This window comes from Pedobacter heparinus DSM 2366 (assembly GCF_000023825.1).
Classification (GTDB): Bacteria; Bacteroidota; Bacteroidia; order Sphingobacteriales; family Sphingobacteriaceae; genus Pedobacter; species Pedobacter heparinus.
On record NC_013061.1, the window covers coordinates 3,114,264 to 3,229,606 of the forward strand.

Below are 115,343 nucleotides of genomic sequence, written 5' to 3' on the forward strand. Positions count from 1 at the left end.
TAACGACAGGGTTGAAGGCTATCAGAAAGCAATAGAAGAGTTGCACGTAGAGGACGCAGATCTTAAATCCCTATTTGTTGAAATGGTAAGGCAAAGTCACAGGCACAAAGCAGCATTGGTAAAAGAGGTTCAGGTATTGGGAAAAGAACCTGAAAGTGGAACTACTACTTCAGGAAAAATTTACCGCACCTGGATGGACATTAAGGCAATTTTCACCGGACATGACCGGGAAACGGTATTAAACAATTGTGAATTCGGCGAAGATGCCGCCCAAAAAGCCTATAAAATGGCACTTGAAGAAGATGGGCTATCTGCCAATCTCAGGTCATTAATTTCAGATCAGAAAACGGAACTGAAAACATCACATGATCAGATAAAATCGCTTAGAGACAAGGTCTCTTAAATAAAATTAATGAAAAAAGGCCAGATAACCTTTTTTCATTAATTTTTAGAAACATTAATTATGCCCTCAAGTGTAATCCATCATTTTAGTTATGATCCGGATGCAAAAGCTTTAAAAATAACTTTTGTATCGGGCATAAGATATAAATACAAAAATGTGCCAGAGGAAGTTTTCAATATGCTTAAGGCTGCTGGTTCAAAGGGAAGATATTTTAATTATTTTATCAAGGGAAAGTTTAAGTACAATAAAATGAAACATTCCTGATTCATTTTCATTCAGCTTCTCTTTTTACGTACGTTTTATTTCCGTTCTTATTGATATAATATTTTCCTCCACGCGGACCGGTTAAAATTTGCTCACCATTAGGTCCTTTTAAACTTCTGTCTACAGTTGGCTTATAATCCTTAGCATTGGTAACCGCAGTTGTAGTTGTTTTTTTAACCGTAGCAGCTTCTTTTTTTGCTGCTGCTACAGGAGCTTCAGCCTTCTCTTTATTAGCCGTATAACGTTTATCAGGAGTACCATCTTTTTTCATACCAGGTACCGTTGCAGCTTCTTTGGCTACAGCTTTCTTGGTTGTCGTTTTTACTTCTTTCGCCGCTGCAGCACTATTTGTATACCTTTTATCAGGTGTACCATCTTTTTTTAGCTTTACAGCTGTTGCTTTCTGTTTATCTTCGGCTTTTTTTGCATCTGCCTTAACTTTGGCAGCTTCTTTTTTTGCATCGGCCTTAGCCTTGGCAGTTTCCGTTTTAGCGCTGGTAACTGCAGCAGTTTGTGCCATACTTAAGCTTACACAGAAGCTTAAAACAGCAATTAGTGAAAGTAATTTTTTCATAGTGTTCTTTTAAAATTGTCTGATTCAATTTATTAAACCGTTACCACATCAGGTAATATTATACAATTTAGCATATTGTAACGAGTTTATAAAAAAAACATTCAATTACTTAACAACTGATAATTAACAGCTTACATCCTAAACCGTAACGAAACAGATCTTCCCAGAGCCTGGGCCAGTTCAGGTTCTACCATAAAAGCCCCTGCATTCTGCACCCATACATTCTTTTCATCTTTAACTAAAATAATATCATGACCATTAAAGCCTATATGCAATTCAGTTGTAGCTTTAGTTATTGCAGAACTATTTAATATTTCATATACATAGTCTGTGTCTTTATACGTAATGCGCATCGGCAGCCCCATAATTTTCTTTTCCTCGGTGTAAAGATAAATTAAAAAAACAGATATTGTCAGGGAAACAGTCTGGCTTGGTAGACTTCAGCTGTCCGTCCCCCTGAATGTCCGAAATTAGAAAGAGAAAGTCCCAGTAGCCTTACACTTCTTGAGGTAAAATCGATACCTGCCAGTAAAGATCTGGCAATATCCAGGATGACATCAAGCTCACTTATCCCATCAGCAGATGATTTACTTCTCGTTATTTGTTTAAAATCACTAAACTTAACCTTCAGGGTTACCGTTCTTCCTGCCAGGCCATATTGTTTCATCCGCTTAAATACAACGTTTGCAATCTTTTCTATTTCAGGGTTCATCTCTTCAAATCTTGTCAGATCATAGGAAAAGGTATCTTCGGCACTGATAGATTTTGTTTCCTGATTCGGCTCCACAGGTCTGTTATCTATACCTCTAACTATATTATAAAAAAACCTGCCACTCTTTCCAAATAAATTGATCAGTTCAGTTTCAGTTAATTTTTTCAGGTCTGCACCTTTATGTAAACCACGTAACTTCATTTTTCCTGCTGTAACCTTGCCAACACCATGAAATTTTTCAACCGGCAATTGCGCTATAAACCTTTCAATTCCTGATGGCCCTACAAAAGTTAATCCATCCGGCTTATTCATACCTGATGCTATTTTGGATACAAACTTGTTTATTGAAATCCCTGCTGAAGCAGTTAATTTAAGCTCATCTTGTATGGCCTGCTTAATTTGCCTTGCAATATCAATTGCTGAACCTATGCCAAGTTTATCATTCGTTACATCCAGATAAGCTTCGTCTAACGACAAAGGTTCTATCAAATCTGTATAACGCTGAAAGATTGCCCTGATCTGTTTAGATACCGCCTTGTAAACTGCAAAACGGGGATATACAAAAATTAGATGAGGGCACAATTTCAATGCCTGTTTGGAAGGCATTGCAGAGTGTACACCAAATTTTCTCGCCTCATAACTTGCAGTTGCCACAACCCCACCCCTACCTTCAGGAGAACCACCCACGGCAATGGCCTTCCCCATAAGTTCAGGATGATCCCTCTGTTCAACTGAAGCATAGAATGAATCCATATCAATATGAATGATTTTGCGCATAAAACAATATTAAACAAAAAAGGCCTGCAGCATAGCAGGCCTTTCCATAACAATCAAAGAATATTACTTGGCATTCTTTTTCTCAGTTACTTCAGCACGGATTTCTTGTGCAAGACCTTTTAAATCCTGCATTGCTTTACGTACCCTGGTACCAGCGGCACCATTACCTGAATTATAAAATTTGTCTGCATCAGCCTCTACGCCAGCGATTAATTGTTTAAGCTTTGAAAATTTTTCCATGTTTTTCTTTCGTTTAAGATTTTAAAATATATGATATAACGCTCTAAAGTTAATAATTATTGGATTTCTCCCAAATGAATATTTATGAACATCATTTTTTGTTTAAACATTCCTTGAAAAATAATCGTTCAGCATCACACCACAATTTAAACCCAGTGTTTTATGCGCTTTGTCTTTGAGCTGTCTGATTCGTTCTTTACTAAGTTTTAAAATCTTCTGCATATCCTCAATTGCAGTTTGCGGATATCCGTTCAGTCCATAAAATAATATAATGATCTTTTGTTCCCTTTTTGATAAAATATCCAATGCCCTGTTCAGATCCGTTGACAGGGATGCGGCCAATGTAAAATGATCGGTTTGATGTGTAGCTTCGTCTGCAATTACTTCCATTAATGTACTTCCTGATTCTTCCTTAATTACATCATCTAACGAATAAGTAAAAGCGGCATTAGCCGTATAATCCATTACTTTGTCCACTGTAAATCCCGTATAAACTGCCAGTTCTTCAACTGTAGGCATTCTCTCTAGCTGTTGCTCCAGTTTTAATACAGCCTGATTAAGCCTGCTTATCCCCAGCAGCTGATTGCCAGGTAACCGGATCAGACGTCGCTGTTCGGCAATGGCCTGCAAAATTGCCTGACGGACCCACCATACGGCGAAAGTGATAAACTTAAAACCTCTGGTTGCATCAAAGCGATGTGCAGCTTTAATCAGTCCGATATTGCCTTCGTTGATCAGATCACCCAGCTTTAGTCCTTTATCCTGATATTTTTTTGCTACGGACACCACAAAACGGAGATTTCCCTTTATAAGCCTGTGCAACGCTTCCTGATCTCCGTTACGGATCGCTGACACCAACCTGAACTCTTCTTCAGGATCTGTCAAACTAATCCTTCCTATCTCACTTAAATAGCTTTCTACCACATCCGAATCTCTTTTAGCAATTGAAGGTGATATTGTAAATCGTTTCATAATAATTTTCAACAAAACATAAATACCTTTTTTTAACAAATTTCGCATGCAAAAATTACATATCTGTTATTCTGAACAATTTCAGCTCATTTTACGGTTTAAAGTTTAAATACCATATATTATTGGCTTAAGAGCTTTTTTCGAGCCCTGATTTGGAATAAAATTTTATGGTGTTTTTTTAGATCTTATTTGATAAGGGTTACAACAAAAAAAAGAGGCAGCTAAAAATTAGCTGCCTCCCGGGCTTATATAGGCAAAGATTAAGCCTTAATTATAATTTGGGTTCTGATCCATTTTAGGATTCGCCAGCAGTTCCTTTTGAGGAACGGGCCATATCATATCCCGGTTAGCTTTGGCCGATCTCACCTCTACATTCACAGGCTGATTGGTTGAAGGGTCAATAGCCCCTGTAACCTGCCCGTTCATCACCTGTTCAAATATACCCCATCTCCTGATGTCATAATAACGTACACCTTCAAATGCCAGTTCAACTCTACGTTCACGCCTTACCAGTTCGCGTAGTTTATCCTTGGTATTGTAAACGGTAGTATTTACATTAGGCATAGTAGCCCTGCTCCTGATCTCGTTCAGGTATTTAACCACATCAGGGTTATTGTAGTCGTCCAGTTCAACCAGCGCCTCTACATAATTTAACAGTACTTCTGCATAGCGCATGATCATAAAGTCGAGCGTTCTTGTACCCGTTTTATCTTTTGGATCCAGGTATTTATTTATCCAAAAACCTGTTGAAGTTGAATTCTGATCTCCGAGTTTATCCAGGCCGGCTTCAAATGGCTTTAATACAACCCCGGTATAAGTGCTTCCAGGTAAAATGATAGAAGCGATCATTCTCGGGTCTCTATTGTTCCGGTAATTAGGGTCTTTTGCATAAATAGCCATAGAATCAGGTCCCAGCTCAGTTAAAGTTTTCCCCTGTCTGGTCTCATAAGCGTTTACCATTGATGCCGAAGGTGAAACGACAGTTTTTCCGCCTGTACCCTGAGGGGCAAAAGTATTCCATTGGTTACCTCCACTTGTTATTTCCCTAAAAAAAATGCGCTCATCATTAACTTCACCAACATACAGAAACAAATCTGCATAGCTGTTTTTCAATGTGGTACTTTTACGCAGACTATAGGCATTCATGTCTATTATCTTTTTGGCTGCATCTCTTGCCACATCATATTTTTTGTAATAAAGTGCCAGTTTAGAAACCAGCCCCCAGCAAGTAGCTGCCGACATTCTTTTTAAATCCACATTCACAATATATTTGTCGGGCAGATTATTTGCACATTCAGTAAGTTCAGAAATGATGAAATCGTAAATCTCCTGTTCAGAATTACGTGGTAAATAGCTGTTATCCGGTGTTACAGATTGTTTCATAATTGTAATCCGGCCAAAAAACATAAAAAGCTCCATATGATAATAGGCCCGTAATGCCCTTGCTTCATAAATATATTGCTTTTTAAGTGTTTCAACTGGCATATATGCCCTGTCTATGTTTTCCAGAAAACGATTAGCCCTCCTGATATCCCTGTAATCATCGTCCCAGATCCCGGTCCCTACTCCCCAGTTTGGCCCCTGTAGCCCTTTTACATAGGATTCATAATCGCCCCTTAAACTTTGCCTTGCAACAGCATTATCACTTAATGCATCAAGGAACATCAGCTGTCTTCCTGAAGAACCGTCTGGAATACCTACGTAGATAGAATTTAGTGCCGCAGCAACATTGGGTTCCGTATTCCACCAAATGTCATCATAAACATCTGTAGGATTGTCATGGGTTAAAAATTTTTCGCATCCCCCCAATGTTATCAGCAAAACAGGGAACAATAAATAATATATCTTTTTCATACTCTTTAGAACTAAAATTTAACGCTGAAACCTATAGTATATAATTTAACCAGTCCATAAGTCCACTGGTACCCCCTGCTTTCCGGATCCGTAATCTTTACTGAAGTAAAAGTTATCGGGTTCTGAGCATTAAAATAGGCCCTGATAGAATTTACGCCAAGTTTTTTTACAAAAGGGGTATTGAAGTTATAACCCAGCTGAACATATTTAACCCTTAAATAAGCACCGTTCTGAAACCAAAAATCAGAGGAAACTTTATTATTGGCCGGTGTTACGTTTAAACGTGGAAAACGTGCATCTGTCCGCTCAGGCGTCCAGTAATGATTCGCATAATAGGTTGTTGGAATACCCCCGTCAGCGCTGAAATCAAGCGGATAAGCAAACATTCCATACAATACTGCATCAGATTTCCCCGTACCTTGCAACAAGGCTTCAATATCAAAGTTCTTGTAAGCTACCCTGAAATTGGCAAAATAATTTAAACGTGGCACAGGATTCCCGATCAGTCCCTGGTCGCCCAGGCCAATTACTTTATCTCCATCCACATCAAGATATTTGATATCGCCTGGCTTGGCATTTGACAAAATGGGTATCAGCGGGTTACCGCTACCATCAAAATCGCTAACCTGCAGCAAGCCATCTGTTCTGTAACCAAAAATACCATTAATTGGGCCACCAACTCTGGAAATAGTAGTTGTGGTTACAATATCACCACCCTGAAGTTTTTGCACTTCATTTTTATTATAAGAAAGACCAGGTCTGAATGATATATTTACATATTGCCCTATTCTGTCGTTATAGTTTAACGATAGCTCCCAGCCTTTGTTTTTTACTTCACCTGCATTAACCGGAACATCTGATTCAAAACCACCAATAAGTGGCAATGTAGGTAACAGAATAATATCTTTTGTTAACTTATCATAGTAGTCAAAGGTTAGTTCCAGTCTGTTGTTTTTGAGCAGGCCCAGGTCCAATCCAATGTCCAGCATATTTACAGACTCCCAGGTAATGTTTGGATTACCATATGTTGTCTCCACACCACTGGAGTTGTTAATAAGTGTCTGGTAACGATATAAACCTATATTGTCATTACCGAGCTTACCATAAGATCCACGGATTTTAAGGTTATTGATCAAACGGCTATCCTTCAGGAAATTTTCATTGTGAAGGTTCCAGCCCAAAGCTACAGAAGGGAACACACCAAATTTATTACCTGGCCCAAAACGGGAAGAACCATCTGTACGTACAGTACCTTCCAGCAGGTACCGGTCTTTATAAGAATAATTCAGTTTTGCATAGCCAGACATAATAGAAAACACATCCCAGGCACCACTATTATTTTCTTCCTGTGAATAACCTGCCAATGCAAATATCCTGTGATCGTTTAGGTTAAGGGTATAGTCTGCGGTTAATCCGGCATAATAATAGGTAGTTCTTGCCATGGTAGTAGTTCTTTGCAGCGCCCATGTTCTAAGCAGGTTACCTGTAAAATAATCAAAATGGTTAAAATTCTCCCGGGTATCCCGCGTCACATCACTGTTCAAACGGAAACTAAACTGCCCTTTCAGGTTAAAATTTTTAAACATTTCCCATTTTGGCTGTAAATTGATACTGGTCTGTCCAAATTCAGCAGCTCTTTTACCTCCAACTTCTGTATAGGCCAAGGGATTTACGATATCCACATGTTGTCCGTAAAAAGTACGGCCATCCTTTACTGGAAACTTAGGGATTATTGTAGGCGGAACCCTGTACATATCCTCTAAAAGCCTGTTGCCTGTATTTCCACTTGCGCTTAACCTGTTTGGCTGCTGGGTGTCTCTTTTTATGGCAAGAAGATCCAGGTTCACCTGAAACTTATCACTCAAAGAGATCGTAGTATTTGCACGGATATTAAAGCGTTTCATATTACTTAAAGGAATGATCCCTTTTTGATACGTATAATTTCCGGTTAATGCAAAACGGGCAACACTGCTTCCCCCGCTTAAAGAAATGGAGTTACTGGTAATAGGTGCTGCATCATCAATCAGCATATCCAGCCAGTTGGTATTGGCAAAAGCTTTACCATTATTTGCTACCGGGTCCATTCCGTTTCTGGTATTGTCTATCTGTTCCTGCGTAAATGGCAAAGCATTGGTAGGATTATTATTATAGCTGGCCTCATTGTACATACGCATATAAGTAGGTGCATCTACGGTGTTGGGCAATGCCGATGCATGCTGCACGCCATAATAACCATCATAAACTACAGATACCTTTCCTGCAACCCCTCGTTTTGTAGTCACAACAATTACCCCATTTGCACCTCTTGAGCCATAGCTTGAAGCAGCAGCAGCATCTTTCAATACTGTAACACTCTCTACAGTAACCGGATCAATATGGTTCATGTCCATAGGGATACCATCCACCAGCACCAATGGATCTGAATTGCCTAATGTACTGATCCCACGGATCTTAATGGCTGCTGCGTCACCACCGGGCAAGCCCGATGCCTGGGTTACATTTAAACCTGTAACCCCTCCCTGTAAAGACTGGGACAAAGTGGTGATCGGTTTCCCTTCTATATTCGATTTTACATTTAATGAAGCAACAGAACTTGCTATATGCTTCTTCTGCTGTTCATTTAAACCAACCACAACAATCTCATTGAGGGCCGAAACATTCTCCTTCAATGATATATTAAGGCTTCGGTCTGTTTTTAAAACGGTATATTCATAGCTTAAAAAGCTGATCATAGAAAAAACAAGTATATCGTTTTTCTTTGCCTGAATGGTAAAATAGCCGTCACCATCTGTCGAAGTACCGGTAGTAGAGCCTTTAATCCGGATGCTTACCCCTGGTAGTGCGCTTGGTGGTTCATGTGTATCATATACACGCCCCCGAATGGTTAATAAACTATCCTGAACAATATTGCTCTCCCCCCTTTCTTTGGAAACGATAACAATCTGTCTCCCCGAAATGGTATACGACAAACCACTATCCTTAAGTGCTTTATCTAAAATTTCTTTAACAGTCTTGTTGTTTAGTTTCAGGTTCAGCTCTTCATACTTATTTAATTTAATGAAATCATCTTTATAAATGATGAGATAATCACTTTGCTTCTGAATTTGTTGAAACAGCTCAGGTAAGTTGCCTTTTATAAGATCTATATTCATCCGGAGCTGAGCGTATGTATTTGCATAAGTGGTCATCATTCCCATCCATAATAAAACCACCGTAACTTTCATAGTTCTTATTATTTTAGTTTTGAGCCTTAAATACGATGCATGAGGTTCACATACATGAAGTTTTTTCATATTTTTGTTAATGAGTTAAATAATAGCTTGAATTGGTTATTGTTTGAAGGAGATGTTGGCGCATCTCCTTTTTTGTTCCATAGTTAGCGTTTCTTCAGTTCCAACCTCCTTTCTACACCGTTGTATATATATGGTGTTCCCTCACATAAAATATTCAATACGTCATCAGCACTGCGCTGAAAATAAAGTGGTCCGGTAAATTTTTCATCAGACAGATCCAGCCCCTGTGTGCTGATCGCTATATTGTAATACCTGGCTACCCGCTGTACGATCACATCTAAAGGTTCACTGTTCACATTCACAAAACCATCTTTCCAGGATTGGAACTCCCCCGTCTTAACTTCCGATATTGAAAGTTTATTGGCTTTAAGGTCGTAATTGATCCGTTGGCCCGGAACCAGTTTACGTTCTACCTTATTTAGCCAGTTTCCAGTCGAAAAAGCAATACTTCCATGAACCAGCACTGCGTAATTATCGGTGCTGTCCGTATTGGAGCTTACATAAAATTCAGTTCCCAGCACCTTAATGTCCATTTTGTCTGCATGTACAAAAAACGGGTGTTCCTTATCGTGCGTAACATCAAAATAAGCTTCTCCTTCTAGATAAACTTCTCTCTTATCGCCAGAAAATGCAACCGGATAAATTAATCTGGATCCGGAGTTCAGCCATACTTTCGTACCGTCCGGGAGTTTAATTACCGAGCGTTGGGCATTGCCAACTACAAGTGTATTGAAATCATTTGCGGTAATGATATTTTCTTCCTCATTTACAGCTGACTCCAGACCAGGGGTATGCTGTTGTAAAGACCGCTTACCACCGCCTGCATTCTTTTTGCTCACATTCTGTGCTGCAAAATCCAGTAATCTATGGGTAGGTGTATTCTTTTCATACTGCCATACGCCTATGCCCAGCACAAATAGCAACGCCGCTGCTGCCTGCAGAAACTTTTTCCAATTGTATATTTTAGATCTGGCTGCCGTCTGCTCCTCAATCCGCTCCCAAAGCTGGGCAGCCTCTAATTCAGGTATTTTTTCCCGGCCCGCAGCCTTCACAGTAGCTTTTATTTCATGGGCAAGCTCACGTTCACTGTCGGAAATGAATTTTTGCTGATCTTCCGGAACACGGTCTGACAAAAAATCCTCGGCTTTATAATTATTCTTCGAATCCATTTATACTTTCAATAGTATCTTACAGAGTGAAGAACTTATATTTTATAGACGCGTAAATTAAAAATAATGCAAATAATATTTAAAAGACTTTATGCCAGTATTTTATAAAGATGGTTCACAACCATGCGTTCCCGTAATTGTTTTACCCCCCTATATACAAGTGTACGGCAGGTCTCTAAGGAAACATTCATAACCACAGCAATTTCCTCATAGTCCAGCTCTGCATTAAACCTAAGGTACAAAGCTTCCTTTTGGCGGCTGGGCAGCAATTCCAGCTGTTTGTTTAGTTTTAACAAAAGTTCAGACTGCTGCTCATCACTTATGATCTGCTCTTCAATACTGGAAGAAAGTAAAAAAGGCACTTCAAAACTATGATTTGCTTCTGCTGCCTTCTTTTTCAATACCAAACAAATTTTACGCTTTAATGAGGTAAAGAGATATGATTTTACATTTACTTCGGGGGCAAGTGTCTTCCGGTATTTAAAAAGGTCTACAAACAAATCCTGAATACCATCTTTAACCAGCTCGGTATCCTCTGTGAACCTAAGACCGAAAGCATACAGAGCATCTGCAAACTGTTTATACAGCAAATTCAAAGCATTCGCATCACCATCAATGAATGAAGTCCATAAATTTCTATCTGAGTCTTTAAACATCATTCATTAGTTTATGTAAAACAATGTTACTGCTAAGTAAATCTGGTTAGTTTCATTGGTTTTAAACAGCATATCAATATTAAGAAAAATAATTTAAAACCTTTATTTTTTTATGTTGCAAACCTAGCTTAAATCGATAACCTTAACCCTAACTCCCTGTTAAGAATTCATTAAGTCTTACATAAAAATCCCCGGCTTTAATTAAAAGCCGGGGATTAAGTTTATGGATATTCAAAATTATCAGAGCTGTACAATCTTACCCGTTTTTACCGACTCATCACAGGCAAAAGCAATCTTTAAACTGTTTATGGCATCATCTGTAGGATTGGTCAGATCAATATCTTCAAGAATTGCTTTCAGAAAATACCGCTGCTCCCTGTTACAGAGCTCCTGATGGTCCGGCTCATCTTTCAGGTCAACCCAGCTATCAGGTTTTGCAAAACCTCCTTCGCTATCCAGATCTGCATAATGAACTTTGATAGATTCTGTTTTCGTATGTGCATCTACTTCATCCGATTTTCCCGCTGCTCCTGCTTCTTTAGCTACAATAGAAACTGAACCTTTCGGCCCGATCACATCTTTCACAAAAAAGGCGGTCTCGCTCATCATTGGCCCCCAACCCGCTTCGTACCAGCCTACAGAACCATCCTCAAAACGAATCTGCAGCTGTCCGTAGTTATAATTCCATTCCGGAATATCATTCGTCAGCCTTGCGCCTACAGCGCTAACCTGAACCGGCTTTGAGCGCGTCATCTGGCACATCACATCAATATAATGTACACCACAATCTACTATCGGGCTCAGGCTCTTCATCAGGTTACGGTGTACCATCCATTTGGCACCCTGACTTTGCTGGTTCAGGTTCATCCGCATCACCAGGGGCTTGCCCATACCCGATGAAAGTTCTATAAAACGCTCCCATGACGGGTGATACCGTAAAATATAACCTACAAGTAATTTTCTGCCATATTTTTTAGCCGCATCTGCCACACGTTGAGAACCTTCAACAGAGTCTGCCAATGGTTTTTCTATAAATACATGAGCCCCACTTTCCATCGCCTTGATGGCAAAAGCTTCATGCGTATCCGGATAAGTAGAAATACAAACAGCATCTGGTTTGGTATGGGCTAAAGCCTCATAATAATCACTGAACAGCGGATAACCACCCCCAAGTTTTTCATTCAGTACCACCTTGCTGTTCCCAGTTGATACAATACCACATATTTCAAATCCTTCGAGTAAATGATATGCAGTGGCATGGGACGCACCCATATTTCCACATCCTACTACCAGCACCCTAAGGCTTTTTGTTTCTAACGACATTTCTTCTAAATAACAGTTATATACCTAAACTCCAGCCCTTACGATATTCGCGTTTCACGTACTGGTTTACTTCATCAAAATTTGTAACCTTTAAATTTTCTTTATCCCAGATCAGCTTAATGTCCCTGCCCGGATAAGCAATTTTACCATCAGCTTTTGGCCTGGGAACGTCAGTACCCCTGATAGCCAGATTGGCAATCAAAAGGGTTTCTGTGAGTGGCCCGGCAATATCAAACGGAGAACTTAGCTCTATTTTACCATAACCGGCAATAGCCGCTTCGGCCCATTGTGTATAATGCCCATCAACATCGCCCGGAACACGTGCCAGTGTCTTTTTGGTATGAACCTTCTCGTTGCGTGATAACGGCAATAATTTAGGGTTTGCCCCATATACCCCACACATCATTTTTCCTTTAGTACCTTCAAAAAGTACCCCGTTGTCGCCAAATGTTTCGTTTGGTGCCAGCTCTTCGGGCCTTTCAGGTTTAATGCCACCATCCATCCAGTGCAGTTTAAGGTTACCTTTTGTTTTTTTTGTTTTCTCAAAGTTCATGATCACATGACTTGAAGGAGGGCAGCTATCCGGATAATAACCTCTCTTAAATTCGTCCAGATACAGGGTACCTACGCTGCATTGTACATCCAGCGGAGTACCCAGCCCCAGTACCTTAACAGGAGGTTCAACAAGGTGCGCGCCCATATCTCCTATTGCACCGGTACCATAATCCCACCAGCCCCTCCAGTTAAACGGAACAAGCTTTTCTATATAAGGTTTAAACGGCGCAGTCCCGAGCCACAGGTCCCAGTCCAGTGTTGAAGGAATTACACCAGGTGTAGATGGCCAAAGTAAACCCTGAGGCCATGTTGGGCGGTTGGTCCAGCAATAAACTGTATGTACTTTACCGATTACACCGGCATCAAGCCATTCCTGAAGCTGACGCACACCTTCACCAGATGAACCCTGGTTTCCCATTTGTGTAACTACCTTATACCGTTCAGCAGCTTCTCTCAGTTTACGCGCTTCATAAATATCATGTGTCAAAGGTTTTTCCACATAAACATGCTTGCCCAGCTGCATTGCAGCCATCGCAATCAGGGCATGGTTATGGTCCGGAGTAGAAACTACTACAGCATCAATACGCTTTCCTTCTTTGTCCAGCATTTCCCTGTAATCTTTATAGTATTTCGCTTTTGGAAAGTTCTTAACCGTAGTAGCAGCCCTCGCATCGTCTACATCACATAGAAATGCAATTTCAGATTTACCCCCATTATAAATTTTGGCAATATTACTTTGTCCCTTTCCTCCAACACCAACAGCTGCAACCATTAACCTGTCACTGGGCGCTAAAAAACCCTTACCACCCAATACATGCCGGGGCACAATCATAAATCCTGCTGCCGCCAGTGCAGTGGTCTTGATAAAATTTCGTCTTGAATTACCTGCTGTTAAATCTTTTTTATCTACAGTCATAATCTGTTTTATAATTACAATATTTATTATTTCTTTTTACTCAGGTCCTTAATCCTGATGTTTTTAAACTGTACCGGTGAACCATGTCCCAGAAAACCGATATGTCCGCTTTCACGTAACAAACCCGGATGTGGCTTTCCATCAGCTGCACCATTTTTTCTTGCATCAGTAATGTCCCCGTCCAAAATCACAGTTCCATTCAGGATCACCTTAATTTTAGGCCCATTCACTACAACTTCTTCATAATTCCACTCGCCAACAGGTTTCAGAAAACCTCTTTTTGCAGGGATAGTTCCATAAACAGAACCGTGGTACTGATAAACATGCAGGTTTTTATACATCGGTGCCTCATTGTCAAGTATCTGCAGCTCCATACCTTGATAAGCAGCATCCCCTGTCAGTGGTGCCCTGATCCCCAACCCATTGTTTGCACCAGGTGTTAACTGAAATTCAAAGCGGAATATAAAATCACTGAATTCTTCCTTGGTAAATAAATTACCTCCAGATCCTTTTCCTGGTCTCGGGCGAATGGAAATGTTTCCATCTTCAATGATATAATCTGTTGTATTTCCGGTCCAGTTGTGCATATTGGTACCATCAAACAGTACTTTATAGCCTTCTTTCTTCTCCTGGGCACTCAATTCAAAAGGTTTTACACGGGGAATTTCCCTGATGTATATGTCACGATAGGCCACAGGCGATCCATGTGCCTGCAGTTCTATCTGTTCTTCTGCAAAGATTGGAAGATTTCTGTCCCAGTAATTCTCCAAAATCACATTGTCCGTTACCAGTTCTCCGTTTAAATAAACGGTAACCCTATCACCTTTCATTAAAATACGGAAGGTATTCCATTCATCCAGCTTATTGTCGGCAACCTTAAGGGGTTTGCTCTCATATACTTTATTGTTGTATAATCCACCGGAACCTACCTGTGCTCCGGATTTTACCCTGGCAGTATCCCAGATCTGTACTTGCGGCGAACCACGAAGATAGATACCAGCATCTCCGTTACCTTTTTTGTCATCTATAATTTTCCAGTCTACCAGCATTTCAAAATCACCATATTGCTTTACAGTAGCCAGGTTATTTCCATGGCTCATAAAATGCAGTTCACCATTCATCGGTTTCCAGCTTTCTTTTGCTTCGGCGTCAGCCTTTACCTGTGCATCGGCCAGGCTCTTGGCATCCATTTTCGATCTTTTTATCGGATTCTCCACCAAACCTTTCCATCCGCTCAGGTCAGTTCCGTTAAACATCGATACAAAACCTTCTCCTGCAGGCATTTCTGCAAGGTATTTACGCATGGCTTCCTTCTGATACTCGCTGTCACCTCCTTTTATTGTACCAATCGCTTTATTCAGCAGGTCTTTCACAATGGTTCCCCTGTATGATTTATCAGCCAGCGCAACATTCATTACAGTATTGGCAGCGGCCTGCTGCAAAGTCTGGTTGTCAAGGTATCTACCCGCAAATAATAAAGTATTGAAACACTTTGCCTGCTCAGCATCTTTTAATATTTGCTGTTGCTGTACTGGTGTTTTAGCTACGATCATGGCTTCGCGCAGCACCAACAAGCGCTGCTCAGGTTTATATTTTGCAGCCCTTACCAAATTCAGGTAGCCCTCAATTGCCTGATCAAGGTAAGCAACATTGCTGGGCTGGCGACTGATCCTGATCAGTTCAGGTATTGAACCGGTATCTGTCCATGACGACAAAGCTACAATTGCAGCCTTTTTAGTTTCTTCATTACCGGTATTAAACGCTTCAGAAACTGCTTTTAATGATTTGTTACCACCTATGCTGCCCAGTATTTTATAAAAAAGATCTTTTTTATCTCCAGGAGCAGCAGCCATTTGCTGTAATACCATATCAGCTTGTTCATCTTTATTTTTACTGCCTTTCAGGGCTGAGATAATTGCCTCCTGTACATTAACCAGGGCCGTCTGATCCTTTGTCTCATTCAGTAAAGTAAACAACTGCGGCAGGTTATCGCTGGCCACCGTTTGCTTTAAAGCAGCAAAAGCAGCCTGCCTAACTTCAGGCTTTTTACTTTTCAGCAAGCTATATATGGTGTTTAACTGTCCATTTGCCGATTTCGAAGCGAGCACATTGATCAGAGCTACCTGAACCTCTGGTTTTGCTTTGGGGATAAAAGCGGCAATTTTTGCATTGATACCCTCTCCTTTCATTCTTAAAATTGCATTGGAAACTGCAGCAATATCATTTGCATCACCTTTTCCCATTATTTTAAGCAAATCTTCCAGTGCCTGTTCCTGGCCAATGTTGCCGGCAGCTGCAATTGCAGCTGCTCTTACCCCCTGGTCCTTATTTTTAAACAATTTAGTTATTGAAGGTAGTACCGAAAGAGTTTTGCTCTTGCCCAGCATATTGATAATGGCCACCTGAGTAGCAGGATCAGCTTTGGTAACTTTTCCGGCCCAAAGCTCAGCTGTTGCAGGAGTAAGGGTTGGTAAAGCAAATTTTAATGCAGCAGCACGGTATTCAAAGTTTTTATCATCCATTGCGCCCAGTAAATATTCATTACTTTGGGCTTCACTAAAACCGGAAACAATCTTCAACGCAGCTGTACGCACATGTACCTGCTCGTCGGCAGTTGCTTTTTCAAGTATCTTTTTTGCAATATTATTGGCAAGCTCCTTATTACCATTTTTCATCAGCTGCTCAGCATAGATCAGATAAGCCGCAACAGCATTTGTATTTTCATACTTAAATCCACTTTTTTCGGCGGCTGCAGCCATTACAGCTTCAGAAGCAGGATCGGCAATATAAGCCAGGGCGTATAAAGACATTTTGGCCAGGTCATTGTCACCTGTTGTTAAAGCAGCAATAGGTTTTGCGGCATCTTTAGCCCTGATGTCTCCAAGCGCCTCTACTACTGAAAGTTTAGCGGTGCCGCTGGTTTTAGTCAATGCCGCTAATAAGGCCGCTTTGGCCGCAGCTGAATTGATTTTTACCAGGGCACGTGCAGCAGGATCAGCCAGCTGTGCATCTGTTAAATAAGGCTCCAGACAAGCTATGGCATCATCTTTACCAACCAGTTCAAGCTGGCTGATCACAAATGATTTATTTTGTTTATCGGTTATTTTGCTTAATGCCTTACAATAAGCATTTACACTCATTTTTCTCCAGGCTTCCTGTCCCGTCTGGCTAACATAGCCTGAAAATCCGCCTATCGCATATTCCAGCAAGGCGTTATTGCCCTTACCCGGAGCAGTAAGCCCGGTAATCAGGCTTACATAACCATCCTCACCCATCTGCGCAATTTCCAGCATATTGGCTTTCAATTGCTTGGCATCCCTTGCAGGTAATTGTGCCAGCAAATCTGCAATCCTGGTCGTAACGGTACGCTGGTCTGTTTTATCCTGTGCAAAAGCAGCACTTTGCAGCATTACCGCAGCAATCAGAATAAAGAATATCTTTTTGATCATTATAGTAAGAATAAGATGTTATTTAAATTATTTTAAAAGAAGTTAAATGGTAAAAGGGGCACGCATTACCGGATTAATTAATCTGTTTGCACCCTCATCATCAATAAATTCCTGCTTAATTGGATCAAATTTCAGGTTACGGCCCAAACGTAAGGCCGCAAGGCCAATATTAATGATGTTACAGGAACGGTGTCCATTTTGCTCATTTAAAGCAAATTGCTGTCTGGTTCTTACGGCCTCACTAAAATCCGTCATTTGTGGGGCAGGATCAGGAAATGCTGCCAGTTTACGTTCCAGATCCGGAATATCAGATTTGAATCCAGGATACAATTTACCCTTCGGTCCTTCTATATAAGCTACGTTGGCATCTTTCGCCTCACCATCTAAAACAATCTGGCAACCATCAGCATACGTATAAGTTATTTTACGCCATGTCCCTACAGCATCGGGATGTTGTTGAGGGGCATCAATTTCAACAGAGACCGGACTGGTGTCATCCTTTCCTAAAAAGTACTGAATGGGATCAATATAATGTTGCCCCATGTCACTCAACCCCCCACCATCATAATCCCAATATCCCCTGAAAGTCTGGTGCACCCTGTGTGTACTATAAGGTTTATAAGGCGCAGGACCCAGCCATGCATTGTAATCCAGCTCTGCCGGAACTGGTTCCGGAGGTAAATTATCTTTGCCTACCCAGAAAAATTTCCAGTCGTACCCGGTATGCCGGCTCACCGTAACTTTTAAAGGCCAACCTAACAAACCACTGTCAACCAATTTCTTAACCGGTTTTACGGTAGTTCCCAAACCATAAAAATTATCTTTAAAACGGAACCAGGTATTCAGACGGAAGATCCGCCCGTTTTGTTGTACCGCCTCCATTACCCTTTTTCCCTCGCCGATGGTATGCGTCATTGGCTTTTCACACCAGATATCTTTACCTGCATTTGCAGCATCAACGGCCATAATACCATGCCAGTGTGGCGGAGTTGCGATGTGTACAATATCCACTTCCGGCAGCTTGATCAGTTCACGGTAATCACTAAAGGTTTTTACACCTTTATCCAACATAGGCAATGCTTTGGCAATATGTCGTTTATCTACATCGCAGATGGCCACTACCTGTGTACCATCATAGGCAAAATGGTTACGACCCATGCTGCCAACACCTATAACGGCCTTGGTCAGCTTGTCACTTGGGGCAATAAAACCCTGTCCGCCTAGAACGTAACGAGGAACAATGGTAAATGCGGCCACTCCTACCGCAGTCTTTTTAATAAAATCTCTTCGTGAGTTTGGTTGGTTAGGTTTCATATATGATTTGTGTGTGTATATTCAGGTTTAATCATAATTTTTATTTAATACTCAGTCAGAGTAAAACAATCTGGCTATATAGACTGTAATATTAAATAAAATTGATAAATCAAATCAAATTGCCGGAACACTTAAATCGTGTACGGTAACAAATTTTATCTTTTTCAAATTTATTATAATAATATAAAAAACATAATAATTATTAATACTTAATAAATTTATATTTTAATATTAGAGCTATTAAACATTTAAATAACAAATACAACAGCGATATTTTCCTATTTTATGTGTCTTCTTTTAACATTCATATTATTTTAAACACGTTTATCTTACTATGGCATTCATCGATTACTACAAAACACTCGGCATAGATAAAACAGCATCTCAGGATGAGATTAAAAAAGCCTACCGTAAGCTGGCCAGGAAATACCACCCCGATCTAAATCCCAACGACAAGGAGGCAAATAAACTTTTTCAGCAGATCAACGAGGCTAACGAAGCGCTAAGTGATCCCGAGAAGCGAAAAAAATACGATGAATATGGCGAAAACTGGAAACACGCCGATCAATATGAACAGGCAAAACAGTCCCGGTCGCAACAACATAGTTATCAGGGATCCCAAAATCCTTTTGGTGGAGCTGGTTCTGGAGCTTACACTGCGGAAGATTTTGGTGGAGGCGATTTTTCTGAATTCTTTGAATCCATGTTTGGTAGAAGCGGGGGCCGGCAAAACCGGACTGACATCAAGTATAAAGGACAGGATTATCAGGCCGAACTGAAGCTTAATCTTACAGATGCATACAAAACCCACAAGCAAACCTTAACTGTAAATGGTAAAAATCTGCGCATCACCATTCCGGCAGGTATAGCAGACGGACAGGTAATCAAGTTGGGGGGACAGGGCGGCCCGGGTAAAAACGGCGGCCCCAACGGCGATCTGTACATTACCTTTAATATTGCTGAACACCCCGTTTTCAAAAGGTTGAACAATGACCTGTATGCCAACCAGGAATTAGACCTGTATACAGCTGTGCTTGGTGGCGAGGTAACAACAGCAACCTTTGATGGAAAAGTAAAATTAAAAGTGCCCGCCGGAACACAAAACGGAACTAAAGTCAGGTTAAAAAACAAAGGCTTCCCCTTATATAAAAAGGATGGCGAATTCGGCAATCTCTTTATTACCTATACCATAAAAATTCCCACACAACTTACCGAAAAGCAAAAAGAACTGTTTAAAGAATTACAAAACCTGGATCAAAAATAAGCAGCTATGGAAACTGAATTCATCACCATAACAGACTACTGTATCAATTACAATATTGAACCTACCTTTATTAACCTGCTGGAAGAATCGGGTATCATTACCCTTACCATTATCAATACCGAAAAATACATCAGTTTAACACAGCTTAACGAACTGGAAAAGTATGTCCATTTTCATTATGACCTTCAGATCAATATCGAAGGCATAGATGCCATCCGTCACCTGCTCCAAAAGGTCAGCCAGATGCAGGAAGAAATCCGGGATCTCAAAAAACAATTGCGCCTGCACGAATCTTAAGCTATACATAAATCGGGACATCTATCCAGATTGTCCCGATTAAAACTTTAAACTTATTTTTTATCATATCCACCTAGAAATGACAAGTTTATAGCTTAACGCTGTGCAATGAATTATTTATTACCTTTTCCTTATAATTACACAGCTAATTAATACGATCCAAATTTAGAAAGCCCAAACTAAAGTTTACAAACAATACAAATAATCCGACAATAAGCTCAAAATAAAACAAAGTAACCATACAATATTCCAAATGATGAAATATTATTTCATCATTGCCAATTTTTATTTGCTTAAATAAAAAAATAGCGCTTATTTGTACAACCAAACAAACTTCAGCAACTATATGATGCGCACTACACCGTTTTTTATACTGGCTCTGCTCCTGCATTCCATCACAGTCTTCCCCCAACAGAAACTTGATGAGAACATGTACTTCAAGAAATTACCAAACGGACTTGAGGTATTAGTGGTGGTAGACAATACCATCCCTATGGCGACCATCGAAATTGCCTGCAGAAATGGTTCATTTACTGAAACTAACGAATTCAATGGCTTAAGCCATCTTTATGAACACCTCTTCTTTAAGGCCAATAAAGATTATCCGGATTATCAAAGTTTCGATAAAAAGAGCAATGAACTGGATATTAACTCAAATGCAACCACGCGTGAAGAAGTGGTCAATTACTTTTTTACCCTTCCCTCTTCCAATCTGAAACCTGGATTAAAATTTATGAATTCAGCCATCCGTTATCCTAAATTTAATAAAGAAGATATGCAGATGGAGAATGAAGTGGTAAATGCTGAATTTACACGCCAGGAGTCAAATCCAATGTTTGCACTAATAGATGCCAACAAAAAACACATGTGGGGTGCCGATTATTCACGGAAAAACATAATCGGGAACCACGATGTGATCCTGTCGGCCACACCATCCAAAATGGATTCCATTAAAAATAAATATTACTGGCCCAACAACGCTGTACTGGTTATAGTCGGCGATGTAAAAGTTAACGAAACTTTTAACGCAGTAGATGAAATCTTCAGCAGCTGGAAAGCCTCTCCATTCGATCCTTTTAAAAAATGGCCTATCCCTGAATTTAAGCCTATCCTTAAAAACGATTATTACATCCTCGAAACAGATAAGACCCAGGTGCCCTATATGCTGTTCAGCTGGCATGGGCCAGATACCAGAAATGATATCCCCGGAACCTATATTGCCGATGTATTCTCCTTCATTGTAAACCAGAATGGTTCAAAACTGAAACAAGCATTGATCAATTCAGGCCTGGCACAGGTAGCAGAGGTAAACTATTATACCCAAAAATATACCGGCCCCATCAGCTTGATGATTAGCCCCAACCCAGCCAGGGTCAAAGACTGTTATGAAGAAGCTTTAAAACAGATTGCACTTTGGGATGAAGACGATTACTTGTCCGACCTTCAGATAGAGCGTGCAAAACGCCTGCTTTCCATTGATGCAATAGAACGCCGTGAAGTAGCTGCAGATTATGCGCATACACTTTCTTTCTGGTGGGCATCTGCTTCTATAGATTATTATACGCATTACGAAGAAAATTTAAACAAGGTTACCCGGAAAGACCTGCTCGATTACGTTAAAAGGTATATCAAGGACAAACCTTACTGTGCAGGTTTATTGATCCATAAAAACAATGCTGTTACGGTGAAGCCCCAGGAATTCTTTAAATCAACCAATTAAACCCATGACAAAATTCTATATATTATCTATTTGCCTTATCTTTTTCCTATTCAACGTTAAAGCGCAGCACAAAGCAGTTTCATTTGAGGTAAACGGACTAAAAGTTATTCTCAGGCAAACGCAAAAAGAAACGGTCAGCATGAGCATGTACTTCAGGGGTGGGGTAATGAATTATAGCCCTCAGCAGGCCGGCATAGAGAACCTCGCACTGGCGGCAGCAGCTACTTGCGGTACAAAAAACTATAAAGTAACCGATTACCAGGAGCTGGCCGATGAATACGGGATAAGAATTAACGGCTCATCCACAACAGATTACGGGACAATCAGCATGGATTGTATTTCCAAATATTTTGAACAGGGATGGAAATTATTTTCGGATGCAGTACTCAACCCTGCTTTCGACAAATCTGAATTTCAGACTACAAAGGAAAAGATAGTTTCGGGTATTTACCAGCGCTTTTCCAATCCCGAACGCAGAATAGAACAGATGTCCATGCAATCCATATTTTATGGCAGCCCCTATAGCACAGATCCCATGGGTACGGATGCAACAGTTAAAGGCTTTACGGCCGATAGTGTAAGCCACTATTACCATACCCAGCTGCTCAATAAAAATAAAATGTTTCTGGTTGTTGCCGGACGCATCAGCCCCGAGGATCTGGAAAAAAAGATCAGTCTTGCATTTGCTTCGCTTAAGGCCGCCCCGTATACACCAGTGGCATACACTCCGAAAGTAATTGAAGGCGAACACCTGGTTACCGAACAACGTAACCTCGCTACCAATTATATGAACTGTGTCCTGAATGCCCCTGCTGTAAGTAATCCCGATTATTATCCTTTTATGCTTGCTGTTAATGCTTTAAGTGGTAATATGTTTCATGAGATCAGGACTAAACAGGGATTGTCTTACGCCCCGGGTGCCAGAATAAAAAAGCAGCAAATGCCATATATCACTATGTATGTAAGTACTACACAGCCTAAAAAATCATTTCATGCAATGGCAGGTGTATTCAGGAGCATTAAGGCAGGGAATTACAGTCAGAAATTTCTAGACGCCATTAAAAAGGAGCACCGCCTCCGTTACTACCTGCATCAGGAAAGCTCAAGCGACATTGTGGAAGACCTTGGAGAAGCAGAAATACTTGGCGGATACCAGATGCTGGAAAACATGGTTGCGAATATAGATAAAGTTACACTAAGCGATATGAACACCGCTTTCAATACCTATACAAAAGGTGCAATCTGGCTTTATCTCGGCGATGAACAGTTGGGCCGGGAAGCATTTAAATAACCAGCGGTCAACGAATACACCTTACATTTCATAATGCCTTAACATAGCAATGATATTTTTGTTAAAAACAAAAATATCATGAACAGCATTTTTAATTTCTTTAGCCCGAAAGACAAAGTCTTCCAGCCTTTATTTGAACAGGCCGGAAATAATCTGGTTGATATTTCTGAGGCACTGGTCAATGCAGTAAATGCTCCCGACCAAAAAAAAAGAAAAGAATATATCAGGGAAGTTGAAAAACTGGAACAGGCCGGAGATGACATTACACATTCTGTTTTTATGGGCCTGGGCAAAACATTTATTACTCCTTTTGACAGGGAAGATATCCATGCGCTCATCAGTTCGCTGGATGACATTGCCGACTATATTTACGCTGCCGCAATGAATATTGACCTATACAATATTAAAGCTATAAACACAGCCATGATCAACCTGGCCGAACTGCTGCTCGAAATGTGCACAGACCTGAACAAAGCCATAAGGGAGCTCCGCAGTTTCAAAAATACTGCCCTCATTGCCGAAGTATGTTTAAGGATAAATGCAGGTGAAAGCCGGGCCGACCGCATCTGCAATACTGAAGTAGCCAGTTTGTTTGACAACGAACAGGATGCCATTGAACTGATCAAACAAAAGGAAGTCTTGCAAATGCTGGAAATGGCCAGTGATAAATGCGACGATGCAGCCAATGTGCTGGAAACCATTTTAGTCAAAAATGCATAGAACTATTCTAAATTAAGTCGGGAGGTTTGACTTAACATAGCCTTAAATTTTAGGCAATATTGCTGTATTAAGTTTGTTACAGAAAACAAAAACAAACTATGACAAAAAATCTATTCAAAAGAAAAACGCTGGCATTTGCCCTAGCCGGTTTTGTTGCTGCAGCTGTAGCAGTAACAGCTTGTAAAAAGGACAAAAAAAATGGGACAGAAAGTCCGGTTGAACTGAAAGACTTTTCTGTAAATCCATCCCTGGTAAAATCACTGAGCGGTTTTGAGGGGCTTAAGATCACTACACTGATCAGTTCAGATGATATTTTACCTGAGTCCCCGGGTTTTGTCTTTGGTGCCCAGCCTGATGGCGCAGGAATCATTAAAAACCCGAATGGCAGTGGTTTCATCATGATCAATAACCACGAAATCCTTCAATCGGTTTCCAGGGTATACCTCGACAAGAATTTTAAACCGGTTAAAGGGGAATACATTGTAGATTCGGACGGTGGTATGACCCGCTTGTGTTCTGCTACAATGGCAACACCCGAAGAACATGGTTTTTCTAAACCTGTATTCCTTACTGCAGGTGAAAGTGGTGTTGAATCGATGATCCATGCCATTGATCCTTTGGCACCAGCCGATAAAAAAAACAACCAGCGGACCTTAAAAGCTTTGGGAAGATGGAGTGCCGAGAACGCAGTTCCATTGCCTAAAGGAACTTTTACCGGTAAAACTGTAATCCTGATTGGTGAAGATGAAACAGACGGACAACTGGCCATGTATTTATCCAATACCCCCGGAGACCTTGAAAACGGAAAGTTATACGTAATGAAGCGTACAAATAACGACCCTGTTGAAACCAATATGACCAAGGGACAAAGCTATGATGTTGAGTTTGTAGAACTGGACAATGTAAAATCAAGTACCGGGGCACAATTACAGCAACAGACAATCGACAAAAAAGCACTATCACTTTCGCGTGTTGAAGATATCGACTACAGAAAAGGCAGCGCTGCCAATGGCCGTGAGGTTTATTTTACCGCAACAGGTGTGAGCCAGGCTGATAAACTCAGCCCGGTAGCAGGCAGGACCATGTGGGGCCGCGTGTATAAACTTGTTTTTGATGAGGGTAACCCATTGAAAGGAAAACTGGAAGTGGCTGTTGATGGTGGTGATAATCCCGGTAAAAGTATAGTCAACCCAGATAACCTTTGTGTAACTGAAAACTATGTGTACATACAGGAAGATGGGGATTCATTTTACAAAAACAATGATCACGACGGCACCATCTGGCAGTTCAGCATGGCCGGCAAATCGCTGAAGCCGATGTTACAGATGAATCACCGCAGAACTGAAACAGCTTTCAATGCTAAATATAACCCCTCAAACAGCCAGCTCTTAAGTTCATGGGAATACGGTGCGATGTATGACATCTCAAATTTAACAGGTATTCCTGATACTTTTGTTGTGAATCTTCACCCCCATACCTGGACCGATGCAAAATATAAAAATGCTGATGGCGGAACAACCCGCCTGGTAGACAATAGCGAAGGCGGACAAGTTGTAATTGTACGTGGAATAGCAAGATAACCATCCCTTTATACCATCTATCCCTGCCCGTAAATTACAGGCAGGGATATTTTATAAAAACTGAACATGACCGGCATCAAACAAACCATAGCATTTGTATTTATTTTAACCACTACTACGCTCCTCTCTATCTTTTGCACGCAAAAACAGCCAGCAGCAGAACTGGTAAAAACCCGTTTTAATAAAGAACTGACCTTGCTTCAAACCATCGTAAACAAAGATCTTTTTACTGCAGTACAGCAGAAAAATAAGAAAAAAATAAAAAAAGCCTTTATCGCGGCAAGGGCACAATATAAAAAAATAGAATATTATGTAGCGTATTTTTTCCCTTCCACCTCTGAAATGATCAATGGAGCTCCCATCGATGAAATAGAATTGGGTGAAAACCTGATAGAAAAGCCTACAGGCTTCCAGGTAATGGAAGAGCTGATCTATGAAACACCGACAACTGAAAACCGGGACGAGCTGCTCAACCAGGTCAGGAAAATGCAGCTGAACTTAAAGCGTATGGACCGGTACAACCAGCAATATGAAATTACAGATGCACAAATATTCGATGCCATCAGACTCGAGATTTTCCGCATCACCAGTCTGGGGATTACAGGCTTCGACAGCCCTGCAGCCTTGCAATCTTTGCCCGAAGCAGCAGCAGCGCTTATTGGCATTACAAATGCATTAAACACATACGGAGCAAATGATGACCTGGATAAAGCACTTAAAACTGCAATTGCACAACTAAGTACTGCAAAAGATTTTAACGACTTTAACAGGCTTGACTTTATAACGTTACACCTGCAACCCATCAGCATCAAAGCAGATCAGCTACGTCAGGAATTGAAGATCAATACCGCAGCCAGCGGCTCTGCCCTGCAGGATGATGCGGTAAGTATGTTTCAAAAGAATGCCTTTAATCTCAATAAATTTGTTGGCAACTATACGGAATACATAACTAAAGACAAGACCACCCTGGGGAAATTGCTGTTCAACAGTAACATTTTATCCAGGGCCGGAAACCGCAGCTGCGCCAGCTGTCATCATGAGGCTAAAGCATTTACTGACGGACTTGTAACTGCTAAGGGATTAAAAGGAACACTTTTACGAAATACCCCGACTTTAATTTATGCTGGACTGCAGCGTGGTTTTTTTTACGATCTTAAAGCAGGTTCCCTGGAAGACCAGGCCCTGGATGTTGTACACCATAAAAACGAAATGGACGGTTCATTAACAGCAGCGGCCAAAAAAATTAATCAGGACAAAATGTACGCAACATCATTTGCAAAAGCCTTTAACGACAAAACTGGTAAAGCCAACCCATGGCGCATCCAGCATGCACTGGCCACCTATATCCGCTCCCTTTCTCCTTTTTCATCTAAACTGGACAAATATATGCAGGGGGATAAAACCCAGCTAAATGTGCAGGAAAAATCCGGGTTTAACTTGTTTATGGGAAAAGGTAAGTGCGGAACCTGCCACTTTGCGCCCTTATTTAATGGTACTCAGGCCCCATTGTTTCAGAAAAGTGAAGCGGAAGTATTGGGCGTACCGGCGCATCCTGATACAGCTAATGCTAAAATTGACAAAGATGAGGGCCGTTTTACACTTAATCCTTATCCTCAATATAAATATGCCTTTAAAACTACTACACTGCGTAACCTTTCAAAAACAGCGCCTTATATGCACAACGGGGTGTACAAAACACTTGAAGAGGTTTTAAATTTTTACAATCGTGGTGGAGGTGCCGGTATTGGGATTGCGCTAGACAACCAGACCCTGCAGGCAGAGCCTTTAAACCTTAGCCCCAAAGAAATACAGGACATCATTGCATTTTTAAACACAATGGATGATCAATAACCTACATTAATATCCTATTTTTGTGTTTCATCTTATGAAACCATTCCTGCACTTATTTGATTTTTCGCAAAAAATAAACTACAAAACAGAGGTCCTGGCGGGATTGACAGTAGCCATGACCATGATGCCCGAATCCCTGTCTTTCGCTATACTTGCCGGTTTACCACCATTGTCTGGTTTGTACGCAGCCTTTATCATGGGTTTGGTAACCTCCGTTTTTGGTGGCAGGCCAGGCTTAATCTCCGGAGGTGCAGGGGCAACTGTCATTGTACTGATCGCACTGATGAAATCACATGGCCTGGATTATGTATTTGCCGCTGTCGCCATGGCAGGACTGTTTCAGTTGGCGGTAGGCTTGTTTAAACTCGGAAAGTTTGTACGCCTCGTGCCACAGCCTGTTATGTTTGGTTTTGTCAACGGCCTCGCCATCGTCATTTTCATGGCACAGCTGGAGCAGTTTAAGGTAAATATAAACGGAGAACTGGTCTGGATGAGCGGAAAAACCCTGTACGTAATGCTGGGTCTGGTTACTTTAACCATTGCCATCACCATTTTGTGGCCAAAAATAACCAAAGCCATTCCCGCTTCCCTGGTAGCCATTCTTGCTGTTTTTGTGCTTGTATTGGGTTTTAATATAGATACCAAAACGGTTAAAGATATAGCCGCAGTTGGCGGGGGCTTTCCTCCCTTTCACATCCCGAAAGTCCCACTTACTTTCGAAACCCTGCAGGTCATATTTCCCTATGCCTTAATTATGGCGGCTGTGGGCTTAACCGAAGGACTTTTAACCTTAAACCTGGTGGACGAGATTACCGGTACCCAGGGAAATGGAAATAGAGAATGTCTGGCTCAGGGTAGCGCAAACCTGCTTAACGGCTTTTTTTATGGCATGGGGGGCTGTCCCATGATCGCACAGACACTGGTTAACCTGTCTGCCGGAGCCAGAGCCCGTTTGTCTGGCATTATTGCCGCTATAACCATTCTGATCATTATTTTATTTGGTGCTCCATTGATAGAGAAAGTACCTATGGCAGCCTTAACGGGTGTAATGATCATGGTAGCTATTGGTACTTTTGAATGGATGAGTTTCAGGATCATCAACAAAATGCCGCGGCAAGATATTTTTGTAGGCATTTTAGTTGCCCTGATTACCGTCTGGCTGCACAACCTGGCTTTGGCAGTGCTCATCGGTGTTATCATTTCTGCACTGGTTTTTGCCTGGGAAAGTGCCAAAAGGATCAGGGCAAGAAAATATACAGATGAAAACGGAGTAAAACATTATGAACTGTATGGCCCTTTGTTTTTTGGTTCAGTAGCCGGATTTATGGAAAAATTTGATATTACCAATGATCCGGAAAAAGTGGTCATCGATTTTCGGGACAGCAGAATTGCAGATATGTCTGGCATAGAAGCCCTGAACAAACTTACTGAACGGTACAGAAAAACGGGAAAACAACTGCAACTGAAACATTTAAGCAATGATTGCAGACTGCTACTCAAAAATGCCGATGGGGTGATTGCAGTCAATATTCTGGAAGATCCGACCTAACGATTGTTGGCAATAATTTGTTTTTTCAAAAAAACCATTAAGTTTGCAACATGAAATATCTGGTTTTATTATTCACCATATATGTAATGGCCCTTCTGGCATGGCCATGCTGTGGTAGTGAAACCAGCCTTTCTTCTGAGCATGAAGACTTATGTTATGAATCTGCCGATGCCCGGCAGCAGGACAAACACGAAAGTCCTCACCCCTGCTCACCTTTTTTTCATTGCAGCAATTACCACTCATTTGTTGCCGCACCTGCGGTAAATAAAATACTGTCTGTGCTGGCTGGAGAACAAAACACCAGCTTCCCTGAATACAAATCCTGCCCGGTGATCTTGTTTCCCGGCGATATCTGGCAGCCTCCTCAATTGGTTTAAAATATCCTTATTCTGACCCAGTAGTCAGATCCAATTTATTATTTACCAATGTAATTATATAGCCAATTCGGTTATACACCTGCACTATAAAAATTAATTATGTTTAACAGGATTATTTTATTCTCCATAAAGAATAAATTAGCAATAGGCATTATGACCCTGGCCCTGGTGGTCTGGGGAATCTATTCCTTAACACAATTACCGATTGATGCGGTACCCGACATTACCAATAACCAGGTACAGATCATTTCACAGGCCCCTAGCTTAGGTGCCCAGGAAGTAGAACAGTTCATCACTGCGCCTATCGAACTGGGCATGGCCAATATCCCCAATGTGATAGAGAAACGGTCCATATCCCGCTCCGGTATATCCGTCATCACCATTGTTTTTGAAGACGATACCGATATTTACTGGGCCCGGCAACAGGTTGCTGCCCAGTTAAAAGAAGCAGAAAACAATATCCCGGCCGGATTGGCAGAACCTACCCTTGCCCCCATTACAACCGGACTTGGTGAAATTTACCAATATGTACTGCACACAAAAAAAGGTTATGAAGACCAATATACGGCCACCGATTTAAGGACTTTGCAGGACTGGGTGGTGCGCACCCAGCTGGCAGGCACAAAAGGGGTAGCAGAAGTAAGTGGCTGGGGTGGTTATGTAAAGCAATACGAAATTGCCCTCGACAATGAAAAACTCAATGCCAGTAACGTCACCATTTCGCAAATTTATGCCGCACTCAAAAACAACAATGAAAATACCGGAGGCTCGTATATTGAGCAGCAAAGCAATGCCTACACCATAAGGGGCATCGGGCAGGTGAAATCATTGGAGGACATTGAAAAAATAGTGGTCAAAAATGCCGGAGGTGTACCCCTCCTCATCAGGGATATCGGATCGGTACAGTTTGGAAGCGCTACACGCTACGGTGCAGTAACCAGAAATGGCACCGGTGAAGTAGTGGCAGGGATCACCCTGATGCTGAAAGGCGAAAACTTTAACCAGGTGATCAAAAATGTAAAGGAAAGAATCGCCCAGATCCAGAAATCCTTGCCGGAAGGTGTAGTAATTGAACCTTATATAGACCGTACCGAACTGGTCGGCCGATCGATCAGTACCGTTCAGAAAAACCTGATCGAGGGAGCCCTCATCGTTATATTTGTGCTCCTGTTACTATTGGGTAACTGGCGGGCAGGTCTGATTGTAGCCTCGGTAATTCCATTATCTATGTTGTTCGCTTTTGCCATGATGCGGCTTTTTGGCGTTTCGGGTAACCTGATGAGCCTTGGAGCAATAGATTTTGGCTTGATTGTAGATGGTGCTGTAATCATTGTAGAAGCCATTATTTTCCGGCTTACGGAAAGTAAGCTGTTTAAAGGTACGCTGCGACTGGATCAGCAGCAAATGGATCAGGAGGTCTTTACAGCCTCTTCAAAAATAAGGGCCAGTGCTACTTTTGGCGAAATCATCATCCTTATTGTATACCTTCCCCTGCTCTCACTGGTAGGGATTGAAGGAAAGATGTTTAAACCTATGGCCGAAACCGTGGTTTTTGCCATTGTAGGGGCTTTTATCCTGTCGCTAACCTATGTACCCATGATCAGCGCCCTGCTCCTGAGTAAAAATACTGAACATAAAAGAACCATATCTGACCGGATCGTGGATGGCTGCAAAAACATCTATAAACCACTGCTCGAAAAGGCGCTTGAGTTTAAAAAGATCGTCGTCACAATTGCCATGATCTGCTTCGCTTGCACCTTATTGTTGTTTAGCCGGATGGGTGGTGAGTTTCTGCCACAGCTGGAGGAGGGTGATCTCGCCGTAGAGATTGCCATGTCACAAGGCACCTCGCTCACACAGGTGGTAGAAACCTTCGGCAAAGCCGAAAAGATCCTGAAGGATAAATTCCCCGAAGTAAAACAAGTGGTCACACGCATTGGCAGTGCAGAAATCCCTACAGACCCCATGCCTGTTGAAAGGGGTGATATGATGGTGGCCATGCTGCCGAAAAGCGAATGGACCTCCGCAAAAACCAAGGAAGAGATGACCGAAAAAATGGAAGCGGCACTTTCCATATTGCCTGGCGTAAATATAGAGATCACCCAACCCATGCAAATGCGCTTTAATGAGCTGATGACCGGGGTAAGACAGGATGTTGCTGTTAAAATTTATGGGGAAGATCTCGATGTACTGGCGCAGCAGGCCGCTAAGGTTGCAAAACTGATTGCTCCGGTAAAGGGGGTCAGCGAACCTTTTGTAGAACAGGTTACAGGGTTGCCACAGGTGGTGGTCACTTACGACAGGGATAAGATAGCACAGTATGGGTTAACCATTGGCGACATCAACAACATTTTAAAGACTGCTTTCGCAGGTGATGTAGCCGGAGTTGTATTTGAAGGGGAAAAGCGTTTCGACATGGTAGTTCGCCTGCAGCGCGACCTTCGCGAAAACATTTCCAGTATTGAGAATTTATATATCCCACTCCCCTCAGGCAATAAAGTACCCTTAAACCAGGTGGCAAAAATAGAGCTGAAGGATGCCCCTGCCCAGATATCCCGTGAAGATGGGAAAAGACGAATCTATGTAGGTTTTAATGTGAAAGGCAGGGATGTGGAACGCACAGTAGCGGAAATACAACAGGTACTGGATGCCAGACTGAAGCTTCCTCCAGGGTATTACCTTACTTACGGCGGACAGTTCCAAAACCTGAAGGAAGCTAAAAACAGGCTTTCTGTAGCCGTTCCTGTAGCCATGCTCCTCATCCTTGGTCTGCTTTATTTTACTTTCAGGTCCGTCAGCCAAACCATTCTCATTTTTACCGCAGTCCCTCTATCTGCCATAGGCGGGGTATTGGCCTTAATGCTCAGGGGCATGCCTTTCAGCATCTCGGCAGGCGTTGGTTTTATTGCCTTGTTCGGGGTAGCGGTATTGAATGGTATTGTGCTCATCTCTTATTTTAACCAGCTTAAAGAAGAAGGGATCACCGATGTTTATAAACGCGTAATGCAGGGTACGGCAGTCAGGTTAAGGCCCGTAATTATGACTGCAGCAGTCGCCTCACTGGGATTTTTACCCATGGCCCTTTCCGGAGGTGCGGGGGCTGAAGTACAAAAACCACTGGCCACAGTGGTAATTGGCGGGCTGCTTTCAGCAACTTTACTCACTTTATTTGTACTGCCCTGCCTGTACATCCTGGTTACTGACCGCAAAAAAATACAAAATAATATCATGAAGCCTTTAGTGATCATCTTTCTTTTATTCGGAGGATTGGCATTTACCAACCAGGCAAAAGCTCAGCAAGCACCCCTCTCGGCAGACAGTGCCGTAGCATTGGCATTAAAAAACAATTTGCAGCTGAAATCTGCCGGTTTGTCTGTGAGCCAATCGAAAGCCAGACAAAAAACAGCTTTTGACCCGTCTAAAACTGCTTTCACCATCTCACAGGATCCTACCGGCGGGGGCAGTAACGACAACTCCATTTCCGTCTCCCAAAACTTTGCCTGGCCCGGATTTTATAAAAATCAAAAAAGGGTGCTGAGCAGCGAGACTGGTTTAATGGAAAAATCAGCAGATTATACCCGTGCCGAGATCAGCAGGGATACCAGACTTGCCTATTATCATTTGCTTTACAGCATAAATATGCTAAAGGTACTGGAGCTGCAGGATAGTATTTATAAGCATTTTATCCGTAAATCTGAATTGAGGTACAAGGTTGGGGAAACTTCCAATCTTGAGCTGATCACCGCCAGAAACAAATACCAGGAGGTGCAGGCACTGAAAAAATCGGCAGCAGCAAACCTGGCTACCCAGCAGCTCAACCTTCAGCAGCTGCTGAACTTAAATACCGGTATCCTCCCTTCAGAAAAAAAACTCCCCATCCTTACTTTAACACAGGATGGAACGGGTACCGAAAATACAGCTGCAGGCAATCTGCTCAATGCTGTTTACCAGCAGCAGGTCGAGATTGCCAAAGCAAAAGTAGAGCTGGAGCGTTCGCGTACCATGCCCGATCTGACATTTGGCTATGCGCAACAGTTTGTCATCAAATCTTTCGACCCCGCAAATATCGGACGTACCTATACGCCCGGCACCAGGATAGCTGGCCTGCAGTTGGGCATTGCAGTCCCCCTCTTTAATGGTGCAGGACGGGCAAGGATAAACAATGAAAAGATTGCTGCACAGATCGCCGAAACAGATTATCAGCGCATACAAAACCAGCTGAACACACAATACCAGCAGGAAATGCAAAATTATGCCCAGCATAAAGCAATGGCCGATTATTTTACCACCGAAGGGTTAAAACAGGCAGAAGAACAAATCCGAATTGCACAGGTATCCTATGACCTTGGAGAGATTGGCTATATCGAATTCATACAGAACATGTCACTCGCCGTACAAAGCAAGCTCAATTATCTTCAAACGGTTAACCAACTGAACCAATCCGTTATTCAATTACAATTTTTAAAAGGGAATTAAGCAGATGAATACAATAGCCTATATCAAACGAAATATTACCAGGATTTTTTGTGCAATCCTTGTCATGACCATCTTCAGTTCCTGTGGCGATACGGCCAAAACACCTGAAGCAAAAACCGAAGAGGCCCATGAACAGGGCGGACATGAAGAGAGCGAAGGACTGGAATTAACACAGGAACAGCTAAATGCAGTGGGCATTGTAATTGGCGGTATCACACAAAAAAACCTGACCGAAGTGGTAAAATCAAGCGGACAACTGGCTGTCCCACCTCAAAATGCGGCTCAGATCAATGTACTTTCCGGTGGCATCATCCGCAGAATCAATGTTATAGAAGGCCAAAAAGTTAAAAAAGGACAAGTGCTTGTTACCATTGAAAACCAGGACCTGATCCGGCTTCAGCAAGACTATCTGACCGCAAAGGGTGGTTTTAGCTATGTAGAGGCCGAATATAACCGCCAGCAGCAGCTCAAGGCCGCCAATGCGGGTACCGGAAAAGCGCATCAGCAGGCCGAAGCCAATTACAATGCAGAACGGGCCAAAATTAAAGCACTGGAACGCCAGCTGCAGCAATACGGTATTTCTGCCAGTCGCATTAGCAGCGGAAACATCACCTCTCAGATACCTGTAACCGCACCTATCAACGGTACAATAGGAAAAATCAATGCCGAAACAGGTTCTTATGCACAACCAGGGGTATCCATTATGGATATTGTAGACAATTCTAAAATACATGCCGACCTCATCGTATTTGAAAAAGACCTGTCTAAAATTAAAGTCGGCCAGCGGGTCGATTTTCAGCTAACCAATCAGAAAAATGAACAGATCGAAGGTGAAATCTATGGCATCAACAAGTCCTTTGAAAATGACAGCAAGGGCGTAGTAGTACATGCTGTAATTAAAAAACCAGGTGCCAACCTCATCCCCGGAATGTATGTAACCGGACTGATCGGTGTAGGAACCTCCATGAGTAATGCTGTTCCTGTTGATGCTGTGGTACGTACTGAAGGCAAAGAATTTATCTTTATTGTAGACACCGGTGCCGGAGCTGCGGAACATCACAAAGAAGAAAGTTCTGTACATTTCAAAAAAATAGAAGTAAGCACCGGTGTTGCCGAACTGGGCTATATTCAGGTCAATCCACTGCAAAAATTACCTGCCGATGTCAGAGTAGTTATTAAAGGGGCCTTTTATTTGCAGTCTAAATCCTCCGGCACATCAGAACATAGTCATTAATGTCGCACATTATGGTAACAGAAATAGAAAACAGGCTCAAAGCAAGAAAGATCAACCCAACAGCCATGCGATTACTGGTATTGGAGTTTTTAATCAGACAAACTGCTGCCATCAGTTTAAATGACCTGGAAAAAGCCATGGCCCCTTCAGACAGGATCACACTATACCGTACCTTAAAAACCTTCGAAGAAAAAGGCCTCGTCCATAGTATAGAAGACGGTACAGGGGCCACCAAATATGCACTTTGCGAAAAAGATTGTGATGGCGAAAGCCATCACGATCTTCACGTTCATTTTTACTGCAGTACCTGCAGGGAAACCTTTTGCCTGCCCGACACCCGTATCCCTGAAATGAACCTGCCCAATGGTTTTGAAAAAGAGGAAATGAACCTGATCATTAAAGGAATGTGCGAACGTTGTAACACGCCCACTTTGCAATAGCATTGCATCACTATAGGCTTTATCTTTGTCTATATAATTTATAATGATGAAGGTAGCCAACATACATAAAGACTGCTGTGCCACTGAGCAGCAGCACACAGCCAATACACAGCATGTACACAATGACGACGATGGCCATAACCATGGTACCAAAGAGCCTTCCGGCTGGTTAAGCCATTGGCCACTGCTTGCTGCACTGGCCGTTGTGGTGGTAATGATGGTGCTCGAATACGGATTTAACATCACATTCAGCAATACTGTCCAGCTTATTATTTTTATACCCGCTTACCTGCTTGCCGGTTACAATGTGCTGGAACTGGCCTTCAGAAAAGCTCTGAGGTTCGATTTCTTTAACGAATTTTTCCTGATGAGCGTAGCCACTATCGGCGCTTTTGCCATAGGTTCATATAGCGAAGGTGTTGCCGTAATGGTTTTCTATTCCATAGGCGAATGGTTTCAGGACACTGCTGTAAATAATGCAAAAAGAAGCATTAAAGCCTTACTCGACATCAGGCCTGATGCCGTTGATGTCATCAGGGATGGAAAAATACTAAGGCTGGCCCCTGCCGACGTAGCCATCGATGAGGTGATCCAGATCAAGCCAGGTGAAAAAGTAGCCCTTGACGGGGAGTTGTTGTCCGATAAGGCTACCTTTAACACAGCAGCACTGACGGGCGAAAGCAAACCGGACAACAAGACAAAAGGAGAGCAGGTACTGGCAGGTATGATCAACCTCAACCAGGTTTCAGAAGTTAAGGTCAAAGCAGCTTTTAAAGACAGTAAATTAAGTAAGATCCTGGAAATGGTACAGGATGCCACTGCCCGTAAATCGCAAACACAGCTGTTCATTTCACGTTTTGCAAAAATATATACCCCCATCGTATTTTTACTTGCTATACTGGTAGTGGCCCTGCCCTATTTTTTTGTAGCCGATTATGTTTTTAGAGATTGGCTATACCGCGGCCTTGTTTTCTTAGTCATCAGTTGTCCATGTGCATTAGTGGTATCTATCCCACTGGGCTATTTTGGAGGTATCGGTCTCGCTTCTAAAAATGGTATCCTGTTTAAGGGATCTAACTTTTTAGATGTGATGACCAGGGTAAATACCATTGTAATGGATAAAACAGGTACCCTTACCAAAGGGGTATTTGAAGTACAACAGGTAGTCAGCAATGATTTTGACGAAAAAGAGCTGATCTTAATGGCCGCAGCTATAGAGAGCAAATCTACCCACCCTATTGCCCTGGCCATCGTCAATTATGCTGGTGATATATTAAAGGATGTTAAGATAGAAAATGTTGAAGAAATATCCGGACATGGTCTTAAAGGCAGTGTCAATCATAAGGTGGTATTGGCAGGCAACACCAAACTGCTGCAGCAATTTGGTGTTGCGTACGACGCTGCGATCGAACAGGAAGCAGATACCATAGTGGTAATTGCTATCGATGGCCGGTATGTGGGATACCTCACCATTGCAGATGAAATTAAAGCAGATGCAAAACAAGCTATTGCCGATATGCACCGTTTAAACATCCAGACCGTGATGCTGAGTGGCGATAAACAAACTGTGGTCAATAAAGTTGCCACACTGCTGGGCATCGATAAGGCTTTTGGCAATCTCCTGCCCGAAGATAAAGTGGCAAAGGTAGAAGCCTTAAAAAAGGAAGGCAAACACCTGGCCTTTGTGGGTGATGGTGTAAATGATGCCCCTGTGGTTGCCCTGGCCGATGCAGGCATTGCCATGGGTGGACTGGGCAGTGATGCGACCATTGAGACTGCCGATATTGTTATCCAGAACGACCAGCCCTCAAAAATAGTAACCGCCATAAAGATCGGCAAACTGACCAGGAATATTGTCTGGCAAAACATAGCCCTGGCCATGGGCGTAAAGATCATTGTGCTCATTTTAGGTGCAGGTGGCGTCGCTACGCTATGGGAAGCTGTAATTGCCGATGTGGGCGTGGCCCTGCTGGCCATCTTAAATGCAGTCCGCATCCAGCAAATGAAGTTGTAAATACATTGCCAATTGAATTCATAAGTGTGCTAATAACGTTTATTAAAAAGCGGAATTTTATTCCGCAATTGCATAAGCAATCATTTAAGCCCGTTAAAGCATATTCATCTCATGAAAATCAAATCAATCTTTGCACTGTCTATCCTCCTGATTTGTGGTCCAATGCTCTCTTTTGTAAAAGAAAAGGCCTGGTCTTCTAAATTTCTCCAGCTGAATAAAGATGCGAGCATTACCTATTTCCCTGACGAAAAAGGAAATACCATTCCTGATTTTAGCCTGGTAGGTTACCATCATGGCGAAAAAGATCTCCCCCGGGTTAAAATAGTAAAAACGGTTGAGCCGGTAAAAGGGGACGCAGGTACTGCAATCCAGTCTGCAATTAACGAGGTCTCAGCACTTCCCGTTGGAAAGGACGGCTTCAGGGGGGCCATATTGTTGAAAAAAGGGGATTACAGCATTGCCGGGGCGATCAATATTCATACAGACGGCATTGTATTAATGGGCGAAGGCAATACCGCTCAGGGCACAAGGCTCATTGCAGCGGGCAAAGGTTCGCGCTCGCTCTTAAAAGTTAGCGGGAAAGGCAGGATCACAGAAAGCGGTAACAGGGTAAAAATTACCGATGCTTATGTACCGGCAGGTGCAAAATCATTCCAGGTCAGTTCTGCAAAACAATTTAAGGCCGGCGACAGGATCATCGTATACAGACCGGGAACGGACAACTGGATCCATGACCTGAAAATGGATCAGATTGTTGAAAGAGATGGAACCAGACAGTGGAAAGCCAATGAATACAACCTGAGTTATGAAAGGGAAATAACCGCCGTAAACGGAAATAAGATCTCTATCGATAATCCCATAGTAATGGCACTGGACCAGCAATATGGTGGCGGAGAAGTTTTTAAATACGATTACAATGGCCGGATAAAAGAAGTGGGTATAGAAAATATTTTGTTTGAATCTGAATATGCCGGCGATACGGATGAAGATCACGGCTGGGTTGCAGTCGATTTTGACCATATCGAAAATGGCTGGATAAGCAACGTCACTTCCCGATTTTTTGGCTTTGGTTGTGTAAGTTTAAACAGCGGGGCAAAAAACATCACCGTAAAAAAATCCAGATGCTTTGATGCCAAATCCATCATCACGGGGAGCAGACGATATTCCTTTAACAACAACGGTCAGCAAAACCTGTTTATAGACCTGGAAACCACCGAGGGAAGGCACGATTATGTTACAGGAGCTAAAACCTGTGGGCCCAATGTTTTCTACCGTTCCAAATCCAGAAATACACATGCCGATATTGGTCCGCACCACCGCTGGTCGAGCGGCACCCTTTACGATAACATTGATACAGATGGAGAGATCAATGTACAGGACAGGGGCAACTGGGGCAGTGGCCATGGCTGGGCCGGCGTAACCCAGGTGATCTGGAACTGCAAGGTAAAAGCTGCAGCCATACAAAGCCCATGGGTATCTGGTAAAAATTATGCCATAGGTGTGCAGGGACTGAAAGTAAAAGGACGTCTGGGGGATAAACCTGATGGAGAGTGGGAAGGTCAGTACAAAACAGACCTTCAGCCAGCATCATTATATGAAGCTCAGCTGAAGGCCAGAGGGGTTAAAGCGCCTATTTAGTCAGTGCTTTTCTTACCGCTGGTGCTACTTTGGCACCAAACAATTCAATAGACCTCATCATTTCCTGATGTGAGGGATCACCAACATCCATATGCCCGATAAATCTGGTAATCCCAAACATTTCATGCATATAAAGGATTTTATCAGTTACCGCTGCAGCTTCGCCGATAAATAAGGCGCCTTCCTTTGAACGTCCGCCATCATATTGCATTTTGGTATAAGGTGGCCATCCCCTGCTTGCACCCACCCTGTCCATCTGTGCAGCATAATTCTGGTAATAACCATCTGCATTCGCCTCATTATCTGCAACAAATGCATGCGAATGTATCCCAACCTGCATTTTATTGATATCATGCCCGTGTTTTACATATTGCTCTTTATAATATTCAATCAGGGGCTGAAACTGTTTGGGCATCCCCCCTATGATCGCAACGATCAGGGGCAGGCCCAATACCGCGGCGCGCAATACAGATTGTGGTGTCCCGCCAACAGCAATCCAGATAGGCAACTGTCCGTTATTGCTGGCCCTTGGCAATACCATCTGATTGATCAACGGGGCACGAAGCTCGCCTTTCCAGTTTACTACCTCATTGTTATTGATGTTGAGCAGCAAATCCAGTTTCTCCTCAAACAGCTGGTCATAGTTTTTCAGGTCATAACCAAACAGCGGAAAAGATTCAATAAAGCTTCCCCTTCCTACACCAATTTCAGCACGTCCGTTCGAGATCAGGTCAATTGTTGAAAAGTCCTGATACACCTTTACAGGTTCAGCTGAGCTCAATACCGTAACTGTACTGGTCAGTTTTATGTTTTTGGTAATGCTTGCAGCCGCGGCCAGCACAATTTCGGGAGAAGAAACCGCATAATCGGGACGATGATGTTCGCCCAAACCAAAGACATCCAAACCTATATCATCCGCCAGTTTGATCTGCTCCAAAATTTCCTGCAGTTTTAGCTGAGCAGATCTGGGTTTCCCAGTTTGCGGATCAATTGACAAATCGCCAAACATACCTATACCTAGTTCCATAATTTCTTATTTTTAATACACAAAATTACCAAGCCTGGTAAATATAAGTATTGACATAGGATAAGTAATGTCAGGAAAATGGTTTATTTCGACAAGATCTCATCAACCATCCCGAACTCCTTTGCTTCTGCCGAGGTCATCCAGTAGTCCCGGCTCGCGGCTTCATTGATCCGCTCATAAGGCTGTCCGCTATGTTTGGCGATGATCTGATAAAGTTCTTTTTGCACCTGCAATACCTGCCTGACAGAGATGTCCATATCGGTAGCTGTTCCCTGCGTACCACCAGAAGTCTGATGGATCATTACGCGGGCATGCTGCAGGGCCGAACGTTTTCCTGCTGCGCCTGCACATAGCAATACCGATCCCATAGAGAGCGCAATACCTGTACAAATGGTAGCTACATCAGGAGCAATGAACTGCATCGTATCGTAAATCCCCAGTCCGGCATAAACGGATCCGCCGGGAGAATTGACATAAAGCTGAATGTCTTTTTCCGCATCCGCCGATTGCAGAAAGAGCAGCTGTGCCTGGATGACATTGGCATTTCTTTCGTCAACCGCCTCACCAAGAAAAATGATGCGGTCCATCATTAAACGGGAGAATACATCCATCTGGGCAACGTTAAGTTGTCTTTCTTCGGTGATATAAGGTGTCATGGCCACAGGCCCGGCCATAGCCGAAGTCCTGCTGATGTATTTGTCTACATACAAGCTGTTGATGCGGTGGTGCTTTACCGCATAGCGGCGAAATTCGTTGGTGTTCATATTGATCTTAGATTAAATTGGACATAACCATGCCTCTGCCCTTTTAGGGGACATTAACAAATGATGCTATTAATATGGCTTATTTGCTGAAGAGGCGCAGGATTTTTTGCCGGAAAGAAAGGTGTTCTGCAGCTGTAAATAGCTTTTGGTGCACCTGCCTTATTTCTTTACGCAATTGTTCCCTGCCATAGGTTCTAACCAGGGTCAGCACCTGTTCATTCAAAGATGTCTTCATAGCGTATTGATTTTTCTTTTACCGTTTCCTTTACTTTTTCCAGGCATTTGAACTTCTGGGCGGTGGCAGACCTCGGCCCCGAAAAGCCAAACCTTCCCGCAAGCTGCTCCATACTGAGTTTCTCATAATAAAAAGCACTGAGCAGCTGCATACATTTCTGACCAGCTGTCTGCAGGAGCTTAAACAAACGGGAAGTAGATATTTCCCCTTCAACAGTATCGGTGAGACCAGCCTGTTCATCAAAATCTGCATTCAACTGATCTATAGACAATTGCCCCGAACTTTCTTTATACCGTTTGTTCCAAAGGTAACGGGCAATTCCAAAAAGATAGGCTTCATCGCTATGCTTCAATGTCAGCACTGAAGCCGTAGATTTTTCGTAATAGATGATCAGTGCATCCTGGAAAATGTCACGGGCTTCCTCCAGTGAACCGCCCATTTTGCTGATGTGACCTGCTACCAGCGGAAAGGCCTTTTTATACAATGCCGTAAGCCATGCTTCCCGGTCGTTGCCTGTAACATCTGTATTTGATTTCGCATCCATAATTACTATGTTTAATAGTATGTGTGCATTTTTAACCAAATATCACCAAAAAAAGGCAATTATTTTTGTGCAGCTTTTAAAATGAAGTCTACAATCGACTCAGCGCCTGACAAAAATAGCCGGACAGTTATTTTGTCATTCTTAACCCAAGCTGCGCCTCAAACAGTGATTTCGGCAATACCTGCTCACCCTTCATCTCTACCAGGCCTGCATTTTCAAAAGTAACAGTTTTATCAGAACGGAAGCCGACAATTATAGGTGCAGCAATTGTATAATTTCTGCGCCTGCTCATGTCCCAGAAATTATAGTGCTGTTCCTTATCAGATTTATGGTAAAAGTTCCAAAGTACCAGCTCCCTGCCATGATGCGGGTGTCCGGGCTCCGGTCCTCCCAAATTATAAAAAACACCTCCATCAATATCATCATAAAGTGTGGCAAAAGGCTGACCTGAATGAATATCAAAATTCTGATCTGTACCCAATGAACATTGGGTAATCACCGTACCTACAGCACTATATCCGGTTCCTGCACCGTGGTGTTGTGCCCCATTAAAACTACAGTGTTTCACCAGCACCCCATATCCCGTGCGTGCGTGTACAGAAGCATGGCCCTTTTTACCCCTGAAATGCGTATTCTCGATGGTAATCTGATATCCCGATCTGATAAAAACCCCTTCATTCCAGTCATGGAATTCACAATTTCTTACCCAGCTGTTTTTCAGGTATTCCATTCCGACAGCCTCATAGGCATAATCATGGATGGCATTCTTATGGTGGATGAATTCTTCAGGATAGTTTTTCCAGTTGCTCGTAAACAAGATGTCCTCTACCCCACATTGATCTATATGGTTATACGATTCAATAGTCCAGCTGGCCGATTTAACCATCCTGATGTCGAGGTGTATGGGATTTTTAAAACTGACCTTATTGCCTGAAATACCGGTTATCGTATGAATCTCATAAATCTGCATCCCACCATTGTCACCAAATAACCTTGTCCATTGTGGCTTCAGTTCAAGTGGCGCAAAATAGAGCCTTGTAAACTCCTCACTTCTGTGACGGATCACTACATCCTGTCCCACTTTAAGCTTTGAGGCATCTTTTACTACAACAGCAAACGTTTCACGGCCGGCATCCTGAACTATAACAGCCAGCTTTTCAGTCCCGGAATCAGCGGGTTTAAACAAAAACTGCCTGCCATTGATCCGCATATTGGCCTGATAGATCTCTGTACCCCCGGTCTTACTGCCACTCCCTTTTAACACAATACCACTTTTAGAGATCCGGATCTGCTTTTTGGCATCCTCATCCGGTGCAATAAGGTATTTACCTGGTGAAAAGAACACAACGCCAGCCCCTGGATTTGCTTCCGCAGCATCAATTGCTTTCTGTATGGCCATATCGTCAAACTGGTCATCATCAGGCTTAGCCCCATAATCATCAACCTTAAAAATTTTCTTTCCCTCAACCGAAGGAAGAGGGATCTCAGAAAATCCATACCCTGCATAAGAAAAATCAGGAAGCACCGGCGTACCCCCTGATTTTTTTGCCTTTACAAAATCTTCCCATAAAGGCGCTACCTTTTGTGCCTGCGCAGCTACCGAAAAAAACAAACAGCAGCCAAGAACCGGCCCAATCATACATCTCATTTCAATTCAATTAAATATCTATATATCATGTCCCATCCACCCCAGCTAAAAGAAACTAACTTCCTTCAGTACGCTCACCCTAACCACCCTGCTAAAAGAAACTAACTTCCTTCAGTACGCTCACCTTAACCATCCTGCTAAAAGCAACTAACTTCCTTCAGTACGCTCACCCTAACCATCCTGCTAAAAGAAAATTTACCTTCTCAGAGAAGGCCTAGGAATAATTTGCGCTTCTTCAGCGCAACTTGTTCCAGCCTTCGAAGAGAATGGTCAATTTTCAATCTAAAGCCCCTGTCTTCATTTCCTTTTTGGGCTTTGTATCTGTCTGATGCGCTACAACACCTTCAAATTCAACTTTAATCACACTTGCAATCGCATCCGGTGCTTGTCCAGGTACTTTAATGATCAGCTCACCCGCTTTGTTATCTGTGTTCAATTTAGCTTTGGTAGCCAGTAAAGTAGCCGATAGTACTTTATTTTTTACACCAGGAATAAGCAGCTGACCATCTGAAGGCCAGTTGAATACCGAGAAATAAAGTGTGGTACCTTTAGCCGTTTCCTTTCTGGTGCAACGGCCCCAGTCCAAGGCTGCAAGCGGGCTCGATTTAGTGCCATAAATAGACTCGCTGTTCACTTTCATCCATTTACCTATCGCTGCCAGGCGGTCAATGCTTTCCTGCGGAAATGTTCCGTCCGGTTTAGGGCCAACATTCAGTAAATAGTTCCCTCCTTTTGAGGCAATATCACAAAGGTTGCGTATCAGCGTTTCTGTAGATTTCCATTTGTGGTCTGAAGTTCTGAAACCCCAGGTACCATTCATCGTCATACAGGTTTCCCAGTCCATCCCATCCAGTTCTGCCTGGGTAGGTATTTTTTGTTCCGGAGTTTTGGTATCACCCGGAAAATTAGGACGTTTTAAACGGTCATTGGTAATGATGTGTGGCTGGGTTTTTAAGGCAGCCTGCAGTTTCAGCGCTGCTTCATCGGTCATATTCGTTGGAGTATCCCACCAAAGCACAGCAATATCGCCATAATTGGTCATCAGCTCCTTCACCTGCGGTACAGACACCTCATCAATGTACTGGTCAAAAGTACGGGTCATTTGAGCCGGGTCCCAATGTCCTTTATTCGCAGCAGTATAGGCATCTATTTTAGCAGAATCCGGATTTAACCAGCCTTCCCTCATTTCCTTTCTTGCGGCCGATCCACCCGGATTGTTCCAGTCCTGTGCCTGCGAATAATAAAAACCCAGTTTAATGCCATACTTTTTACAGGCAGCTGCCAAAGGCTTCAGCAAATCTTTGCCATAAGCTGTAGCATCTGTAACGTCCCATTTGCTGGCCTTGGAATTAAATAAGGCAAAGCCATCATGGTGTTTGGCCGTAATGATCAGGTATTTCATTCCTGCATCTTTTGCCATCCTTACCCAGGCATCAGGATCGTATTTTACCGGATTAAAGCTTTTGGCCATTTCCTGATATTCGGCAACAGGGATCTTAGACCTGTTCATGATCCATTCTGCCCCACCCCGCAGCTGCTCGTGCCCTTTATACACGCCTGCAAACTGGGCATATATCCCCCAGTGGATAAACATCCCGAACTTGGCCTCACGCCACCAGGCCATCCGTTCATCCTTGGTTAATGTTTTCTGACTGTAAACAGACTGCCCCAATACTAAGATGGCCATTACTGCTAAAAGTACTTTTCGTTTATACATGATTCGGTTCTATAATTTGGTTTCTATTATCCTCTAAAATAGAGAATAACTACAGGCCAATATTCAGCACAATTGGCTCATCATTAAACAATAATAACTATCTTTTTATTGCTTTGTACCGCAACAAAGCTTCCAGGTAATAATAATCTGCATAAGAAAGCGGCACATTTACCTCGCTGTCAGATGGTTTGGATCCTGTACTTTGTACAAGGATAAAACCTTTGTTTTCGCCAGCAGGTGAAATATATTTTGTACTCAGGCTGTTCAGCATCTTATCCGCCTTTTGCAGGTAAAGATTTTTACGCGTACTGTAACCACTCAGTTCATATAAACCAGAAGCAATTACCGCAGCAGCAGAAGCGTCACGTGGCTCTTTAGGAATTTCAGGTGCATTAAAATCCCAGTAAGGCACCAGATCTGCAGGCATATTGGGGTGGTTAAGGATAAAAGCGGCAACACCCTCTGCCTGTTTCAGATAGGCAGGGTCTTTTGTATAACGATAGCACATGGTATAACCATATAAGGCCCATGCCTGGCCCCTGGCCCAGGCCGATTCATGGCTATAGCCCTGATGGGTATTCTTTTTCAGTACCGCACCTGTATTCGGATCATAATCGATTACATGATAAGAACTGTAGTCGGCACGAAAATGGTTCTTCATCGTTGTATTGGCATGGCTCACTGCAATTTTATAGAATGAAGAATCACCAGTCAGCCTCGTGGCTTCAAAAAGCAGTTCCAGGTTCATCATATTGTCAATGATCACCGGGTTTACCCATTTATCTGTACTGTGGTCCCATGAGCGGATCACGCCTGTTTTAGGGTTAAAACGGGTTGCAAGGGTTTTGGCCGACTGTATGATCACCGTTTTGTAGTGTTCATCTTTTGTTAAACGGTACCCCGTACCTACACTGCAATATACCTTAAAGCCCATATCATGCGTTTTGCCATTAAACTGTTCCTGTTCTATAGCTGCCGTAAAAGCCCTGGCCTGGTCCTTCCAGGTTTGCTTACCTGTATATTCATACAAAAACCAAAGTTCACCCGGAAAAAAGCCACTGGTCCAGTCGCGCGAGGCTACCAGTTTTAAATTACCCTTCTCCAGGGTTCTCGGCGAAACCTGATCGTTTTTAGTTGTAGCTTTAACCTTTTCAATTTCCTTCAGCATAAGCATCGTCTGTGCATCCGCCTGTTTAAATGCTTTTTGTACATCAACCTTTTGTGCAAAAGCCGGAACGGCAAAAAGCATTGTCGCAGCTATCGTCAAAGTGCATAATCTCTTCATATTCTCTATTTTTATTCGCATTCTATTTTATTGGTATCAGCTGGATCTCCAGCAATTTTATCAGTTCAGCACCCTTAATGGTTATAGGTTTTACAGTTAGCTCATGTGTACCCGGAGCAATGTCGGCAATGCCAATTTCCTGGGTCTGCACAGCTCCGTTCCTCGCAGCCATTACCGTTTGCTGCCTGCTGAAACTACCAATTTTAACCTCATAAGAGGAATCTCCTTCTTCAGCAATATATTTAACCACCACCTTATATTTTGCAGGTTTTAACGCCCTTAAGTCCCATGACAGGTAATCGGCTTTATTTTTCCAGCCGGTTACATAATATTTATCGGTTTTACCGTCACCAAAACCCATCTTCCCATGTATCTTTGCATCAAATGCCAGCAACCTGTTTAACTTAACATTGGCTGCAATTAACCTGGCCGGATCCGTTTCAATTTTACCTTTTGTTTCCAGTACAATAACCACATCCGGACTGCCCGGAGATTTTTCGGGTACGCCAATGTTCAGGGTCAAAGCATCCAGCCGTTTCACCGGCAATTTCTTTTTTGTCTTATCGCTTAGCAGATATGCAGCTGTAACCTCAGTTTTTAAACCACCAAGCTCTAAATTACCATCTCTGGGCCAGTTAAATACATGCAAAAAAATCTGCGTTCCTTTTTGCGTAGTTACCCCCCAGGCCGGGATAGGCAGCTGTCCGCGCTGGCTGCCATAAATGGATACGCCGTTCTGGTCCAGCCAGCCACCTATGCTGTCCAGTATCCTGGTATCCCTGGTATCGAAACTACCATCACCTTTTGGCCCTATGTTCATCAGTAAATTAGCCCCCCTTGAAGCAGAATTGGCCAAAAGCTGTATAAAAAAGCTGGCCGGTTTATGGCTGTTGTCGTGTTTTGAATAACCATAAGATTCATTGGTGGTAGGAATGGCTTCTGCATCACCTTCAACGGTTATCAGTTCGGCCGGCCGGTCACCCGTATTCACATAATCGCCAAAGTTCCCGGTAGCACTCCTTACCAAACGGCCGTTCACTACAATATCCGGATCGGTTTCCCTGATGGCTTTCAGTATCCTGATGTTTTCCGAAAGCGGAAGTTTATGCGGGGTATCAAACCATAAAATATCAGGATGATATTTATGGATCAGTTCTTTGATCTGTGGTATCGCTTTTTCATCTACATACTTTTGGGCTTTGGGCAACCATTCAGGGTGACTGTCAAACCAGTTGGCACCACCTAACAATTTATCCCCACCCGGATTGTTATACTCCCAGTCGTTCCCCGGCGCATCAGGATGCTCCCAGTCGAACGCATGCGAATAGTAAAACCCAAACTTCATTCCCTGCTTTTTTGCCGCAGCAGCCAGCTCAGCCATCGGGTCGCGCTTAAATGGAGTTTGTTTAACTACATTAAAATCAGACACCTTTGAATCATACATGGCAAAACCATCATGGTGCTTGGCCGTGATGATAAAATAACGCATCCCTGCTTTTTTCGCATTCGAGATCCATTCATCCGCATTAAACTTTTCAGGATTGAATACATGGGCAAGATCTAAATAATCTGCCCTTGTGATCTTTTCTTTGCGCATTAAATGTTCAGAATACCCCTTTACGATCTTTCCTTTCCATTCTCCAGCAGGCACTGAATAAATTCCCCAGTGTATAAACATCCCAAACCTGGCCTCACGCCACCATTGTATGCGCTCATCATGGGTTTGCATAGAAGCTTTCCACCAGCCCTTTCTGGCCTCATCTATGGCTTTCTGGTCGCGCTGCTGCGCACGGTTAAACATCTCTTTGTCTTCATCACCGGCAACCTGGCCAAATGCTGTCATACCTGTCATCAGCAAGGCCCAAAATAAAACTGCCGGTTTATCATAACTGTTACGGAACATCATCTCTTTTCAATATAATTTTAAATTTAATCCAGCCAGATCAATGGGTTCCTCACCGGCAAATTCCTGATCACTTCTTCTACTTTTGGATCGTGGTCCAGTTTCTTCCAGGTATTCAGCCAATTTGCTCTCTGGTAAGCATTTGCCCCAAATACCAGGAAAGGCTGTGCCACTGGCCAGTTTTCCCAATACATCACATCAGGCTTTAAAGGCCATTTGCTTTTATCGGCTACAAATGGGTACAGGTAATCAATGCCTTTATCTATTGATTTTCCATCCGTAGTTTTGTAGGTCCAGAGGTTATCCGCTTTAACAGATAAGATCTGGCAAAGGGTAGTCATCGCATCCAGGTTAAAAATCGAATAACCATATGGTTTTGTACGGCCCAGTTCTCTCGGAAAACTGCCATCTGCTGCCATCTGGTTAGGCAGCAAAACGTTTTTATACCGGTCCCGGCAAAAGTCCATCAGCTTCGTATCCTGGCAAAGCTTAGCAAATGAAGCCACCTGCATGGTAAAACAGGTACCATGATTGTTTGTGGCATTCATTTCATCTTTGCCATACTGGTGCGTCATCAGCCATTCCAGGTAGGCTGCAAACCATTTTCTCGTTCCGGCCAGTACACCCGCATCCAGCACCTTTTCCATCACAATGGTACCCTGGGCCACTTCCATCAGCTGAATTGTATCTATAATACCTATACCCCTACCGGTAAACCGGCCTTTGATGGCCTGGGCAAACAGCAGGTTGGGGTTCATCTTTGTTGCTTCATTGATAAACCAGGCCTGCAAATGCCGCATGGCCTGCTTCGCATACTTTTCTTCACCGGTCAGCTTATAAGCGGAAGCCAAAGCCCCGATGATCTTGCTGAAACGGATCATCGCCAGGCGGTGGGCAACAAAATTCTGCGGATTGGTCATGCCATCCTTCTGGATATAAGGGCCGTCCGGATTTTGTGGATCCGGCCACCAGTAATCTCCTTCCGAATAAAAATCATGCTTTCCACCGGCACTCCGGGACGAGCTTTCTGCAGTTACCGTTACAGGTTCCTGCTTCATTGCCCATGCGGCATTTTTCAGGATCAGTGCTTTTAAAGTCCTGCCCACTTCTTTATCTGCCACAAGCGAAACGTCTGGCCCAGCCTTTACAGCAGCACATGATGGTTGCCCAATCATGCCCGCTACTGTAAATATGATTAAAAGAAATCCTTTCATGGCTTTATTTATTTGGTCATGGCCCTGAAGGTCACTTTGTTCAGGGTATTTGGCTTACCTTTTTCGGCAGCAGATATACTTGCCTTCAGTTTGCCATTTGCTGCTTTAACTACGTTGATCGTCCTGAAGCTATAGGCCCCTTTTTCATAATCAAAGGTCTCCCCATCGTCATCATACAACATGTATTTACCCGGTTTGCTGCCATAATACCTGATCTCCAGGTCCAGCTTGTCCGAAGGTTTAGGTGCATGCATCAATGCCGGCCCCATAGGGATAATTCCACCGTCCTTTACATAAACAGGAATTTTGTCAAGCCCCGGTGTCACCGTAATCACTTCCCCGTCGCCTGCATATTCCCCGGTGTAAAAATCAAACCATTTACCTTTGGGCAGGATCACCGTACGGGTAGCCTTTCCGGTAAACATAGGGGCTACCAGTAAGTATTCGCCTGCCATATACTGGTCTTTCACTTCCTTACTTACTGCTTCAGCATAAGGATTTTCTTCCAGGTTGGTGGTCTTCATTTCTTTTTTAACTTCTGTCTGGAAACCTTCTTCCAGGTTCATGGCCCTGAAAGGCGGGGTACCCTCAAAATGATATTTGGCAAACTCACTGTACCAGTAAGGCATCATCTGCATGCGCAGCAGGGCAATGTCTTTTACCTGCTTTTCAACGTTGGGGTACGACCATGGTTTGGTGCCTGTGCTCCAGGCATTGATCATGGCCATAGGCGAAAAGACGACCGATTGCATCCTGCGCAGCCATTCCTCTTCTGATTTGGAGGCACGGGCCTCCGGGGTCCACAACACTCCGGCAAAGCCACTGTTGATCAATGCGGTAATAAAGTCCTCATGGTTATAATAGTCGTTATAGATCACGTAAGGCAATGCAGCACCACCACCATTAGATGCCCGCACCAACCCATAGGTACGCTGGTTACGCGCATGGTACAGGTCTGCACTGTATTTCTGGATCAGCAAACCATAAGTCTGACGCATCTGCTCCGCACTATGTCCTGAAGGGAATAAAGTTACATCAGGCCATAAATAATGGTCATAACCGTCTACCTCATCAAATTTATAGCCACTTACACCAATGTCGACCTGGCTCTTTTTCAGCTGGCCAAAAAGAATGTCCCGGGCCTGTGGCATGGTCAGGTCAGGAACAGCACCCAGCCAAACGGTATGGTCGCCGGTAAATGGCTTAATGCTGTTGTAAATAGAGGCCTGCGGCGAAACGTAAGGGTTTGTCCACAGGTTTACCCTGATCCCTTTGTTCAGCAGGCTGTTTACAAATTTGGCCGGTTCCGGGTAACGGCCCTTGTCCCATTCAAAAGTACAGGGATAAGCCTTGCTCTGCCAACCTGGTTCCAGGCCAATAAAGTCCAGGGGGAAACCTTTGTCCTCAAATGCCTTCACTTCAGCTTCCACATCAGCAGCAGTATATAAGGTTTTCACACGCTGTGTAAAACCCAGGCCCCAGCGTGGTGGCAATACGCCCCCACCGTTTAACAGGTTGTACCGGCGTACCGCATCAAGTGGTTTGGGGCCTGCAAATACATAAAACTCTACCCCTTCGGCCGGTACAAGTACTTCCACGCCATCAGAATACGGGCGCGAGGACCAGCTTTTATCCGTATTGCGGTCTTTGGCCTCGGGTACATTTTTTCCGTCACGCTTTACGGCCGATCCTGCATAAATATTTAAATAGCGGGCCGAATTGATGAACACCCCATAACCGTTCGACGATACATAAAAAGGGGTCGGTGCATGGGTACGGCCATTGTCCTTACCCCCGTAATGGTCTACATGCAACTGCAGGATCTTGCCACGCTGGTGTACCGTCTGAAAATTAAGGCCAAAGCCATACAGCTGTTCCTTTTTATCCAAAGGAAACCTCAAATAGGTTTTTCCATCCGTCAGTTTAGCCACAATCTCATCTTTTGACAAAGGAAATTCAGCATCCCCCGCAGTTTTAAGTTCTTCAACAGCAGGTTTTGCCCCGGCTGCAACCAGCAGGTTATAACTTTCAGGCTTGCCAACGCTGCCCTTCCAAACACCAGGTGCAACCAGTTCCCATTTAATCTCCTGGGCCGAAAGGCGCGTGCAAAACAGCAAAAGGGTCAGACAGGCAATACATTTTAAAATTCTGTTCATAGCAGGTATAAATATTATAGTACGTTTATGGTATAAGTTTTTCCTTTTTCTGTTTCAAAATCAATCACATAGCTCTTTTTCAGATCCAGTACCTGCAGCTTGGCATTTTCACTTTTATGGTATTCAGGTTTTTCGGGCAATACATTCAGCAGGTTTGGGTTTGGCCCCTTTGCCGGTCTGGCAACCACAGCACTTACCTTTACCGGCACAGTGGTCCTGAGCCTGCAGTTTCCACCGCTTCCTGAATAGATCAGCGCCTTGCTCAGTTTGCCCTCGGCCCAGCTTATGTCTACCCTGAAATTACCACGGGCTTTGATGCCTTTGATACTTCCTTTTTCCCAGTCATCCGGCAAAGCAGGCAATAAACTCAGTTCATCGGTATTGCTTTGCAATAACATTTCAGTCATGCCCGCAGTGGCCCCAAAGTTACCATCAATCTGGAAAGGCGGATGGGCATCAAAAAGGTTCGGATAAGTTCCGCCCCCACTCATCTGCACATTTGTAAGCTGTGCCATGCTGGCACTGGGCCCTTTTTGTGGTTCTGTTGTTTTGGCCGGGTCAATCAACGTTAAACCTGCTTTCAATATCTTTAAAGCATGGTTCCCATCCTGTAACCTGGCCCACCAGTTAATTTTCCAGGCCATAGACCATCCGGTGCTCAGGTCGCCACGGTGCAGCAGCGATTGTTTTGCCGCAGCAGCCAGTTCAGGTGTATGGTATACCGTGATCTGGTTACCCGGATAAAGGGCAAATAAATGCGATAAATGCCTGTGGCTGTCCTTAGGATCATCCACATCATTGAACCATTCCTGTAATTGTCCGTAACGGCCTATATTAAACGGATAGAGCTTTGCTTTGGCTTTTTCCAGCTCAACCCGGAAATCAGCATCCATATCCAATATTTTTGAGGCTGCGATACAATCTGTAAACAGCTCCTTAATGATGCCCATGTCCATGGTTGTGGCTTTACTTACTTCATACTCTTTTCCCTCAATTTTAAATATATTTTCCGGAGAGGTAGATGGATTGGTGACCAGATACTCAGTTTTATCATCTTTAACCAGCCATTTCAGCATAAACTCAGCAGCACCTTTCATCAAAGGATAGCCCTTTTCTTTCAGAAACTGTTTGTCGCCCGTAAACAGGTAATGATCATACAGGTGTGTAGTTAGCCAGGCCCCGCCCATAGGCCAGGCCGACCAGCGTGGCGCGCCTTTAGGGTCCCAGTCGTAGCCCCCTGTAGGAGAACTCTTGGCCCAGATATCGGTATTGTGGTGTACCACCCAGCCCTGTCTGATGTCATAATTAATTTTCGCAGTTTTAGCCCCGTTCACAGCCATACGGCCTATAAAATCAAACAATGGTTGGTGCAGTTCCGACAAATTGGTCTGTTCTGCAAGCCAGTAATTCATCTGGGTATTTGCATTTACGGTATAATTGCTCCCCCAGGGTGGCTGTACATGATCGTTCCAGATCCCCTGTAAATTGGTAGCCTGCGATCCCGGTCTGGAACTGGCGATCATCAGGTAACGGCCAAACTGGTAATACAAAACCTGCAGGCCCTGGTCGTTTCCCATGGCCCCCTGCCTGGATAACCTTACATTGGTTGGCAGCCCCTCCAGTTCTGCATTGCTGCCCAAACTAAATGAAACCCGGTCAAACAAAGCCTTATAATCTGCAACATGCGCAGTTTTAATTGTACTGTATGGCTTAGGATAAACTTTTTTCAGGATACCTGCAGCTTCAGTTGCCGGATTTTTACCCTCCAGCCCGGGCGATTTATTGTAGCCGTTAAAACTGGTGGCCCCACTTAAATAAATGGTTACCGCATTGGCTTTGCTCACCAGGATCTCCGTTCCTTTTGCTGTTGTTGTACCCCCTTCTGCCTTAATCCGCACATCCACCTCAAAGGTCATCCCTTCCTTATCATCATACACAACCTGTGCCGCTTCGGTAGCCCGGTGTGCCACGTGTTTAGGCGCTTTGCCTTTCAACACCAGCAAATCCGCCCCAACAGCCCTTGCTGTATATTTCAGTTTACTGCTTATGCTGGTGCTAAAATTAAGCGCATTTTTTTGATCTGTCGTGATGCGGATCACCACGGCCTTATCCGGATAACTGATCAGGCTTTCCCTTTTATAGGTAATGCCCCCAACGGTATAGGTCACTGTACTTATGGCATTGTCAATGTCCAGTTCACGGTGATAAGCGGTAGGTATAGAATCCTTCAGGTTAAAATCCAGAAAAAGATCGGCCATGGTTAAATAACGTGCCGAGTAAGGCCCCTGCAAATTCTTTTTCCAGAGCGCCGCCGCCCGGGCATAATCTCCTTCAAAAACTGCCTGTCTTACCAGGGGCAGGTTGGCAGGACCTTTGGGGTTATTCCCGGCTTCGGGGCTTCCCGACCATAAGGTATTGTCGTTTAGCTGGAAACGTTCTTTATTTACCCTTCCAAAAACCATGGCCCCGGTTTTGCCATTTCCCAGCGGAAGGGCTTCTTCCCAAACCTTTGCCGGCTGGGTATACCATAATTTTAATGCTGTTCCCTTTTGCTCCTGCGCTATGGCATCCGATGATATGCAAAAGATGGCCAGAACAGGCAATATACTGTATCTTCTCATATCAGTTCAATTTAAAAATATAGGCTTTACCGGCCTCAGTTTTAAGGTCATAATCTGTTGAAGCCTTAACCCCAGCAGGGTTTAGCTTTGCCAGTGGCGAAATTAAAGGACTTTTAACCTCAGGTACTTCATAAAAAGGATTTGGATTTTCTCCTTTTGCAACTGAAAGGCCGGTCGTATCCGCTTTCATATCGGTATTGATCCGTAACCTGCAATTGCCGCCAAGCCTCGAAAGCACTTTTAAATGGGTAATTACCTTGTCCTTCCAGCTGATGTCTACCACATAACCACCCCGGGCCACCAGCCCTTTAACCTCTCCAGAAGGCCATTGATCTGGTAGTGCAGGCAAAATATGTATAGCGCCATCATGCGATTGCAGCAGCATTTCAGCAATCCCCGCTGTACAGCCAAAGTTACCATCTATCTGAAATGGCGGATGGGCATCAAACATATTCGGATAGGTACCACCACCTTTTGTGTTTACACTGTCAACACGCCCCCCAACCAGTTTCAGCTGATCGGTAATCAGTTTATAGGCATGGTTCCCATCCAGAAAACGGGCCCAGAAATTCACTTTCCAGCCCATAGACCAGCCCGTTGCCGGGTCACCTCTATACATCAGGGATGTTCTAGCCGCATCAAAAAGTTCCGGTGTCCTTGTCGGGGAAATCTGGTTACTCGGGTATAAACCATATAAATGGGATACATGACGATGTTTATCGTCTGTACGGTCAGAATCGTGCATCCATTCCTGCAGCTGACTGTATTTACCGATCTGCATGGGTGCCAAACGGCCCAATGCTGTCTTCAGCAGGCCCCGAAATTCTGCATCCATGCCCAGCAGCTCTGCAGCTTTGCCGGTCCTGGTAAACAGATCAAACAACAGCTGGTTGTCCATCGTTGTTCCCGCAGCAATAGAAACACGTTTGCCCGGAACATAGGTATTTTCTGGCGAATTGGAAGGACTTACCACCAGCCATTTATGGGTAGGTTCTTCCTGTAACACATCCAGGTAAAACTCGCTTGCCCCCTTCAGTACCGGGTAATATTCTTTTAAAAACTGTTTATCGCCCGTAAACATATAATGGTCCCATAAATGCTGGCTCAGCCAGTTACCGCCCATCGGCCATAAACCTGCATAAGGCCGGTCAACCGGCCCTGTAATGCGCCATAAATCGGTATTGTGGTGCGTTACCCAGCCTTTTGCCCCATACATCAGCTTAGCAGTTTCCCGCCCGGTAACCGACAGGTCTTTCAGCATCTTAAACAAGGGGTCGTGCAGTTCCGACAAATTGGTAACCTCTGCCGGCCAGTAATTCATCTCGGTATTGATGTTTATCGTGTATTTACTGTCCCATGGGGCCAGCATCTTATCATTCCAGATGCCCTGTAAGGTAGGGGGCTGATTTCCAGGCTGTGAGCTCGAGATCAGCAGGTACCTGCCAAACTGAAAATACAATGCAGTCAGATGCGGGTCATTGCTGCGTGCAAATGCCGCAATCCGCTCGTCGGTTGGTTTATTTACCGCATCGGTTATGCCAATATCAAACTTTACACGGTTAAAGTACTGCTGGTAAAACTTAATGTGTGCGGCCAGTGCCTCAGCATAGTTCTTCTTTACAGCCCGGTCTAAAAACGAGGCCGCTTTTAAACCTGCATCAGCACTCACATCATGGTAGTTTTTAAAATTAGTGGCAATAGAAACATATACTGTCGCCGAATTGGCTGCCTTCACTATCCATGCATTGTTCTGCAGCGATGCTTTTCCACCTTCGGCCACAACTTTTACCTGCGATGCAAACCTGATCTTCCCCTGCTCGCCTTCATGGTCGGCAGTTAAACCCGAGAGCAGCAACCTATCCTTTTCCATTCGCAAACCACCCTTCTGCTCTGTATCCATCAGGGCACGGAAAGTTATTTTACCCGGTTTATCTGCTGTTAAACGCACTATAAGTACCTGATCTGTAAATGACGAGAAGATTTCCCGCTTATAGCGTATACCTCCGGCCTCATAAGTTACCGTAGCTAGCGCTTTTTCTATGTTCAGGTCCCGGTAATAGTTACGGGCTTTTTCTGTACCCTCAAACTCCAGGAAAAGGTTGCCAACCGGCTGATAAATCATGCCACTGTTCTTTTTAGGGAACATCTCCACATCAGCCAGGGCCTGTGCCTCTTCAAACTTCCCTTCAAAGATCAATTTCCTGAGCGCCGGGATTGCCGCACCCGATGCAGCAGTCACATTGCTGTTGGGCCCGCCAGACCATACCGTTTCTTCATTCAGCTGCAACTGTTCTTTAGCCGGATTGCCAAAAACCATGGCACCAAGCCGGCCATTACCTATCGGTAAAGCTTCATTCCAGTTGGCAGCCGGACGGTCGTACCAGAGTTTCAGTGTCCCATCTGTTTTTTTTGCCTGCCCAAAAGCAAGGGAAGCAACTGCCAGCAATACAAATACCAGGTGTTTTTTGATCATCATCATTTAAGTTCTACAAATGCAGAAGGTATGCCATCTGCCTTAACGCTTGCTACACTTTTGCCTTTATTCAGGTTTACGCTGATCACAGCCCGGCCATTGTACAGCTGAACTTTACGTGAGCCATCAGCAGTACCCTGATCGTCAATCAGTTTTCCATCTCCGGTTAAACCAAAAGTTACATAATCACGGGCATCTAAACACAATATATTGTTTTTGTCCAGCAGTTTAACCTGTATCACAGCAATGTTATCCTTTTCAGAAACGTGCTCAGAAACCTTTTCCAGCACCAGCTTTGCCGGCTTATCCCATTTCGCGGTCTGGTATTCCTGTACCAGTTCGTCCGTAATGGTCTTGCCCTCTTTTGTAGTGGCCACTACTTTAATCTCGTTTTTACCTTCCTTGTACTTCACCATCCATTTTAAACCGGCCGCAGGATAGTTCTGACTGTTCCTTTTCTTTTTTCCCATGCTTTTGCCGTTCATAAAAAGCTCGGCCTCGGCACAGTTAGAATATACTTTAACCATTTTCTGCTCTCCGGCATCCCCCCACCTTACCGGCCAGGAATGACCGTAAATATGTGCCATTGGTGCTTTGGTCCAGTACGACTGGAATACATAATAAGCTTCTTTTTTACTGAAGTCGCGCTCAATAACCCCTTTCTGGTTCATATAAGGAACCGGGTTGTCCGGACGCACCGGTGTAGAAAAATCTTTAAATGGCCAGTAAGCCGCCCCCGTTAACCAGGGCATGTTTTCCTGCTCTTTTAAATGCCAGTCAATCAGGTTAACAATATAACTTTCGCTCCAGTCGCCATCCTTTGAAACCCTGGCACTCCCTCCAAACAAAGAAGCATCACCGGCCCGTTCATCTGCCCCCACACCTGTCTGCACTAAACTCAGGGCCTTATCCGGACTTTCCGAATGCCTGCCGGCATGGCTGTCGCCACCCCATTCCACATGCAAAAAGTGGTCTACCCTGTCAAATTCCTTTTTAGAGGCTTCCTTATATTCCGTGTAAATACCACGGTACCAGCCTGCCCAGATAGAGGGCGAGTATACATCTACTATGTCTTTACAAAAATCACACCTTCTGATGGCCGTTTTACGTGAAGGATCCAGTTTATGCGCCAGATCGTTCAGTTCTTTCATAAAGGTCCTGATTTTCTGCTCATCAAACTCATTAAAATCACCCGGCCAGTCGTTCTCGTTCCCCAATCCCCATATCATCACCGCCGCATGGTTATAATGCTGCTCTATCATATTGGTCAGCATCCTGCGCGCCTGGTCTTTATAAGTATCGCCACCAAGTCCGCCACGGCACCAGGGAATCTCTTCCCATACCAAAATACCCAGACTGTCGCATAAATCCAGTACAATCCTCGACTGCTGATAATGGCCCAGACGGATAAAATTCACGCCCATATCCTTCATCATCCGCATCTCTTCGGTGATCATCTCTTCTGTCATGGCCGCCGCTACGCCCGCATGGTCTTCATGCCGGTGTGTCCCCCTTAACAACAGGCGCTTGCCGTTCAGCATAAATGGCCCCTTTTTCACAAACTCAAAATTCCTGAAACCAATCTTTTCCCGCTGTATATCGGTATCCCCTTTAGCGGTAATGCTGGTTTCAACCGTGTATAGTTGCGGCAATTCGGGCGACCATAGTTTCGGGTTTTTCAGGCTGGTTTCCCACAGGGCTTTATCGCCATGAAAAGCCTTGATCTGGTTTTGCCAGCTGGCTACAACCTTTCCCTCCGGATCTTTAACTTCTATTTTTACGGAAACTGTATCCACACCATCAGGATTGAGCAGCCTGCCGGATATGCTCAGCTTTCCCAAAACCCCTTTTGCATCTACGCTTGCAGCTGCAAAGATCTTATCTACAGAAACCTTCGGTACATAAACCAGGTTCAGGTACCGGTATAAACCACCATATACATTAAAGTCAGACAGGTCCGAAGGGATCATCTCCAGGTCACGCGAATTATCGCACCTGATGGACAAGGGCACCTTGCCTTTAAACTGTGTTTGAAAAACGGCTGTTTTTTTAAATTCCTTTACAGCATCCGTAATGTCGGCCGTCCATTCGTCATAGCCCCCAACATGCTCTGCAACCTTTTTATCGTAAATATAAACCTGCGTCTTTTGTCCCGCTCCCTCAAAATGCAGCAATGTCCTGCCATCTGTATAGGGGTTTTTCAGCTCCAGCTGCGTACGGTACCAGCCCGGGCCCTGGTAATAGTTTACATCCGGATCTACCGCATCCAATGCATTAAAGCAATGGGGCAAACTTACCTTCTGCCATAGCGGAACGCTTTCAGGATTACCTTCCTTAACCGGTCTTACCGCTTCCCATATCCCGCCCAGGTCTCCTTTTAAATATTCCCAGTTGTTGATCAATCTTTGCCTGTTCTGCGCAAAAACGTACTGACTGCATATCAGCAGTCCTAAAAAAAATACCAGCTTAACTCTCTTCACTTTCTCTGTTAATGTAAATAAAAATATATTTGGTTTGCGCAGCGTTTTGACAGACGCTAAATTGGTCATTAGCCTCCTATTATTGTTTCACCCTTTTAGCTTATTCATCAACTATTTTGGCATAACAATCCCGGGCCAACTGCTGTCAGCTGCTAAAAAAGACAATTATTTGATTAGGCGCAGGCGCTAACGAACTCTTTCTGGTAGCATAGCGGGCTCTTGCCGGTGATCTTTTTAAAGCACTTATGGAAACTGGCAAAATTGTTAAAACCACTGTTGTAACACACCTGTTTCAGGTTTAGGCTATGCTCTATCAGCAACTTACAGGCCTGCCCTACTTTAACCTCTATTAAGAACTGCGAATAGGTTTTACGTGTCCGTGATTTAAAATAACGGCAAAAAGAATTGGGACTGATCCTGGCAACTTCAGCAATCTCTTCCAGGTAGATCTTATTTTTGAAATTGGCGTAAGTATAGTCGTAAATGTCGTTGATCCTGTCTTTCTCAATCATTTCCAGGTCGTAATGAAAACCTACAGAAGAAAGCACTTCAAGCTGGCTCGATCTGGCAATTTCTACCAGCGCCTGCATCAAAATAATGATCCTTTCTGTGCCCTCGGCTTTCAACATCCGGGTAATTAATTCTGCCACAACAGCCTTGTTTTTACCCGTTACCTTTACGCCTCTTTTGGCTTTTTCTAAAATATCTTTGAGCAGCTTATTTTCAGGAAGGTTTAAAAAGCATTCGCCAAACAGGTTCTCACTAAAATGGGCTACCCTTATATCGGCTGCTGCCGGTTTGGTATCGGTTGTAAAATAGGCATCATCAAACCTCCAGTAATGTGGCAGGTTGGCCCCCAGTAAAACAATGTCACCAGATTTAAAACGTTTAATGCTGTCGCCGATAAATTGTGTACCGTCGCCTTTATTAAAATAGATCAATTCAATTTCCTGGTGATAGTGCCATTTATTATTAACAGAAGGCTCCAGATCTTGCCTTACACTAAAGGATTGTGCAGGCTCCATAGATACTTTAAGTAGTTGTGCTTTCATAATCAATATTTGGTTTAGTTAAATTGGTTTTTTAGCTGACCAAATACAATGAGACAGATTTTGCCCGGAACTCCTTTAGCTTACAGGTTAAAGACATGCGGCATGCCCGTTAACATTATATTTGGTAAGGCTAATTTATACCGGAATTAAATGTAACAGGGGTTAAAATCTTAAAGGAATAGGGGGAAAATCTTAAATAAAACGCTTAAACAGGCCCATATTTAAATTTTTAATCTGATGCCCCTTTTTTCCATCTGCCTTACCAGCAGGATGATCAGGAATGAGATGATAAAGGAACGCAAAACTCCGATGAGCCCGGTATTGATCAGGTCCGGATACCAGAAACCAGCGAGCTCAAAAAAGGCATATAAAAAATAAGGGATCAGATAGCAGGTCAGCGTACTTGTACCGGCAGCGTCTATGCTGCTGAACCATCCCTTTTTACCTTTCAGTTCAACCACAAAGATCATCAGCGCAAAGGCCAGTAAACTGATGCCGGCACATATGGCCACCCAGGCAGGTGTAGCATTGATTTTAGAGATCCCCTCTGTAAAAGGTCTTACCAACAGGCCTAAAATAATCAGTAAAACCCCCGCAGCTGAAAATACAGCGAGCAAACGACCACTCAGTGCATTTCTCCAGTTCACATACAGCAGCGAAGCCAGCACACCAAACATAATGAGTGTCTCGTTGGAAGCATCGCCAATAATCCATATTTCAAAAGGCATTAAACCGGCATGTGAAAGCAGGTTAATGCCAAAAAACAAGACCAGTGCAGTACCCAGCCAAAATGCCTTTCCTTTGCTTAGCAAATAAACAAAGGCGCAAACCAGGTAGGCCCAGCCAATAATGCCCAATATGCCCCACCAGGAAGGCCGCATCCAGTGCAGGTTGCCGGGCTTCCCTCCTTTATACAAACAGGCCAGCAGTGCCAGCAATACAATTCCCAGCGTCACCAGCAGGTTCTTTTTACGAAGGGACCATTGCTTGGGATAATCCATCCAGATCAGGAAAAAACTGAAGGTGGTCAGGATTGTCCAGACCGGACGGGGCAGCAATGCCGCCTCGCTGTATGCACCAGAATTGACGTGAAAAAAGCCCATTACAATAAGTGCGGCCGATCTTAAAACAATATAAAGGGAAATGGACAAAAAAGACTTCCCCTTGTTCATCCTGCTTTGCAGCGCAAATGGAAGTGAAAGCCCTACAATAAATAAAAATGCCGGAAATATCGTATCTGCAAAACCCATCCCATCTACATCTGCTTCCACATGATCTACCCAATGCGGCAGGTATTTCACACTCCCCACATCGTTTACAAAAATCATCAGGAACATGGTCAGTGCCCTTAACACATCAACCGCCTGGAATCTGATGCCGGGTTTAAGCTCCATAGGCTATTTTTATTTTACAGGTTCCAATATAACTGATTTTAACTTAAATAACTCAATTCCATTTTGCAAAGGCCGGATGCTGATCTGGTAATCAGCAGCTTTACTGAAAGTAGTGGTGGCTATCACATGTTTAATAAATGGCAAAGGTGCTTTTTTATCAAAATCTGAGGTCCTCAATGTACGGAACAGAAACTCCTGGCCATTTACCGTCATGCTACCCTCCTGTTTGGCACTTTCGGGTGCACAGGAATATTCCAGCGCAATTTTATAAACCCCGGGTTCGGTAACACGAATGGCAAAATCAGCTTCGTCATTGTTGCTTTTGATATCTGTTACGCAAACGGTATGCTTCCAGTCGCCATAATAATGGCTATAGGTTAAACTCTGGATCTTCGCATTCCCCTTTAGTCTGGCATAAGTGGCCCCCACTATATTTTCGGGGTACTGACCGGAAACCGTAATGGGCACCTTCAGGTCATAATCGTCAATTTTACCCGAATATTCTACCACAACCACCGTATTTGCAGCATCTGCCTCAAAAACAGGCAAATCGATCCATATATCTTTACCTGTATTTTTCCAACTCAGTTGTTGCTGGCTAACGAGGTTATAGACTTTTGCAACTTTACCTTTAAAATCAGGTATCAACAGTTTCCCATCCAAAGGCCTGCGCATGACATGTAAGTACTGCTTACCCGGTTTAGAGGTACTTACCCCCCAGGGCTGTGCCGGGATCAGGCCATAGGTACTGCCGTAAATACTTTCTCCGTTTTTATCCAGCCATTTACCCGTTTCCTTTAAAAACTTTACCGAATATTCGGGAATATTGCCTTCCCCGTCGGGCCCTACGTTCAGCATCAGGTTACCACCTTTTGAAGCTACATTGGCCAGCAGCCTGATAATTTCTGCAGGGGTTTTAAAATTCATATCATGTTTAATATAGCCCCATGAATCGTTGTGCGTATAAATAGATTCCCAGGCCCCTTTTATCGGCGTGTCTGGCACTTCCGAATCGCCAAAATCCCTGTAATCGCCCAGACCATGGCCAACGCGACTGCTAAACAGGCTTTTTGGCTGCAATACCCTTAAGTCATTTACAAAGTTCAGGGTCTGTTCTTTGGTCATGCCCCCGGGAGTATCAAACCATACAATTCCCAAAGGACCATAATTGCCAAGCAGCTCTTTTAACTGGGGTATGGCTTTTTCCCTGTAATATTTCTGGTAATCTTTTTTCGTCTCGTCAAAATCCCAGCTGTTTTTTCCACCATTTGGCTCATACCAATCCTGGAACTGTGAATAGTAAAACCCAAACTGAATGCCCCTTTTCCTGGTAGCTTCGGCTAAGGCTTTCATCGGGTCTTTTTTATAAGGTGTAGCATCCACAATGTCAAAATCGCTCACCTTAGTATCAAACATAGAAAAGCCTTCATGGTGTTTGGCAGTAATTACCATGTATTTGATCCCTGCATCTTTAGCCAGCTGCGCCCATTCATCCGCATTAAACTTAATGGGATTAAAAGTTTTGGCTACTTCTTTGTACTCAGCAACCGGTATTCTGGCCTGGCTCATGATCCACTCCCCACTGCCATAATAGCGTTTGCCTTTCCACTCACCGGCAAGTTTTGCATACAGCCCCCAGTGGATAAACATGCCAAACTTTGCTTCCTTAAACCATTTTAAATTGGGGTTTGCTTTACCGGATACACTGCTGTCCCACATTTCATCCATGGTTTGCGCATGAATGGAAAGGGTGCAGGCAAAAAAAAGTACAATTGTAAGAAAATAATTAGTCGTTCGCATGGTTGAAGATAAGGGCTTTATCTTTTGATAAATTCTGCGGTTTTAGCTATTTACTCAAGCATATTAGCCTAGTTTTAATTTCGTAATATCCATCCATTCCGAAGCGCGGCCATAATAAGGTGTATTCTGGCTTGCCGGTTTTACAAAGCTGCCCGGACTGACAAGGGCACCACATACAGCTGCCGGATTAAAGGTTTTACTATTGATTACCGTTTTAACCTGGTTATGCAACGAAAAATATTGCAGTCCTATGCCCGCTACACATAAACATCCATCAGGAATTTCAAATGTAAATTCCTGTGCAGGTAAAATTTGCTGATCTTTGCTGATCTCTATACTTTGATGCATTGCAGACTTATGCAAGCCCGGAGCCAGTGCAATTACTGCAACAGCAATGTTAAGCTCGCATACATTTGCCCGCAGGGGGAATTTTAGCTGTTTCCCGACCTCAATTTCAGGAAGCTGGATTTTAAGTATATTTCCTTCCAGCATAGTTTGGGCAGATACCCACAAACTGTTGATCAATGGTGATTTGAGATTGAACTCAGTACCGGTCAATCGCTCAAAGCTATCCGTTTCAAAAGTGAACTTTTCAGTTTCTTTATCGTAACAGTGCCTCAACACTTCGTTTACCGGGGTATTAAAACGCGTAATCATGTCACCATCATAATTGTCCCGGATCAGAAAATGTAAATCTTTGCGAATCACGCAGGCCAGGCTGATGCCCTGGCCAAACACGCCAGCCGCCCGCCGTGTTCCTTTTGTTTGTTTGTACTTACCAGGTTTAGACTGTAAAATCGTCTTCCCGTTTTTACCTCTTCTGCTCACCGTCTCGCCAACCAGGCCAGTCAGGTGTTTTCCATTAAATTTCCCCATTCGTTTTTTTACTTTAAGTTAATATTTGGTTAAAGTACTTCATGCAGGCTTTGGCCAAGTTTGGTATGAATGCGTATAGATTGCGTAATGACAGCGTCATGAGTCCGGCTTTTTTCAGGAAAAAGTCGGACTCACCTCGGACTCATGTCGGACTCATTCCGGACTCACTCCAAATTCAACCCCAGTTCTGTTTAAGTACTAACAATGCCCGGTAAGTATTTCTTTTAAAGAAACAACTACACCAAAACTGTCATTATCAGCAATTTAAACAATTATAAAGCCAGAAATAAAAATGGTAATTTTGTCAGTATATTTCGTTCCTCTGCTAAAATTGAGCAGCATTGCTCATATTTCCATAATATACATTTGGCTCATTAACAATAAATGAATCATCCAACTCGGCAAAATAAGTTAAAAACTGTACCGGCGTTAATATTGGAATGTTCTCATAAGGATTCAAAATTAATAAATCCTTATCACCGGAGACGATACAGGCAACATCCGCAGCAACAGCAAGACCAAGAAATTTATCATCATCTGGATCCTTACAAATCGTAACTTGTTTTTTTACGTCAACAAACTCTGTTCTGTTTTTTAACATTAGGATATAAAACTCCCGTTTTTCTATTGTTAAGTAGCTATTAAACTTTGGACGAATAAAACGGGTTGAGAATTCATACCACGTTTCAACAGAACTTACAATAGTACCATTTTTTAATGCCAGGTCAAATGCTTTAAAACTCACAGATCCAGGAATCAGATGTGCACTAATCAATGCATTTGTATCAAATACAAAATACCTAGCCTCTAACATCTTCTTTGAGTAATTCATCTAATATATCCTGGGTTAGGCCATTTTTAACTGCCTCATTCTGGCATTCTTTTATAGATTCAAGATATTTAGGAAGAGTCGCAAGATTTTTTTTATAGCGTTCCCATGCCTCCTTTTCATCCGGACGGGCATAGCCAATCGGATACTTCAGCTCCCTGGAAACGATTTTGGTTACCTTATCCCGTAAACCCTGGCCACATATTTTCCAGTTTTCGGCAATTACATTATCCACTTCAAGTACAATGCGTTTCATAACATTCAGTTTTAAATAATAAGTTAAATCAAACTTAATAATAAAACTTTAGATAACAAAATTATTTTATAGATTAATTTATAAATCTATATAGTAAAATATTGTAAGATAAATCATTATTTTGATGATTTAATCAGAAACCTGGTTCAATCATGGCTTATCCTTATCCGGCTTTCTGCAACTCCAGTTTCTCCCCTGCTTTGGTACCAAAAGCAAAAGTTTTACCGGTAAGTATTTCTGCCTTCCGGCCGTTACGGAACAATTGAACGGCCTTGCCTGGCCATGGGTTGCGGATGGTACAAGTACGACCGGCTTCACTCCGCATTTTCACGAACAGTATTTCTCCTTTTTCCTGCTTACTGCTCACTAAAAACGCACCATAAGCACGCAACTGGTCGAAACTGGCATCTTTATTCTTGTTCCAGTTCGGAAAAATGCGGATCACCTGCTCATAGCTTTGCAGCAGCATTTCATTTATAGTAAGGGGCACTGCGGCCAGGGTTTCTGTACCACCGCCTTCAGCAGTGATCCAGAGATTGGGTAGCGACTGCACAGTAATCCGATCCTTTAACTGCTTTAATATTTCATCCGCATCATAACCCACCCTTACTGCGGCTGGAAAACAGGTTTCTATGCCATTGCCCAGGGTATTGGCCCATTCGCCCGGAGCTTTCATCCTTTCTTTCCAGCGGCTTACATCATTTAATAAAACCTGGTTAAAGGCCGAATCGGTTTCAGGGCCGCAAACCCCTCCGGGAAGGATGAGGCCATGGATAGAAACCCTGGCCAGGCCATTGATGCCACTGTGCCAAGGCGAAGGGCTTTTTTCTACACTCTTTAAACTCAGTTTCCCGTTTACTTCAGCCACTGTAAAATCACTAAGGTGCTTTACAATGTGCTGCCATTTTTCTAACCTGCCGGCATCAGCATTTAAAAAAGTACTGAGGTCGACAACCCCTTTAAACAGCATTTTTACAAGGCCAAGGGACAATGTCGAGTTAAAATCGCCCAGCATATTGCGCCAAACCCCTTTGTTGCGCAGGTTGGGCATCACCTCGCCATAATGGTCATTATAGATCACATAACGGCCATTCTCAAATTTCAGGTAATCTTCCCAGAAATTGGCACATTCCAATACATATGGATAAATTTTGAGGGCATAGGCCCTATCGTAGGTACTGTAAAAGCGCATCAGCATATTGCCCACACTAAACACAGCATTGATTTTTTGTCCAAGGAATTTATAGCCGCCATCGATGGTATTTTCGCGGGTGGCATAGCGTTTTTCCATTTCATCGGGCGTAAGTGGCCACCGGGTGGTAACCAGGCCTTTTGGGCCTATCCCTACGGGATAATAAATGCCTTTCATGCCCAGCAAGGCTTTGGCATGTGCTTTTCCTTTTTCCATATAATCCAGCAGGGGCTGGTCAAAATTATCGGTCTGGTCTATATAATTGGAAGAATAGGCGGCCCAGTAGGGCGCCTGGTAATTGTAGTTTAAATGATAATCGCCACCCCAGGCCGAAGAATCGCGGGTAACAAAGGGCCCCCAGATGCCCGGGGCAAATTTATTGCCGCGGGATGTTGCCCCAAAGAGGTATTGGGAGGCGTAATAATATTTTTCTATAAATGGATCGCCAATGCGGACATTTGAGCGCCCCCAGAAATCTTTCCACCAGGCTTCGTGTTGTTCTCTGAGCTGTACCAGTGTATTTTGGGTAGTTGCCAGGGCTGTTGTAATGGCCTTTTGTTTCCAGTCAGGATTATCCTGGTTGGTGTATATCGTAACCACCAATGTTACCTTTTGATTGGGTTTTAAGGTTATGCTCCCATCATTTTGCTGTTCGGCACCCAATACTTTTAAGGCCATAGCCACATGGCATGGCCATTCCAGCAAGGGCGTATTCTGGAAAGAGCGGGTTACCCAGTGTATCCCCTGCGTTGTACCAGAGGTATTTACCGAGGTATTGCCTTTTGTGGCCTTTAATAATGCTTTTAGCGTACAGGCCTTAGTGGCCGTAAAGCTGGCCACAACGGTATTGGCAGTAGCCGATACCCAGGCGTCCATAATAACCTTGAGGTCGTTTTTGGTAAATTCCCCTTTAATGAAAGCTTTGTCCTGCACCTGCTCTGCATAATAATCAGCACCCTTAAGGGCGCTGATGTTCAGTTCCAACCATCCCGGCAGGGCAATGCCCCCGCCAGGATAAACCGGATAGGCACGCCAGAAATCGTTTTTGCCCAGGTAAAAGCATAAATTATCCGGGTTACCCCCCAGGGTTAAACCAATATCTCCGTTTCCTGCCAGTGGCCCATCGGGTATTTTGGCAGTGGGTACCTTTTGGGGCGCTGCAGTAAAAACAGCTTTATATCGCCCGGCGTAAATTTCCTGGGCATTGCCCGGCCTGCTTCCACATAGCAGCAGGATTACCGTTAACTGGAGCAGAGATCTGGTGGTCATACGCGCGTTTATTTAGGTCATTTTTATTTTAAGATTTGAGCGGAGCGGCTAAGGTTGTTTGGTAAACCTGGCTATAAAGCCACCACCCCCTTCCAGGTTAAGGAGTATCCTGTCCTTTTTACTGTTTACCCCCGTTGTTACTTTTAAACTTGCAGGTTCATTTTTCACATCACGTACTTCCATGCTTTCGAATGTCCCTTCGCCCAAAAACGACAGGGATATGTCCAGTGTCAGTGTTTTTGTACCATTGATGACAGCCAGAAACCAGGTATTGCCTTTTCTGCGTGCGTATGCTGCTGCTTCGCCTATGGCCGAACCGGGCAATACGATCGTTTCATCCCATACCGATGGGATGCTTTTGATCATGGCTACCGCAGGGTTGCTGAGCAGGTGTTGCGGACTGGCGGCATAGGTAAGCAATGGCGCACTAAAGATAGCTGCTGTAGCAATCTGGTGTGTCCAGCTGGTATTTTTCCGGCGTTCACCGAAATGCACCGGTGTATATTCGGCATGGCCTGCAACAAAACGGGTAAAAGGCAAGGTTACATTGTGTCCTGCCCTATCGGCCAGCTTACTGGCTTCCATACCTTTAACCGCTTCGCGGGTCAGTTCATTTGGCCAGCTGCGCTCTTGTCCGGTTGGTTTATTGGCACCATGAAAGTCGACCAATAATTGCAGTTCTGCGGTTTCTTTCAGGATGTCCTGATACAGGTCTACCACATCTTTGGCTTCATGATCAAAGAAATCGAGCTTTAAACCACCAATTCCCAGATCGTGGCAGCGTTTAAAAAAGGCATGTCTTGCGCGTTCGTCCCAAAGGTTTTTGGAATGTTCCCAAAGCCAGATCTCTACCCCTTTTTTACGGGAGTAACTGACCAGGTCTTTGAGCTCGTCATCGCTCCATTTGCGCCAGAAACCTTCCAGGATATTGTGCTTAAAACCCAGTTCGGCTGCCATTCTGGAAAACTCTTTCATATTGGCTACGGTACTTTCGCCCCCATCGTCCAGGTATTTCCATACGGCAGGACCCGGTTTTATCCATTCGGTTTTAATGCCCTGAGGAAACAGGTTTTTATCGGGCGGGGGACAAAGGTTATGCACCATATCATTGTTTACCAGGGCATTCAGATCCCTGGCAATCATTACCACCCGCCATGGGGTACTGATGGTTCCGCTTATGGCTGCAGGTTTGGACAGCCTTAAAGTATCTTCGGGGCTGTAGCGCAATTTATAGGGATAAGATGTTGGCTGGTGTTGCGGCAGCCTGAGCAGCATTCCTCTTTTCCCGTCTGTTTGCAGGGCCATGCCCCCATAGTTTTTAAGGTCGGCCTCGGTAATGGCCAGGTATGTTTTGCTGCCGGGCAATTGAAATGTTACGGATGGTGCTGCCCATTCGCCAACTTTAACCGTATCCAGGCCTTTCTTTTCATATACTCCTTCATAATGCATGTTAAGATCATGGTACCAGGCTGTTGTACCTGCAGGTAAGGTAAATACCGTAGCTTCATCGGCAATCCGTTTAACATTTTCCTTTCCGGGTACAATGAAGCGGAAGGCTGCACCATCGTTAAAAACACGGACATCTAAAATGTAGTTTAAACTGCCTTTTGTGAGAGCTATTTTTGCTCCATTGTAATGGTTCCGGACAGTTGAATGTGCCCCATACCAGGGATAGGTTTCGTCCTGACGGTAAGTTTCGCCTTTGCCTAGGGTAACATCATCGGTAATCACTGTACCATCAACCGACATGCTGAGGGCTGAAGAGGAGATTACCTTATCTTTATTGCTGCTGATAGAGTAGTTCAGTTTATTGTTTTGTACAGAAAGCGCAAATGTTATTTTCTGATCGGGGCTTTGGACACTTGTACCCGCAGTTTGCGAAAAGGCTTTCGCCGCTACCAATAGCAGCAGCGAAAGCAACAGGTTAATTTTAGCCATTCTTTTTAATTATAAAAAGTCGGGGTTCTGTGTCCATACGTTCCTCATGATATCCATTTGCCCCAATGGGATTGGGAAAAGATAAGATTTGAACTTACGTTTTGTTCCTTTGGCATCATAAGGAACCAGAGGGATCACCTGGGCGGCAATTTTCCAGCGGATCAGGTCGTTATAACGCAATCCCTCAAAAGCAAGCTCTACCCTTCTCTCGTTTCTGATGATCTCCCTGGTAAGGGCAGGTTTAGCCGGCATGTTTACACCCTGCCTTCCCCGAACGTCGTTTAAGGCTTTTAAGGCCCTGAGATCGGCACCCTGACCGCTTTCGAACATGGCTTCGGCATACATCAATAACAGATCGGCATAACGGATCTTGACCATGTGCTGATCACTCAGGGTTGCTCCGGATGCATTGTTTATGGCTGTATTTACCCATTTTTTGAAGGCCATGGTGGTATAGGGGATCTGTCCTTCGGCTGTACTGCCTGTTTGTTTAAAACCTCCAGGATTGTAAGCCCATGGATCATTGGCTTCAAAAATGGTCATCTTTCTGCGCGGATCGTTAGGCTCATAAGCATTTCTGAGTTCAACGGTTGGAAATACTGACATCCTGCCACCAATTACCTGGTCCAGAGAGTGGTAATCATCTGGGGCCTTAAACTGTACAGAGAACATGATCTCTTTATTGTTGGCCTGGTTTCCAAAAAATATCCCTGAATAACTGTCCGCTAGCTGGAATGGATTGGCTGGATCACCGATCAGGCTCCAGGCTGCAGTTGCGGCCTCACCAAAACGTTCGTTATTTAGCAATACCCGGGTTTTTAAAGCTATTGCTGATCCTTTTACTGCACGTCCGTCTGTATAAGCTGTAGCCGGTAAGTAAGAAATGGCCAGGTCCAGATCTTTCAGTATCTGTGTTACCACATCTGCTTTTGGCGATCTCGGAGTATTTTTAAAATCATCATCCAGGCTGGCAGGCTTTAAAATGAGTGGCAGGTCGCCATATAGCTGAGCGAGATCGTTATAATAGAAAGCCCTCAGAAACAATGCTTCGCCCTTCATTCTGTTGCGTGTAGCCTCTGCCATTGATGGTACCCGGTCAATATTGGCCATAAAATAATTGCAGTAAGCAATTCCCTGAAAACCGAAGGTGAACGACTTACTCACTATACCGGTTGTGGCCGAGTTGTGGTCGCCCCGCATTACAATATCAAATGATTCATAATTTGATGTATTGGAGGCATTGTCAGACAGTGCTTCCCAAAACAGGAAGTTACCGCTCTGACTGGGACCATTTGAAATAATCGGTTCTTTCAGCTTGCTGTAACAGGCAATCAGTGCCTTATTGGCTTCTCCTTCTGTTTTCCAGAAATTTGCGGTATTCGGATTGGAGAGCGGATCAGTATCTAAGGTCTTCTTGCAGGAAAGCACTAAAGTGCCCAGCATCAGAAGAACCATTGTTTTTACATATATCTTTTTCATGATAACAATGATTAAAGGGTTACTTTAAGGCCAAATGAATAAATTTTGGCCTGAGGATAAATGGCGGCCCTGCCATTGGCAGCGGCACGCTCCGGATCAATTCCCTTGAAGAAATTAGTAAAAGTAAGCAGGTTATCGCCCGAAACATATAGCCTTAGCCCCTGCACCTTAATTTTACTTAACACTTTGCTGGAGAAAGTATAACCCAGCTGCAGGTTTTTTAACCTAAGGTAGGAAGCATCCTGTAACCACCAGTCAGATACCTGCGTATTTGGCCCGTAATTCTCATTAAAGATATGTGGTATGGTATTAGAAGTACCCTCGCCATCCCAGGCATCCCTCCAGAAAGTAGGTGGTGGACTGGCCTGTCTGAAAGGCGCAATTCCCCATTCTTTGATATAGATCTTACGGCCTTGTACCCCCTGCATGAATAAACTCAAGTCAAAGTTTTTATAATCTGCATTAAAAGTAAAACCATAGTTGAACTTAGGAAAAGCACCACCAACCACTATGCGGTCGTCTGTAGTAATTTTACCATCAGGTACACCATTAGGCCCGCTCACGTCCTTATACTTCATGTCACCCGGTTTTGGGGTTACCAAAGGGGTAGGTCCGTTAGTGATCTCGGCCTGGTTTTGATAAATGCCATCAAACACATACATATAATAAGAATTATAGGGCAGCCCTTCCTGTCTGATATACCCGTTTCCATTGTCTATTTCACGGGAACCAAATTTGACCAGTTTATTTTTGTAGGTCTCAAAATTACCCTGCACTTTGTAGTGGAAATTGTTGCTCTTGTTCTCATAGCCCAATGAGAGTTCTAGGCCTCTATTGTTCATTTCGCCAAGGTTTACCGTTGGCCCTGCAATACCAATAAAATCCGGCACCTGCAATGACCTTAAAATATTGGTAGTGTTTTTGGAATACCAGTCTACACTCCCGAATACCCTGGAATTGAACAAACTGAAATCGAGACCAATATCAGTTACAGTGGTCGTTTCCCAGGTAATATCCCTGTTGATGAGGTCGGTCTGTGTTACCCCCTGCTGCAGTGCACCCCCAATACTATACGACACAGGGTTCAGCACATCCTGATATGGATAAGGCATCGATTCGCCTGAAAGTGTACGGTTGACATTTTGGTTACCCACCTGGCCCCATGATACACGGGCTTTCAGGTCGCTAATCCAATCTACAGATTTCATAAAATCTTCCTGCTTTATTCTCCATCCTGCTGAAGCCGAAGGGAAGAATCCCCATTTATTGCCTGTAGGAAAACGTGAAGAACCATCGTAACGGAAATTACCTTCCAGCAGATATTTCTCTTTGTAGTTGTAGTTTACCCTTCCAAAAAGCGACTGTAATGCCCATTGATAGGCAAAGCCCTCAGCAAGTGGCCCGCCTGGCGAATAACCACTCAGCTCCAGGATATTATCTGCCGGTGCGTTTCTTCTAAAGCCCTGTATGCGGTCGTAACGGAAAGTTTCCTGACTTGCACCCAGCAATGCCGAGAAATTGTGTACCTCATTAAAGGTCTTCGTATAATTCAATGTTCCGAACAAAGTGTATTGTACATCCTTTTCGTTGCGAACGGTCAGGTTGTTCTCGCCTACTGTTCCATTCCATTGGGTATTAAACGCATATTGTCCACCAGCATCGGGCAGGAACAGGTATCCGGGTACACCAACCACATGTACTTTGCTCTGCATATCATTGTATTTTACCGCGCCTTTGATCTCGCCTTTCAGGCCCGGTAAAATGTCTACATTCAAAAATGCAGATGCCAGCGTGTAATAGTTTTTGATGTACCTGCCACCGTTTTCGGCCATAGCCACGGGATTTTTATTCCCTCCTTCCTGGATCAACGCCTTTGCAGCATACCTTCCACTGCCATCAGGCAATTTAGGGGTAAAAGTTGGATGCGCAGCAAGGGCACTCAGTATCTGATCTTCTGTTGAATTGCCATCAAAATTTCCATTTAAAGCCGTTTCGTTCCTATCGCCTTTTGAAAAGGCCAGGTTGGTTCCAAAAGTAACCTTGTTGTTCAGGCTGGTTTTGAAGTTGAACTGTGCATCATATCTTTTGTAACCTGTGGCAATGAGGATACCATCCTGGTCAAGATAACCCGCACCGAAATTATAGGTGGTACCTTCTTTACCTCCGTTAACACTCAGGTAATGCTGTTGCATGGGTGCGGTGCGGAAAATGGCATTCATCCAGTCGTAGCTTGGATATTGTGCCGGATTGGTTAAGGCACCCTGACGGTATGCCTCAATCTCTTCAGGTTTATAAATCTGGTTGGCACTGGTGTTGGTATGTGCAATGGCCTTGTTCAGCAATTCCATGAACTCTACTGAATTGGTAATCCTGTCGTACATAGAAGTGGCACGCTGACTACTGAAATTGTAACTGTAATCTACATTTAGCCTTCCTGCCTTGCCAAACTTGGTGGTTACCAGGATTACCCCATTTGCCGCCCTTGATCCGTAAATGGCAGCTGAAGCTGCATCTTTCAATACGGATACACTTTCAATCTGGTTAGGGTTTACATTGTTCAGGTTTCCTTCTATCCCATCTATTAAAATAAGCGGATTATTTCCGGCAGCACTAAATGTTCCCTGGCCGCGGATGCGTATACTGGCTGCCTCGGCCCCCGGCTGTCCGGAGTTTTGGGTTACCTGCACGCCCGGCATCCTGCCCTGCAGCAATGAAGTGGTATTGGGTGCCTGCCTGGTGGTAAGCTCGGTACCAGAAACATTGCTTACCGCGCCGGTAAGGTTCACTTTCTTTTGTGTACCATAACCAACCACTACCACTTCTGTAAGCGCTTTGTCTTCCTCCTTTAACACTACATTAATGGTACTTTGGCCATTTACAGCGATTTCCTGTTGCGCAAAACCAATGAAGCTGAATACCAGGGTACCCGTTCCCTCGGGTAAGGACAAGGCATAGTTACCATTGCTATCGCTCATGGTGCCCAGGTTTGACCCTTTCAGCTTAATGCTTACACCTGGCAGCGGGCCACCGTTCTGATCGGTAACTTTTCCTTTGATGTCTACCTTTTGAACAACAGCTGCAATACCGGTAGTTTTGGGCTGTCGCCTTTCTTTAATGATCACTGTTCTGTCCTTAACCATAAACGTGAAGGGCTGATCTTCAAAACAGCGGTTCAGGACCTCTTCGAGGGTTTCGTTGTTTACCGAAAGATCTACTCTTTTTGCTTTCTTGATGTCTTCCAGATCGTAGAAGAAATCGTAACCGCTTTGTTTCCGGATCTCTTTAAACACCTGTTCCAGACTGGCATTTTTTTGTGAAAAAGTGATGCGCTGGGCTTTAGTAGCCTGTGCGAGCTGCAAAAAGACCGTGACCAATAAAATTATTGTAAATTTCATTATCAACAGAAATTTGTGTACAAAGCCTGGTGGCTTACATACTAATTGTGTGTAAAAGTTCATACATTTGGTAAGTTGGGTTAAACTAAAAATTAAAGTTTGCGGGTAATCCCAGCCATTTTTTTACCGGGAGTGTTCGCAGCACTTCCGGTTTTTATTAAGCCATTAAAAATTAAAGCTGTTTAAGGTGAGTGTGTAGTTTTTTTCTTCATGCTGTTTAAATTTGGTTAGATAATATGATTGCTTGTTTAATGATATTGCTATTTTAATACAGTTACCTTTCTTCCTTCAACGGAAAAATGAACCTTTCCGGTTGATTCCATAATTCCCAGTACCGATGAGATATTTTTTGAGCGGGACAGGTAGCCTGCAAATTTCAGGTGATCGAAATCTCCCTGATAAACGACCTCTACGTCGTACCACCTGGCCACTTTTTTCATAATACTTTTCAGGTCTTCTCCTTTAAATACAAAATCGCCGTTTTTCCAGGCCATAACAGTTTCGGTATCCACAGTTTTTACCTGGATAGCCTGGTTGCCCAGCTGACTTTGTTCGCCCGGTTTCAGCAGTTTTGAAGGGCCGTTTTTAATATTTCCTACCAGAGACACCCGCACGGAACCTTCCAAAAGGGTGGTTTTGACCTCATTTTCATCGTCATAACTATTGATGTTAAAATGCGTGCCCAATACTTCTACTTCCTGGTTTGCAGTTTTAACAATAAAGGGAATACGCCTGGCCTTACTGTCGCTTATTTTGGCAACTTCAAAATATCCTTCACCCTGGAGTGTAACACTGCGGGTATTGCTGCTGAATTTTGTAGGATAGCGCAGGGATGAAGCGGCATTTAGCCATACCCTGGTACCATCAGGCAAATTGATCTGGTACTGTCCCCCCTTTGGGGTCTCGATGGTATTGAATGCGACCTTACTGTTTTTTCCGGCAGCTTTGTCATCTACCGTATATACCAGTTGCCCATTGGCTGTTTTTTGAATGCTAAGTCCCTGCTGTCTGGCAATCTCTCCATTTTCAGCATCTGTTAAAGATATTTTAGTTCCATCTGCCAGGGTCAGAAAGGCCTTATTGCTACCAGGGGCCACATCGTTGTTTTTTAGCGTATGTTTTGTAAGGGTGGTTGTACCCTCCTCTTTTAAGCTAAATAACCCGGCCGCACCGATGAGAAAGAGGATTGCTGCTGCAATGGCCCAGCGCCATACTGTATTTTTCTTTGGATCCGTTTTACCTTCAGCTAAGGATGCCCAAACTTCTTTTTTAGAAATTTCGATGTCCGCAGCGGCCGGGGCATTCCCTTTGGATACCAGTTCCAGATACCAGCTTTCTACAATTGCTTTTTCTTTTTCAGTACAATTGCCTGCTTTGTATTTTTCCAATAATTTACCCGGGTCTTTCTGCATACCTTATGCTGTATTTTTCCTTTATATCTTTAAGACAGGAAAGCCGGGCGGATAGGGTACTTATTTTTTAAAAAAAATTATTTACAGTTTATGATTTGCCTGTTGGGGCCTTCACCTCTATTGTATCCATTGGTAAAGTTGGCACCTGATAATTCCCAGAATCAATAATTGTTTTTGGAAAAAGTTTTTTCAGGGTATTCCAATCCGTTCTTTGAAGCCCTGTTTTATAAAGATATATGGACTTGAGGTTTTTGAGCTTACTGAGCCTGGCTATGCCCTTTACACTTACTTTTGTGCCAACCAGACTTAAAGACCGGAGCTGGTCCATATGTATCAGATTTTCGAGTCCCTTGTCGGTTATCAGGGTGTAATTCAAACTTAAACGCGTTAGATTTTTGCAGTCTTTTATATTTTTCAGGCTTTCATCGGTTACTGATCTATGCTCAAATTTTAACCAGATCAACTGCGCTTTTACAGACTTTAAAGCATCCATAACACTATCAGCTGTTGAATGGGCATTGATAAAGTTTGCCATCAGGTAATTGCTGTTCTGTGCCACAGGAACGATCATTACACCTGCATTGCTTAAGTCTGTAATGTCTTTTTCATTGGCGGCATCAACTTCTTTTTCAGGAACATCTGTCAACTTGCCGGCAACAGCACCTGCCGAACCTTTTTCCAGTGCCGTTAAAACGATCTTGATGTCGTCTGGCTGTTTAAGCTCCTTTACTTTCTTATTAAACTGCGCGCCATTATTTATCCACCAGTGCAGTAAGGCAATTTCATGCTGACTAAGCTGTGGTTTTTCTTTTGGGGGCATATGCTTATCGTTACTGCCAGGCAATAGCAGGCGCCTGATCAGTTCGCTTTCATCGGCCTTTCCTTTAACAATGGTATTGCCTTCTTCGCCCCCTTTTAAAATATAGGCCTCCAGGTCTAATCGGAGTTTGCCTTTTTGCTTTTCGCTGCCATGGCAGCTGTAACACCTGTTTTTTAGCAATGGCTGGATGGCATTCTGGTAAACAAGTGCTTCCTGGATATCAGGAATCGGTGGGATGGCTGCCCCGGCACCAGTGCCCCCCTTTAAGGGGGCAGTTAAATAATCTGAGCCATGTGTTAATGAGCCACCCAAATGGCCGGTAACTGAGACCAGAACAAGAAGTATCAGGGCCATAACAACCGGGATGCTGCCATCAGCATTCACGTATTTATGGATGATCAGCAGTAAAACAGAGAGGGCTGCAACCCCTATGCCCATCCATTGGTGGTTACTGACCAGCCCGGCTTCGTAATCGCCGCTACCTGCCAGAAAATAACCTGTGATACAGGCAAACACAGCACTGATCATTCCCAGAAATAACAAGACAGTTACCGCAGGCCGCAGCTCAGCAAACTTTGGAATGCGGATAATGACCAGAAAAAGACAGGCAACCAACAGGATACCGATGGGTAAATGGACCAGTACAGGATGAAAACGGCCAAAAAATTCTAACATGATAGCTACAGGGATTAAGATTGGTACCGCTTTCTTAGTAAATTCATCATGTACACATTAATGGCCCACTGGTCTGCCACAGGCTGGCGTGTATAAGGTAAGGTGGGCATATAATCTGCCGGGCCGAACTCTGTTAAGATCGTCATGCGCTCTCCGTTCCGCTTTTTCCGCTCCACAACTTTGTCCCACCAGGCCAGATGTGCTTTGACTGCATTTTCCCATTCAGGTGCCCGCGGATCATTTACCTGCGGCCCTTCGGGATGTCCGATCCTGGAGTGGATGTGCGCTACCCTGCCCAATAAAAAATCTATGGTTTCCTGCTGGTCGGCCAACAGGCTTTCATGTACATTGCACCAATGGGAGATGTCGAGCGTAAGACGGAGTTCAGGGCTTTTCTCTGCAAAATTTCTGGCAACAGTGGTGGCAAACAACATCCTGCCACGATGGGTTTCATGGTAAACAGGGATGCCGGTTGCTTTTGTTTTTGCAGTGGTGTAATCTATGAAAGGTTTATTTTGTTCGTATGTAAAATAATCTTTTCCGGAATGGCAGTTTACATACAGCGGTTTTTGATGGGGATTTGCGCAAATGGCATCCAGGTTTTTCTTAAAGCGTTCTAAATGCTCGGCTGCAAGGGGATGGTTTCCTCCTGCGCATAAAAAGCCGATCTGCAGGCCATGTTTTTTTACTGCCTCAAATAGTTCTTTCTGACTTTCCGGCTGATCGCCGGGCCACCAGACTTCAATGCCATCATAGCCTTCTTTTTTTGCCGCAGCACAAAATGCTTCGCGGTTACCTGCAAAGCCCCAGTCTGTTTGCATAAATAAAAGCTCAAATCCTTTCCTGGCCGTGACTTTTGGTGTGGTGCCCTTTGCAAATTCTTCCAATGGCCTTAACAGTGCTGCAGTAGTAAGGCCCGCAGTTTTTTTTATAAAATTTCTTCTTGTTGGAGACATAAATCAGATTTTTATGCAATGATTTCCTGGATAACTTTTCCGCCTACATCGGTTAGCCGGAAGGGTCGCCCCTGAAAAGGATAGGTAAATTGTTCGTGGTTAAAGCCCAGCTGGTTCAGGATGGTGGCCTGAATGTCAAAGGCATCCACTTTACCGCTTATGGCACTATAGCCAATTTCATCTGTTTCTCCGTGGGTAAAACCTTTTTTGATACCCCCGCCAGCCATCCATATGGTAAATGCCTCGGTGTGGTGGTCCCTGCCTTTAAAAGGATTTTGCGCACCATTTCTGTTTTCCATCATTGGGGTACGCCCAAACTCTCCACCCCAAACCACCAGTGTTTCTTCCAGCAGCCCCCTTTGTTTCAGGTCTAACAACAGCGCTGTAATGGGCTTATCAATGCTCCTGCATTTGTTTTTTAACCCGATATTTAAGGAATTTTTGGGGCTGTCACCATGGGCATCCCATCCCCAGTCAAAAAGCTGTACATACCGGACACCCTTTTCCACCAGTTTCCTTGCCAGCAACACATTGTTGGCAAAACAGGCTTCACCTGGGCGGGTACCATACATTTCATGGATATAGGCTGGTTCCTCATTGATGTTCATCACTTCCGGTGCAGAGATCTGCATCCGGTAAGCCATTTCATACTGTGCTATACGTGACAAAATCTCCGGGTCGTTATATTCCTGATATTGTTGTTCGTTTGCTTCATTTATAGCCTGGATAGAGGCTTTGCGCAAATCCCTGCTCATTCCGTCGGGGTCTTTGATAAACAATACGGGATCGCCCTCACTGCGGCACTGCACCCCCTGGTATACTGAGGGCAGAAAACCGCTGCCCCAAACACTTTTGCCGGCATCCGGGAAACTGCCTCCGCTGGTCAATACCACATAGCCTGGCAAATTCTGATTCTCGGTACCCAATCCATAAGTTACCCAGCTGCCCATACTGGGCCTTCCCAGGCGGGGGCTTCCGGTATGTACCAGTAATTGTGCCGGCGCATGGTTAAACTGATCTGTTTTCACTGCTTTAAGAAAGCTCACTTCGTCTACCAGGGTAGAAAAATGCGGCAGGTTTTCACTGACCAATGCAGCACTTTGCCCGTACTTTGCAAAACTGGCCTGTGGGCCCAGCATTTTAGGTACCCCGGTAATAAAGGCAAACTTTTTTCCGGCCAGTAAAGAAGGCGGACAATCCTGCCCGTCCATTTTCATCAGCTCTGGCTTATAATCGAAAAGTTCAAGTTGCGAAGGAGCTCCTGCCATATGGAGGTAAATTACACTTTTGGCCTTTCCTGGAAAAGGTGGCGATTTGGGCAGTAAGGGATGGGCAGGGTCATAGGCAATCTTTGCCGGGTTGCCAGAAAATAAATTGCCACAGCTGCCCAGTAAGGAACCCATGGCCAGCGCCCCGAGGCCCATGGCACTTTCTTTTAAAAAATGCCTTCTGGTTAAACCACTCAGCTGTGCTTCCCGAGCCTCCTTAACCAAGCGATATGCATTTAATTCATCTCTGGTCATGTCTTTAATTTTTGGTTACTACCTCGTCTAAATTTAACATTGCATTGGCCACCAGTACCAGGGCCGCATCTTCGGGCCTTACCGGTTTCTGTTTATCTCCCATAAATGCGGATGCACTGGCAGCATCTTTTTTAAAGGCCAGCAAGGCCTTGTCATACAATGCTTCAAAAATCTTTAGTCTGTTTTGCGGAATGGGCTTGTAAAGCATCATAGAATAGCCTTTTGCGATTTTAAGGGATGCATTTTTTTCGCCTGTGTGCTGCATCCGGACAACAAAATGCCTGGCCATATCTACATATGCAGAATCGTTTAAGGTTACCAACGCCTGTAAAGGTGTGTTGGTCCTTATCCGCCGCGGACTGCAGGCCACACGGGATGCCGCATCAAAGGCGATGGCTGATGGATATGGGGCCGTTCTTTTCCAGTAGGTATAAATGCCCCGGCGGTATTGGTCGCTGCCCTCACTTTTTTTCCATTTAGCACGGTTATACGGCGAAAACCAGATTCCTTCCGGCTGCCATGGCATCACCGGGGGGCCATACATTTTTGGGCTCAATACCCCGCTGATCGTTAAACATTGGTCCCTGATCTGCTCGGCACTCAACCTTACCCTTGGGGCCCTTGCATAATACTTGTTAAACAGGTCTTTTTCTTTTAATTCGTCTGATACTTTAGAATCCTGGCGGTAGGTGGCGGCCATCACCAGTTGTTTTAACATCTTTTTTATGCTCCAGTTGTACTTGTACATCAATTGCCAGGCCATATAATCCAGCAGTTCCTGGTGGGTGGGCGCCATGCCCTGGGTGCCCATATCTTCTAAGGTTTCGACCAGGCCGGTACCATACAATTGTTCCCAAAGTCGGTTTACCATTGTTCTTGACACCAGAGGATTGCGCTTGTCTGTCAGCCACATGGCCAGTCCTGTACGGTTTGCAGGGGCATTTTCTGGCATGGCGTAAGCCAGGGCAGCAGGTACACCCACCTGCACGGTTTTTCCTTTTGCAGTCCAGGCCCCACGTTCAAATACATAGTTTTGCCTTTGCATGGCCGCAGGATTTTCGATCATTACAGGAGTGGTAGGTACACGGGCATTTAACAGGTCGTCAAAAGTCTTTTTATAAGCTGCATACCCAGGTTTCCCTTTCCCTGGAAATGGGGCGGAGAAATGGAACCAGTCAAAAAAGACGACCAGTTCTTCGGGATTGCCCAGTGTTGGGTTGGCATACCTGATATACACGTCGTGTATCCCCTTCTGCTTTTTAAAGCCTGCATAGGCATTTCGGTATGCAGCAGTTGTGTCTAATGACAATGAAGTGAGGAGCGGACCATCAGGTGCATCAATGTGCAGGCTTATCCTGCCACCGGGCTCAGGAGATTTATACCTGAAGATGAGCTGCGCGGCCCCGTCCAGGTCTACATGTTTTAGCCGTGCTATGGCATTGTTCCGGAAGTACAGGGCAATGTTGTTGTTACCGATCACAGCATCCTGCAGGTTATCGGCGGTGGTAGAGTTGATAGCGGGCTGCCCGGTTTTCAGGAACAGCCTGATCTTTTTTGCTTCCTGCGCTGAGGACACCGTTTTTACCCAGCTGGTCAGTTTATTGAGCTCCTTGGTAAGCGAATCATCAAACTGCTTCAGCAATGGATATTCGGCAATCACATCCTCATCACGGGTATTGTTAAAATACGACATGAACTTGTAATATTCATCGTGCTTAAAGGGATCGTAAGGATGGCTATGGCATTGCACACAGGAAAAAGTAGTACTCATCAACCCCTCCCAGGTGGCATTTACCCGGTCTAGTACGGCAGCTGTTCTAAATTCTTCATTATTGGTACCGCCTTCATCATTGGTTGGTGTGTTCCGGCTAAAGGCAGTGGCAATATACTGGGCATCTGTAGGGTCCGGCATCAGGTCGCCGGCAATCTGCTCAGTGATAAATTGATTGTAGGGCATATCTTTATTAAAGGCCCTGATTACCCAATCACGATAGGCCCAGATATTTCTGTTGGGATCCGATTCATAGCCTTTGGTATCTGCATATCTGGCAATATCCAGCCACATGGAAGCCCAGCGTTCGCCATAATGCGGGGAGGCCAGTAAGGAATCTACCAGTACCTCATATGCTTTGGTCTCATCTTTACTGTTTAAATAATCCTGTGCCAGTTTTTCTGAGGGGTATATACCAATCAGGTCCAGGCTTACACGTCTGAGCAATGTGGCCCGGTCTGCCTGGGGGGAAGGTTTAAGATGTTTTTCTTCCAGTTTGGCATAGATAAATTTATCCAGATCGTTGCGCAGCCATTCATTGTTTACTTCCGGCACTTCTGCAGGCTTTACAGGCAGGTAAGCCCAATGGTCGCCCCATTTTGCGCCCTGTTTCACCCAGGCAGTTAAGATGTCTATCTCGGAGGCATCAAGTGCCGGATGTTTATAAGGCATCCTTTCCTCCGGATCATCAGACTTCAGGCGTTTGATGAACTCGCTTTGTTCGGGATGGCCGGGAATAATTGCAGGCTTTCCACTTTTGGTATTGCCCAGGGCCTCAGCTCTGAACAGGACACTGAACCCAGCCTGCTGCTTTACCCCGCCATGACAGGAAATACACTTCTTATTGAGGATTGGTTTTACATCTGCATTAAAATCTATCTGTTTTTCAGCAGTAAACAAAGAAAAAAGGATAAGGGCTGCTGTTATGATAAAAACCGATGCAATAAATATTTTTTTCTGAGACGTCATATGGCGTGGTGTGTGTTTTTCTTAAAACAATCTAAGCAAAATAGCAGTCCTGACAATGTATAAAATTACTTAAAAGATGTACTATCTTACGATGGGCTACATTGAAATTCTCCATAAGCTTAAGTTCCTATTTCGGTAGCCATTGCCGGGTCGCTGATCCCCGGTTTTCCGGTTTCTATCCTTCCTGCCAGCCGGTAATGAAAGGCGTTTGAAGTGTTCAGGCTAAAGTCGTACCAGTTGGAACTTTTTAGCAGTTCCCATTTCAACTTCTTCCTGGTACCCGCCTTGCATACCATGTTTTGTGTGGGATAGCCATAGGCATTTGAAGCTACAGCAATTTCTATAGCTGATTTTCCGGGGTTGAATATATGGAGGATGAGGCTACCTTTACTGTGGTCATACTCCAGATCTGTTAAAGGTTCTTCCTGAGCCAGATTTCCGGAGAATTTATGGAAGTATCCGTTTGGACCAAATACCTCAAGGTCATAAATGTCTGATTTGACATTCCATTCATCCTGTAAAAATTTACCTGCCTCAACTGTATATCTTCTGGGGATCTGGGCAAGGTTCTTGAGGTCATAAACATGGAAAACCACACCTGCAGTGCCATTGTTCTTAAACAGGAGCTGTACTTTCTTATCGGCTTTCAAGGGCTTTAAGGTCGTATTCAGCCGGTATGGCAAAGCTCTTGAATACCGGCTTCCTTTTTCCTGGTACAGGCGGGAAGGTGATTCAGGTGGGGTAGCGCGGGGTAATTTTTTTGAAGCCTCATCCAGCGCTGCATAATTGGCTGTTTCCGGCATCTTTGGAAAAACCGGATCATTAGGCCTATCAAAGTCAAAAGCTGAAGTAAGGTCGCTGCTTACGGCCCGATGCCATGGGCTTATTGCAGGAATGGTTAGCCCAAACCGTTTTTCGATGAACTGACCTACAGAAGTATGGTCTGCAACTTCGGAGTTCACCCATCCCCCTTTGCTCCATGGCGATATGATATACAGCGGCACGCGTGGCCCCATGCCCCATGGGCGCAGGTTTCCGCTGATGGTATCTCTTTTATCCTGGAAGGAGCGGGTTTTAACTTCCGGAACCGGTGCTCCGGGTTTAGGCGGGTACGCCGGAATAGGAACACGCCCGGTTCCTGCTTCGTTATTAAAATACATGCCGGCCACATCAATGGTAGATTTTCCGGCCAGTGTGTTGTCGAAGTTATAGGAAGGGACTGCCGGCGCTGGGATATGGTCGAAAAGTCCGTCATTTTCGTCAAAGGTCAGGAAGAAAACAGTTTTGCTCCAAACTTCAGGATTGGCAGTTAGTGCTTTAAGCACCTCATGGGTAAAATCAGAGCCCCTGTAAGGACTGGATGGAGCGCCGGGATGTTCAGAGTTTTTCTGCGAGGGAAGCACCCAGCTCACTGCCGGAAGTGTATTGTTTTTAACCTGTGTTTTAAGATCGTCAAGCGACCAGTGTTTCATTCCATTCTCATAAACCGGTGATCCCGGTTTTGCATTCCGGAAACTCTCGAAGGCCAAACCACCGTGCATGGCACCCTCCCAGTTATCATTGGGGTCTTGATAAATCCTCCAGCTTATCCCAGCTTCCTGAAGAACATCAGGAATTGTAGGCCATTTAAATGCGTTCCCCCGGTAAACATAACCCGGATCGGGCAGACCGCCCTTAACCCAGCAGCGAAGGTTGGAAGGTTCGGAATCCTCTTCCGTACAATTGATTCCTGCAGCCCTTTTTTCAGGGTTAAAGTTTGATCCGGACCAGAACATGATGCGGTTCGGATCGGTACCGGTGGCCACAGAACAATGGTGTGCATCGGAAATGGTAAATGCCTCGGCCAGTGCATATTGAAAGGGGATTTCCTCCCTGGTATAATAGGCCATGGAAAAAGGAGTTTTGAACTTAGGCCAGAACCCATATTTACCCTGGTTCCAGGCAGCCTGCATATCGGGAAAATCGTGTGGTGTTCCACTGATCAGCGCCGCATTACTTGTTTTTTTACTGGCATGATAAGGTGGGATGACCTGCCTCCCATCAGATTGAAAAAAAACGCGCTGTCCGCTTTCCAGAGGAATGGGAAACCGGTCGCCAAAGCCCCTCACTCCACGCATGGTGCCAAAATAATGATCAAATGAACGGTTTTCCTGCATCAGGATAACAATGTGCTCAACATCTTTAATTGACCTTGTTTTGTTGTGGGCTTTTACGGCAAGAGCTTCTTCAAGCCAGCTGGCCCAAATGGCACTGGCCAATCCAGCACCTGCGGAGAGTTTTATAAATTTTCTTCTGTTGATCTTGGACATTGCTGTAATATCTTTTAATTATTTATTAAAAACTTATCAATTGCCAAACGAGGACCAATAGCAATAATCCAATTAAAACATATGCTATCAAAAAAAAACGTTTGTTTTCTAAAAAGTTCATATTATGCTTAGGGGAAAACAGAATATATCTATACTAATTTAAAGGAATTATCTTATACTGGTAGCTATAGTTCTGGTAAGGCAACAAATATTGTTTTAGCGGCAATTCGCCCCAGCTGTTTACACTTCCAACACCCATTTGTTTAAAATCGATATTCAGTTGTGTCTCTTTTCTTGGTTTAAGTTCTCCTGAATGGCGCTGGTGCTTTTCCTCACCATCATCAAGATCTTCAGTATAAAAATGTAAAGCGCTTGTAGTTAAGGGCACTGCTGCCTCAACCCTGATCCCTTTTCCTTGTTCATTTTTAAGTTCAAGCCACCTGACATCGGTTTTGGTTCCGGTTTCCTGAGGCCTGGTGTAGGCATTAAATTGTGCCTTTACGGATTGGTGATAAATACCAATCAATGCAGCCGTATAACGATCCTGATAGTTTTCAAACGGTCCTCTTCCATAATAATCTAAATTTTCAAAACCAGGGGGAAGAATCATTTTCATACCAAATTTAAACAGCATCGGGCCTGTTTTTTGTGTGGTATCGGCTGTTAAGTCCTGCTTTACCAGTATTTCTCCGGTGGCATTAATTTGATAGCTGATGTTCAGTTTAGCCATAACCTCGGCCAGGTTGTAGCTGGCTTTTACGGTAACTATGTTGTTGTTTTGGTTGACATCAAAAGCCGTTAACTGCATATTTTTCATGGCAATTTTCCAATCTTTAAGCGTTTTCTGCAAATTGGCGCCCATGTCGTTATCGGTTGGTGCACGCCAGAAATCAGGTTCGAGGGTTGTTGCTGTTGCCAGGTAATTTACTCCATTTACGGCATACTGGCTCAGCAGGCCTGTTTTTTTATTAAACCTGAGTGCGGCATTCGCAGAAGAAACTGATAGGGCGTCTGCTTCTTTTGTGTAGTTTAGCTTTTCGGTTCCACGTACCTGCACTGCCTGCAGCTGGCCGCCTGAAACCGGCAATTGTTCCCAGGCCAGGATATGGGCAGCCGGAACAAGGTTTTTAGCCCGCTTTGTTAGATAAGTCAGGTTTAAAAAAACTTCCCCTGTTTGCATCTGCAGTGGCAGGGCAATGGTCTCTTTTTTTTGCGGCAGCACATGAAGTGATGCTACTTCGCCGTTTTGGACGATTTTCCCATCTGCCATTAATTCCCATTTTAAGGTTACATCAGCTAAATCAGTAAAAAAGCGTTCGTTATAAATTTCAACTTTGTTGTTCCCCATCCAGGTACTGTGAATGTCCTGATAAACTTTTTTCATTTCCCAGGCCTCAGGATCGGGTTTTCTGTTGGATTGGAACACGCCATCGCTCATTGAATTGTTATCGCTTGGCGCTGTTGGCGGCCCGTAATCTCCTCCATAGGTATAGATCGTATCACCTTGTGCCGTGATTTTAAGCAGGCCCTGGTCTACAAAATCCCAAATGAAACCACCCTGAAAAGCATGAGGGTTGCCTCTGATCAGATCCCAATAATCTTTAAAATTACCCAACGAATTTCCCATAGAATGGGCATATTCGCACATAATGAAAGGTTTTGCAGGATGAGGTGTACTTTTTGCATAGGCCAGCATGTTGTCTGGCTCTGGGTACATGGGGTTAATGATGTCGGTATTCCAATCGGTAATGTACCTGGTATAATCGATAATGGCGCCTTCGTATTGCACCAGCCGGGTGGTATCCCGTTGTTTCAGCCACTGTCTGGTTTCATAAAAATTATAGCCTGCCCCTGCTTCATTGCCCAGGCTCCATATGACAATTGAAGGATGGTTCTTATCACGCTCAACTGCTCTTTTTAAGCGAAGCATATGGGCATCGCGCCAGGATGGAACATTACCCAGCCCTTTTGTAAGGTTGAATTCATGGTATGCCAGCGGGCCCACGCCATGTGATTCTATATTGGCTTCTGCCACCATGTAAATGCCATATTCATCACAGAGTTCGTACCAATACGGGTCATTCGGGTAATGGCTTGTTCTTACTGCATTGATATTAAATTTTTTCATCAGCCTGATGTCCTGCAACATAATTTCTTTCGAGATCGTTTGCCCGGAAACCGGGTCTATTTCGTGCCGGTTTACCCCTTTGATCAGAATTGGCTTTCCATTTACCAATAACAGCCCATTCTTCATTTCTACCTTTCTAAAGCCTACCTTCTGTGAAATAACTTCGGTAATTTTGCCTGACCGGTCCAATAATTTGAAGGTTGCCTGGTATAGATATGGATTTTCTGCATTCCATAATATGGGATCGTTTACGCTCACATCAATTGCCCTGTTGCGCTTACCATCAAAGGCAATATTTTTTTTGGCCACTATTTTTTCGCCATCACGCAATTCGAAAAGTGCAGTAACCTTTGCCGGTGTACTGAGTGAAACTTTAACATGCAGCAATCCGTTCTGATAGGCTGCATCTAAATCCGGCATAATTTCAATGTCTGCTAAATGGATGGTGTTCCTGGCCAGCAGGTAACAATCGCGGACAATACCACTTACCCGCCACATGTCCTGATCTTCTAAGTAAGTACCGTCGCTCCAGCGCATTACTTTAAGCACAATTAAATTTTGGCCCTGTTTTACCAATTTGGTGATGTCAAATTCTGAAGGTAGTTTTCCATCTTCGCCATAGCCGGAATATTTTCCGTTCACCCAAATCTGGATGTTCGATTTTGCTGCGCCAATGTGTAAGATAACTTGCTTTCCGGCAAAGTCTTTACCGATTTCAATTTGCCTGCGGTAAACGCCCGTGGGGTTAAAATCCATTGGTACCAGTGGAGGATTGGGTTTCATCCGGTCACGAAATTCATTCGGATAGTTTACAAAAATTGGATATCCATAGCCATTTACTTCCCAGGTGGCCGGAATTTTAAACACATCCCAATCCTGGTCTTTAAAATTAAGGGCATAATAATTTTCCGGTAAGGCGGCAGGACAATCAACAAACTTAAATTTCCAGGCGCCATTTAAATTAATGTAATTTTTTGATTTTTTCCAGTCACCCAATTTGGCCACTGCTTCGTTTTCATAAACAAAGTAAGCGGCATGCATAGGCAGCCTGTTTTCTTCACTGTTTTTTTCATCAAGCCAGGGTGCTTTCTGGGCAACAGCAAGCTGGACAAAGCCAAATAGCCACAAGAATAAAAATGCAACATAGGTTTTGAGGTTCTTCATTCTAAAATAATGCTAAGTGAATTTTTAATGGGCTAACATACTTTCAGAAATGGCTATCTCGCCGGCGGAATGACTCCTAAAAAACAAGGCTAATTTGGGGTTTTCGGCCCTAAACAGGTAATTAACTTGTATTTGATGTTGGCCTTTCTGAAGAAACAGAGGTAAAGGCTTGTCGGATTTAGGATTTTCTGAATCAAAGGCAAGTTTTCCGCCTATATAGATCTGAACGGACTTATTTGCCGAAGAAAAATGATACACATCATCCTTAGGCATTGATATGAAACCTTCAAAAGCAATCAGGCCTTTGGATTTACCGGCATATTTCTCGGGCAACGTTATAGTTTTAGTTATACCAGAATCAACATCCTTTACCACAAGGGGCTGTGTTAAAGAGGTAAGGCTGTCTTTATAAACTTTGTATTTCAAACCTCTCCTTAAGTTTGCAGACGACAATGACGGTAATAGTTTCGGATTGTACATGACTGTCCGGGTAACTACACTTCTTCTGCCCGAAGGGGTAATTACGATTGTTTTTAATACCCTGCTTGCACTTTCTGGCATTACAAAATCCATGGGCTGTTTATACTCATGGTCAAAATCACCCGGCATCTTATTGTTCAATGTATAATAGATCTTGCTTCCCGGAACAGGCGGAATAAGGTTAAAATTAAATGAGGTACCGACAAGCACCGTATCCGTATAGCTGAAGGCATTGGGCACCCGGTAATTTGCCCCTGATTGCTCAAAACGCTCCAAATGTACCGGCAAAACGTTTTTAGAAAAATGCTCATAGTTTTTGCGCTGAACTTCAGACCAGCCGGTTTCGGCCAGCCCAAGCATTCTGGGCAATATCATATATTGAAGCTTTGATACTGTGCCGATGTGTTCTGTCCAGATGCAGCCTTCCACGCCGAGGATATACTGCGCTTCTGTTTTGCTCAGACCGGGGGGTACCGGATCGTAATTGTACGACTTCCACAACGGTGAGTAGCCCCCATGGTTGATGGGCTCCATATCAGAAGCACTCTGGGCATAATCGAAATACAAACCCTGATTGCCAGGGGCCATTACCAGTGGGATCTGCTGCCTGGCCTGCTCCCCTGCACTTTTTGCCCCAAACCTGTTCATCACGGCCACCCCTTTGGTAGCCCCCCCTTCCAGGATTTCATCCCAGCCAATCAGCTGTTTATTTTTGGCACGTACAATATCGTTCACCCTGCCAATGAAATAGCTTTGCAGGGCATGCATATCTTTGATGTTCATTCTTTTCATAAATGCCTGTACCCCGGCATCTTTCTCCCAAAAGCCCTTGTAACATTCGTCTCCTCCGATATGGAGATATTTATAGGGAAACAGCTGCGCCACTTCGCCAATTACCTGGTCCAGAAACTGGTATACCTTCTCGTCTGTAGGGTTTAGTGCATTGTCTACATACATTTCAAATCCACCACCAGGAAACCATCTGGCAAAACTGCTGCCCGGGTTTACTTTTGTTTCTGGATTTTTGGTGACCGACAATTCCGGATAAGCTGCAATAGCAGCCATGCAATGCCCAGGGACATCAATTTCAGGTATCACTTCTATTTGCCGTTCAGAAGCGTAGCGTACGACCTCTTTAATTTCCTCCTGGGTGTAATACCCCCCATCAGTAGCTTTTTCGCCAGGTTTTGGTGGGTCGATCATTTGATTGAAATCGCCCAGACGGGGTACCCGCCAGGCCCCTACTTCGGTAAGTTTGGGATAGCTCCTGATCTCAATCCGCCAACCCTGATCATCTGTGAGGTGCCAGTGAAACCGGTTTAATTTATATTGCGCCATCAGATCGAGCAGGTCTTTTACCTGCCGCACTGTAAAAAAATGGCGGGACACATCCAACATCAGGCCCCGGTAACCAAAACGTGGCCGGTCTTTAATTTTTATACAGGGCAATGAAGCTGTTCCCGAACGTTGATTCGGGAACAGCTGGATCAGGCTTTGGATACCATAAAACAATCCTGCCCCTTTCCCTTTCAGCGTGATCTTTGCGGGCGAAACTACCAACTCGTATTCCTCTGCTTCAAATCCCTCAGTTCCTTCCCCTGTAATCTCGAGCAGTGAAGAACCTACAGCTTTACTACTGCTTTGTACGGGGTTACGGTACCTCCATTGTTCCAACAAGTAATTCTGCAGAAATCGCACAGCAGGGTCTTCAGGATGTGCTGTCCGGATCACCGTTAAAGCGCTGAAAGTAAAGTTTCCTTTCCCAGGCAGCATGTTTAAAGGTGTTGGTACAATGGCAACTGAAGACTGGGAATACACACAATGTGCAATTCCTGTCAGAACAAGAAATAAAAGGACAATGGTTTTATTAAGGGAAGGCATCATTAATTTATTGATTTTGAGTTACAGGGTATTATAAATAGCGTGGGCAGGTAGTTTGGAGCAGGTTTTATTGATACAAGGTATTGTATACAAACCCTCTGTAAAATGATGCACCGGTTTTATGTCCGGAGGCAACATAGGTACCTGTAGGGGTATAATAGTCGACATAGCTGGTGGTCCAGCTTGCCCCTGGACTAGGCGATGCCGGTATAGGCACTTTATCGCCATCGGGACGGGTCCTGATGACTACACCAGCAGGATTGTTGCTTATAGCTTTTACATGACTCATATTCAAATTACCAGGAGCTGGCGTAAATGTTCCGGCAAGCTTGTCAAACACGTATACATTGGTATTACTTGCTACATACAGTTTGTCGGTATCGCCGTACATTGCTCCAAGGGCATGTGCCCAGCTTGTTGGGATGGTATAAGTTGTTAAAAGCGTTAACACCGGTGTTGCCCCAGTGGTATTGACAGCATATTTCTGCAACATATTGGCTCCAACGGCCCACAAACAATCATATTGAGGGTCCCACAACACCTGGTGCGCATCGTTTAAAGTGGCGGTAGCACTGGTAGCAGCACCGGTTGATGATTTATATACTCTGATAAAATCTCCGGTGGAAACAGCAACGGCCACACAACCATCCGGTAACAATTCAATACCATGTAAATTAGTGGTTGAGGAGCTGCCTACAAATGCTGCCCACTTTTTTACACCACTTGGGTAAGCGCTGATGGCTACCAATCCGCCTCCAGCAGCAGCTGCAATATAATTCCCGCCCCAGGCTGAAACGTAGCGTATCTTAAAATCATTTGGGTTATACCATTGACTGACCTCAGTTGAAGTAAACCCCAAAGCTGTGGTTGGCTTCCATGACCAATGTAATGCCGAAGGGTCATCCCAGTTGGTGATCCAGCGGTCGTAAAGCTCCACTTGTTGTGAGGCCTGGTTTACTGCACCAATCCAACAACCAGAAGTGCAGGTAGATGTTACTGCAGCGGTTTCTGTTGTAGTACCTTTTTTGTTAGGTATTTCTGTCTGCTGCTCATTGGAAACTTCATTATTTTGGGTGTCCTTGCTGCAGGAGCCAGTAAACAGAGCGATAAAGAACATTAAAACTATCGCTACTGACCTCAGGAAGGTTTCGAAATGTTGATTCTTCATACCGTTTTAATTTTATTGATATGCACGTGTAAACACTTTGCCTTTATAGAATACTGCATTTGTAACGGTTCTTGAACCTGCTGCGACACCAGTTGTGGGATTAAAAAAGTCGACCGTGGTGGAGTAAGTATTTTCGCCCTTGGTTTCGACGATTACCCCGCCCTCGGTTTGATTGCTTATTCCCTTCACGTAGATACGATTGCTGGCTCCGGGAGCGGGAGCAAATTGTTTTGTCACCTTGTTAAAAATATGCACGCCTTGGTTATCAGATGCCCAGAGTTTATCCACATCACCGTAATATGGGGAAAGATCATGTGCCCAGGACCCTGGCAATTTGCTTCTGTAGGTAGAGTCTTCTGTCAGAGTTGGTGCTGTCCGGGTACCACCTACGATCAATGCAGTTACCACATGCTCTGAACCAATTTTTCCATTAACCCAGAGACGGTTGTAAACCGGGTCCCAAAGTACGGAGTGTGCAAACACAATATCAAACTGGGCATAATTAGACCCAGAACTTACACTGGTATTGTACACCCTTACCCAATTTTCATCTGCTGCTGCCAAGGCCATATTCCCGTTGGGCAATACTTCTCCAGAATGTATACCTGGGCTGGTTCCGGTCCAGTATTTACCCCATAACTTTGTGCCACGTACAGTGGTTCCTTCCCATGTTACCAGGCCGGCCCAGCTGTTATCTGTAACTGCCACTACCGAAGTAGCGCCAGAAAAGGCTGCGTTATAACGTACTTTGGCGTCCGTTGGCCCATTAAAATAGGTAGAGCCAGTAGCCGAAAAACCCAAAGCTGTAGTTGGAGCGAACGACCACTCCTTTGCCCCCGCTACATTCCAGTCTGGCCAGGAATACTTATACACTTCGAGTTTACCGGTGTTAAGGTTACCAACTGAGATGTAAGGAGATACCGTTTCAACTCCGGATGCAGTAGAAGTTTGCCTTTTGGGAGCCTCGCGTTGCGTTTCCTCTGTTGATTCGTAGCGGCTGCAGGAAGTACCCAGGCCCATCAGCAAGATCAACGACCAGCCGATAATAATTTTTTGATTCTTTTTCATGTTTTTTGGTTTTAATAGGTTATACTTTTCTACTTCGGCCTGCCCTTATGGGATATCCGAAAAGTTCTTTAGGCTATTGTTGAAAAAACTATATAAAATTCTTTACTGCCAGCGTGGATTCTGAGTAAGGCTCAGGTTCAAACCAAGGTCGCGCGTTGGCAGGGGCCATAGATAATCCCGCTCCGGATTAAATTTACGTTTGGCTGCTTCCTGTACAATAATGTATCCCTGGGCATCCAGCTTGGGTGTTGCCTTCTCAAACTCGTTTGCAAAAAAACGGGCGCCGAGGATCAATTTAGGAAGTTCGATCTCTGCGGTTTTCCAACGGATCAGGTCCCAATACCGGTGCTGGCCTTCCACTGCAAGCTCAATTCTCCGTTCGCGCCGGATCTCGTTCCGCATGTCGAGGCCATTAGCAGTTACAAAGGCATTGGTGAGTGCAGGCATTTTTGCACGGCTGCGGATCAGGTTGATACTCTTGTTCAGATCATCGTCTGAAATACTTCCGTTCAATTCAAACTTAGCTTCTGCATAGATCAGCAATATTTCTGCGTAGCGGATGGTCATATTGTCTACGAATGACCGTTTGGCAATAAAATCGACAGTGTTGAAATATTTACGGACCTTATAGCCGGTAGGTGCAAAAGTAAGCGTAGGAAGGTAAAAGCTGGTCACATAATAATGTGTTTTATTGAATACCGTCATGCCCATGCGCGGATCGCGGTTCTCGAACTGGGTAAGTGTAGTGGTCTCGGTTTTCTGCAGGGGCGATTTACCTTGTGGTAACCCGTCTGTATATAGATAAGCATCCATAAGGGCTTTGGTAGGCGTAGTGTTACTGCCTGCGCCCAATTCGGCCGGAAAATTGTGAAAAGCAATGGGATTGGCAAGATTTTCTCCGTACAGGCGCACCAGTATGGCTTCTTTGTTTACCGGGGCCTCGTTTGCGGGCTGGAACAGGTAATAAAAACTACTGTCGGGCTTGGCTGCATAGCGAAAGATGCTGTACAGACCAGACTTCATTACAGTTTCAGAAGCAGTAACTGCGATCCCAAGATCCTTTGCCGGATCACCTTTTCCATGAAACTTTTTTAACGTACCCTCATGCAAGGCAACCCGGGCTTTAAGCGACAGAGCAGCCCCCGAGGTGATGCGACCGTATTCGGCAGCAGGCAAAGCAGAAGAAGCAGGCAGATTAGCCGCGGCAAAGTCCAGATCAGTATAAATAACATCTACCACAGCCTGACGTGGGGTCCGATGTGCCTGGTTCAGCGTGTCGGATACATCAAAGGTACGAAGAATGAGCGGTACATCCCCAAAGCGCTTAACCAGGTTAGCATAAGCAAAAGCCCTGAAAAAACTTGCCTCTGCCCGGTAACGGTCTATAAGTTTCTGGTCGCCCTTTACCCGCACAGATTTTTCCAGCAGGTTATTGCAGTTATAGATCAGCTTATAATTATCCGACCAGTCGGTCGAAGTAGCAGGTACTGTACGCGACCCATCACTTATGGCATTCGCTCCGCCATTGGCAAAGCCGTCGTCAGACCAGTTGGCGTTGATGTTATCCTGAATGACCGGAAGATAGGAATAAAAATAATTTGCAGCCAGCTTAAGGTCTTCGGTATTGTTCCAGAAATCGGCATCCGACAACTGGGATTCCGGCGTTTTATCCAGTTCCTTTTCGCAGGAGGCCAGGCTAAATATTCCTGCCAAAGCCAGAAAGCAGGAAAGTATATTCTTATGTAATGATTTCATTTTTTTCCAGATTATGAGTTAAAAATTAACATTCAGACCAAAACTGTAGGTACGGTAAAAAGGATAGATATAATCTGCCGAGTAAGGACTTTCCGGATCGTAATACGGATACCACATTTTGGTACTTTCCCATAGATCCTGTCCCGTAAAATAAACCCTTACCTTTTCGAGCTTTAGCTTGTGCGTCCATGACGAAGGCAGTGTATATCCGACCTGGAGATTTTTAAGGCGGATGTACGCACTGTTGGCCAGCCAATGTGTGGAATTGGACAGGTTCTGCGTATCGTTTGCATACAGCCTTGGGAAACGGGCATCGGTATTTTCGGGTGTCCAGTAATCCTGATGGATCTTCCAGGGTTGACGGTAACTGGCCGTGAAAGGAACAATGACATGAGAGTTCAGCAATACATCACGTTTTCCTACCCCCTGAAAGAAGAAGGAGAAATCCAGTCCTTTCCATTCAAATCCACCGTTAAGTCCGAATACCAGGCGAGGCTGTGTACTTCCAAGGTATTCGAGATCGCCATGATCACTTACACGGCCCAGCCCGGCCGAGATGACATTGTCGCCGTTGATGTCGATATAGCGAATGTCTCCGGGACCTGTTCTGGAGTTCTGGAAGGCCGATGCAGCGACTTCCTGTGCAGTATTGAAATAGCCATTTGCCCTGTATCCATAAATCGAATTATAAGGCATGCCCTCTATAATGGTATTGATTCCGCTCGCTATAGTGCTTTGGCCGTTATACTCCAGTATCTTGTTCTGGTCGTCGGCCAGGTTACCGTTGACCCAGTAACGCAGGTTTGAACCAATGCTTTCCTGCCAGCCCAGGCTCAATTCCCAACCCCAGGTTTTCAGTTTGGCAATGTTATAGGTTGAGGGGGTTACCCCTATGGTTGACGAAACCTGTAAAGGCGCCAGCATGTTTTTGTTCAGTTTGGTATAATAATCGCCCGAGAAGGTCAGACGGTTTTTAAACATACCTATGTTAAGACCGACATTGCTGCTTTCTACGGTCTCCCAGGTTTTTACAGGCGAGGCTAGGTTATTCTGGTACAGGGAGTTGTTGATCTGGTTGTTAAAAGGGTAAACAGGGCCTTTATCAATCAATCCGATATAATCATAATTACCAATTACCCCATTTGAGTTACCCAGCTGCCCCCATGATCCACGGACCTTGAACTCCTCAAAAAATGGCAGTGCATTTTTGAACCAGTTTTCATTGTTCAAACGCCAGGCGGCCGATACTGAGGGAAATAGCTGCCATCTGTTTTCAGGTGCCAGTTTTGAACTTCCGTCATATCGCATATTAAATTCAAAAAGAAAGCGCTCGTCAAAATTGTAATTAAAGCGTCCAAAATAGGACATCAGTGCCCAGGTCTGGATATCCTGGGTATTTGTAGCCTGCGCAGGATCGCCCAATCCGAGGGTAAACAGATCATTCGACACCAGGGCGCGGGCATTGGCTGTGGTACGGCGATAATTGTAATCCTCAAATGCCGTACCACCCAATACATGGAAAGTATGACGGTCACCAAGCTTAAGGTCATAATCAGCCAGTAACTGGGCGTTATTGGTTGACTGCATCTGGTAGGCATCAGTATAGGCATTGGGATTATTCATGTAATTATTGATTCCCAACCTGTTATACAATGGAATGGTGCGACTGATGGCTGTATTGTTGTTGGTAAGCAGACTGGGTGCATAAATGGCACGGAGTGTGAGCCCCTTTACCAGGCTATCGGCTTTAAGCGTAAAAACAGGTTCAAAAAAATGATTGGTGGCAATATTGTTTCCTCCCTCTCTAAGCAATGCACCAACATTGTCACCACTGATGGTAGCATATTTGGTATTATCGCTCTCTGGCAGATAGGTTGGGTACAGTGTACGTAACCGATATATATCATACAACAGGGAGTTATTGCCATCCGTACCACGGTTAGGCGTAAGTACCCGGGTTTTAACATAAGAGAGGCGGATATCCGCACTCAGTTTGTTGCTGAACCGGGTAGTATAATTAAAACGTGCGTTAAAACGATTGGTTTTATCGGTAGAACTGTGCTTAAAAATTCCTTCCTGGTTAAAATAGGCCAGGGAAAGTAAATAGCGGTTTTTATCCGTTCCGCCAGAAAGAGACAGGTTATGCTGCTGGGACGGGGAAATATCCTTCAACTCCTCTTTGATGGGATCGATGTCATAATAAAAATCCCATACTGAAGGGTTGCTTGGATTGATCTTATAATTGATATCTGGATCTCGCATCCATTGCAGCTGCTCATCTGTCCAGAGCAAGGTAAGCCCTGCATTGGACTGTGACAGGTTGGCCATTTCAGCTTCTTCCCAGGAATGCAGCCTTTCTGGTAGCCGGGTAGGGCGCTGCAAACCGATAATGCTCCCGTACTGGATCTTCGTTTTACCGCTGACACCGGCCTTTGTTGTAATCAGGATAACCCCTGCTGCGGCACGGGCACCATAAATTGCGGCAGCTGCCGCGTCTTTAAGAACTGATATAGATTCAATATCATCCGGATTGATGTTGGCCAAAGTTCCCGGTGCCCCATCAATAATGTACAGCGGACTGTTACCATTTACCGATGAAAGGCCACGGATTTGTATCCCATATCCTTCCTTTCCAGGTTGCCCGCTACCCCTGGTAACAGTTAAACCCGGCGCAGTACCCTGCAGGGCAGCAATCGCATTGGTAACCGGCCGGTTTGTCAGCATTTTGCTGTCGATCACAGAGATGGCACCTGTAAGGTTTTGTCTTTTCTGAGTTCCATATCCGACTACAACTGTTTCACTCAGGTTCTGGATATTTTCTTTCAATACGATATCCAGTCGCGTATTTCCCCCAACGCTAACTTCCCGTGTTTGCATACCTATATAAGAAAAGATCAGGATATCGTTCACATCATTTACTCTTAACTTAAATCTGCCCTCATTGTCTGTAACAGTACGTACAGTGCTCCCTTTAGCGGTGACCACTACGCCGGGAATAGGGCTTCCTTTCTCATCCTTCACAGTTCCGCTGATATCAACAGCATTAAAAAGATTGGCAACATTGTCTATTAAAGAGGGTTCGTTTGTCTTTATGACAACCGTTTTTCCATCAATCTGATAGTTGAGTTTCAATCCGTTTAAAATATGTTTCAATGCTTCAGCAACTGTTACATTAGTAATGGAAACATCTACTTTCTGAGTTTTTGAAATGGCTTTACCGTCATAATAAAAGTCAAATCCACTTTGTCTCCTTATTTCTTTCAATGCAGATTCAAGCGGTATGTTCCGCTGGTTTAACGTAACGCGCTGACCAAAAGTAGCTGCACTGACCTGTATTAAGGATGCTATTAATATTACGGTGGTTAGTCGCATAATTAGCAGTATTTTATGGCATAAGGGTCTAGGTATACCAAGTTTCCTAGTATAATTTTTATACATTTGTTGAGTTTGGTTAAAGCAGAAATGCCTGTGCTTTCGAAGGTTATGGCTTCTGCGGTTAAACGGTTAATATTTTTTGATTGTTCCAAACATGACCAGGGATGTTACAAGCATTCCTGGTTTGTTTTTCATAGCCTTAGCTTTCCTGTCGTAGTTGTTTTTTCATCTTTTTCAGATTTAATAATGAATGGTTCTGTTAATTCTGTTCTATAGAGCTGATGATTTATCCTTGACTGAAACGTATATCTTTTTACCTTCCACTTTAAAATGCACCTGTCCGCTTGATTCAATAAGCTTAAGTACTACCGACAGTTTATTATTTCTTGACACCCAACCTCCGGATTCGATATCTTCAGGAAACAAGGGGGCATAAATAACTTCAACATCATACCACCTTGCAATTTTCCGCATAACCGTTTTAAAGTTCACACGGTTCATAGAGAAATCACCGGCTTTCCAGTCGATAACGCTCTCTATATCTGCTTTGCTTACCTGAATGGAGTTTCCATTATTGACGGCCTGCTCACCCGGTTTTATAATTTGATTTTTATTTTCAGCAGAAACTTTAACTGAACCTTCCAGCAAAGTAGTGGCAATCGTTGGTTCATCTGCATAGGCATTGACATTAAAATGTGTACCTAAAACTTCTACCTCCTGCCCCCTGCTTTCTACCACAAAAGGATGTGCTTTATCTTTTGAAATTTCAAAATAACCTTCGCCCTCAAGTTTTACTCTGCGTACCCCATGCTGATTCAAGGTAGCAGAGTAAGTTAAACTTGAAGCGGCGTTTAAATAAACCAAAGATCCATCGGGCAAACGCACCTTATAAGTTTCTCCTTTGGTTGTAGACAAAGTATTCATCTTATCGGGTTCAGCTAACGATCCTTTAATTTCATAAACCAACTGCCCATCTCCGGATTTAGTAATGGTTACACCGGCTTCCCTCGCCAGTTTTCCGTTCCCCACGTTTGATAACCTGATCCTCCTGCCATTTGCCAAAGTCAGCGTAGCGCTTATTTTGCCAGGAGCTATATCGTTTTTACCGGTGATATCAGCATTATGGTTAAATACCGGGTGAGTGGTGTAAAACCAAATCCCAAATACGATAGCCACAGCCGCAGCAGCAACAGCTACAATACGTGGCCATAGTTTTATTTTGCGTTCAGAAACTGTAATTTCACTTTCAAACACAGCTTCTTCAGCCTGCCAGTTTTCCAGCATGTGGACCATCAGCATATCATCGAGTTCACCTGTACGTACCAACTCATCGATAACTTCCAGTTCGGCTTCAGTAGCGGTATTGTTTACGTACCGGTTTAACAGTTGTTTATGAAATATACTTTGATTCATGATTTAAATTGTCCCTATACTGTACCAGACAACCGGTAGCCTACCAAAGGGCACCCCCTGCATAAAAAATATTTTTATCTTGTATTAATGAATAATCCCTATTATTGCTGCATCTATTGCGTAAATTAAATTAGCCCGCCCTCCCACAACAAGCATGACGATAAAAACAGCATTGGAAAATGAAATAGAACTGCTGCAGCAAGCCGCTGCCGGCGATGCCAATGCCTTTGCCCGATTGTATAACCATTACCGTTCGCTGGTGTACCGTTTCATTTACAAATACCTGAAATCGACGCAACTAACGGATGATCTTACCCAGGAAATATTTATCAAAGTGTGGGAAAATAAAGCAGCTTTAACAGACCGGCAGGCTTTTAAATCGTACTTGTTTACCATATCAAGGAACCATACTTTCAATTTTTTAAAGCGGGCGGCTATAGATACAAATGCTAAAAGTATAATCCTCAACAACTACACACGGCCCGATTCACTGGAAGAGGATTTGCAGACCAAAGATTACATGGAATATCTGCAAAGCATTCTTGCTACCCTTACACCCCAAAGCCGGGAAGTATTTCGCCTGTGCAGGCAGGAATACAAAAGTTATGAGGAAGCGGCCGAAATACTGGGCATATCGCGCAGCGCAGTTAAAAAACACATGATCAAAAGCATGAAAACTCTTGGAGATGCAGTTAAACGCGATTTGGGGATACCACTGGGCATTTTCCTGGCTTATATGGTTCGCTAGGGCAGCCAAAAGAATAACTTTATTTTAAAACAAATAATGAATAAAAAACAGATAGGTAATCAGGCTTAGTTTGGGTTTAAGGATTCTGAGTGCCTTTTTAACATGGGTACGAACCGTGTGTTCGGAAATCTGGAGTTTAACTGCTATTTGTTTATAAGAAAGGTAATCTCTCCTGCTCAGTTCAAAAATCTCTTTCATTTTGGTGGGTAAAGAAGAGATTTCCTGCTCAACAATCCTTTTCATCTCTTTTTCCCTTAGCCTGTAATCGGCCAGGTAGTTGTCCCGGTCAATAAAGTCGCGCAGCGAACTGATGTATTTGTCTTCAACCTGTCTGTGGGCTATCCGGTTGATGATTTTGTTTCTGATGGCCGCATATAAATAAGCCGATAAGCTATGTTCAAAAGCTATGGTTTCACGACGGATCCATAAGGTTTCAAAAAGCTCCTGAACAATATCTTTGGCCTCTTCCTCATCGGCAATTGTTTTGCAGGCATGAACAAAAAGAAGCCCGAAAAACCGGTCGAAAATAACAGTAAATGCCCCATGATCTCCACTTTTCAGGAGACCAGCCAATTCTTCATCGGTAAACTGTTGATAAGGCATAGTTAATAGTTCAGTTAAATTTAATCATTTAATTGATATTTTCCCAAGCAATTTACCAGATACCTCCATGCCGTGCTCGTCTGTTACCAAAAGGTACCATATTGTAGTTCCGGGTAGTAAACGGCGCAAGGAAATCAATGGCCCTTACGGCAATTAGAATTATATGATATCTGGTTAGCATCCTAATCAAAGATACTACATATAGCCAGGGCATTCCCAAAATTATTGGCTTTTTATTCAGCGATTTTGGCCTAATAGTCTTCCTGGCTGTAATCACTTGGTGTTCTTCCGAACTGTTTAACAAATTCCTTGCTGAAATACTTGCTGTCGCTAAAACCAACCATATAGGCCACTTCATAAACGGTATAAGTATTTTGTTTTAACAGTTGTGCTGCTCTTTTTAAACGTACGGATTTGATGAAATTATTAACAGTCAGACCGGTAAGTGCCTTGATTTTTTTATATAAAATAGGTGTGCTCATCCCTACTTCGGTGGCCAGGATATTGACATTAAAATCATCCATACTGAAATTGTCTTCGATGATGCGCATGATCTTGTTCAAAAATTCTTCATCGGTTGATTCGATAAGTACATTGGAAGGCTGTAAAGTGATCTGCTGACTGAATTTCCTTCTCATATTGGCCTGAAGGGCGAGCAGGTTATTGATGTTGAGCTGCAGAATGTCTATGCTGAAGGGTTTGGTAATGTAAGCTTCGGCACCGGTTTTACGGCCACTTACTTCGTGGATATTTCCGGAACGGGCGGTTAACAGGATGATGGGGATATGGCTGGTACGCGCATCTGTTTTGAGTACACGGCAAAGCTCGAGCCCATCCATGACGGGCATCATGACATCACTGACAATGATATCCGGAATTTTCTCAAAAGCCAGCTGCGTACCTTTCTCTCCATCTTCGGCTTCAAGAATGTGGTAGAAGGAGCGCAACGAAGCCCTGATAAAATCGCGGATTTCGCGGTTATCTTCTACAATGAGTACGGTAATGCGGTCGGAATTGGCCTGCTCTTCTGCCTGCTCCTCATCAGCTGCCGGGAATTCCTGGGGCAATCGGTAAAGGTCGGGGCTCTCTACATTTACAAAAGCGGGGATCAGCTCATCTTTTTTAAAGTGGCTGTATCCGGTTTTTAATTTAAGACAAAAGCAGGTCTGGCTGTTGCCTTCCACAGTTAAATTTGGCATCAGCAGTAAATCGCCATGGTGCAGCCTGGCTATCTTTTTTGATAACGCAAGGCCGATTCCTGTGCCACTGTTACGTGACAGGGGATCTTTGACCTGGTAAAAATTGGTAAATATCTTGTCCCTGCTTTCTTCAGGTATTCCCTTGCCATTGTCGAGCACACTGATTTCGACATACCCGTTTCCGGCCCTTTTTACCGATAGGCTGATGGCACCATGATCGGAAGTAAACTTAAATGCGTTCGACAACAGGTTAAAGAATACTTTTTCCAGTTGTTCATGATCGAAGTAAACTTCTATAACATCTTCATCACAATTGAACTGGTAATCAATATGGTGTTTTATGGCCAGGTACTGAAAGGACAAATAAATTTCCTTGGCAAATTCGACGATATTTTCGGGCGATACATTGAGGGTCATTTTACCGGCTTCTTCCTTCCTGAAGTCCATCAGTTCATTTACCAGACGGGTTAGCCTGCCGGCATTCTTTTTAACGGTCAGCAGTCGCCTGTTCAGACCAGGCGATTCTTTGGTATCGTTGATCAACCGTTCCAAAGGCCCTACAATAAGCGTTAAAGGTGTACGGATCTCGTGTGAAACATTGGTAAAGAAATCCATTTTCATCTGGTAAATTTCGTGCTCTTTGCGCAGCAGGGCCCTGATCCATAAAAAGCGGAACACCAGGAACAGGATGGCAGAGAAGCAGAGGGCATAGATCAGATAGGCCCACCATGTTTTCCAGAATGGCGGCAGGATGTGAATGATCAGCTGCTCAGGCTGTTTGGTCCACACCCCATCGTTATTGGCGCCTTTAATGAGCAGTTTATACGTTCCTGCAGGCAGGTTGGTAAAGGTTGCTGACGGGGCGGTAACATAGTTCCACTCCTTATCCAGCCCTTCCAGTTTGTAGGCATACTTATTCTTTTCTGATTTGATGTAATTAAGTACAGCAAATTCTACACTAAAAATATTCTGGGCATACGAAAAGGAGATTTCCTTCGTCATGCTGATGTTACGGTTCAGCAGCTTACTTTCATCGCCTATGGCTACTATTTTATTAAAGAGCCTTAGCCGGGTAAAAATAACTTTGGGCACTTTTCTGTTTTCTTTGATCTGATTGGGGAAAAAGCTGACCAGACCATTGTAGCCTCCAAAATAGAACTCTCCTTTACTGTCTTTAAAGAAAGAATTGTAGTTAAACACATTGCCCGGAAGGCCATCCTGTATGGTAAATGTTTTAAAGGTCTTTTTATCAAATTTGGCCAGACCATCGGCGGTACTGATCCATAAATCACCCTCTTCATCTTCCAGTATCCCAAGGATCACATTGCTGGGCAGACCGTTTTTTGTGGTAAAAAAAGTAGTCTTGTTTTGAAAAGGGTTATAGCGGATCAGTCCGGCATCATAGCTTCCCAGCCAGATAAACCCTTTACTGTCTTCCTGGATCAGGTTGATGTCGTCAAATTTTGAGCTGTTGTCGTTAATGGTAAATGCCCTTACCTTATCAGTGCTCGGATCAAAAATATAGGTCCCAGAATTGGTGGCAATCCAGACGTTCTTTTTTGAATCTTCAAAAAAATAACGGATAAACTTCAGGTCGTGGTGATTGGCCAGGCTGTTAAAGGGCTTAAAACTACTTTCCTTTTCGTTGTAAATAAAAATACCCTGAGCCCTGGTACCCACCCATAAACGGTTTCTGCTATCGTGCAGCAAACAAACAATACGGTTAGAGTTTAAAGCCTTGGGGTTATTGTTGCTGGTATAATGCTTAAAGGTTTTTGATTCGGGCAGGTATTGGTCCAGCCCCCCTTCATAAGTCCCGATCCATACTTTACCATGCTGATCAATTGAAATGGCCTTAACCAGGTTAGAGCTTAAGGAATTGGGATTTTCTACATCGTGTTTAAAACTGGTAAATGTACCGGTGCTCCTGTCGTAATAGTTCAGCCCTTCGGCTTCAGTACCAATCCATAGGTTGTGGTACTTATCTTCTACAATGGAGCTGACCACGTTACTGCTGATGCCATTTTTACCCTGTGTGGATTTATAGGATCTGAAAGGTGTTGAATTGGCATGGTAAAAATTGACCCCACCATAATAGGTACCTGCCCAGATAGAACCCGTGGCATCCATCAAGATATCGTAAATTGAATTCTGGTTCAGGCTATTGGGATCGTCAGGATTGTGGTTAAGGACAGTAAACTCGTAGGTATCCAGGTCGAGAATATTGATGCCGTTTAAAGTTGAGATCCATAAGCGCCCATCCTGAGCTGTTTTAATTTTGCGGATCACATTGCTGCTAATGCCGTTGGGTTGTCCTTTTCTGGACATAAAATGTTTAAATGTCCCAGTGGTACGGTTAAAAAGTTCGAGACCATTGTTATGGGTACCTATCCAAAGGTTGTGCCGGGGATCTTCATAAATAATGTTGATATCGTTCTCTATTAAACTTTCGGGATCGCCATTTTTATGAAAATAGGATTTAAAATGATACTTTCCATTCTGGATGTACATGCTGGTAAGGCCTTGTAAGGTACCTATCCAGAAAACACCCTGATGGTCCTGACATATCGTTTTGATCAGGTGATGGGCTATTCCACCTTTAGCAGGCATAAAGCGCTGGAACTTATCCTGGCCAATCAGCTTATTTAAGCCGCTGTCGGTACCTATCCAGATATTTCCTTTATTGTCTTCGCATATGGTTCTGATGGTATTGTTGCTGATGCTGTGCTTATTTTTTGCATCATATAAATAGCGTTTAAAGGAGTTCGTTGCAGGTATGTACCTGTTCAGTCCCTTTTGTGTACCCACCCAAAGGTTGCCCTTTTTGTCTGTAAGCAGGAAATTGATGTTCTGTCCGCTACTTAAAGAGGTATTGTTTCCTTTTTCACGTTTATAGATCTCAAAATTTCGGGTATTGTATTTATTTAATCCGTCTTTGGTACCAAACCACATGAAGCCCATGCTATCCTGTGCAATGGACAATACACTGCTTTGAGAAAGCCCATTTTCCACCGTAAGGTGGTTGAAGTTCATTTTATTTTCCTGCGCACCTGCCACTTCATATCCCAGCAGCAGGACAATCAGTAGTAATACTTTATTTAAAACAAATGACGAAGGCATGCAGGCGTGTGTTTGGTTAAGCGTAAAAATAGCTTTTTACTTTCATATTCGCTATTTTACATTTACAAAAAGAGCCTGTATCGTGATGATACAGGCTCTTTTATACGGTCGTTTTAAACATAGGACAACCGCCTAAACTATTATTGAACAGTAAACTTATAAATGGTTACTGTTTTATATTCCTGTCCGGGTTTTAACACTGTTGAAGGGAATGCGGCCTGGTTAGGAGAATCAGGGAAATGCTGGGTTTCCAGGCAAAAGGCTGAACGGTGCGGGTAACTTACCTGACCTTTACCATCGTGTTCTTCGCCTGTTAAAAAGTTACCGCTGTAAAACTGCAACCCTGGTTCTTCAGTAAGTATATCCATAGTGATGCCTGTTTTGGTACTGCTAACGGTAGCCACTTTTTGCAGCCCCGCTGCTTTTTTCAATACAAAATTATGGTCGTAGCCCTTTCCATATTTCAGTTGCTCGTTGCTGTCGTTAATTCTGGCCCCGATAGCAGTTGATTTGTTAAAGTCGAATGGGGTACCGGACACTTTCTCAATTTTTCCGGTAGGGATCAGTGTTGAATCAACAGGTGTAAAGCCATCAGCACTAATGGTCAGCAAATGATCTGTAATAGTTGGGTCTCCTGCCCCATTCAGATTAAAATAGGCATGGTTGGTTAAGTTTACTACTGTATTTTTATCTGTTGTAGCATGATAACTTATCTTAAGTTCATTGTCATCGGTCAATTCATAAGTTACCTTAACCGTTAAGTTACCCGGGTAACCTGCTTCTCCATCCTTAGATAAATAGGCCAGTTCCAGTGTTTGTCCGTTTACTTTTTTTGCCTCCCATACTTTACCGAAGAAACCGTCAAAACCACCATGAAGTGTATTTACACCATCATTCAGCTGCAACTGATAAACCCTGCCGTCTAAAGTAAACTTTCCTTTTCCGATGCGGTTTCCATAACGGCCAATCAGTGCACCAAAAAATGGTTCCCCCTTTTTCTGGTAAGATTTAAGGCTGTCATAACCCAAAACCACATCTGTAAAACCACCTTTATTATTGGGTACCCATAAAGAAACCACCCTGCCACCATAATTGGTTATACTGGCCTCGGCCCCGTTTTTATTTTTTAAAGTATATAAAGTTACCTCTTGCCCGTTAAGGTTAGCTTTAAATGCGGCTGAATCCGGATGGTGGACGGCCGAAACCACAGTACTATCGGTTGATACCGACTTGGTTGTCGACGGACTGTTACAGCTGCTTAAGGCCCCTACGGCTAACAGACTAAAAAAAATTGACTTGAATGTCTTGTTCATTTTGGTGTGTTTTATATTTGATCTTTTGACTAATGTAGAAAAAGAATATTAAATGTCAAAACCACCCTTGATATTATTGAATATGATATCTTTACCGCAGTAGAATAATTATAATGAGATGAAAAGATACACTGATCAAAGCCGGTTTTTAATTGCTGTTGACTGTATTGTATTTGGCTTTGACGGGGAACATTTAAAAATCCTGCTGATTAAAAGAGGATTTGAGCCCGAAAAGGATAAATGGAGTTTAATGGGTGGCTTTGTGACTCCGGAAGAGAGTCTGGATGATGCAGCCAACAGGGTACTGACCCAGCTTACAGGACTGAACGGTGTTTACCTGGAACAAATTCAGGCTTACGGAAACCCTTTAAGGGACCCGATAGAAAGGACGCTTTCTGTAACTTATTTTGCACTGATAGACATCCATAAATATGAAGCACAGCTGAACGATCAGTACCATGCAGAATGGTTTCTGTTAAAAGATGCACCACCATTGATTTTTGACCACAATGAAATGGTAGAAACGGCCAAAAAGAAAATAAGGTATAAAGCTGCCCTGCACCCTATCCTTTTTGAGTTGCTGCCCAAAAAATTTACCATTCCACAATTGCAGAACCTGTATGAAGACGTGTACAATACCCAGATTGACAACAGGAACTTCATCAGGAAGCTGACAGCCACCAAACTGCTCATTAAACTTGCCGAGAAAGATAAATCCGGTTCCAAAAAAGGGGCTTTCTATTTTAAACTGGACAAGAAAAAATATCAGGCCAACTTCCAGGCCTTCTTAAACTTCATTCCAAAACCCGATAAACTAATAGCTGTATAGTAACCTTTTAGCTCAAAATAAAGGATTATTAAAATAAATTCTTTTAATAAAAAAAATAAATGTTAATTAGACGTTTATTTAACTAAATATGAGCAAAGATCAATACGTGATAGGGGTTGACTACGGATCGGATTCTGTACGGTCTGTCATCATCGATGCAAAAAACGGAGCAGAACTGGCTTCATCAGTATTTTACTACCCCCGCTGGCAAAAGGGTTTATATTGCAATCCTGCAAAAAATATGTTCAGGCAACATCCACTGGATTATATTGAAGGCCTGGAACAGAGCATAAAAGACTGCATCCAAAAAGCCGGGGGAACTAGCATTGCCGGGGCTATAAAAGCCATAGCTGTAGATACCACTGGTTCTTCTCCTGTTGCTGTAAATGCCGCAGGCCAGCCCCTTGCTTTATTACCTGAATTTGAAGAAAACCCCAATGCCATGTTTGTATTGTGGAAAGACCATACTTCGGTAAAAGAAGCCATGCAGCTCAACAAACATGCAGCTAAATACGAGACCAATTATTTAAAATATTGCGGGGGTATTTATTCCTCGGAATGGTTTTGGGCGAAGCTACTGCACATTTTACGTGCAGATGAGGCTGTAAAAGGGGCCTGTTATTCCTGGGTAGAGCATTGCGACTGGGTACCTTTTTTGCTTACAGGCGGAACCGAGGTATCGGCAATGAAACGAAGCCGCTGTGCGGCCGGGCATAAAGCCTTATGGGCAGAAGAATTTGGTGGCCTGCCCCCAAACGGGTTCTTTACTGAACTTGACCCTTTACTGAACGGTTTTACAGATCGTTTGTATAAAGAAACTTATACTTCGGATGAAAGTGCAGGTACGATAAGTGCGGAATGGGCTGCCCGCTTAGGGCTAAATGCTGATGTGGTTATTGGTGTAGGTGCTTTTGATGCCCATATGGGTGCAGTAGGCGGTGAAATAGAACCTTACCACCTGAGCAAGGTAATGGGCACTTCTACCTGCGATATTCTGGCGGTACCTGTGGCAGACATAGAAGGCAAATTGATTAAGGGAATTTGCGGGCAGGTAAATGGTTCGGTTATACCTGGTATGCTGGGCCTTGAAGCCGGACAATCGGCCTTTGGCGATACTTATGCCTGGTTTAAAGAACTCCTTTCCTGGCCGGTTAAAAACCTGTTGAGACAATCTTCCATCATAGATGCGGCCACTGCAGCAGCTTTGGAGCAGGAATTACTGGATAAGCTGATTCCGGAGCTGAGCAAACAGGCTGCCCTGCTGCCTAAAAACGATGACGATGAACTGGCGGTAGACTGGCTGAACGGAAGAAGGACACCAGATGCCAACCAGGAACTGAAAGGTGCCATTGCCAACCTCGACCTGGGCAGTGATGCCCCAAGGGTATTCAGGGCCCTGGTGGAAGCCACCTGTTTTGGTGCAAAAAATATTGTGGACCGCTTTATTGAAGAGGGTATCCCGGTAAAAGGAATTATCGGCATAGGCGGTGTAGCTAAAAAATCACCTTTTGTGATGCAGACCATGGCCAATGTACTGAACATGCCGATCCGCATACACCAGTTTGAACATACCTGCGCATTGGGTGCGGCCATGTTTGCCGCCGTTGTGGCCGGCCTGTACCCTACTGTTGAAACTGCAATGAAAGGCATGGGCAGTGGTTTTGATAAGGAATACATCCCTGAGCAGGAAAATGTGGCTTATTATGAAGCCCGCTTTTTAAACTATAAAGCGCTGGGCGGATTTATTGAAGAAAACAGTTAAAAATATACAACAATGAGTATTTATCAGGATATCAAAGAAAAAGCTTACCTGGCAAACATGCAACTGCCCAAACTGGGACTGGTGCTGTTCACTTTTGGTAATGCAAGTGCGGCCGACAGGGCCAAAGGTGTTTTTGCCATTAAGCCAAGCGGGGTTGCTTATGAGGAATTAAGTCCGGAAAAAATGGTGATCGTTGATTTTGAAGGCCATACGGTTGAAGGCAACTTACGGCCTTCATCAGATACCCTGACCCATGCCGTTCTTTACAAACACTGGGAAGAAATTGGGGGCATTGTACATACCCATTCTACATATGGAACAGCCTGGGCACAATCGCAGCGTGCCATCCCCATTTATGGAACCACACATGCCGATCACCTTACCGTAGATATTCCATGTGCCCCCCCTATGCAGGATGACAGGATTGAAGGAAACTATGAGTATGAGACCGGTTTCCAGATCATGAACCATTTTAAAGCAGCCGGCCTGAGCTATAAAGAAGTAGAAATGGTACTTGTAGGCAACCATGCGCCATTTACCTGGGGTAAAACGGCCGAGAAGGCAGTTTACAATAGCGCTGTGCTGGAAGAAGTAGGCAGAATGGCCCTGCTTACAGAGCAGATCAGAAAAGACGTACCCAAATTAAAAGAAGCACTGATCAAAAAGCACTATGACAGAAAACATGGTACTGATGCATATTACGGACAATAAATCAATTTAAAACATTCAATAATGATCAACTTAAAAAATCTGGAAGTATGGTTTATTACCGGAACCCAGGACCTATATGGAGAAGAGACCTTAAAACAGGTAGCCAAACATGCACAGCAGGTTGCTGCATCACTTGATGCCGCAGCAGCTATACATGTGAGCATAGTATATAAACCTATTGTAAAAACCCCTCAGGAGATTTTTGACACCCTGCAGCAAGCCAACCAGAGTAAAAACTGCATTGGCGTAATGACCTGGATGCATACCTTTTCTCCGGCCAAAATGTGGATCAGGGGATTAAATATCCTTCAGAAACCTCTGCTGCACCTGCATACACAGTTTAACCGTGATATTCCATGGGCTACTATAGATATGGACTTCATGAACCTGAACCAGAGTGCACACGGCGATCGTGAATTTGGCTTTATGGTAACCCGGATGCGCAAAGACCGCAAGGTAGTGGTGGGGCACTGGCAGGATGAAGAAGCGATTAAAGAAATTGACACCTGGACGCGTGCCGCTGCAGGCTGGCATGACTGGCAGGGCGCCAGGTTTGTGCGTTTTGGCGACAATATGCGTTATGTAGCCGTAACGGATGGTGATAAGGTAGAGGCCGAACTTAAATTTGGTTTTGAGGTGAACACTTACGGCATTGGCGACCTGGTAGCGGTAATTGACAGCATCCCGGAAGCAGCCATACAGGAATTAATTACAGAGTATGAAGCCACATATACCATGACGGCCGATCTGTTGCGTGGCGGGGAAAGGCATGATTCGGTATATCAGGCAGCAAAAATAGAACTTGGCCTGAAGAAATTCCTGGAAGACGGAAATTTTAAAGGCTTTAGTGATACATTTGAAGATTTGCATGGCATGGTACAGTTGCCAGGTATTGCCGCACAGCGCTTAATGGCAGCAGGCTATGGCTTTGCGGGAGAAGGTGACTGGAAAACTGCAGCACTGGTAAGGGCCTGTAAGGTAATGGGCGCCGGACTACCGGGCACCAGTGCTTTTATGGAAGATTATACTTATCATTTTGATCCGGCCAACGCTATGGTGCTGGGCTCGCACATGCTGGAAGTGGATGCTGCACTGGCCAATGGAAAGGCAAGGCTTGAGGTACATCCGCTAGGTATAGGTGGTAAAGCGGACCCGGCAAGACTTATTTTTAACGTGGCCGGGGGCCATGCACTCAATGCTAGTATTGTTGATATGGGTAACCGTTTCCGCCTGCTGGTAAATGAAGTTGAAGCACTGGAGCCTGAACATGAGTTGCCAAACCTTCCGGTTGCACAGGTTTTATGGAAACCCCTGCCAGATATGAAAACCGGCTGTGCAGCATGGATTTATGCAGGCGGCGCACACCATACCGCCTATAGCCAGAACCTGAGCCCTGCACATTTGCTGGATTTTGCTAATATTGCAGGTATTGAATATGTAAATATCGGGGCAGATACCAGGATAAACCAGTTCAGGAACGAGCTGCACTGGAACGAAACCTTTTATAAATAATCAACAATGCGCCGGATAAAATTTATTTTGCCGGCGCATTATATTTCACTAACCAAAGAAACACTATGAACAATAGTTTAGTAACTACAGACTATGTAGTTTTCATCATCTATTTTTTAGTCGTTGCCGGCTATGGATATTACATCTACCATCAGCGTAAAAAGAACGAGCATGATGCAAAAGCCTTTTTTCTGGCAGAGGGTACATTAACCTGGTGGGCCATTGGTGCCTCCCTTATTGCTTCCAACATTTCTGCCGAACAGTTTATTGGCATGAGTGGCGAAGGTTTCTTTCTGGGTATTGCCGTTGCCGCTTACGAATGGATTGCGGCCATTGCCCTGATCATTGTGGCCGTATGGTTTATACCGGTGTACCTTAAAAACAAGATCTACACCATGCCCCAGTTTCTGAAAACAAGATACAATGAATCTGTTGCATTGATTATGGCTATATTCTGGCTGTTCCTGTATGTGTTTGTGAACCTCACCTCTATACTTTACCTTGGTGCAGTAGCCATTAACGGACTAACCGGTGGTGATTACCTGCACGTAATTATGATTGGCCTGGCTGTTTTTGCCCTCATCATTTCATTGGGTGGCATGAAGGTAGTGGCCTATACGGATGTGATCCAGGTTGCTGTACTGATATTTGGAGGGCTGGTAACCACTTATATTGCCTTAACGGTTGTGGGTGAAAAATTTGGAGTAGGTGCCAATGCGATAGCCGGTTTTAATGTGCTGATGGAGCATGCCCCTGAACATTTTAAAATGATCATTCCTAAACCTACTGTCGAATCTACGCAGAATGAGATCAGCAAGTACCTTACCTTTCCCGGTCTGGCCTCTTACGTTGCCGGTATCTGGATCATTAACCTGAACTACTGGGGTTGTAACCAGTACATCACACAAAGGGCTTTGGGTGCCGATCTGCAAACGGCAAGAACCGGTATTTTATTTGCAGGTTTCTTAAAACTCCTGATGCCTTTAATTGTAATGCTGCCTGGAATTGCTGCTTATGTGTTGTACAAAGGCGGACATTTGCCACAGCTTATAGGTGGTAAGGACGGGGCTTACTCGGCAGTGCTTACCTTTTTGCCAACGGGTTTGAAAGGATTGTCGGTAGCTGCACTTACTGCTGCCATTGTAGCCTCGCTGGCTGGCAAGGTAAACAGTATTTCTACCATTTTTACTTTAGATATCTATTCCAGGTATTTTAAAAAGGGTACAGAAGAAAAAAAACTGGTTCTGGTAGGCAGGACAACGGTATTTGTAGGGATGAGCCTGGCCGTACTTTTTACCTGGAACGACCTTTTAGGTATTGGTGGCGAAGGGGGTTTTACCTTTATCCAAAAATATACAGGTTTTATTAGTCCGGGTGTGTTTGCCATGTTTATACTGGGTATGTTCTGGAAAAGGACTACTGGTGCCGCTGCTGTTGCAGGTGTACTGGCAGGCTTTTTACTTTCTGTTTTCTTTAACGAAATGGCCCCAAGGTTAATGGGTAATGAAACCTGGTTGTATACAGCTTATCCGAACGGTTCTGGTGCTTATGAGATTCCTTTCCACATCTGTATGGGGCTGTCCTTTGCCTTCACCATGCTGATCATGATCGGAATGAGTATGGCCGGGCCAAAAATAAACCCTAAAGCTTTTGAACTGGACAAAAGCATGTTTAAAGTTGCACCTTCTACTATGGCACTGATTGTAGTGACACTGCTGATCATTGGGGCACTGTATGTGAAATTCTGGTAATGAAAAAAATCCGTAAATAGCGCCACTATTTACGGATTTTTAATACCGGGCTGGCTGATTAAAAGTTATTTTGCAACTACAAAATTAAACAATCGTTTTAGCCGATTTTTTAGGGAATTCTATGAAAAAAGAAGTGCCTTTCCCCTCCTCGCTTTCGCACCAGATCCGACCATCATGCCACTGCACAATTATTTTTACTATGGATAGGCCCAGGCCAATAGTGGGCTCTCCTTCCAGGCCAGGGCGGCTGGCAGTGGTAAATTTATCAAATACGTTAGGCAACAAATGTTTAGGAATCCCAATGCCATCATCTTGAAAAATCAATCTGAACGTATCTCCATGGTCCTCCACTTTCACAATTATGCTTCCTCCTGCCTGGGTAAACTTAAGGGAATTGGAAACAAAGTTATTCATAATCTGCATAAATTTGGCCTCATCTAAATCTGCAAAAAGCTGCTTTTGATCAGAAAGAAGAGAGAAATTTCGTGCTGCTGTTTGCGATGACAAACGACATTCCTCAAGATATTCCCTCAGCTTTAACACCACATCAATATTTCTTCTAACCAGTGATGCCTCAAGTGTATCTAAAAACTCCCTGGAAACCAGGTCAGTAATCAGGCTTATTGATTGCTCAATAATTGTAGATATATACCTGGTACGCTCTAAAACATTAGCATCTGTAATTTCACGATCCAGAGATATAACCAGTGATCGCGCAATATTTAAAGGTCCTCTTAAATCATGGGCAAGCATATGCAATATCGAATTCTTCTTATTGGCATATTTGGCTATGGAAGTGACATTGTCCACCTCAGCAGTTATTTCATAAAAGCTACCAAAAATGATCTTCCCTTTTTTCTTTGTATCTGATAAAAACGGCGTAACTGAATACCATCGCTGAGCATCCTCCTTGCCCAATTTAAATTTAACCACACCAGAGAATTCATCTTTCAAAAGACGGAAGTAACTTTCCTTAATTTTAATTAAATCTTCTGGATAAATCTGCTGCAAAATCCCCTCTGTTGAAAAATCATCAAAAGATAGATTAAACGATCGTAGTATTTGATCTGATACAAAAGTAAATCTCCCGGCCTCCAGTTGGTACGCAAAATGTATGTTATTCAGGGTAATTTCATCCTCAAAATTTGTCATAAGATTCTTCTTTAACTGTTTATAAATGTCTAGTTGAAAGCTGCAGGAACACGGCCCCATTTAAATGCTAACACCGGCAACGAAGAAATGTTTAAGAGAGCAGGGAATAGTAAAAAATTCTTGTGTAACATCACAGAAGGGGCCAAAAACATTTCTATGAGGGCTTTGTTTTTGGACAAAAAAAATATATCCATGACTGGTGTACATTTTAACGAAGGCTATGCTACCTTTCGCTGTACATCCTCAAATTTTTCTTCAGCATCATCCTGGCCATATGGATTCTGGTTTTAACCGTTCCAATAGGAATATTTAATTCCTCAGCGATCTCATGATATTTATAACCCTCAAAATATTTAATAAATGGGAGATAATACCCCTGGGAAAGTTTTTTCAGTGCTTTATGAATATCTTCTACCGAACAATTACTTTCACCGGTATTGTAAGTTAGATTAAAATAGGATTCATTCATGGCTATACTGCTGGCTTCATCCATGTAAGAATTAAATTTACCCTTCCTCCTGTAATTATTGATGAACGTATTTTTAAGGATAATAAACAGCCAGCTTTTTAAATTTGTTCCCTCCTGAAAACTTTGTGCGTACCGCATCGCTTTAAGCAATGTGTCCTGGACCAAATCGGCAGCATCCTCTTCGTTTCGTGTGAAAGAAAATGCGAATCCTTGTAAACTGTCCCTGAACGAAAATAACTGATTGTTGAAATCTAATGGCGCTGTTTTCATATTATATTTTTTAAGGTAAGTAGCACCGAAAGTCCAAACGCCATGCCTTTTAAGGCCATTTTATTCCATGATATCCTAAATCAGCTAATGCCAGCTGATTTCAGGTATTTCTGTCTTTTAAAACAAGTATTTATACCTGCTGCAATTAAAATATACCCGTACATTAAACAGCACTAATGTATCCAAACCTGAAACTATTCAGCAGCAAAAAATGTTGTTCTTGAAAAAAGAAAGTATGTTAAACCTATTGCTTGCTGAAGACCACAATGTCGTCCGAAGTGGTATCAAAAAGTTATTAGAGGCCGATGAGGCCATTAATATTGTTGCAGAGGCGATCAATGGCGCCCAGGCATTAGAACTTATAAGAGATAACGGTTCCATAGACCTGTTACTGACTGATCTCAATATGCCGGGAATCAATGGAATTTCACTGATTAGCGAGGTCAAAAATTTCAACCCCAACGTAAAAGTTGTCATTCTGTCGATGCACGATGATGAAAAATATGTAGCCCAGGCATTTCAGGCAGGTGCTTCAGGTTACCTGCTTAAAAATGTGGATGCTGAAGAA

Annotated in this window: 77 protein-coding genes (2 of these 77 cut by a window edge); 23 read left to right on the plus strand and 54 right to left on the minus strand. The window is 43.8% G+C overall.

What is annotated here, in order from left to right:
* Both PHEP_RS13170 and PHEP_RS13175 read left to right on the plus strand, forming a co-directional pair.
* A protein-coding gene (locus PHEP_RS13170) for a ferritin-like domain-containing protein (protein WP_036674621.1) crosses the window boundary here: on the plus strand, nucleotides 1–403 show its 3' portion. It extends 53 nt beyond the left edge of the window; the window shows 403 of its 456 coding nt (coding positions 54–456); its start codon lies beyond the left edge, outside the window; it ends in the stop codon at nucleotides 401–403.
* Between the two features lie 60 nt (nucleotides 404–463).
* Nucleotides 464–667, plus strand: a complete 204-nt coding sequence (locus tag PHEP_RS13175) for a KTSC domain-containing protein (protein WP_015808472.1) — start codon at nucleotides 464–466, stop codon at nucleotides 665–667.
* Nucleotides 668–674: 7 nt separating this feature from the next.
* On the opposite strand, the gene PHEP_RS13180 is transcribed toward PHEP_RS13175, so the two are convergent.
* The 13 genes from PHEP_RS13180 to PHEP_RS13240 form a co-directional block, all read right to left on the minus strand.
* On the minus strand, nucleotides 675–1,241 hold the full coding sequence (locus PHEP_RS13180; protein ID WP_015808473.1) for a hypothetical protein: 567 nt from the start codon (nucleotides 1,239–1,241) through the stop codon (nucleotides 675–677).
* Between the two features lie 131 nt (nucleotides 1,242–1,372).
* A complete protein-coding gene (locus tag PHEP_RS13185; protein WP_238326474.1) occupies nucleotides 1,373–1,594 on the minus strand; it encodes a hypothetical protein in 222 nt (73 codons plus the stop codon).
* A gap of 59 nt (nucleotides 1,595–1,653) precedes the next feature.
* Complete coding sequence (dinB, locus tag PHEP_RS13190; protein WP_015808475.1) at nucleotides 1,654–2,730, minus strand: DNA polymerase IV; 1,077 nt, start codon at nucleotides 2,728–2,730, stop codon at nucleotides 1,654–1,656.
* A 63-nt stretch (nucleotides 2,731–2,793) separates the two neighbouring features.
* Complete coding sequence (locus PHEP_RS13195; protein ID WP_015808476.1) at nucleotides 2,794–2,970, minus strand: hypothetical protein; 177 nt, start codon at nucleotides 2,968–2,970, stop codon at nucleotides 2,794–2,796.
* Nucleotides 2,971–3,072: 102 nt separating this feature from the next.
* Nucleotides 3,073–3,942, minus strand: coding sequence for a sigma-70 family RNA polymerase sigma factor (locus PHEP_RS13200; RefSeq protein ID WP_015808477.1), 870 nt, complete (start codon nucleotides 3,940–3,942; stop codon nucleotides 3,073–3,075).
* 267 nt (nucleotides 3,943–4,209) lie between these two features.
* Nucleotides 4,210–5,796 carry a RagB/SusD family nutrient uptake outer membrane protein gene (locus PHEP_RS13205; protein ID WP_015808478.1) on the minus strand — a complete coding sequence of 529 codons (1,587 nt, stop codon included), beginning with the start codon at nucleotides 5,794–5,796 and terminating at the stop codon, nucleotides 4,210–4,212.
* 11 nt (nucleotides 5,797–5,807) lie between these two features.
* Nucleotides 5,808–9,020 carry a TonB-dependent receptor gene (locus PHEP_RS13210; RefSeq protein WP_036674079.1) on the minus strand — a complete coding sequence of 1,071 codons (3,213 nt, stop codon included), beginning with the start codon at nucleotides 9,018–9,020 and terminating at the stop codon, nucleotides 5,808–5,810.
* 152 nt (nucleotides 9,021–9,172) lie between these two features.
* On the minus strand, nucleotides 9,173–10,258 hold the full coding sequence (locus tag PHEP_RS21670) for a FecR family protein (protein ID WP_015808480.1): 1,086 nt from the start codon (nucleotides 10,256–10,258) through the stop codon (nucleotides 9,173–9,175).
* 89 nt (nucleotides 10,259–10,347) lie between these two features.
* Nucleotides 10,348–10,917 (minus strand): RNA polymerase sigma factor, encoded by a 570-nt coding sequence (locus tag PHEP_RS13220; protein ID WP_015808481.1) that lies wholly within the window; start codon nucleotides 10,915–10,917, stop codon nucleotides 10,348–10,350.
* A 237-nt stretch (nucleotides 10,918–11,154) separates the two neighbouring features.
* The gene (locus PHEP_RS13225) at nucleotides 11,155–12,237 is read right to left on the minus strand and encodes a Gfo/Idh/MocA family protein (protein ID WP_015808482.1); all 1,083 of its coding nucleotides are present in this window, start codon (nucleotides 12,235–12,237) and stop codon (nucleotides 11,155–11,157) included.
* Nucleotides 12,238–12,253: 16 nt separating this feature from the next.
* Complete coding sequence (locus PHEP_RS13230) at nucleotides 12,254–13,708, minus strand: Gfo/Idh/MocA family protein (protein ID WP_015808483.1); 1,455 nt, start codon at nucleotides 13,706–13,708, stop codon at nucleotides 12,254–12,256.
* Nucleotides 13,709–13,734: 26 nt separating this feature from the next.
* Entirely contained in the window at nucleotides 13,735–17,157 is a 3,423-nt protein-coding gene (locus PHEP_RS13235; protein ID WP_015808484.1) for a 3-keto-alpha-glucoside-1,2-lyase-like domain-containing protein, read from the minus strand.
* Between the two features lie 42 nt (nucleotides 17,158–17,199).
* Nucleotides 17,200–18,471, minus strand: a complete 1,272-nt coding sequence (locus PHEP_RS13240) for a Gfo/Idh/MocA family oxidoreductase (RefSeq protein ID WP_015808485.1) — start codon at nucleotides 18,469–18,471, stop codon at nucleotides 17,200–17,202.
* 334 nt (nucleotides 18,472–18,805) lie between these two features.
* Between PHEP_RS13240 and PHEP_RS13245 the strand changes: the two genes are divergently transcribed.
* From PHEP_RS13245 to PHEP_RS13310, 14 genes are all read left to right on the plus strand, one after another.
* Complete coding sequence (locus PHEP_RS13245; protein ID WP_015808486.1) at nucleotides 18,806–19,735, plus strand: DnaJ C-terminal domain-containing protein; 930 nt, start codon at nucleotides 18,806–18,808, stop codon at nucleotides 19,733–19,735.
* Between the two features lie 6 nt (nucleotides 19,736–19,741).
* Nucleotides 19,742–20,032, plus strand: coding sequence for a chaperone modulator CbpM (locus PHEP_RS13250; protein ID WP_015808487.1), 291 nt, complete (start codon nucleotides 19,742–19,744; stop codon nucleotides 20,030–20,032).
* Nucleotides 20,033–20,348: 316 nt separating this feature from the next.
* Nucleotides 20,349–21,752: a M16 family metallopeptidase gene (locus PHEP_RS13255; RefSeq protein WP_238326475.1), complete on the plus strand. Its 1,404-nt coding sequence runs from the start codon at nucleotides 20,349–20,351 to the stop codon at nucleotides 21,750–21,752.
* A 4-nt stretch (nucleotides 21,753–21,756) separates the two neighbouring features.
* Nucleotides 21,757–23,043: a M16 family metallopeptidase gene (locus PHEP_RS13260; RefSeq protein ID WP_015808489.1), complete on the plus strand. Its 1,287-nt coding sequence runs from the start codon at nucleotides 21,757–21,759 to the stop codon at nucleotides 23,041–23,043.
* A 78-nt stretch (nucleotides 23,044–23,121) separates the two neighbouring features.
* The gene (locus tag PHEP_RS13265; protein ID WP_015808490.1) at nucleotides 23,122–23,763 is read left to right on the plus strand and encodes a DUF47 domain-containing protein; all 642 of its coding nucleotides are present in this window, start codon (nucleotides 23,122–23,124) and stop codon (nucleotides 23,761–23,763) included.
* Between the two features lie 98 nt (nucleotides 23,764–23,861).
* Nucleotides 23,862–25,343, plus strand: a complete 1,482-nt coding sequence (locus PHEP_RS13270) for an alkaline phosphatase PhoX (RefSeq protein ID WP_015808491.1) — start codon at nucleotides 23,862–23,864, stop codon at nucleotides 25,341–25,343.
* A gap of 66 nt (nucleotides 25,344–25,409) precedes the next feature.
* Nucleotides 25,410–27,194 (plus strand): cytochrome c peroxidase, encoded by a 1,785-nt coding sequence (locus PHEP_RS13275; RefSeq protein WP_015808492.1) that lies wholly within the window; start codon nucleotides 25,410–25,412, stop codon nucleotides 27,192–27,194.
* A gap of 34 nt (nucleotides 27,195–27,228) precedes the next feature.
* Complete coding sequence (locus PHEP_RS13280; RefSeq protein ID WP_015808493.1) at nucleotides 27,229–28,743, plus strand: SulP family inorganic anion transporter; 1,515 nt, start codon at nucleotides 27,229–27,231, stop codon at nucleotides 28,741–28,743.
* 50 nt (nucleotides 28,744–28,793) lie between these two features.
* Nucleotides 28,794–29,120: a hypothetical protein gene (locus PHEP_RS13285; RefSeq protein WP_015808494.1), complete on the plus strand. Its 327-nt coding sequence runs from the start codon at nucleotides 28,794–28,796 to the stop codon at nucleotides 29,118–29,120.
* Nucleotides 29,121–29,219: 99 nt separating this feature from the next.
* Entirely contained in the window at nucleotides 29,220–33,596 is a 4,377-nt protein-coding gene (locus tag PHEP_RS13290; RefSeq protein WP_015808495.1) for a CusA/CzcA family heavy metal efflux RND transporter, read from the plus strand.
* Between the two features lie 4 nt (nucleotides 33,597–33,600).
* On the plus strand, nucleotides 33,601–34,830 hold the full coding sequence (locus PHEP_RS13295; protein WP_015808496.1) for an efflux RND transporter periplasmic adaptor subunit: 1,230 nt from the start codon (nucleotides 33,601–33,603) through the stop codon (nucleotides 34,828–34,830).
* An 11-nt stretch (nucleotides 34,831–34,841) separates the two neighbouring features.
* On the plus strand, nucleotides 34,842–35,270 hold the full coding sequence (locus PHEP_RS13300) for a Fur family transcriptional regulator (protein ID WP_036674625.1): 429 nt from the start codon (nucleotides 34,842–34,844) through the stop codon (nucleotides 35,268–35,270).
* Nucleotides 35,271–35,313: 43 nt separating this feature from the next.
* Nucleotides 35,314–37,284, plus strand: a complete 1,971-nt coding sequence (locus tag PHEP_RS13305; protein ID WP_015808498.1) for a heavy metal translocating P-type ATPase — start codon at nucleotides 35,314–35,316, stop codon at nucleotides 37,282–37,284.
* 111 nt (nucleotides 37,285–37,395) lie between these two features.
* Entirely contained in the window at nucleotides 37,396–38,922 is a 1,527-nt protein-coding gene (locus PHEP_RS13310; protein WP_015808499.1) for a hypothetical protein, read from the plus strand.
* Here PHEP_RS13310 and PHEP_RS13315 read toward each other — a convergent pair.
* From PHEP_RS13315 to PHEP_RS13485, 36 genes are all read right to left on the minus strand, one after another.
* Entirely contained in the window at nucleotides 38,915–39,949 is a 1,035-nt protein-coding gene (locus tag PHEP_RS13315) for an Atu2307/SP_0267 family LLM class monooxygenase (RefSeq protein ID WP_015808500.1), read from the minus strand. The genes PHEP_RS13310 and PHEP_RS13315 overlap by 8 nt on opposite strands.
* Before the next feature lie 83 nt (nucleotides 39,950–40,032).
* Entirely contained in the window at nucleotides 40,033–40,713 is a 681-nt protein-coding gene (locus tag PHEP_RS13320) for an ATP-dependent Clp protease proteolytic subunit (RefSeq protein WP_015808501.1), read from the minus strand.
* A 79-nt stretch (nucleotides 40,714–40,792) separates the two neighbouring features.
* Nucleotides 40,793–40,948 (minus strand): hypothetical protein, encoded by a 156-nt coding sequence (locus PHEP_RS22250; RefSeq protein ID WP_015808502.1) that lies wholly within the window; start codon nucleotides 40,946–40,948, stop codon nucleotides 40,793–40,795.
* Nucleotides 40,929–41,492: an RNA polymerase sigma factor gene (locus PHEP_RS13325; protein WP_015808503.1), complete on the minus strand. Its 564-nt coding sequence runs from the start codon at nucleotides 41,490–41,492 to the stop codon at nucleotides 40,929–40,931. The genes PHEP_RS22250 and PHEP_RS13325 overlap by 20 nt, the downstream gene beginning before the upstream one ends.
* Nucleotides 41,493–41,619: 127 nt before the next feature.
* Nucleotides 41,620–43,140 (minus strand): DUF4955 domain-containing protein, encoded by a 1,521-nt coding sequence (locus PHEP_RS13330; protein ID WP_238326476.1) that lies wholly within the window; start codon nucleotides 43,138–43,140, stop codon nucleotides 41,620–41,622.
* A 277-nt stretch (nucleotides 43,141–43,417) separates the two neighbouring features.
* Nucleotides 43,418–44,857, minus strand: coding sequence for an alpha-L-fucosidase (locus tag PHEP_RS13335; protein WP_015808505.1), 1,440 nt, complete (start codon nucleotides 44,855–44,857; stop codon nucleotides 43,418–43,420).
* Between the two features lie 97 nt (nucleotides 44,858–44,954).
* Nucleotides 44,955–46,142: a glycoside hydrolase family 88 protein gene (locus PHEP_RS13340; protein WP_036674627.1), complete on the minus strand. Its 1,188-nt coding sequence runs from the start codon at nucleotides 46,140–46,142 to the stop codon at nucleotides 44,955–44,957.
* Between the two features lie 22 nt (nucleotides 46,143–46,164).
* On the minus strand, nucleotides 46,165–48,048 hold the full coding sequence (locus tag PHEP_RS13345; protein ID WP_015808507.1) for an alpha-L-fucosidase: 1,884 nt from the start codon (nucleotides 48,046–48,048) through the stop codon (nucleotides 46,165–46,167).
* 23 nt (nucleotides 48,049–48,071) lie between these two features.
* Complete coding sequence (locus tag PHEP_RS13350) at nucleotides 48,072–49,259, minus strand: alginate lyase family protein (protein ID WP_015808508.1); 1,188 nt, start codon at nucleotides 49,257–49,259, stop codon at nucleotides 48,072–48,074.
* Nucleotides 49,260–49,267: 8 nt separating this feature from the next.
* Nucleotides 49,268–51,415 carry a glycoside hydrolase family 31 protein gene (locus tag PHEP_RS13355; protein ID WP_015808509.1) on the minus strand — a complete coding sequence of 716 codons (2,148 nt, stop codon included), beginning with the start codon at nucleotides 51,413–51,415 and terminating at the stop codon, nucleotides 49,268–49,270.
* Between the two features lie 14 nt (nucleotides 51,416–51,429).
* Nucleotides 51,430–54,036 carry a glycoside hydrolase family 95 protein gene (locus PHEP_RS13360; protein ID WP_015808510.1) on the minus strand — a complete coding sequence of 869 codons (2,607 nt, stop codon included), beginning with the start codon at nucleotides 54,034–54,036 and terminating at the stop codon, nucleotides 51,430–51,432.
* Between the two features lies 1 nt (nucleotide 54,037).
* On the minus strand, nucleotides 54,038–56,515 hold the full coding sequence (locus tag PHEP_RS13365) for a glycoside hydrolase family 95 protein (protein WP_015808511.1): 2,478 nt from the start codon (nucleotides 56,513–56,515) through the stop codon (nucleotides 54,038–54,040).
* On the minus strand, nucleotides 56,512–59,058 hold the full coding sequence (locus PHEP_RS13370) for a glycoside hydrolase family 2 TIM barrel-domain containing protein (RefSeq protein WP_015808512.1): 2,547 nt from the start codon (nucleotides 59,056–59,058) through the stop codon (nucleotides 56,512–56,514). The genes PHEP_RS13365 and PHEP_RS13370 overlap by 4 nt, the downstream gene beginning before the upstream one ends.
* A gap of 104 nt (nucleotides 59,059–59,162) precedes the next feature.
* Nucleotides 59,163–60,041 carry an AraC family transcriptional regulator gene (locus tag PHEP_RS13375; RefSeq protein WP_015808513.1) on the minus strand — a complete coding sequence of 293 codons (879 nt, stop codon included), beginning with the start codon at nucleotides 60,039–60,041 and terminating at the stop codon, nucleotides 59,163–59,165.
* Nucleotides 60,042–60,262: 221 nt separating this feature from the next.
* Nucleotides 60,263–61,435: a DUF5009 domain-containing protein gene (locus tag PHEP_RS13380; RefSeq protein WP_015808514.1), complete on the minus strand. Its 1,173-nt coding sequence runs from the start codon at nucleotides 61,433–61,435 to the stop codon at nucleotides 60,263–60,265.
* A gap of 9 nt (nucleotides 61,436–61,444) precedes the next feature.
* On the minus strand, nucleotides 61,445–63,235 hold the full coding sequence (locus PHEP_RS13385) for an alpha-L-fucosidase (protein ID WP_015808515.1): 1,791 nt from the start codon (nucleotides 63,233–63,235) through the stop codon (nucleotides 61,445–61,447).
* 63 nt (nucleotides 63,236–63,298) lie between these two features.
* Nucleotides 63,299–64,111: a hypothetical protein gene (locus tag PHEP_RS13390; RefSeq protein WP_015808516.1), complete on the minus strand. Its 813-nt coding sequence runs from the start codon at nucleotides 64,109–64,111 to the stop codon at nucleotides 63,299–63,301.
* A gap of 325 nt (nucleotides 64,112–64,436) precedes the next feature.
* On the minus strand, nucleotides 64,437–64,925 hold the full coding sequence (locus PHEP_RS13395; RefSeq protein ID WP_015808517.1) for a putative toxin-antitoxin system toxin component, PIN family: 489 nt from the start codon (nucleotides 64,923–64,925) through the stop codon (nucleotides 64,437–64,439).
* A complete protein-coding gene (locus PHEP_RS13400; protein WP_015808518.1) occupies nucleotides 64,912–65,196 on the minus strand; it encodes a hypothetical protein in 285 nt (94 codons plus the stop codon). Before PHEP_RS13400 ends, PHEP_RS13395 begins: the two co-directional genes overlap by 14 nt.
* A 163-nt stretch (nucleotides 65,197–65,359) precedes the next feature.
* On the minus strand, nucleotides 65,360–67,657 hold the full coding sequence (locus PHEP_RS13405) for a glycosyl hydrolase family 95 catalytic domain-containing protein (protein WP_015808519.1): 2,298 nt from the start codon (nucleotides 67,655–67,657) through the stop codon (nucleotides 65,360–65,362).
* A gap of 48 nt (nucleotides 67,658–67,705) precedes the next feature.
* Nucleotides 67,706–69,595 carry a glycoside hydrolase family 97 protein gene (locus PHEP_RS13410; RefSeq protein ID WP_015808520.1) on the minus strand — a complete coding sequence of 630 codons (1,890 nt, stop codon included), beginning with the start codon at nucleotides 69,593–69,595 and terminating at the stop codon, nucleotides 67,706–67,708.
* Between the two features lie 9 nt (nucleotides 69,596–69,604).
* The gene (locus PHEP_RS13415; protein ID WP_015808521.1) at nucleotides 69,605–71,074 is read right to left on the minus strand and encodes a RagB/SusD family nutrient uptake outer membrane protein; all 1,470 of its coding nucleotides are present in this window, start codon (nucleotides 71,072–71,074) and stop codon (nucleotides 69,605–69,607) included.
* Nucleotides 71,075–71,085: 11 nt separating this feature from the next.
* Nucleotides 71,086–74,469 carry a TonB-dependent receptor gene (locus PHEP_RS13420; protein WP_015808522.1) on the minus strand — a complete coding sequence of 1,128 codons (3,384 nt, stop codon included), beginning with the start codon at nucleotides 74,467–74,469 and terminating at the stop codon, nucleotides 71,086–71,088.
* A 260-nt stretch (nucleotides 74,470–74,729) separates the two neighbouring features.
* The gene (locus tag PHEP_RS13425; RefSeq protein WP_015808523.1) at nucleotides 74,730–75,881 is read right to left on the minus strand and encodes a FecR family protein; all 1,152 of its coding nucleotides are present in this window, start codon (nucleotides 75,879–75,881) and stop codon (nucleotides 74,730–74,732) included.
* An 88-nt stretch (nucleotides 75,882–75,969) separates the two neighbouring features.
* Nucleotides 75,970–77,376, minus strand: a complete 1,407-nt coding sequence (locus PHEP_RS13430) for a c-type cytochrome domain-containing protein (RefSeq protein WP_015808524.1) — start codon at nucleotides 77,374–77,376, stop codon at nucleotides 75,970–75,972.
* 14 nt (nucleotides 77,377–77,390) lie between these two features.
* Nucleotides 77,391–78,332 carry a sugar phosphate isomerase/epimerase family protein gene (locus tag PHEP_RS13435; RefSeq protein WP_015808525.1) on the minus strand — a complete coding sequence of 314 codons (942 nt, stop codon included), beginning with the start codon at nucleotides 78,330–78,332 and terminating at the stop codon, nucleotides 77,391–77,393.
* An 11-nt stretch (nucleotides 78,333–78,343) separates the two neighbouring features.
* Entirely contained in the window at nucleotides 78,344–79,855 is a 1,512-nt protein-coding gene (locus PHEP_RS13440) for a DUF1501 domain-containing protein (RefSeq protein WP_015808526.1), read from the minus strand.
* A gap of 4 nt (nucleotides 79,856–79,859) precedes the next feature.
* Nucleotides 79,860–82,595, minus strand: a complete 2,736-nt coding sequence (locus tag PHEP_RS13445) for a DUF1553 domain-containing protein (RefSeq protein ID WP_015808527.1) — start codon at nucleotides 82,593–82,595, stop codon at nucleotides 79,860–79,862.
* A gap of 119 nt (nucleotides 82,596–82,714) precedes the next feature.
* Entirely contained in the window at nucleotides 82,715–84,904 is a 2,190-nt protein-coding gene (locus tag PHEP_RS13450) for a phosphocholine-specific phospholipase C (protein ID WP_015808528.1), read from the minus strand.
* Nucleotides 84,905–85,058: 154 nt separating this feature from the next.
* Nucleotides 85,059–88,196 carry a beta-galactosidase, LacZ type gene (lacZ, locus tag PHEP_RS13455; RefSeq protein WP_015808529.1) on the minus strand — a complete coding sequence of 1,046 codons (3,138 nt, stop codon included), beginning with the start codon at nucleotides 88,194–88,196 and terminating at the stop codon, nucleotides 85,059–85,061.
* 24 nt (nucleotides 88,197–88,220) lie between these two features.
* A complete protein-coding gene (locus PHEP_RS13460) occupies nucleotides 88,221–90,560 on the minus strand; it encodes a family 20 glycosylhydrolase (RefSeq protein ID WP_015808530.1) in 2,340 nt (779 codons plus the stop codon).
* 64 nt (nucleotides 90,561–90,624) lie between these two features.
* A complete protein-coding gene (locus PHEP_RS21675) occupies nucleotides 90,625–91,725 on the minus strand; it encodes a DUF6528 family protein (protein ID WP_015808531.1) in 1,101 nt (366 codons plus the stop codon).
* 12 nt (nucleotides 91,726–91,737) lie between these two features.
* The gene (locus tag PHEP_RS13470) at nucleotides 91,738–92,793 is read right to left on the minus strand and encodes a DUF6528 family protein (RefSeq protein ID WP_015808532.1); all 1,056 of its coding nucleotides are present in this window, start codon (nucleotides 92,791–92,793) and stop codon (nucleotides 91,738–91,740) included.
* 102 nt (nucleotides 92,794–92,895) lie between these two features.
* Nucleotides 92,896–94,548, minus strand: coding sequence for a RagB/SusD family nutrient uptake outer membrane protein (locus PHEP_RS13475; RefSeq protein ID WP_015808533.1), 1,653 nt, complete (start codon nucleotides 94,546–94,548; stop codon nucleotides 92,896–92,898).
* Nucleotides 94,549–94,566: 18 nt separating this feature from the next.
* Nucleotides 94,567–97,920: a TonB-dependent receptor gene (locus PHEP_RS13480; protein ID WP_036674088.1), complete on the minus strand. Its 3,354-nt coding sequence runs from the start codon at nucleotides 97,918–97,920 to the stop codon at nucleotides 94,567–94,569.
* Between the two features lie 273 nt (nucleotides 97,921–98,193).
* Nucleotides 98,194–99,336: a FecR family protein gene (locus PHEP_RS13485; protein WP_015808535.1), complete on the minus strand. Its 1,143-nt coding sequence runs from the start codon at nucleotides 99,334–99,336 to the stop codon at nucleotides 98,194–98,196.
* 154 nt (nucleotides 99,337–99,490) lie between these two features.
* On the opposite strand from PHEP_RS13485, the gene PHEP_RS13490 reads away from it, so the two are divergent.
* A complete protein-coding gene (locus PHEP_RS13490) occupies nucleotides 99,491–100,084 on the plus strand; it encodes an RNA polymerase sigma factor (RefSeq protein ID WP_015808536.1) in 594 nt (197 codons plus the stop codon).
* Nucleotides 100,085–100,108: 24 nt separating this feature from the next.
* Here the strand turns inward: PHEP_RS13490 and PHEP_RS13495 are convergent, their stop codons facing one another.
* The 3 genes from PHEP_RS13495 to PHEP_RS13505 form a co-directional block, all read right to left on the minus strand.
* The gene (locus PHEP_RS13495; RefSeq protein ID WP_015808537.1) at nucleotides 100,109–100,687 is read right to left on the minus strand and encodes an RNA polymerase sigma-70 factor; all 579 of its coding nucleotides are present in this window, start codon (nucleotides 100,685–100,687) and stop codon (nucleotides 100,109–100,111) included.
* Between the two features lie 251 nt (nucleotides 100,688–100,938).
* On the minus strand, nucleotides 100,939–105,006 hold the full coding sequence (locus PHEP_RS13500) for a hybrid sensor histidine kinase/response regulator transcription factor (RefSeq protein WP_015808538.1): 4,068 nt from the start codon (nucleotides 105,004–105,006) through the stop codon (nucleotides 100,939–100,941).
* A gap of 140 nt (nucleotides 105,007–105,146) precedes the next feature.
* Nucleotides 105,147–106,319, minus strand: coding sequence for a galactose-1-epimerase (locus PHEP_RS13505; protein ID WP_015808539.1), 1,173 nt, complete (start codon nucleotides 106,317–106,319; stop codon nucleotides 105,147–105,149).
* 118 nt (nucleotides 106,320–106,437) lie between these two features.
* Between PHEP_RS13505 and PHEP_RS13510 the strand changes: the two genes are divergently transcribed.
* The 5 genes from PHEP_RS13510 (at nucleotide 106,438) to PHEP_RS13530 (ending at nucleotide 112,884) form a co-directional block, all read left to right on the plus strand.
* Nucleotides 106,438–107,148 (plus strand): NUDIX hydrolase, encoded by a 711-nt coding sequence (locus tag PHEP_RS13510; RefSeq protein WP_015808540.1) that lies wholly within the window; start codon nucleotides 106,438–106,440, stop codon nucleotides 107,146–107,148.
* 88 nt (nucleotides 107,149–107,236) lie between these two features.
* A complete protein-coding gene (locus PHEP_RS13515; protein ID WP_015808541.1) occupies nucleotides 107,237–108,910 on the plus strand; it encodes a ribulokinase in 1,674 nt (557 codons plus the stop codon).
* 12 nt (nucleotides 108,911–108,922) lie between these two features.
* The gene (locus tag PHEP_RS13520; protein ID WP_015808542.1) at nucleotides 108,923–109,621 is read left to right on the plus strand and encodes an L-ribulose-5-phosphate 4-epimerase; all 699 of its coding nucleotides are present in this window, start codon (nucleotides 108,923–108,925) and stop codon (nucleotides 109,619–109,621) included.
* Nucleotides 109,622–109,642: 21 nt separating this feature from the next.
* Nucleotides 109,643–111,133: an L-arabinose isomerase gene (araA, locus tag PHEP_RS13525; RefSeq protein ID WP_015808543.1), complete on the plus strand. Its 1,491-nt coding sequence runs from the start codon at nucleotides 109,643–109,645 to the stop codon at nucleotides 111,131–111,133.
* Between the two features lie 65 nt (nucleotides 111,134–111,198).
* Nucleotides 111,199–112,884 carry a sodium:solute symporter family transporter gene (locus PHEP_RS13530; protein WP_015808544.1) on the plus strand — a complete coding sequence of 562 codons (1,686 nt, stop codon included), beginning with the start codon at nucleotides 111,199–111,201 and terminating at the stop codon, nucleotides 112,882–112,884.
* 84 nt (nucleotides 112,885–112,968) lie between these two features.
* Here PHEP_RS13530 and PHEP_RS13535 read toward each other — a convergent pair whose 3' ends face one another.
* Nucleotides 112,969–114,036, minus strand: coding sequence for a sensor histidine kinase (locus tag PHEP_RS13535; protein ID WP_015808545.1), 1,068 nt, complete (start codon nucleotides 114,034–114,036; stop codon nucleotides 112,969–112,971).
* Nucleotides 114,037–114,259: 223 nt separating this feature from the next.
* Nucleotides 114,260–114,775, minus strand: coding sequence for an RNA polymerase sigma factor (locus PHEP_RS13540; protein ID WP_015808546.1), 516 nt, complete (start codon nucleotides 114,773–114,775; stop codon nucleotides 114,260–114,262).
* Between the two features lie 211 nt (nucleotides 114,776–114,986).
* Here PHEP_RS13540 and PHEP_RS13545 point away from each other — a divergent pair, with 211 nt between their 5' ends.
* Nucleotides 114,987–115,343, plus strand: partial view of a response regulator transcription factor gene (locus tag PHEP_RS13545; protein WP_015808547.1) — the 5' portion only. It continues 318 nt past the right edge of the window; 357 of the gene's 675 nt are visible here — the first part of the coding sequence; it begins with the start codon at nucleotides 114,987–114,989; its stop codon lies beyond the right edge, outside the window.

What these genes read in the sequence shown, in the direction of transcription:
- PHEP_RS13175 (WP_015808472.1), top strand. Translation starts at nt 464, where the DNA reads ATGCCCTCAAGTGTAATCCATCATTTTAGTTATGATCCGGATGCAAAA.
- PHEP_RS13180 (WP_015808473.1), bottom strand. Translation starts at nt 1,241, where the DNA reads ATGAAAAAATTACTTTCACTAATTGCTGTTTTAAGCTTCTGTGTAAGC.
- PHEP_RS13185 (WP_238326474.1), bottom strand. Translation starts at nt 1,594, where the DNA reads ATGCGCATTACGTATAAAGACACAGACTATGTATATGAAATATTAAAT.
- dinB (WP_015808475.1), bottom strand. Translation starts at nt 2,730, where the DNA reads ATGCGCAAAATCATTCATATTGATATGGATTCATTCTATGCTTCAGTT.
- PHEP_RS13195 (WP_015808476.1), bottom strand. Translation starts at nt 2,970, where the DNA reads ATGGAAAAATTTTCAAAGCTTAAACAATTAATCGCTGGCGTAGAGGCT.
- PHEP_RS13200 (WP_015808477.1), bottom strand. Translation starts at nt 3,942, where the DNA reads ATGAAACGATTTACAATATCACCTTCAATTGCTAAAAGAGATTCGGAT.
- PHEP_RS13205 (WP_015808478.1), bottom strand. Translation starts at nt 5,796, where the DNA reads ATGAAAAAGATATATTATTTATTGTTCCCTGTTTTGCTGATAACATTG.
- PHEP_RS13210 (WP_036674079.1), bottom strand. Translation starts at nt 9,020, where the DNA reads ATGAAAGTTACGGTGGTTTTATTATGGATGGGAATGATGACCACTTAT.
- PHEP_RS21670 (WP_015808480.1), bottom strand. Translation starts at nt 10,258, where the DNA reads ATGGATTCGAAGAATAATTATAAAGCCGAGGATTTTTTGTCAGACCGT.
- PHEP_RS13220 (WP_015808481.1), bottom strand. Translation starts at nt 10,917, where the DNA reads ATGATGTTTAAAGACTCAGATAGAAATTTATGGACTTCATTCATTGAT.
- PHEP_RS13225 (WP_015808482.1), bottom strand. Translation starts at nt 12,237, where the DNA reads ATGTCGTTAGAAACAAAAAGCCTTAGGGTGCTGGTAGTAGGATGTGGA.
- PHEP_RS13230 (WP_015808483.1), bottom strand. Translation starts at nt 13,708, where the DNA reads ATGACTGTAGATAAAAAAGATTTAACAGCAGGTAATTCAAGACGAAAT.
- PHEP_RS13235 (WP_015808484.1), bottom strand. Translation starts at nt 17,157, where the DNA reads ATGATCAAAAAGATATTCTTTATTCTGATTGCTGCGGTAATGCTGCAA.
- PHEP_RS13240 (WP_015808485.1), bottom strand. Translation starts at nt 18,471, where the DNA reads ATGAAACCTAACCAACCAAACTCACGAAGAGATTTTATTAAAAAGACT.
- PHEP_RS13245 (WP_015808486.1), top strand. Translation starts at nt 18,806, where the DNA reads ATGGCATTCATCGATTACTACAAAACACTCGGCATAGATAAAACAGCA.
- PHEP_RS13250 (WP_015808487.1), top strand. Translation starts at nt 19,742, where the DNA reads ATGGAAACTGAATTCATCACCATAACAGACTACTGTATCAATTACAAT.
- PHEP_RS13260 (WP_015808489.1), top strand. Translation starts at nt 21,757, where the DNA reads ATGACAAAATTCTATATATTATCTATTTGCCTTATCTTTTTCCTATTC.
- PHEP_RS13265 (WP_015808490.1), top strand. Translation starts at nt 23,122, where the DNA reads ATGAACAGCATTTTTAATTTCTTTAGCCCGAAAGACAAAGTCTTCCAG.
- PHEP_RS13270 (WP_015808491.1), top strand. Translation starts at nt 23,862, where the DNA reads ATGACAAAAAATCTATTCAAAAGAAAAACGCTGGCATTTGCCCTAGCC.
- PHEP_RS13275 (WP_015808492.1), top strand. Translation starts at nt 25,410, where the DNA reads ATGACCGGCATCAAACAAACCATAGCATTTGTATTTATTTTAACCACT.
- PHEP_RS13280 (WP_015808493.1), top strand. Translation starts at nt 27,229, where the DNA reads ATGAAACCATTCCTGCACTTATTTGATTTTTCGCAAAAAATAAACTAC.
- PHEP_RS13285 (WP_015808494.1), top strand. Translation starts at nt 28,794, where the DNA reads ATGAAATATCTGGTTTTATTATTCACCATATATGTAATGGCCCTTCTG.
- PHEP_RS13290 (WP_015808495.1), top strand. Translation starts at nt 29,220, where the DNA reads ATGTTTAACAGGATTATTTTATTCTCCATAAAGAATAAATTAGCAATA.
- PHEP_RS13295 (WP_015808496.1), top strand. Translation starts at nt 33,601, where the DNA reads ATGAATACAATAGCCTATATCAAACGAAATATTACCAGGATTTTTTGT.
- PHEP_RS13300 (WP_036674625.1), top strand. Translation starts at nt 34,842, where the DNA reads ATGGTAACAGAAATAGAAAACAGGCTCAAAGCAAGAAAGATCAACCCA.
- PHEP_RS13305 (WP_015808498.1), top strand. Translation starts at nt 35,314, where the DNA reads ATGATGAAGGTAGCCAACATACATAAAGACTGCTGTGCCACTGAGCAG.
- PHEP_RS13310 (WP_015808499.1), top strand. Translation starts at nt 37,396, where the DNA reads ATGAAAATCAAATCAATCTTTGCACTGTCTATCCTCCTGATTTGTGGT.
- PHEP_RS13315 (WP_015808500.1), bottom strand. Translation starts at nt 39,949, where the DNA reads ATGGAACTAGGTATAGGTATGTTTGGCGATTTGTCAATTGATCCGCAA.
- PHEP_RS13320 (WP_015808501.1), bottom strand. Translation starts at nt 40,713, where the DNA reads ATGAACACCAACGAATTTCGCCGCTATGCGGTAAAGCACCACCGCATC.
- PHEP_RS22250 (WP_015808502.1), bottom strand. Translation starts at nt 40,948, where the DNA reads ATGAAGACATCTTTGAATGAACAGGTGCTGACCCTGGTTAGAACCTAT.
- PHEP_RS13325 (WP_015808503.1), bottom strand. Translation starts at nt 41,492, where the DNA reads ATGGATGCGAAATCAAATACAGATGTTACAGGCAACGACCGGGAAGCA.
- PHEP_RS13330 (WP_238326476.1), bottom strand. Translation starts at nt 43,140, where the DNA reads ATGAGATGTATGATTGGGCCGGTTCTTGGCTGCTGTTTGTTTTTTTCG.
- PHEP_RS13335 (WP_015808505.1), bottom strand. Translation starts at nt 44,857, where the DNA reads ATGTATAAACGAAAAGTACTTTTAGCAGTAATGGCCATCTTAGTATTG.
- PHEP_RS13340 (WP_036674627.1), bottom strand. Translation starts at nt 46,142, where the DNA reads ATGAAGAGATTATGCACTTTGACGATAGCTGCGACAATGCTTTTTGCC.
- PHEP_RS13345 (WP_015808507.1), bottom strand. Translation starts at nt 48,048, where the DNA reads ATGATGTTCCGTAACAGTTATGATAAACCGGCAGTTTTATTTTGGGCC.
- PHEP_RS13350 (WP_015808508.1), bottom strand. Translation starts at nt 49,259, where the DNA reads ATGAAAGGATTTCTTTTAATCATATTTACAGTAGCGGGCATGATTGGG.
- PHEP_RS13355 (WP_015808509.1), bottom strand. Translation starts at nt 51,415, where the DNA reads ATGAACAGAATTTTAAAATGTATTGCCTGTCTGACCCTTTTGCTGTTT.
- PHEP_RS13360 (WP_015808510.1), bottom strand. Translation starts at nt 54,036, where the DNA reads ATGAGAAGATACAGTATATTGCCTGTTCTGGCCATCTTTTGCATATCA.
- PHEP_RS13365 (WP_015808511.1), bottom strand. Translation starts at nt 56,515, where the DNA reads ATGATGATGATCAAAAAACACCTGGTATTTGTATTGCTGGCAGTTGCT.
- PHEP_RS13370 (WP_015808512.1), bottom strand. Translation starts at nt 59,058, where the DNA reads ATGACCAATTTAGCGTCTGTCAAAACGCTGCGCAAACCAAATATATTT.
- PHEP_RS13375 (WP_015808513.1), bottom strand. Translation starts at nt 60,041, where the DNA reads ATGAAAGCACAACTACTTAAAGTATCTATGGAGCCTGCACAATCCTTT.
- PHEP_RS13380 (WP_015808514.1), bottom strand. Translation starts at nt 61,435, where the DNA reads ATGGAGCTTAAACCCGGCATCAGATTCCAGGCGGTTGATGTGTTAAGG.
- PHEP_RS13385 (WP_015808515.1), bottom strand. Translation starts at nt 63,235, where the DNA reads ATGCGAACGACTAATTATTTTCTTACAATTGTACTTTTTTTTGCCTGC.
- PHEP_RS13390 (WP_015808516.1), bottom strand. Translation starts at nt 64,111, where the DNA reads ATGGGGAAATTTAATGGAAAACACCTGACTGGCCTGGTTGGCGAGACG.
- PHEP_RS13395 (WP_015808517.1), bottom strand. Translation starts at nt 64,925, where the DNA reads ATGTTAGAGGCTAGGTATTTTGTATTTGATACAAATGCATTGATTAGT.
- PHEP_RS13400 (WP_015808518.1), bottom strand. Translation starts at nt 65,196, where the DNA reads ATGAAACGCATTGTACTTGAAGTGGATAATGTAATTGCCGAAAACTGG.
- PHEP_RS13405 (WP_015808519.1), bottom strand. Translation starts at nt 67,657, where the DNA reads ATGACCACCAGATCTCTGCTCCAGTTAACGGTAATCCTGCTGCTATGT.
- PHEP_RS13410 (WP_015808520.1), bottom strand. Translation starts at nt 69,595, where the DNA reads ATGGCTAAAATTAACCTGTTGCTTTCGCTGCTGCTATTGGTAGCGGCG.
- PHEP_RS13415 (WP_015808521.1), bottom strand. Translation starts at nt 71,074, where the DNA reads ATGAAAAAGATATATGTAAAAACAATGGTTCTTCTGATGCTGGGCACT.
- PHEP_RS13420 (WP_015808522.1), bottom strand. Translation starts at nt 74,469, where the DNA reads ATGAAATTTACAATAATTTTATTGGTCACGGTCTTTTTGCAGCTCGCA.
- PHEP_RS13425 (WP_015808523.1), bottom strand. Translation starts at nt 75,881, where the DNA reads ATGCAGAAAGACCCGGGTAAATTATTGGAAAAATACAAAGCAGGCAAT.
- PHEP_RS13430 (WP_015808524.1), bottom strand. Translation starts at nt 77,376, where the DNA reads ATGTTAGAATTTTTTGGCCGTTTTCATCCTGTACTGGTCCATTTACCC.
- PHEP_RS13435 (WP_015808525.1), bottom strand. Translation starts at nt 78,332, where the DNA reads ATGTCTCCAACAAGAAGAAATTTTATAAAAAAAACTGCGGGCCTTACT.
- PHEP_RS13440 (WP_015808526.1), bottom strand. Translation starts at nt 79,855, where the DNA reads ATGACCAGAGATGAATTAAATGCATATCGCTTGGTTAAGGAGGCTCGG.
- PHEP_RS13445 (WP_015808527.1), bottom strand. Translation starts at nt 82,595, where the DNA reads ATGACGTCTCAGAAAAAAATATTTATTGCATCGGTTTTTATCATAACA.
- PHEP_RS13450 (WP_015808528.1), bottom strand. Translation starts at nt 84,904, where the DNA reads ATGTCCAAGATCAACAGAAGAAAATTTATAAAACTCTCCGCAGGTGCT.
- lacZ (WP_015808529.1), bottom strand. Translation starts at nt 88,196, where the DNA reads ATGAAGAACCTCAAAACCTATGTTGCATTTTTATTCTTGTGGCTATTT.
- PHEP_RS13460 (WP_015808530.1), bottom strand. Translation starts at nt 90,560, where the DNA reads ATGATGCCTTCCCTTAATAAAACCATTGTCCTTTTATTTCTTGTTCTG.
- PHEP_RS21675 (WP_015808531.1), bottom strand. Translation starts at nt 91,725, where the DNA reads ATGAAGAATCAACATTTCGAAACCTTCCTGAGGTCAGTAGCGATAGTT.
- PHEP_RS13470 (WP_015808532.1), bottom strand. Translation starts at nt 92,793, where the DNA reads ATGAAAAAGAATCAAAAAATTATTATCGGCTGGTCGTTGATCTTGCTG.
- PHEP_RS13475 (WP_015808533.1), bottom strand. Translation starts at nt 94,548, where the DNA reads ATGAAATCATTACATAAGAATATACTTTCCTGCTTTCTGGCTTTGGCA.
- PHEP_RS13480 (WP_036674088.1), bottom strand. Translation starts at nt 97,920, where the DNA reads ATGCGACTAACCACCGTAATATTAATAGCATCCTTAATACAGGTCAGT.
- PHEP_RS13485 (WP_015808535.1), bottom strand. Translation starts at nt 99,336, where the DNA reads ATGAATCAAAGTATATTTCATAAACAACTGTTAAACCGGTACGTAAAC.
- PHEP_RS13490 (WP_015808536.1), top strand. Translation starts at nt 99,491, where the DNA reads ATGACGATAAAAACAGCATTGGAAAATGAAATAGAACTGCTGCAGCAA.
- PHEP_RS13495 (WP_015808537.1), bottom strand. Translation starts at nt 100,687, where the DNA reads ATGCCTTATCAACAGTTTACCGATGAAGAATTGGCTGGTCTCCTGAAA.
- PHEP_RS13500 (WP_015808538.1), bottom strand. Translation starts at nt 105,006, where the DNA reads ATGCCTTCGTCATTTGTTTTAAATAAAGTATTACTACTGATTGTCCTG.
- PHEP_RS13505 (WP_015808539.1), bottom strand. Translation starts at nt 106,319, where the DNA reads ATGAACAAGACATTCAAGTCAATTTTTTTTAGTCTGTTAGCCGTAGGG.
- PHEP_RS13510 (WP_015808540.1), top strand. Translation starts at nt 106,438, where the DNA reads ATGAAAAGATACACTGATCAAAGCCGGTTTTTAATTGCTGTTGACTGT.
- PHEP_RS13515 (WP_015808541.1), top strand. Translation starts at nt 107,237, where the DNA reads ATGAGCAAAGATCAATACGTGATAGGGGTTGACTACGGATCGGATTCT.
- PHEP_RS13520 (WP_015808542.1), top strand. Translation starts at nt 108,923, where the DNA reads ATGAGTATTTATCAGGATATCAAAGAAAAAGCTTACCTGGCAAACATG.
- araA (WP_015808543.1), top strand. Translation starts at nt 109,643, where the DNA reads ATGATCAACTTAAAAAATCTGGAAGTATGGTTTATTACCGGAACCCAG.
- PHEP_RS13530 (WP_015808544.1), top strand. Translation starts at nt 111,199, where the DNA reads ATGAACAATAGTTTAGTAACTACAGACTATGTAGTTTTCATCATCTAT.
- PHEP_RS13535 (WP_015808545.1), bottom strand. Translation starts at nt 114,036, where the DNA reads ATGACAAATTTTGAGGATGAAATTACCCTGAATAACATACATTTTGCG.
- PHEP_RS13540 (WP_015808546.1), bottom strand. Translation starts at nt 114,775, where the DNA reads ATGAAAACAGCGCCATTAGATTTCAACAATCAGTTATTTTCGTTCAGG.